Origin of the sequence: Aliirhizobium cellulosilyticum, assembly GCF_014198105.1 — a bacterium.
GTDB lineage: Bacteria > Pseudomonadota > Alphaproteobacteria > Rhizobiales > Rhizobiaceae > Neorhizobium > Neorhizobium cellulosilyticum.
Genome location: NZ_JACIGW010000003.1, coordinates 115,343 through 230,685 on the forward strand (window position 1 = coordinate 115,343; position 115,343 = coordinate 230,685).

Sequence of the window (115,343 nt, forward strand, 5' to 3'; positions counted from 1 at the left end):
TTGGCAGAAAGCTTGGTTCTCAGGTCTTGGATTTCGCTTTCCAACTCCAGCATCTCGTCCAATGGCGACTTCACAACAACAGCAGCGGTTTCGCTTGAGGTAGTCAGCGTAGCTTGTTTCTCAGCCGTCCGCCTAGCGTTTTTGGCGACCTGCTTTTGATCAACTGGCTCGGCGGGGTCGATATCAGTTTGCAGGTTAGCCAACACGCTTACTGGCAGCACCGCCGCCTCGGAGATCGCGCCAGAGCCTGCTTCGGCAGTATCCGCTGGATGCTCGACCTCCTCGTTCGCAAATACTGGCTTTTGGAATGACGAGGGGTGGCCTTCATTATCGGCAACATCCGCAATATGTTCGGCTTGCGTCGTTTGCTCGATGCCCTCGTCTGATTCCGCGGTTGGTACAGAGGTCTCGGTATCCTGCACTGTTTGGGCGTCCTCCACGACGCTCTCTTCAGGTGCAGGCAAATATTCTACGGCCAAGATGTTCTCGCCGGACGCTGGAGCCTCAGTTGGCCTTTTAGAAACCAGATCGGCTAAATATCTCCAAGGGGTTCTCATAGCGTCGGTATCCTCATGCGCTCGGCCGCGCGGCCGAATCAATTGTGCCGGACCAATATAATTGGTCCGGCACAATTACTCATAATAATCAGCTTACATATAGGGTAGCGCTGGAGGCTGTCAGCCTTGGCCCAAACGCTTACGCAAGTCGGCGTTTTCAGCATGGAGCCTGTCGAACAGCTGCTTGCGAAGCGTCTTGTTCTCTTCTTCAAGCTTCAAAAGAGAAGCGATGTCGTCGAGAGGCTCCGCGGCCGTCGGCGCCGTTTTGACTGCCGGTGCGGTGCGCGAATTTTTCCTGACTTGCTTACGTGCCTCAGGCTTTGCCTCAACCACAGCTTCTGTCTTTGAACCACGCTTGGCGCGGGTTTTCTTGACAGGTGCATCAGAAACAACCACGTCGCTAACTACGGTCTTGGGACGGCGAGGTTTACGGGTTTTCTTTGTTGCCGGAGCAGTGTCTGCTGCGTCAACCGAAGTAGCGCTTGCTACCACATCTGCATTGTTCACGTCGGCCATAAGTCAACTCCTGTTTTGTATAGCGCCGTAACTAGGAGCCTATTATCCTCGTTCAATGTTTCGCTTTTGTTAAGCGATGTTTCGCGTGGTCGTCCACGTCTCACTACAGCCGCGGATAATCGTTGGTTACGTGCGTCGCGCAGGTCGGCCTGTCTCAATCGACATCAAGACTTGCAACACTTTCAACAACACCCACCTCCCTGTCCAATGAGGTCCTCAAACGACTTTCGAGATTCCACATCTACGCGGCTCAAGGAAAGGAGCCTGCCATCACGAAGCCGTTCTTCAACACCATAGACTGAGACCATCAACATCGCCGCAGCCGTACTCCTCGATAGAATTTCCTCAGTCGGCAGGGACAGACCAGCGCTCAAAGTGAGCCTCACCACTTCATCGGTGGACTTGCGTAACCTTGCAGCGGCATCCTCAATCGACAAGTAGCGCTTCGAGACTGCATGCAGTATATCGAATTCGTTTCGAGGATCCGCATGTTCGAAATCCCCCACTAGATAGTAACGCGGCCGTGCCCTCGGAGTTGCCAAACCTTCCAAAATCACCGCGCTACTCGAATGGTAGTCGCCACCAGATGTCGTCCGCCGCTGAGAGCGCGAGCCTGCAACGATTGCCCTCCATACCTTGTTCAAATGCACAATGATCGCCACAAACTTCCTTTGGATTTTTGTGTTGGTCGCAAGCATCGAGGTGCCCTAGACGAAGGCCTAGTCGGCGCTGAAACGGGCAAGCATTTGAGTAAGCATCTCATTCTCTCGTGCCAGCTGATGTCGCCACGAATCCCGAAGCTGCTGATTTTCTGCGATGATCATCTCGATGTCATGGTCGGATACATCACTCGCGGAAACTCGCAAAGTCTGCATTGTCACAGACTTGGAACGGACACTGGCGGCCTTACCATGAGACTGTTTAGCCCTCTTTTTCCGGCGACGTGGTATTTCGGAATTGCTTCGAACCGGGTTGAACGGAGTTTGCTCCGGCATTGCCGCAACCAAATCAGCTTCGTCGGGGATTGTTTCGGCTCTCGTATCTACACCAGGTAGCGGATCAGTTGTCTGCATTGGGTCCGGGAAGTCCGCGACGACCTCAATTGATGGCTCCGCCCCAAATAGCTCTGGCGCTTCAGCTTCGGCCTCCTTGGCCAATGCACTGAAATCCGTATATCCCCATATGGACTTCGGCGGAACAGCCGATCGGCGCCTACCCTTGATCTCGACGACAAATTTACGCTGTTGCGTTTTCATAAGTTCACTTTGCGAAACTGTGGAGCGGATCGAGTAGGCCTAACATTTTTGGAATGAAGGAGCTATCCAGTTCTTGATCTCGATTTTCCGCCGGATGCTCCCGCCCGCAGGGATCACCTAAACGTTCTCAACTACCATACGATCGCCCAACAGCAGCTGCATCGTAGCCTCCATCGATTCTCCGCCCTCTCATTTGCCGCAGCATCACGACATTAAATTCCCAACTTACGGCGGACGCATTTTACGGCGTTTTCGGCGATCTCAACGGCCTACGCGCCTTCTGCTCAAGCCGCCGAATGTCTTCGCGACTAACTAGCAGATTGAGATATTCGTTTCGTAGTTCAGCTATCGGGAGCTCACCGTCTATCCATTGCTCGACTGCATTTTCAAACGAGGGATCACTCTCGAAGCCCAGACCCGCGTCGATCATCTTTTGACGAAGGCTGTTGAATAGCGCCCTCCGCTTATCAGCGCTCATGCGAATCTCCTTGAAGAACTCCGACCTGATTAGACACCGATGGTGGGCGGATCAAACACCAAGGCCGTCCGATATCACACCATACACGAAGATCGGATTTCGAACCCTCATCGTAAGTAGCTAATATCAAACAACCATCTGCATGGTCGTTCGCCCGACACCACGATCAATCCGGAGGAAACCCATCAGATGTCGCTATCTACGTCCATTCCCCCGCAACTCCTATCGGCGCTATGGCGAAACGATCACGGCTGACGAAGCTTCGCACTTCGGCCGAAACTATACGAAGGTCCAGGTAATCGATCCCCATTGACGGAAGTAACTTGACGAGGAGCTGATATCATCATGCTCCCGAGCGAGCTCGAAGGCGCCGAGTTTAGTCGGCGAGCCGGTCAGGAATACGACTGGTAGCAGGCGGTGAACTCGAGCGTAGCCGCTCACCAAACGAACCCGGAGGGTATAAACGTGCTTTTTCTGAACTTTTTATTGGCGGTCGTTGGTTACACAACGGCGAAAGTAACACTACCCATCATCTCCCTGGGCACCGTTCAAGTTCAAACCGCTGACTCTCAAGAAGACGGTTTCAACTGGCTTGGATTCAAACGCAGCGCGGATAACGGCCTACTCTGCCATACTTCCGTTGCAGGTTGTCTCGGTCTCATTCCGTGGATCGCCCTGATCATATTCGGATTGTGGCGTTCCAGGGCGGGGTGAGTATAGCCGATCGTCCCTCACATAACGAACGGCATCCATGACTTGGTCGAGGTACACCATACCAAAGGGTATGAATGATCATCCTAGTGTTCAGTCGACGCATTCTCCACCCGCAGTCATTCTTTGGCCATCAATCGATACGAGGTCAAGATGCTGGAAAACCCGACTTACCCTACCAACAACGCGCTGACTGCTGCAACGAGTGACAGCGATTTTCACTACGCATTACAAAACAGCCGACCAATCGAACGCTCATCTACGCACGTACACCTGCCATCGCAGACACGAGACACCAGCACGCAGATTGCCCCATTCTTCCCCCAGATTATGGGGGAAATGGAGGCGGACATCTCAGACATTGTCGAGTTGACCTTGGCCGAAGCTTTGGCAGACCCGCTCATCGCCCTCCTCAATCAGGCCGACGGCGTGAGCCGCCAGAATTTTGCCTCGACAATGGAACTCGCGCAGCAAACTCACGACGATCACCACAACTTAAAGATCAAAGCGAGAGCAGCCGAACGCAAGAAATTGCTTCATGCCTTCCTGGACCTCCCAATGGAAGCTTGGCCGTCCAGGCACCACTAAATCGCCGATCGCCGCTGCGGTCGCCGACCCACAGGAATCATCAATACTGAGATGCCGAGTGTGACTAGAATGCGCGTTTTAACACTGCGCTGATTGCAGGAGATTGCTGCGGTGAATGAACGATCCCAGGTGTGCCTCAAGAGAATTTACGAGCCGGTCGACGAAAATGACGGAGCTCGAATTCTTGTTGATCGGATGTGGCCCCGCGGAGTTAGCAAAGAGCAGGCATCACTCACAGAGTGGATGAAGGACATTGCTCCAAGTGCAGAACTTCGCCACTGGTTTGACCATAACATCGAGAAGTGGCCGTCGTTTCAACATTTGTATTTTCAGGAACTCGGCCAGGAGCACGACGCAGTCGCAAGACTCATGAGCTATGTCCGAGCGGGTAGCCCGATTACGCTACTTTATGCCGCTCATGACGAGAAGCACAACAATGCTGTCGCGCTCAAAGAGTACCTCAACACCTTGGGACCGTGGTGACCACGGGTTGGAATTAGGGGTATCGGGGGTCCATGAGTGGCGGAACAGGCCGCCTCGATAGACCCAGGTTCCGGCCACGTTCTGGAACGGTACCTTCACATCCATTTCTCTCGGAGAGCCGAGAAATACACACATCTATCAGGAGCTAATTCCAATGAGCATTACAGCCCGACAAACCTTGTCACAGCGAACCGATGACGAGATCAGGCAAGTGCTTGCAGGAAAACGCCACGGAGCTCGCTCGTTCTTTCTCTTTTGTGGCCCGGCGATCATCGCATCGATCGCTTATATGGACCCAGGCAATTTTGCCACAAACATTGAGGCGGGGTCGAGCTACGGGTACGCACTCCTTTGGGTCGTGTTCGTGGCGAACGTAATGGCGATGCTGTTTCAGGCGCTCTCAGCAAAACTCGGTATTGTCACTGGGCGGAACCTGGCTGAGATGTGCCATGATCAGTTTTCGACGCCTACCCGAATTGCAATGTGGATCGTCAGCGAGATTGCGTCCATGGCTACGGATCTAGCCGAGTTCCTTGGTGGCGCGATTGGCCTTTCGCTCCTCTTCGATATGCCTCTCTTGGCCGGTATGGCTGTGACCGCAATCGTCACCTATGGAATTCTGTTGGTCCAAGGGAGAGGATTTCGTCCGCTGGAGCTAATCATCGGTGGGCTAGTTGCCGTTATCGCACTCTGCTACGTGGCCGAGATGTTCTTTGCTTCGGTCTCGTGGAAAGACGTCGCATTAGGGATGGTTACGCCAACTATGCCTGACAGCAAAGCGTTAGCGATCTCTGTCGGGATCATTGGTGCCACTATCATGCCCCACGCTCTTTACCTTCATTCCGGTCTCACCCAACACCGCGCATCCGGCCAAAATGACAACGAACGAGCCAAGATCCTCCGGTATTCGAATATCGAATGCATTGTAGCCCTTACCCTCGCTGGCGCCGTTAATATTGCGATGGTGGTTATGGCAGCAGCAGCATTCCATTCTGGCCATCCAGAAGTGGCGGAAATACAGACCGCCTACCATACATTGACCCCTGTATTAGGAGGTGCAGCGGCGACCTTCTTCCTCATCTCGCTGATGGCTTCCGGCATCTCGTCATCAACCGTCGGTACGATGGCTGGGCAGATGATCATGCAAGGATTCGTCGGGTTCAATATTCCGATCTGGCTTCGGCGCCTGATTACCATGGTGCCAGCCTTTATCGTGGTGATTATGGGAGTAAACTCGACAGACGCTCTCGTCTACAGTCAGGTTGTCCTCTCGTTCGCACTGCCCATCCCAATGATCTCGCTGGTGATCTTCACCCGTAGCCGTGTGATCATGGGTTCGTTCGCTAACAGCTCTCTGACCAACTTATTTGCGGTGATCGCAACGGCTTTGATCATCGGGCTGAATGTTGTCCTGCTCTACCAAACACTCGGTTAGGTACCTGAAGCGTTTACGAACCAAGAGCTCAACAGGGCACTCCGGCGAAGCCCGAAACAGTGCGGTTTTCGATTTCGATCAAAGCCACCCTTTGATCGAAATCCGTCATCGACACGATTTTTCCCTCAGAAATTCTCGTCAACTCACAACCTCAAACAGTTGCGCTGGCGGCTTCCTGCAAGCTTGATGGTGGTCTTGCCTTGGACCAGATCTTGCGTATGAAATCACGGGCGTCTTTCAGCTCAGGATCTGTCTCAAGGTTCCTCTCCTCGAGGACCTTTTCTACGAAGCCAGGACCATGCGACCCGATACTTCTGCAGAAACCCTCGATTTCTCCTACGGGTACGATCCAGAGGCCATGCTTTTCACATGTCGCATTGAGGGCGTCAAACTGCTTGATAGGCTCGCCGCCAGGTAACGCACTACGACCGCTCCTCTTTATGGAGCTCCAAGGCGAGACCGCTCTGAAAACCTCCTTTATAGCCCTTTCTCTATCTTCGGGAAATTCACCTGTTCCAGAGACGCCTTCCAATTGCGCTGCGATCTGGGTGGCGATCTGCTCCGCACTAAGGGGCGGTCGCTGCTTCAAAACGGCATGATTGACGGCTTTCCATGAGTTCTTGATATGTTCCCAATTACCACCCAGTTTCTCAAAAAGGTTCTTAAAGGTACCCTCATCATTGAGGAGATCTATATCCGCAATGACTGAAACAGGCACATCCAGAGAACGCAACGTCTGAGCAAGCTTAGCCATCCTGTGCTTTCCGGCTGTGTGCACGAAAAGAACGTCGGGTCGCCGATCTCCAGATATAGACCGCAGATTTAGGAGAGATTGGTAGAACATGCAGTCTGCGTCAGCTTCGCAGATCACAACGTGCTCGAAGAATATCCCATCGAAAACACGTGAAAACCTCGCCAAGGTATCCTTGGCTACAGCCTTCGTCTGCTCTTTGCTGAGTTCTCTTACAGGGTTGATGTCCCCTTCCCGCCGAAGTCTCACAATTCGAACTTTGTCCGAGCCGCCTTCAATCAAACCATCCAAGACGTCTGTACTATGAGTTGAAATGAAAAGCTGTGAGTTTCCCAGCCTGTTTTCAGCGATGTAGCGTCCAAGGAGCCGCGCCTGCGGCGGATGCAGGAAAGCCTCAGGCTCATCAAGAAATTGTATGGAGTGCGTCTTAGCGGCAAGTACATGCAGCATGACCGCAGCAAAGCTGCGCATCCCATCACCCTGAAGCTCCAACGCGAGGTTAGTCGCCTGAAGAGATTCAACGAACTCCTTCGACAGCTCGTCTTTGCCAGCTGGTACAGAAGGCTTCTTGCCAACGAAAAGGGGGAAGTTGCTGCCACCAGCACGAAATGGAGTGAGGTCTTTACCAAAGGCGTGGAGAAACTTTTCACTGATGTCATCTGCAATCGCAGGATCCATCAGAAGAATATGAATTGGATGGGTTGGTGGCGACCGAAAAAGCGCTAGCGCTGGCGCCGGGTTGGCATCTTGGATGCGCCCTTCAGTTGATATGCGCTTAGAAAAAAACGGTGCCACCGGATGTCGGTCCGCTGGATTGTCAAAGTAATCTAGATGCGATTGATGGATATTGTATCCAATTCCGCCATAATATAATTCATTCGGGGCCCCAGTTTTTTGGGCTTTTGCATCAAGATATGTACGCAGGTCTTGGGAAGTCCCTACTCTGCGCATCTCCGCATGTTTTATCACTTGGCCTGGCTGAGAATACGCTACCCAGGCCTCCAGCTCGCGAAGCGCGGCACTTTTCCCAGCATTGTTTGGCCCAACGAAGACAACAATATCGTCATCATCGAGTGAAAGGGATGTACCATCAGAAAAAGTTATCTCCTCGAACGTGAGGCGTGGGCGCAGTAACTCCGTAATAGCTGCGACTTCGTCAACTTGCTTCTCTACGCTCAATCCAATCCTCCGAACATCTATGCATCGTTCCACGGACAACGACTGCCCTCACCACCAACGTTTATCTCGTTGTCGGGCATTTGCCGTCAATCCATGTTGGGTCGATTGTTCGGACGAACCGCCGCGCACAGTGAAAAAGCAGAAGAGCGTAGGGATCCCGAGATCGAGGATCGTTAGTGGATACTACCATAGACCACAGTTTCAGGCCTATCATCACCATGAGCGACTTCAGTGTGCCATTTTCCGATAGCTGTCTCGTACGTAATAACGGCATCGTTCCCTCCCACGCGCTGGCGGGCCGCGGCATCTCGGGCAGCGTAAAGTGCATCCTCGTGAGTGGAGAAGGTCTCTGACCAGGTGCCGTCAAGTTGGTAAGCCCATCCACCATCATGCATTCCTACCCGATAAATCAACATCATCTTTCATCCTTGTTGCATTGGGGTGCTGCGTACCGATCCCGTTTTAGCTCTCGGTGTATCGGCAATTTCCATAGTTGACCTGCGACAGGCATATCCGACTCCTCGGTGACCGAACCCGCCCTACACAGTCGTCAATCGAGTCTCAGTCAGATCGATGTCCCGAACGAGACGACGGGTGACCTCATCAGGTAGCTTTCTCTCCCGCGCCAGTTTAAAAATTGCGTCTCTCTCAGCCCGAGCTGCGACGAGTCGTAGTCTTCGCTCGATTTCTTCAGACTTCCGCATCGCCTGCGCATCAGACATGGCCGGACGACCGTCAATTCGGTTCCGATAGATTTCCATTAAACGGGTTGCGACATCCGCATATAGATCGGCATCGTCCTTACCCTCGCCCATATTATGCTGTGCTGCTTCAATAGCCTTGATAGCTTCCTGTGCAGCAATTCCCCGCGCTTCATCCTCTGCCTGACGATCAGAGAGTTCACGTGGCAACTCAAGTCCTTTCAAAAGAAGTGGCAAGCCGATAGTTGCCGTGAGCAACGATACAATAATGACGCCCGCCGCTAGAAAGATAATAAGTTCGCGAGCGGGAAACGGAAGACCATTGGTCATAACAAGCGGAAGTGTCAGGACACCAGCAAGCGTTATCGCTCCGCGAACACCAGCCAACGATGCAGCAACCACCAGCCGCCAACTTGGCCGGACGATTGTCTCCCCGCGACGTGCCGCACGGAAAAGTGTGAAGCGCAGTGATATCCAAACCCAAATGAGCCTTAGAATTGCAAGAGCAGCACTTATGGCAAGAACATAAAAACCCAACCAGATCGGATGGAAATGTCCTGTCTCATATACCACGGTGGCTGCTCCCATCGCGATACCTGGTAGCTGCTCGCCAAGAAGAACGAAAATGACCCCGTTCATCGCGAACTGGATCGTATCCCAAACCGCTGCGCGGCGGACACGGGTGACCGCAAGCACCTTTCCACGTTGTTCCTCATAGCCCATTGCAATCCCGGCTGCGACAGCTGCGAGTATGCCCGAACATTGAAGGTGTTCCGCCGCAAGATAGGCGCCAAACGGTATAAGTATGCTGATCAGAATTTGGGACCCCGTCTCCTCGCCAAGCTTCATCGACACCAGATCTTTCGCTCTCGTTACCCCCCACGTGAGAACGAGGCCGATTGCGACACCGCCGATTGCCAGCTGTAGAAAATTCAATGTCGCTTCGCCTGCGGAGAATGTTCCGGTGAGGACTGCTGCCACGGCAAAACGCATGCATACCAATCCGGATGCGTCATTTAGCAAAGACTCTCCTTCCAGAATCCGCAACAGCCTTTTGGGAATGGGGGCACGCGATGTGATTGCGGACACAGCGACGGCATCTGTTGGAGAGAGTATAGCGGCGAGCGCGAACGCGGCGGCAAGCGGAATGCTAGGCAACAGCCAGTTTACGAAATATCCGATCCCTAAGACCGTGAAAATGACTAATCCAACCGCCATTTCCAGAACCGTGGCACGGTCGCGGAGCAAACCCTCCTTCGGTATCCGCCATCCGTCCAAGAAAAGCAAAGGAGGCAAGAACAATAGGAAGAACAGGTCTGGATCGATACTGATTGCCGATCCTGGCACCGCTCCAATCACGGCCCCCAGTGCTATTTGAACGAGTGGCAACGGTATGGCAATTGGCGAAAGTCGAGCGAATACCCCACTGACAACCACCGCCAAGAGGAAAAACAGTGAGATCGTGACACCGGCGATCATGCGTAAAATTTCCTCCCCTGTCTAACGCGGCGGCTTTTTGGCACAGATCGCCATCACTCCAACAACTAGCTACATGCTAACGATAGGGAGCGCGGGCGAGATGGCAGTCAGAGCGCAGGTATCTGCTCTGGGACGTAAGGGATTGGTCAATCCAACGAAAAATGCGTTATTTTTGCCCGTTCGGCGATGCGTTAATCAGTTGGCCGCGATTGGAAGACGGAAGGTCATTGTCGTTCCCGACGAATTCGATGCTCCGATGCTCAAACCGCCCCCGTGGACCTCAGCGATCGTCTTACAGATCGCCAGCCCCATCCCCAAACCATGCCCCTTTGTGGTGAAGAAAGGGTCGAATATGCTCTCTCTCGCGGTAGCTGGGATACCTGTTCCAGTATCCGAAACGGCCAGCACCACATAGGCATCACGCACTTCACTTGAGATACGAAGACGTCGGTTTTCTAGCCCATCCATAGCGTCGAGTGCATTAGTCATGAGGTTCAAAACGACTTGTTGAACCTGTATTGCATCCGCGAATAGCGTCCCGCCCGCCAGTTCACATTCAATGTCAACACCTATCGCTCGCGCGTCCGTCTCAACGATATCAAGGACGCTGCTTACAACATCCGTGAGCTCAAAGAACTCCAATGTTGCTGGGGCTTGTTTCGCAAGAGAGCGAAGCGCGGAGACTATGCCGCTCGCGCGGATGCTTGATTCCTCAATCTTAGTGAAATTCGTAATCGCCTTGTCAACTTGTGGGGGAGACTGGCGCAGCCATCGAATACCTGCATTTGCCTGCGTAACAATTGCGGATAGGGGCTGGTTGACTTCGTGGACGATTGACGCGGCCATCCCTCCGAGTATGGTGATGTGCGAGTTTTTGATAAGGTCTGCCCTTCCTCCTCCCACAGCTGCATCCCGTCGCTTCTGTTCACCGGCAGCGACCTTGTAATCGTCAAGTTGTGCCTTCAGGCGGATTGCTTCTGCCGTGGCAAGCACAAATAATTCGATAGCCTGCTCTGTCTCGTAAGAAAAAGCGTCGCTTACCGCATTGTTCTCCAGGTAGAGGATTGAGAACACTTGGTCCTGTTCTTTTAGTGGGACACAGAGAAGCGATCTAACAGGGCATTCCTTCAAGCTGGTAGCATGAGCGTCGCCTGCTTCAGCGGTGGCATGGCCATAGCGAAGAGAATGCGCGGACTCAACCACATACCGAATGATGGATGAGGGTGCCATCTCATTTGTATACCGTGAAGGCTCAGATGCGATGCTCGTCACGCCATCTCGTAACGATGTATTGGCGATGATAACCAGGTCATTGCCATTGATGCCGATGAGCTGGCCCCTCATAGCTCCAGAAAATTTGATCGCTGCTATAACAAGGTCGTTCGTCAACTCGTCAGCTTTATCTAAGCGAGGGATATTTGCGCTCTGTGCCTCGTTATCGACCCTTTGCGTGAAGATTGGTGCAAACTCGGCCTCAAGTCGATCAACATGCTGGATCGCGCCCCATTTACGGTAGTGTACTTGTGCTTGCCTGATATGTTCGGCGCCCGCGAAAATCAGACCCGTTTCAAGCGACAGTCTTCCAGCTCGTTCATGAGCAAGAGCGAGCTCGTGAAAGAATTCGCCATCCCTCGCGGCCTGGATCGACTGCTCGTAAAATCGCAATGCGCCGAAAAGGTCGCCTGCTGCGCGGGCAGCCTCGGCGTCGATCAGTGCTAACTTGTTGGTAAATGTCGCCGGGTTGTTTTCCGCATAATCGGCTAGGGCTTCTCTGTGTTGAGCCGTCCAATTCTTGATACCAAGTATCCGCTCACACAAGCCAGAATAGAAATGGAGGCAAGATAAATGAATGTGTGCCGGAGTTGTCCAGGCCCACTTCCGTGCCTCAATGAAAAATTCGAAGGCAGCCTCGATTTGCCCGGAATAGAACGCCGTGATTCCTTCGTAGAGGTGCCCCCAAAAAACGAGTGGTGACATCTCAGACGCCTTGTCCGACGTCGCGATCTGGAGAATCCTGCCTCTTTCAAGATCTGAATTTCTCAGGCCGTTCGCGAACTCTTGCTGGACCTGCAGGATCCTTATCACTTCTTCGAAGCCAACTTTGCGTGCCATGGCTAGACCGCGGTTCGCTTCGTTCATAACAACTGGTAGAGGTGCTCCCATTACCAGGAGATTTGAAACAATATGGTTCGTGGCGTAGCATGCCATGCTAACGTCGCCGCTTCGCTTACCATGCTCAAATGCCTCCCTCGCCCGGGACAATGCGTATGAGAGAGGACGTCGCCAGACAGCAACTTGATCCAGAGCAACCAACGCTGCCGTCCGATAGGCTTGAAACGAGGGCATTTCTGATAGTGCTACGGCCGCTTCCGCCATAGACAGCGCCATCGCATAGTCGGAATAGTCGCTCGCAACGCAAACGCCGCACCAGGCGAGTCCATAGCAGGTAGCCTCGCAAACGCCGTACCTCGCTGACAACTCGACAATCTTTGCAACGTGGAGGAATTTCAGGCCGTCATCCGAGAAGAAGGAGGACTGCAGCGTTGCAAGAAGGTCCATTGCGACGACGATAGTCTCATCCTTCAACCGCGGATGCTCACAGATTTGCCGAAGCGAAAAGCCTTCAAGTGCCGACGTAGTCGCATTGAATGCAGAATCTAGGTCTTGTCTCGTGGGCCGCCTTGGTAAATCGATACCCAGACTGGCAAGCCCTCCCAATGCCAGATCAATTGCATCTTCAAACTGGCCACGCAGGATGAGAACGGCTGCCTTCAACCTTACGACACGCGCACGCTCCAATGCGGACACCGCCTGAACCGAAAGCTGTTCAAGTTCCTTGTCGTCGATCGCTGATCCGAGCGCCTCGACGAGGGTTGAACAACGTAGCTCCGCCAGCGACCAATTGAACCCGCCCGATTGTTCGCTAAGCGACAGAAGTTCTATGCCCTTCTCGATATAGCGGAGGGCACTGTCCAATGCTCCGACTGCCTTCGCTATTTTCGCGGCTTTGATCAGTGCTTCAAGCGGAGCCTCGAACTCTTCTATGAGAATCGGATTTTGTTTTGCTTTTACGATCTGCTCGGCCAATGCTAGGTGCTGATCCGTCGACACAGGCTCTGATTTGAGCATTGCCCTGGCAAGAAGCGCGTGCTGGGTTGTCCTCTCCTCTTTTGAGAGGCTAGCGCGGATATGCTCTCTCACCGCATCGTGCGTGAAATGGCATAGAGCCCCATCAGTGCGCACTAAACCTAATGCCACGGCAGGCTCAAGATGGGAAAAGAACCGGTCTGGAAGGACTTTTGCTGCCTCAGTGAGCAGTGTCCGTTCACTTGTGTAGCCAATACATGAAGCCAACTGCACAATCCGCCGTGTGTCTGAGGGCAACTCGGCAACGATACGGCTAAGCAGGGAATTCAAACCCCAGTTTTTTTGGTCTGAAACGAAGTGTGCGATGTCGGGAGCAGTCTCCGCGCGATCAAGGACGTTCAAAATAAGCTGAATATGGAATGGATTCCCCCCAGCCACCGACTGTACCAGCCTCGCCAATTGCTTACTTGTTTCGCCGTACCGCTGCGCCGAGACAAGCCCTTCGACAGCATCATACGCGAGAGTATTCAATAGAATATCTGTGACTTTGACTGCCGTGTCGCCCAGGAAGCTTGATAGGCCCGTTTCACGGAAGTCGATTGCTTCGTCGGTGCGATATGTCCCGACAAGCAGGACATCTCTTATTCCTCGCTCGGATATCGTTCGCATAAGCTGCATTGAGCTGTCGTCAAGCCAATGCAGATCGTCGATGAAAAGAAGAAGCGGACTATTAGGCGATACGGTCGACTGAATTGCGCTGATCAGACGATCTCTGACACGGTTGGGCGCCCCTGGCGTTCCAGCGTCACGCACGGAAGTTATGTCTTCAATATCGCCTGGCGGCAACAGCGCACTCACGGCTTTAAGGACCGCACTGTAAGGCACCCAACGTAACGCCTGGTCGGCTTTTCCGACAGTAAACTTGAGAGTTGGATTTGCGGCTAGAAATGCATTTACAACAGACGTTTTCCCAGAGCCGACCGGTCCACCGATCAAAACGATCTCGCCATACCCAGTCTGCGACACACGCTCGTAGGCGTGCTGCAGCACGCCCAGTTCGGTTTCCCTACCAAAGATTTGGCGGTTTCCAAAAACGTATGTCATCCGTTACCACAGTATGTTTCATAAAATCTCACTCGAAAAAACATTCCGCGATCGGGCTGTCAAAGCGAAATCCGAGAAGGTTGAAACATTTGGTAATCATCGTTCAAAACCAATTCCTTTTGTTCAAAAAAGCAACGGCAATGAACTTACCAACGCCGCTGACAGTCTATCGATCTTGGGATTCATCGCGTATCAATTTGGGCGAATAAGCGGAGTGGACTGGTAGATTCTCGTTGGCATATCGCGGCGCCCTTGCGGTCTTTGTTCGCTGATAGTTTAGTTTTCATCACCACCAGAATGACTGCAATGTACGAGCCTCGGCGTTCTAAATTGGCCCGAATCCGTCTCATAGCTTTCAAAGAAAGGACCTACCAGCTCGCCTGGTAGGTCCTCAGCCCAGGATACGTTACCGATCAGCCTATCACTGAGTTCTTCTCTGGATTAAGCGCCTTCATAACCGTCTCGTTGAGATCGAGATGGCCACGAAGCAAATCCGGAGGCGTTAATGCCATCCAACGGTTCAGGGAGATGTCCGTGCAAAGTCGACTATTGAATACGTTAATGACGATGACGGGTGTCGTGCCGGTGTTTTCGATGTAGTGACCGAGGGTGCGCGGTACGAAGCCAACATCGCCCGGGCGATAGTTGAATGTCCGAGCTTTCGATGTTGCATCGAATACGGTCATACGGGCTTCACCTGCAACGTAATACTGCCATTCGTCAGCATCTGGATGCCAATGCATTTCACGTAGACCACCTGGCTCAATTTCGATGATGAGCGCTGAGAGCGTTGTAACGGGGAAATTGCGTGAGTCGATGGTCTTCACCGTTCCACCGGTGAAGCGCTTTGCCTCTAGCTTGGACGAGGCATAAACGTAAGGTGTGGGTACCGGCTTGTCCGGTAGTTGACTTCTAACCTTCTCCAATGCCTCCGGGATCGGCAGCCGGAAGATGTATTTTTCCTTTTTTGGCAGACTTGCAAAATTCTCGCCAGGGACACCAAAATTCTTAGCCAGCACGCTGAGTGGTGTATGTGCCATGTACTCGGTTATCAGAAGAGTTTCATTCTCTGAGAAGTTGCCGTCGTCGAATACCAGAAGGAATTCTGTACCCTCCTCTAGGCCTTGGATCGAATGGGGGATACCAGCCGGAATGAGCCAAACATCTCCTGGCGCGAGATCGTCAATGGAAAGATTGCCATCAGGGTCGACTGTCGTCAGGCGGACTGTCCCACTCAAAATGTATGCCCATTCCGCCTCTTTATGCCAATGCAGTTCGCGGACTACGCCGGGCCCAAGGCGCATATTAACGCCTGCCATCGATTTGGCGGCTGGGAATTCTCTAATTGTAACTTCCCTCGCCCATCCACCATCCTCAAGTCGGTTATGCGCCATTGAGAACGGAAATTTCAGGTTTGGAATTGAACCATTGTCTGTCTCAGGTGGCATAAGGATATCAGGGTTCTGAATATCCAGTTCGATATTCCGCGGGCCTGGATCATCGGCACCACGCATTCCGCGAATGGGTTGAACTGCTTCGGTGGTCATGAAAGGAATCCTTGGTCAGGAGACATAAGCCCTCACCACCTTCCAGAGACACTTGGAAGGAGTGTGTCCGGTTCTGTCCCGGTGATTAATGAATTTTACGGATCGTACAGCTACAGGCCAAACGATATGCGATTATGTTGGTAGTTACGTGTTTGATCTTTAGCGGTTGCGAGTTCTTATATCATCGGCTCACACAAGCCTGAGCTCTGAGCCTCAGTCAGATTCACCTTCAACGATAATGTAAGCAACTATACCATCGTGTAGCGCTCCGACACTTTAGGTCACAAGCTAGCTCAAAATACCCGGAACAATGCGCTGGACTTGATATACGTCAATTCCAGCGCCGAAGAAATCCTCGGGTCAAACCGCGACATGCAGCCACACCCGAGAAATCAACACTCAGATACCGCGAGACAACTACGAAATTGACCACCGAAGTTTGTGGCTGGCGAATGTCAGTTCCGCTATCCCAACTACCCCTCAAGTGCACCGAGCACGTCGTGCGCAATCGCTGAGGCGCTAATTGCGGCCGGATAGCCACCATAAAATGCGAGATGAGTAATCGCCTCGCTTAACTCCCCCTTAGAGACACCATTTTCGACTGCCCGCCGAAGATGTGCTCCCAACTCCTCTGGTCGGTACATGACCACGAGCGCCGCGACTGTGATAAGGCTACGGTCCCTCTTGGAGAGCCCTACGCGTTCCCAGACCTTTGCAAAAAGGGGATCATCGACGAAATCAGCGAGCGCCGGTGTGAACGCTTTCGCAGCATCGCGCGGACGAGTTTTCTCTGTCATGGCTACATTCCAAGCTGTTAAAGGAGATCAAAAGCTACTTGGGTTATGAAGGGCTCGCCAATTGGCTCAAAGTCTATTCCAACAGAACCTTGGTTTAGGCACCGTGCTTAGCAACGCGCAAAAAGGCTGCCTTACAGCGTAAGGCAGCCTTTTGAATTCTCATCGCGATAAAGAGGCTAGGATGTAAGTCCGGCAAGGGACATAAGGAAGCGAAATGCCATGGCAAACACGCCCAGGCAAACAACTGATAGTACCCAGATTGCGATCATCCAGCCTACTCGCCTGAGCGGTTCATATGACTGAGTTTTACTGGTCATTAGTGATATCCTTCACCCACTGCCTGCTTTCCACGAAACACGTAATAGGACCAGGCTGTGTAAACCAAAATGACTGGAATGATTAGGAGAGTTCCGACTAAGGCAAACCCCATGCTCTCAGGAGGCGCTGCAGCCGCCCATATTGTTATTGTGGGAGGGATTACGTACGGCCACATGCTTATCGCTAGGCCGCTGTAGCCAAGAAAGATCAGGACAAGGGACAGGACGAATGGCGTCGCGTGCGGCTCGCGTTTTTGCAAAATACGCACCTGAAGCCAAGTCGTGGCAACGACCAGCAGCGGCACAGGTGCGAACCAGAAGATATTTGGCCATTTGAACCAACGTTCGGCGACTTGCGAGTGCATAATCGGTGTCCAGACGCTCACGGCGACGATTATGAAAAACAACGCGATCGAAATCCATTGTGCGAGATAGCGCATGCGCCTTTGCAAATCTTCCGCGGTTTTCATTATCAGCCAGGTCGAACCGAGCAGCGCATAAGCGAACAGCAAGGCGAAACCCGTAAAGATGCTAAATGGCGTGAAACAATCGAGGGCGGTTCCGGTGAATGTCGTTCCGTCCAACTCGAATCCGTTGATGAAGGCCCCGAGCGCGACCCCTTGCGAGAAGGTCGCCACGTACGAACCACAGGCGAACGCCTTATCCCAAAATGGCTTGTGGCGATCCGAAGCCTTAAATCGGAACTCGAACGAAACACCTCGCCAGATCAAACCAGCCAACATGAACATTAGGGGCAGGTAGAGAGCACTCAGCAGGAGCCCATATGCCAACGGAAATGCTGCGAAAAGAGCAGCCCCTCCCAAGACAAGCCAAGTCTCATTGCCGTCCCAAACGGGTGCAACTGTGTTGACCATGGCATCGCGCTCTTGGCGATCCTTGATAAACGGAAATAGAATTCCGATCCCAAGATCGAAGCCATCCATAATGACATACATCATGACCCCGAACGCGATGATAACGGCCCAAATCAGAGGAAGATCGATACCCATTTCAAACCTCCGAGGTTCTATGCACTGGGGTGGGGTCAATATTGTCGGGGGCGGCGGAAAGAGGTCTTGATGGTCGGCCGACTTGTCCCGCTGCGTGCGGTGGACCGTCATCACCAAACTCCTTCGGTCCCTGCGCAACCATCTTGAGCATGAACGCGATGCCAGTGCCGAAGACGAAAAAGTAGATTACGATGAACATTATGAGCGTGATGCTCAAGGTCAATGCGGAATGGTTCGATGCAGCATCCTGAGTCCTAAGGATGCCATATACAACCCACGGCTGGCGCCCTACTTCTGTCGTTATCCAACCGGCCAGAACAGCAATCAGACCGGCAGGGCCCATACAGAGGGCAAAGATCAGGAACCATTTGCTCTCATACAGTTTACCACGCCAGCGCAAATATGCGCCCCAGGCTCCGAGCAAGAGCATGCAGATCCCCAAACCTACCATGATGCGGAAAGTGAAGAAGATTATCGTCGAGTTTGGTCGATCCTCCGGAGCAAATTCCTTAAGCCCAGGTATTTTCCCATGAAGTGTGTGGGTCAGAATTAGGCTGCCAAGATATGGTATCTCGATGGCATACTTTGTCTCTTCGGCAGCCATATCAGGAATACCGAACGCAATGAGCGGCAAGCTCGTCGCTCCGGGATCGTTTTCCCAGTGACCTTCGATCGCTGCGATCTTAGCAGGTTGATACTTGAGCGTATTGAGGCCGTGGGCATCACCGACGAACATTTGAATCGGGGCTACGAATAAAAGCATCCATAGCGCCATGGATAGCATTTTGCGGATAGCAGGGGTGGAGTGACCGCGTAGCAAATGCCACGCCGCTCCTGCTCCAACGAAAAGCGCAGTGGACAGATATGCCGCCAAGGTCATGTGAGCCAATCGATACGGAAACGACGGATTGAAAATGACGGCCAACCAGTCCGTAGGAACCACTCTTCCGTTGATTATCTCGAAACCCTGAGGCGTCTGCATCCAGCTGTTTGATGCAAGTATCCATGTCGTCGAAATCAGCGTTCCTAACGCCACCATCGCGGTCGCAAACATGTGCAGACCAGGGCCAACTTTTTGCCGTCCAAAGAGCATCACGCCGAGGAATCCAGCCTCCAGAAAGAACGCTGTTAGAACCTCATAGGTGAGCAGCGGCCCTGTGACGGCACCTGCAAATTGCGAGAAGCCGCTCCAATTTGTTCCAAACTCGTAAGCTAGGACCAACCCGGATACGACACCCATGCCAAAATTGACGGCAAAGATCTTTGACCAAAAGTCGAACAGTTCGAGGTAAACTGTTTTTTTCCGGATCAACCAAAGAGCTTCGAGGACGACCAAGAAACTTGCCAAGCCAATAGTGATAGCAGGAAAGATGATGTGAAACGAGACTGTGAATGCGAACTGCAATCGCGCGAGCTCCAATGCGCTGAAACCCAGCATTTGAGCACTCCCTTCGCTAAAATAGGTCGGCAACGAGCGAGCAAGCTCCGGGCCGCTTTGGCCTTATTGGCCGGACCATTCCAAGATTGCGGCTTCCGGCGATAGCGGCAACTGAACGTTGGTATAGCTTCCCTATGCCAATGCCACATCGTTTCGTCCCTAAGGGCGCCGGGCGATCCCGCTCATTCGTCGTCAGATGAGCCTTCTACGAGCGATTGCCGCCGCCATTTGAACAAAAATGCTCTCAATTCGCGCCCACTTGAAACCTCCGGTCCTAAAATCATTCACGCAAAGTGACGCCTGTTGACTACCGAAGGTACCCGCTGTTTGGTTCGCGTGACGGTGTGAAAATCCCAAAACTCAGGGTGTAAAGATGCTTGATCCAGTCCTAGAATTACGAGACGGACCAACAAATGACATTGGACAGTTCTTTTCCGGCGCTTTGGACTTGTTGGTTGCAACGGTATCATTTTCACACGCGAGAAGAGGCCATTTATTGAGCGTTGAGGATGGAAAGTACGCGTTTCAGCTCTCTGCGGAGGTAAATGGTGGATCTATCACGGTAACGCAAACACCTCCGGTCAACATCAACCGCTTCTGCCAAAAGTTCATTGAGCAAGCCATAGTGAGCGGGAGCGTGATCGCTGGAGAAGGCCAAGGCTTGTGCTGCGAAAACAACCCAACACGTCCTTCAGCAGAAAGTGCGGTTTCATTCTTTTGCGCACCAATTAAGGCTTATGGGCAAGTAATCGCTCTGCTGTATCTCGAATTGAACCAATCTGCAGACAGTATCGACGAGCATGTCTCTGAAGGAATTCAACTATTTACCCTTGGCTTGGGAAGAGGACTCCAATTTAGCGGAGCTATGTTCAAGCAGCCAGATAGCACCACCGAAACGTTCGGTAGCACAGAGACCGCTATAGACAACATCATGAATGGCCTAAATCCAAACGTGCTTCGTGGTGTCGCAGCTTCGATAGCGACTGAAGTTAATGATCTTCTTTCGGCTGTTTCAGCGCACGCAAGTGCGGGGCTGCGATGGTTAGACCATGACGATCCTAAGTTGGATAATGCGAAGCATTCTTTCGGCAAAATAACATCATCTATTTTCCGTGTAGGTGAGATTTTTTCTGCTTATCAGTCGGCGGCGCACTTTAATTCGTCAAGTTACACAAGCTTCAGCCTTCAAGAGGCGGTCACAGAAGCGATCGACCTTCTTCACCCACAACTGGAAGAGTGCGGGATAGTCTGCCAATCGAGGTCTACCGAAAAAATACTCGTGCACGCAGAGAGAAGCCAATTCATCCAGGCGCTTATCAATATAATGAGCGTCGCAACCGACTCGCTGAAGGACCAAAAGATCCTTCACATTACGAGCGAAGCCCATGGGAACTCGTTAACACTCGCAATTGGGGAAGACGGAGAAGGCATTTGCGATAACTCCGCTGATGCGATTTTCGACCCAATTTTCATAACTAAGCGGGGAGCACAGGGAATTAAGCTGGCCGTAGCCAGGACAATCGCTCAATTGCAGGGCGGCGAACTTGACATCAAACGTACGGATCGTGGCGAGATGATAATGATCCTGAGAGTTCCGACGGACGCTTTCAACTAAGCACTAAAGGGAGAAGGTGTTGCGCAAGTAGGTAACTTACCTGCAGATCGAGCCGATCAGCTTCAACGGTTTGCGAGACTTATGGATTAGCTACTTTCCGGGTTGACGAGATCAAGTTAAGGTTGTCATTACGCCAACCCAAGGGACAGCATGCGCTGATCCCCTCACGAGTTCAAGTGTTGCTAGCCACCTACTGGCACCGCAAAATGGAGGCAGAACATTGCGGAACAAAGCTACCCGAACAAACCGTGATATGGATTTCCTAAGGACTTATTCGACACCAGAGCTTTCGACCTCACATCTTAACGGGGGATTACTGGCGACTACGCGGTTTCGCCGATCAACTCCTGGTCATGGGATCTCTAAGGAGCACGTCCAAGAGGACGCTTTTATGCTTTCCTTTCAGGTGAAAGACTATAAGGGAAAGCTTTGGGTTGATGGTTCGCCTGTCGATTTTAATGGGAGCCGCGCTGGCAACTTTACATTTTATGACTATTCACGTGAGTGGAGAGCGGATTTGCAGTCTGCGTTTGACTGCGTGAACCTACATATTCCGCGGTCTGCCCTTACCTTCGTTCAGGACGAGATTGGGGTGAAAAGGATCGCTGATTTTATAATAGCCCCAGGATCAGATGTTGATGATCCTGTCATAGCAGGGATCATAGGCGCCACCCTGCCGGTGTTTGATGGAACGTACGAAACCAACAAGATGCTGCTCGACTATATTGGTACAAGTCTATTGGTCCATTTGGTTTCGCACTACTCCTCGGCAACGCCAAAAACTCCATTGCTGCGTGGAGGCCTTACGCCGCGACAGCTGAGCCAAGCGACAGAATTGATCAACGCGAACCTTCGCGGTACCCTCTCGTTGGCGGAGATCGCGCAAACGTGTGGACTATCCTCAACCTATTTCGCCAGAGCGTTCAAGGTTTCAACGGGTTTAACCCCCCATCGATGGTTAGCTAACCGCAGAATCGACATGGCCGTCGACTTGATGAAGTCGTCGACAATCCCCCTTTCTGAGGTAGCAATTAAGTGCGGTTATGCGGATCAGGCTCATTTCACCCGCTCTTTCTCGGAATCAAAAGGAATGCCCCCTTCGGCATGGCGACGTGAGCGCCAGCGTTCTCTGTTCAATTTGCATCGTGCCCCCTGAGGTCCAAGCAGCCACAAATCCGCTTTCTGCTCAACTATGAGAACTCCGAATTAGAGAGACTATGCTTGTGTATAGTGGGCGCCTCCACTGTACCCAGCTATCCTACTGAACATAGAATCCATCAAGCAGGACAGTTGTGTCCAAATGACTGAATCTTCATTAGGCATCAGCAGTGATGCAACAACGCCCCGTGCGTCGGCTGTTCTAGAGGCTCTCAAGCGCATGGCTATTCCTATTCTAGCCGTAGCAGTGATCGGAGCCGCCATTATCTCGGTCGTCGCTGATTGGAACGTTTGGATTGCAGGGGCTTCTAGCCAATCAACGGATGACGCCACCGTCAGTGCTGATATCTCGACCTTGAGTGCACAAGTAAGTGGGACCATTAAGAGTTTTCCCGTTAACGACTATGAGCGCGTGACCAAAGGACAACTCATCGCCGAGATTGATCCTAAAGGTTATCTGGCGGCGGTAGCGATAGCGACGGCGAACCTTGATGCCGCGAAGGCCACACTCGCGAACCTCTCTAACCAAATTGATTTACAGAGGGCAGTGATAGCGGCGGCGGCAGCGCAAAACTCCTCAGCGGTGGCCGAGCAAAACCAAGCTGATGAAGAATATCAACGTCAAATCAATCTTGGTGAGGCAACGTCAAAGCAAATGCTCCAACAGGCTCAGGCTGTGGACCTGCAATCTCAGGCGGCAGTTATTTCCACTGCTGCAGCGATGGAGCAACAAGCGGCTCAACTCAAGGTGCTGCAAGGTCAGAAGCCACTTTTGGAGTCACAGGTCGACGCCGCAGCTGGCAACCTTGAGATGGCAGAAATAAATCAGAGCTACACTTCCGTTTATGCCCCTTTCGATGGCCTATTGGGCAAACGATTGGTTCATGTCGGCGACTACGTAAGTACGGGAACGGGACTCGTATCAGAAATCCCATTACCGAACGTCTATGTAATGGCCAATTTCAAAGAGACGCAGCTTTCTCGGATGAGGATTGGTGACAGCGCCGAAATCTCGGTAGACACTTTCCCGGGACAGACACTTCGAGGGAGAGTAGCAGAGGTCGCACCTGCCAGTGGATCAGTGTCAGCGCTACTTCCACCAGACAACGCTACCGGAAATTACACAAAAGTCGTCCAACGTATACCGGTAAAGATATCGTTTGATCCAGATCAGTCTTTGATTCGGAGCCTGCGGCCGGGCATGTCCGCGACGGTTAAAGTTGACACTCCCGGGACATCTCAAAGATGAAAGCTACCGTTCGCTCTTTCGGTCCGCTCACCAGCGGGACCACAGCTGCCCGACCGGTTCTGATCGTATCTGCGCTTCTGCTTGCCTCATTCGTTGTCGGGTTTGACACACGGGTTTTCGTCGTAGGTCTTCCTGATTTACGAGCTGCGTATTCTCTCAGCGTGGACGAGGCATCATGGCTTAACACGGTAGCCAATGCACCGCAGATCTTGGTTGCTTCCGCTGTGGCGTGGTTCGCTACAGTCTTTGGTGTTCGTCGCGTGATGATCCCCACCACATTGATCTACGCCGGGGTCTCGTTTGCAATACCATTGGTGCACACCAACACCTTTCTCTTCGCATTACATGGCATTCGAGGCTTATTGCTGGGAGTTTTTATCCCTGCAACGATTATGGTGATCTTTCGGAATTTAGACCGGAAATATTGGCTTATCGGCATAGCAATCTACGCGCTCCGAGTTCCGTTATCGCAAAATCTAGGCTTCGTCCTTGTGGGATTCTATGGAGACTATTTAGGTTGGCAGTGGACATACTGGCAGGACGTCATCGTCGCCCCAATGATCGCGGCGCTCCTGATTGCTGCAGCACCAAAAGAAGAGATCAATTTCAGCCTTCTTAGGAATGCCGACTGGGGCGGGATGCTTTTGCTAGGCTCGTCAATGACACTGATTTACGTCGGCCTAGATCAAGGCAACCGTCTAGACTGGTTTCAGTCTGGATTGGTAACTGCACTATTAGTCGGTGGAGTTCTCCTGGCGATCGGTTTCCTCATCAATGAAAGCCTCGTCGCTCATCCGTGGGCCCATGCCAGTGTGATCCTATCCCGAAACATCGGCCTTGGTTACGCGGTTATCATATGCTTCTCTCTTTCAAGCGCTGGAAGCTCGATCTCCGTTCCAGGCTTTCTACAAAATGTCGTGAATCTACGTCCAATCGCAATCTCCGGCCTCTACTTTCTCGGGGCGGTTGTCCCTTCCTTCATATTCATAACAGTCGCCGTGACATTGTTGCGAAGGTTCGATGCCCGCCTATGCATACTGATAGGGCTTGCACTAATGGCGCTTGGCTCGCAGCTTGGATCGAGACTGACACTCGACTGGGGGCCCTGGAACTTCTTCCCTACCGTCATACTGCACACCGCCGGACAGTCATTCGCGTTTTTCGCAACCGTCGTGTACTTGATAGCGAACTCTGACCCCGCTCGAGCAACGGCCGTATCGGCATATATTCAGGTAATGCGGCTTGGAAGTGTGGAGCTAGCCACCAGCGCGATGGCGACGTTGCTGCGCCAACGTGAGCAATATCATTCGAACATTCTTGATGGCCCGATCTCAGCTGCCTCACAACATCTTCATGTCGTTTTGGGCGACCTGCAGCGCCTTTTTGGACATACCGTCCGCAGCTATCTTGAAAGCCTCTCGACCGTCGCAGCGCAGATACGCGCACAAGCAAACGTTCTCGCGTACGCGGATCTTTTCATACTATCATTTTGGGCGGCTATCATCGGCGTTGCCGTCGTCGCATTCATGGGAAGCATGCCTATGGGGCCATTACACCCGAGGTTCGATGGCCTCAAGCGCAATCAGACTGATGCCACCGGCAGCAATTAAGGCTTTGTGACCGCGAACACGAATGCCCTAAGGCAACTCCAATTCAATCCCTCGCGATACAATGAAGATCCAGGGGCCGAAAACCGGATTGAATAAGACACTGGCTTGTAATTTTTTCCTGGAGAAACGCCTTGAGCGTTTATCGGGCTTCACGCGTAAAGAGCCTCTGGAGCCTTTGGACCGCTTACCGGTTCATCAAAGGCAATCGCTCCACAGACCTTTTGTCCCAAAAAAGTGGCATAGCAAAATTTCGGCTCCTCTGAGTATTGAGCGTAACCCGCAAGGCGAACAGCCGCGCTTAATAAGATCGATCTGAACTCGTCGATCGACACACCGTCGGCTTTTCGAACCATGTGAATGAGGGGGTCAGAGAGGACCTGGGGCAATGTCAACTCTGTGTACATGACCTTCTCCTATTCGCCAGACATTGTCAGCGTGGGCAAAATTGCTGCAGTTGCAGCCGAGCTCATTTACAGTTCATCTCGGATACTAATCGCAAATGCCCGTGAAAGCAGACATAGCGCTTGCGAAGACGGCATCCTCGCAAACGCTATTCGGTGCGGTGATAGCAGGTGATCCAGTTGTAAATCGCCTTGCTATCGAAATATTAGCGGATCCAGAAAGTCACGCTGCCGTCAGCTGCCTGTTGAGCATTGACAACGTCGTCGAGAATGACGCCGCGGCGCACGAGACGACGGCTCAGCGACTTGTTCGACTCAATGGCGGCCTGAAGCTTCGGAACTTCGTTCGCGGGAAGGGCCACCGCGTCCGGGTTCGTGTCGTCGCCACCTCCGGTGTTGTAGTCATCCGTGTACTCGATGTTAAAAGGCGCGTTGAACGTGGTGAGCGTCTTTTCGAGTTCCGGTGCCCAGTTCATTTCGAGACTGTCGGCATAGCTGATGCCTGCGTAGGACAGCGAGGCAATAGCAGCGGCGGCGGCGAGTTTGATTACACGGTTCATAACTTTTCCTTTTTTGCTAAGCTTTAAGCGCGTCCCAAGTAATTTGACGGCGCCATATTGCGTGACCGCCCTGTGCGGTGATTGGAAAGTTAAGGTTGTGATCAAAGGTACGAAATCATACTGAGGTGGCTTCATGCCTAGACTAAGGTGTGGGTAGTCTATCCCTTCATCTATTTTTTGGGACTCGACCGACTGAGGATCACCTTGGTCTCTGGACGACCGAATTGATGGGTTCGCCATCGATGAAGCTTTGCCGCCGTCGTGTCGCTGCTATCGATACGAAGGCATGCCGAACCTATGCTACTGTATAGGTTCGGCCTCCAGGCCCTCCTGCTAGGCTTGACTTTAGTCAGATTGGAGGTCCCGATGACAAAGAAGCGGCCAGAAGGCATCAGAGCTTATAACGAACCCGCCGGTGGCTGGGGCGCGTTGAAAGCCGTAGCTGAAACGTTGGCGAGGCAGCAGATCGCTGCACAGGGCACCGCAACATTGCTTAAAGCCAATCAACCCGAGGGATTTGATTGCCCTGGTTGCGCCTGGCCGGACCCAAAGCACACGTCGTCTTTTGAGTTCTGTGAGAATGGCGCGAAAGCTATTACCTGGGAATCTACAGCTAAACGGGTGAACCCCGATTTTTTCGCAACCCACACAGTCGCCGAGCTTTGGAATTGGACTGACCACGAGTTGGAGAATGAGGGACGCCTCACGCACCCCATGATCTATGAGGCGAGCGACGATCGCTACCGAACCATTGAGTGGGATGAGGCGTTCGCGATCATCGGCGACAAGCTCAATGCCTTGGAAAGCCCCCATCAGGCGGAGTTTTACACCTCTGGCCGCGCCTCTAACGAAGCTGCGTTCGTTTATCAGCTGTTTGTCCGCGCATTCGGAACGAACAACTTTCCGGACTGTTCGAATATGTGTCACGAGGCGACCAGTGTTGGCCTCCCCGAGTCAATCGGAGTGGGCAAAGGAACCGTCACGCTTGAAGACTTTGACCATTGCGATGCCATCTTCAGCTTCGGCCACAATCCGGGCACCAACCATCCCCGCATGATGACGACTCTCCATGAGGCATCTCGTCGAGGTACGCCGATCGTCGTTTTCAACCCCTTCAAGGAGCGTGCGCTCGAAAAGTTCGCGGCGCCTCAAAACCCGATTGAGATGGCCACGTTTTCGTCGACCGAAATCGCATCCGCTTATCATCAGGTCCGAACCGGTGGAGATCTCGCAGCAATCAAAGGCATGATCAAACTGATCTTCGAGCGGGACGAACAGGATTTGAAGCAGGGGGGACCCGGCGTCCTCGATCGCCCATTCATTGAAGCGCATACACACGGGATTGACGACCTTCGCCGTGATGTCGAAGCCACCCAATGGAATGATATCCTCTTTTATTCAGGGCTTACTCGTGATGCGATAGAAAGTGCTGTCGATGTCTACCTCAAGGCGAAGAACGTTATCCTATGCTACGGGATGGGCTTAACACAGCATGCCAACGGCACGCATAATGTTCAGCAGGCAACTAATCTGTTGTTGCTACGCGGCAACATTGGGCGCGAAGGTGCTGGCATCTGCCCGGTTCGAGGTCACTCCAACGTTCAGGGCGATCGTACTGTGGGAATCACTGAAATTCCCAATGCCAGCCTTCTGGATGGGATGGAGAAAGCATTTGGCTTCCGACCAACCGGAGATAAGGGCCATAATGCGATCGAGGCTATTGAGGCTATCGCCGAAGGTCGATCAAAAGCGCTCATTTGTTTGGGCGGCAACCTCGCTGTCGCTATGTCAGATCCTTCCGTTACCTTTCCGGGAATGCGCAAACTTGATCTGGCGGTTCACATCTCGACCAAGCTTAATCGCTCCCACCTCCTGGCGGGAAAGACCTGCATCGTTCTTCCGTGTTTGGGTCGAACGGATCTCGATACCCAGTCATCCGGCCCACAGTCGGTGACAGTCGAAGACTCGATGTCCATGGTCCATGCGTCGCGAGGATTCCTTAATCCCCCTAGCCAATTCCTGAAGTCAGAACCGGCGATTCTGGCTGGGATCGCTAAAGCAACTCTCGGCGCTCGATACGACATCGATTGGGATGGCCTAATTGAGAACTATGATCGCATACGCGACAAGATCGAAATCGTATTCCCTGATTTCAGAGACTTCAACAAACGCGTCAGGGTACGCGGAGGCTTTCGCTTAGACGTTCCCGCATCATATCGAGAATGGCGGACGGCAACCAGCAAAGCAAACTTCTTAATCGCACCAGGCCTCGATGAAGATCCACGACTGAAGGATCCAGAAATGCTCGTATTGGCCACGATGCGCAGCCACGACCAATATAACACTACCGTGTATGGCTTGGATGACCGTTACCGTGGAGTTTTTGGCAGGCGTGACGTGATATTCATGAGTGCCGAGGACCTAGCCGCACGGGGGCTTGAGGATGGGGATCTTATCGATGTCCATGCAGTTGCGAAGGATGGCCCGCAGCGCTCCGTTCGAGGGTACACCGCAATCACTTATAATCTTCCAAAAGGCTCGGTCGGTGGTTACTATCCCGAAATGAACGCGATTGTAGCGCTTAGTCACTATGATCGTAAGTCTGGAACGCCAGCGTATAAGGGCGTTCCTGTGAAGATTGTCCGCGCTGGGGCATCGCTGGCGTGATTTCGTAGAAAACGTGGCTTGGGAGGCTGACCGCATGGTTTACCCGGTCTCCTCCATCGCGCAGCAACAATAAAATCCTCTATATGGTTGACGATGACATCTCTATGCGCGGGGCGACAATCTCTTCCATTCTATATTGCTCGAAGCCGTCGCGTTCGAAAGCACCTCGTCTTTCCTCGCGGTGGCTAGACCAAGTCAGGCTGTTCGGCTCCCTGACCTGAACGTGGTCGACCTCCAAGTTCATCTGAACGCCACGGGCACCAGGATGCCGATCATTTAAATACCGGCTTCGGTGACATCCCAATGAGCGTTAAGCAATGCACGCCGGTGCGTCTGATTTCCTTACGCATCTGTTCCGTGACGATGGCCTTCTCGGTGCGGTTAAGTTGCGCTTGCTCGTGACGCCGAAGGTGGGGAAGTCTTATATCGCCGGTGACCCGGTTCGCTCCCTCCACAGCACGTTGATGCGGAGGGGGCAGCCTAGCTCCGAAGCACCTGCAACTTTCATCAAACGAGTGACGGCATCTCATAAGCGCCGTCTCAGATGTTTAGCTTGCGCTCGACGTCACGCGAGAGGTCTTCTCGCGATCTATGCCTGACCCCGAACTAAACCTTTAGGTAGGTCGCCATAACGATTTACGTCATCTCGCAAAGAAAACCACGGCCAGCTAAATGTCTGCTTCAATTGCATATTCTAGGGACAATCCAGACTCCTCGCTTTCGGATGGTCCACTGGAGCATACGGCTCTAATCCGCCCTACACTGTCGTATAGTTACTGCGTCCAGATGAATGATCTACCCATGTGCGGATCAATCGGTTGATGCGGGTAATTAGTCCGGGGTCAACGCTGAGTCATCTTTTCGAGCGACTGAGGTCTCAACAGCCCGGCGGCCATCGCCAAACAGCTTGAGATAAGTCGCGCCTTTCAAACGAGGAATAGCGGTGAAAGTCTCAATTCTAGATTGGTCGACACTATCAGAGAATGGCTCGTCAACGGATGCCATCCAGAACACCGTCTGGCTGGCCCGAGAGGCCGATTACCTTGGCTATGAGCGACTCTGGCTATCTGAACATCATAACATGAGTATCCTTCAAGGCTCGTCTCCGGAAGTTTTGCTTGCCGCCGTGGGGGCAAAAACCGATCGTATCAGGCTAGGATCGGGTGGGGTCATGCTGCCTAACCATAGCGCCTACAAAGTTGCGGAAAATTTCCGTGTTCTCGAGGCTCTGTTCCCCGGCAGAATTGATTGCGGCATCGGGCGAGCAAGCGGCGGGGATGCATACTCGACGGCCTTTTTGAACCCGCCAGAGAACATAGACTTCTCGGATCAGGTTACACAGCTGGAACGTTTTTTTCACGACGATTACGAACGCGCAATCGCGATGCCCAAAGTTTTGAACGCGCCACCTTTGTGGCTTCTTTCAGCGGGATCGCACCCAGATAGCGGGCGACTGGCTGCTGAGCGTGGTATGGGGCTGGCTATCGCTCTATTTATTAATCCGAGCGCCACCAGAGCGGCCGTCGAGAGTTATCGCCGCAATTTTAAACCATCACCTGAGTTTCCCGAGCCGCGTGTCCTCATAGCGTTGAATGTCGTTGTAGGCGATACTCCAGAGAAGCTCTCGGAGCTTAAGAAAGCCTCTGATTACTTTCGGCTCATGCGAGACAGCGGGAACTATCCGAAGGCAGTACCGTCGCCTGAAACACTGGAACGCGTCACGTTTTCAAATGCCCAGAATACCTATCTCGCTCAGATTGCGAAAAGGGAAGTTACCGGGCTTGTCCATGAGGTGGTGGCACAAATCAACGATCGCGCCGACTCATACGATGCCGATGAGGTTATGCTGACGATGATGACCTTCGACATTGAAGACAAGATACGCGCCTATCATCAAATTGCCGACAGAATTGTGAGCTGAGAGAAATGAACACCAAACTCACACTTTCCATTCTTGATATTGGCCCGATCAGATCAAACCAGTCGGCTGCGGAGTGCTTCAATTCGATGCTAGAGGTCGCACGCCTCGGTGACAGGCTTGGCTACCATAGGTATTGGCTGGCCGAGCACCATAATGTCGCCGCGGTCGCTGCAAGCCATACCTCGGTTTTTGCGCCGGTCATCGGCGCGAACACGAACTATATCCGGATCGGCGGCTGTGTACTCCTGGCTCACTACCCACCGTTCTTGGTCGCTGAACAGATGGGTATCGTTGAAGCCTGTTTTCCTGGAAGAGTCGATTTGGGGATCGGGCGCTCATCTGGTGCCGACTGGGCCACCAGTTCGCTCTTACGGGGAGGTCGGGAAACAACTTCCGAAGAAGGTTATGTCAACGACCTAACAAATCTCTTAGCACTTACGCGTAGAGAAGGTGTGTCAGTCGAACAAAACGGATTGAGCTACCATTTCAATGCGGTCCCTAACGCCGATAGTGCACCCTCTCCTTGGATACTAGGTACTTCAATGTATTCGGCACAGTTGGCTGCCGAGCTTGGCCTACCGTATGCCTTTGGGTATCACATCCGAGCGGAAGGCGCCAAAGAGGCCATAGCTCTATACAAGGCTCGCTTCAAGCCAAGCTCGTTTCTGACCGAACCCAAGGTGCTAGTATCCGCGATTGTTGTAGTAGGCGAGACAGACGAGGAAGCTCAAAGGCTTTCGTTGCCACAATTACACTTCATGTGCGCGTTCCGATCAGGGGAACCAGTTCAGTCCCAAATGCTTGTCGAAGAGGCGGATGATGTAGATTTTCCCAGTAGATACGATGGCCTCGTCGCAATGTTTCGGAAGTCTTGGATAATTGGTTCACCCGATCGTGCGGCAGAGGGAGTGGCCACCTTGGCTGCGGAGCTCGGCGTCTCAGAGATCATGATCAATACCGTAACGGCCGCATATAGGTCGCAGCCCGCCGATCGCTCCCCTAACCGCGAGTTCACGCTCGAGGCGTTAGCAGCACGGTTTCCACAGTAGCGCAGTGGGATATGTACAAAGGGGCCGCCTATCTTGCTGATAGGCGGCCCCTTTAGGTTTAACACGCGCAACGCTTTGTCTTAGACATTGCGGGACCATTCACGCGAGATCATCGGAGACCCTTTTCTCGGCTGCAATCTCCTGAAGATCGAGATCCTCTTCGATATCCTTCATGACTTTGTCCGATACCTGTCCGGCGCGATACATCGATAGCACCTCCGCGCGAGCAGCCCGTACCGCGGCAAGCACCGCGTGGAAGTGTTCGATAGTGAGCGTTCGCTTTTCTTCCGCATCGGGCCACATCTCACCAGGATCATCGCTCTTGGCTCCCGCGAGGGGGTTAGACCCGTTGTCCGCAATCTTTTCAGTGCTCGCTAAATGTGAAGCAAAAAACTGGGCCTGAACTCTAGCCACACGCAGGCGAACCTTCTCCTCCTCCATGGCAATCCGAGAAGCGCTCTGAGGTTTGAGGGATGGAATAAGCCTGATTAATAGGGGCAAGGTGGAGCCTTGGATCAGCACGGTCACCAAAATTACACCGAAGGCTGATGCAAGGATCAGATCACGTCCCGGAAAGGTCATCGGTAGCGAGAGCGCCGCGGCCAAGGTAACAACGCCCCTCATGCCCGCCCAACTCACGATAATAGTTACAGGTATCGACGGACGGTGTTTTAGCTTGAAACCGAGACGAAGCAGCGCTGCCCATAAGAGGTCTGATCCTATCATCCATGTAAATCGTGCGACGATTACCGTGACGACAACGCAAATCACAGGGACTGCGAGCACCCGAACTCCCTCGCCGACGCTTTCGAAACGATGGAGAGCTTCACGGAGTGATAATCCAATCAATATGAACAACAACGACTGCAGTAGAAAAACCAAAATGCGCCAGAACGCCTGCGTCCGGATACGTACCACCGCGGAAAAAATCTCGTGCTGTTGCCATCCCAGCATTAGTCCTGTTGTCACTGTCGCCAGGACACCTGAGAAACCCAGTCCGTCAGAAATCATGTACGAGATCGCGGCAAGAAGTAACGTACCCGTTACGACCAGTTCGCTCGTTCCAAATTGTTGAAGAAGGCGCAGCGCTAGCCAGCCGAGCACCATTCCGACAGCGATGCCACCCAGAGATACAAGCAAGAACTCCCCGAATGCAGTGGGCGCATTAAACGAGCCACTCATCGTGGCGGCTAACGCAAAATGAAAAAGGACCAAGCCGCTCGCATCGTTGACCAAGCTTTCACCGGTTAGGACCGCCGTTACCTTGTTGGGCAGCCGTACTCTCTCGAGCAAAGCTTTAGCAGCTACCGCATCCGGAGGCGAAACAATTGCCCCAAGCGCGAACGTTGCAGACCAAGGAAGATCTGGTCGTAGCCAGTGAACAACGCACCCCACCGTTAGCGTAGTGAATGCAACCGCACCGATCGCGAGTGATGTGATCGATGCGAAATATTGCTTAAAATCGAGCCACACCGTTTGGTAGGCGCTGCTTAGGAGAAGCGGTGGCAGGAACGCTACCATAATAAGGTTCGGATCGACGGCAATTGCTGGGATCCCGGGAATAAAAGCCAACGCTACACCGCCACTGATCAATGCCGTAGCAGGTGGAAGGCGAAGTTTTCGTGCGGCTAGAGCAAGCACGATCACTGCCATCAGTAAACCGATCAGGAACTCGTACTCTCGCTCAATGGACATCCGCGTATCTCACAAATCAATCTATCTGCCGAACCAGGCTGAGATCGACGCGGTCTCTGAGAATACGACCCGGCGGCTCAGAAATCCCTCTTTCCGTAGAGAGCGCTTACCGCACGCCAGACCCCGTGGATTTGATGAAGTCCATATAACGGTCTCGTCCATCGAGAGAAGTTCTAGTGCTGAGACGAACGGCAACCTTGCTCGACCAATTGACCGTCGATAGCCACTGCTTCTGCTGGAAGCGGTTCATCACTCGATTGTATTGATCAATCTCGTCCCCTTCGACCGCCCGGTATGTCTCTTCGTGCAGAACGATGTCTTGACTCAACCGGGGCTTGATATCCGTCTCATGTCTGGGATCCGGTCGTCCTACGACCAACCCGACGACAGGTATGCACCGCTTCGGTAGCCCGAGACGATCCGCAAGCAGTGCCGCGTTGTTTCTTACCGCTCCAATGAAGCAGGTGCCGTACCCCAATGCCTCAAACGCAAGCGCAGCGTTTTGCGCTGCCATGCAACAATCTACCACGCCGAGCATAGTGCTCTCGAAATAATCAAAAGCTTCTCGAGGACGCCCTTCGGCTTCGCCGATCTCGTAATTTCGGTTCTGGTCAGCAAGCCAGATTAGCATCAGAGGCGCCGCCATAATTTGACCCTGCCGCCCACAAAGCTTGTTTACCTCATGCTTGTTTTCAGGATCGGAAACCCGGATTACACTCCAACTCTGGAGGTGAGACGACGTCGCAGCCGACTGTGCGGCGGCGATCGCTGTCCGAACATCCTTTTCGCTTACTGGATCCGCCGTAAACTCTCTAATGCTCCTATGCATAAGGATATGGTCGATTATCTGGTTATTCGATATGGCCGGGCCGTATCCATCTCCATACCGCTCAGAAACAACATCCACGACCGGACGTACGAACCTGACCGCGTATTTTTGTTGATCACTCACGACCAGCTCCTTCAGCTAAACAGACTATTTTACGTGGAAACAGCCCGCTTTGATTGGAATCGACATAGAATCGATATTGTTACTGTCTGAGATGCAATCACGAGCACCACAAAGGGCGCACATAGCAGACTGCCCGGCTCCGGAACGCCACTAGAAACACGTCAGCAAGGCGAGTTTTGCCCGCCTTGCTGACAATAACTTCCTCAAGCCTTACTTAGCGGCGGCCTTTGCGCGAGCCTTACGCGCGATGCTTTCCGCAAAAAGTGGCGTCTCACGATGATTGTGATCCCCACCGGCGGCCTGGCGAGCTGCCGCTGCGTCCTCGAATGACTGGCCATGCTTTTCAATAAATGCCATGAAAGCATCAGTCGGGTGGCATGTAACCTTGTTCGTATAACGGGTGCGATTGCCATCGATGGCTTCAGCAATAAGCTCCCAGATTACATTCACCTGAGTGCGTTCACCGGTCGGCGTGAATACGTCCGAAATCGAGTTCATTTTGCAGTAGGAAGGAGTGGCTTCTTCCGCGACATAGTGCTGAATGACCAATCCAGTTCCGATCTTCTCGACGTTGATCGACATCTTCCGGCCGTCGTCAGTGAAAGTCGCTCCACATGCAACGTGATCAGGAGCGCAGCAGCGCTGGTATTCGGCCTCAGGCAGATTGAAGAGCCAATCGGCAATATCGATCTGGTCGAGCGGTACATCGACTTCATGCGAATAGGCGGAGAGAGACAACAGCTTGTCGGTCAGAACTTTCATCGGTCTTGTCCTTTTGGTTGATTTTCTTAACCGCGACACCGCGAAACGGATTGGCGAATGTCATGCGCCCAGAGGGGAATTCGGTCGAAGCAAATCCATCATTTGCTGACCCAAATTTCGCATCACCTAGTTAGCGGCTCAATTATACGGAGGGCTTCCCACACTATCCTTTGGTGTTGGTCTGTAGGACCGCACGAGAACACGAGGTATCGGCCTGCGGATACATGCGTGCTGTCGACAATGATGTGCGAAGGAATTTGAGAAAGTTATGGTCTCGACTAGCTGGTCGGTCTCGTACTTCGCCAATAGGGTGGACGAGCCGTAGGAGCTGCTAGCCCAAGGAGCAGACAAAGCTGGTCTCGAAGCGACTTTGCCCGAATTACGCGAGCAATGTGGACCCAATGAACACCACGTTGCCACCCCGAAAGTGATCAACCCAGGGAGCTATGGTGCTTTTTTTCAAGCCGTACGGTCTTTCAAGCCCTAGCTGTCCGCTTAGGTCCCTGAGGTATCTGTGAGAGCACTTTCAACACACTGAATGAGCCTGGACAGGTCAACCGGCTTTCCGAGGAACGCAAGCGCCCCTCCATCCAGTGCGGCCTTTCGGGTTCGATCGTCATGATAAGACGTCATGAATATCATAGGTGGGCGGTCGCCGTCTCGATTAAGGCGGCTCTGCAGTTCGATCCCGCTCAACCCACTCATCTTCACATCGACGAGCATACAGTCGATCGAGGCACGTGGCTGGAATTGGAGGAACTCCTCAGCCGAGGAGAAAAGCAAACTTTTGTGGCCTAGCGATTTCACCAGGTCATCCAGCGCTTCTCGAATTGCCAAGTCATCATCGACAATTGCGATTAAAGACGAATGGGACACGTATTCCAACTTTCGTGCATTGCGCGGTAGCTTTAAGCCATCCGCTTTGTTGTTTGTGCGACTAGAGAAATGTGCTCATTCGCTTGCTCCATCGTGCGGACGAGATCTGCAAGTGATTTGGCTTGCATTTTTCGCATGACATTTCCGCGGTGGAGCTTGACAGTGATCTCACTGATTCCAAGGTTAAACGCAATCTGCTTATTCATCAGCCCTTGGACCACGGCCTCCAGCACTTCGCGCTCCCGGATCGTCAGTGTATGGAACCGTGCCGCGACGTCGGAGTATCGTTCGATTTCACGCCGCCTCATCGTGTCACGCTCAATTGCTGCAAGCACGGCGTCAAGTAGGTCTTGATCACGAAATGGCTTCGCCAAGAAGTCCACCGCACCTGCCTTCATTGCACGAACACTCATGGATATGTCGCCGTATCCTGTCATAAATATTATGGGGAGGCGGCTTCCCACTTTCTCTAAGTGCGCTTGAAAATCGAGCCCGCTCACTCCCGGAAGTCTTACATCCAAAACGATGCATCCCAGGCGCGTGAAGTCGGCTTGATTGAGAAACTCATCGGGACTGCCGAATGCTTCGGCATCAAGATGCATCGACCGAAACAAATCCACGAGCGATTCTCGCATGGATAGATCATCATCGACAACGTAGATCACGGGCTGGTTCGGATCTCGTTTGTTTGTCTTTGGCTCACGCACTGGCCGTCCCCTTAGGTAATCGTATTTCGAACAAAGCACCGCCTTCCGGGTGGTTTAGACCTTCAAGCGTACCACCTACGGCCTCCACCGCGCTCCGACTTATTGAGAGACCCAACCCCATCCCATTCGACTTAGTCGTAAAGAAAGGGGTGAAAATTTTCTGCTCCGCCTCTAAACATAAACCGCTTCCGCTGTCGCGCACAGAAATGGACACTTCGTCACCGTCATCCGCCGCGTCCAAGAGGATAGTTACAAGGCGTTGGTCCACCGACGCTGCGGTGTTTGCTTGAGCAGCATTGGATATTAGGTTGATCAACACCTGTTGCAACTCTACCCGCACGCCCGTTATTTCTGGCAGCTCTGCGCGTTGTACAACCTTCACATCCGTGTGTTCCCGTTGCAGATCATGCTCCATTAGGCTCAATGTCTCACTCACCAAGGCTCCAACCTCGATGGACTCGGTTTCCCTCGGAGCCGAAGTATGATCGACGCGGTTGTTCTTGATGATGTCACTAGCCCGTCTGCTGTCCCTCACTATACGGTCCGCAGATCGTTTTGCCGCCTCGACATCGGGAGGAGTACGGTCAAGCCAACGAGTGAGTGTCTGGGCGTTAACCCCGATAGCACCAAGTGGTTGATTCAGCTCATGCGCAAGGGAAGCGTAAAGCACGCCGATGGTGGCGGCCTTTGAGGCAAAGGCGAGATCAGCTTGTGCGTCGGCTAAGGCTTTGCGAGCCTCTTCACGCTGAGTGACATCCACCATACTCAAGATAACCCGATTGTACGCCGAAGCCTCGTTCGGAAAGCTGATGTTAAAGATAACAGTGCGGCGCTCACCGTCATCGCGAACTATGTCAGCATCAGCTTCGACCAAGCTATCGCCATCAACAATAGTCTGCAAAATCTTCGCGAAAGTGTCGCTATTTTTGGGGAGGAAGCGATCGAAAAAGCCACCGGGTGCTGAGTACGCAGATTTCCCTATCAGCTCGAACGCCGCTTGATTTGCATCAACGATGTCAATCATCGCGAAGCACTCGCGAATGAAATCTGGATGGGCCTGTGCGTGCCGTTTTACGTCATCCAGGCCTTTTGCCTTCAGTTCCATGAGATGCGCTCGTACTTTTGAGTAGTCCCGCTCCCAAAGCGCGACATTTGTGTTGTCAAAAATCGACCGGTAGCGAGATTCGCTTTCTCGTAGAGCAGAATTCGTTTGAACGAGCTCGAGCCGGGCACGGTCCGCCCTTAGAAGCAATGCTGAGGTGACAAAGAGGGCTGCGATGGCAACAGCAACTCGAAGGATTGTTTGATAATCGGTTGTGAGACCGTGCGTTAGAAAAAGCGACAGGAGGGCGAGGAAAACCAACAAGATAGTGAGGCTCACCAAACCACGTCGGCCCACTACCTGCGCAGCCAACATAAGAGCCACAACATATAGAACGGCGATTGCACCTTCAATGTCAGTCAGCGTATCGACAGCGAAGACAGTTCCCGCAACTAAAATCGCAGTGCCTCCGAACGCCAGTTTTTGGTGTCGTTCCTCGTAATTTTTCACTTTTAAGCCAACATCCTACTCTGCGGGTGAGCGTTCTCACCGCCCTGACGATACCCGCTATTGCGAAGGCTCGGACCTATACAAAAGTTTAGTTGAAACTCCCGCAATAGCTCCACTTGGGCGCCGTCGTTGACAAAAACGTATTCCAGTCAACAACGATAGATACTAAGCGAACGATAAGTAACTCCTTGCTCGCTGCAGATGAGCGAAGTACCCTCAATCACTAGCAGAGTGATCCGATACGGAAGGTTACAATTCGATGCGCTGTCAGTAGCTACTTTCAAGAGAGAAATTGCGTGCCAAGCGGCTGACCGAATGAGACATTTTTTCTATCAACAATGGCCCAAACCCTGCCGCGGCAATTTCATCGGCGTCCAGGAGAAAAGATTTAGACAGTTCTACATACATTTTGTGCAGGTCATACCGCTGCTGCAATCGCGCTATTTCTGACATCTCTGTCAGCTTGCTGGAAAGTCGTTGAATTATATTGGTTCGTTCGCCAACTGTGATGGCCGCCGCCTGTTCCTTAAGGACTGGCGTGGGCGCAACCACCGACATGAAGAAACTTGATGACGGGATAGGCATGTTCTGTACCATGTCCGAATCCTTTCCTTGAAGGAATAAAATCTCAATATTTTGGTGAAGGCACCTAGCTGGGACGAGCTCGCACGTTATTCGTTTTTTGCTCGTGCCTCTTTAGAATTGCCATTCAATGGCATCACTGTCGGAGCGAATGAAACGTGGCCACTGCCATAAAACTGGGTCCAGTAACCCAATGCAACGAATACAGCGCCGCCAATCAAGTTACCCAAGGTTACCCAAATAAGATTGTGCACGGCGCCCGAAAAGGTAACGGCATCAGGATGCTCTGCGATCAACGCAAGTGCGAAAGTGAACATGTTCGCAACGGAGTGCTCAAATCCGGAGGCTACAAAGATTGTGATTGGCCAGAAAATCAGCATGATTTTCGCAGCAGCATTATCTGTTCGACCGGCCATCCAGATCGCCAGGCAAACCAGCCAGTTGCAAAGCACCCCTTTTGCGAGAAGCGCTTCCGAACTACCAGCCATTTTTGCGGATACTATCGAAAAGAATGTGGCGCTCCCGTCCCCGAGCATCACGCCTCCGCCAGCTATGTAGATCAGACCAGCCAACAACAATGCCCCGCAAAGGTTTCCTAACCAAGCGACGAGCCATACCAAGAGGACGTCAGACATCCGAACGCGCTTGGTCAAGAGGGCCAAAGGCATGTACATCGCTGTTCCGGTGAAAAGCTCAGAGCCAGCGAAGACAACGATCGTTAGGGCCGACGTAAACACCATTCCCATGATCAGATGCGCCCACGCCGGGTCTACATTGGCACCAGCCGTGAACATCAAGACATCACCAAACCCAATATACGCGCCCGCCATGGCGGCTCCTACGAAAAATGCGACGAACCGTGACTTGATTGATTGCGCTTTCTGAGCCCCGGATTCGGAAAACGAGCTAATCGAATTTTCGTACATTTTCTGGCCTCTCTCGCCCGGTAGAAGAGCGTTAGCGTTTGTATGGCCATGATCGTATTGTTCGGCGGCGTCTCTCTAAACCATACGTTGGTTTAAGGGGTTAGGTACATCGTATTGCCATTTTCTGCCGTTGGGCACAGCGATGAGCCAAAACGCGTTGCCTCCTTTGCGTCGCATGATCAGCTAGCGCCCTCGATAAACCAAATCCGAGTGGATCACACTTTGCGTTCGCGCCTCAAATTCAATGTCGGCGAGATTCTCCTATACCAAAGCTTGGTTACGCACTCCGAAAAGTCCGCCTAAGTTTCATGGGACACGCCGCCCGAGGAAGCCTTTTGAAGAAGGTAGACCGAGTGCCAAATCAAGCCAGCCTTCCGAGCACAATTGTGCCGTCAACGTAGTGAGCTATCTAGATGAGACAGGCCCTGGAGACGCAGAAACGTACAACCGCAACGGAAGTGTCAGCTGTTCGAACGGCCCACTTTGTCGCCCGGATTGGAAGACTGCTCTTTACGAACGGCGCGGACACACGCCACGTCGTAAGCAGTATCACTGACGTAGCACAGCACCTTGGGCAAACAGCGCATGTACTCGTCACGTCAGAGGGTATCCTCGTCACAATCGGCACAAGCGAGCAGTTCAGCACAAAGGTGGGCCACGAGATAACCGGAACAGCGGTTAATATGGGGCGGCTCCTGGCAATAGAACGAATTGTCGACAACATTCGAGATGGGCAGCGCGACGTTGACAGTATTGAACGTCAGATCGACGAAGTGGAGACGTCACGCGATAGGTACCCTGCCCTCCTCGTAGTCATTGGCGTCGCCGCCACTACAGGCTCCCTAGCCATGCTTTTTGGCTCCACAAGTACGGTGGCGGCCGCCTCTTTTGTCACTGGGGTTTCTAGCGCCTTTCTGAGAAGAGTGTTGCCAAGAATATGCACCAATCAGATCGTTGATACTTTTCTCGTGGCTATTTTGAGCGGTCTAGTGGCTGTCTTGACCCTACGCCTCACGCCCAACCAATCACCGGTCCTCGCGCTGACCGCGGCAGGTATGATTTTGGTGCCAGGGGTGCCGCTTATCAATGGCATCCGAGAAATCGCTTCCGGCCATGCGGGCAATGGCATAGCCCGTCTTACTATGGGCGTGGCGGCCGTGTTGGCTATTGGTTTCGCGCTTTTCACAGTTGGATTTGTAACTGGTGCCGAACTTCCCGTTGGAAGCGGGCCTGGCACGTTACACGTACCCGAGGATTTGCTTTTCTCCGGTGTGGCAGCCGCAGGCTTTGCGCTTCTCTTCAACGTCCCTCCAAAAGGTATCGCATTTTGCGTCCTTGCAGGTATGACAAGTCATGGGCTTCGTACTGCCCTTGAGCTGGAGGCAGGCCTGACGCTTCCGATAGCATCTTTAATTGGAGCTCTTGCAGCGGGTGTCATCGCTAGGTTAGCTGCCCATGTCCATCGCGTGCCAGCGGTAGTTTTCGCATTTCCTGGTGTCGTCGCAATGATTCCCGGTTCTTTCGGCTTTCGCGCCGGAATCGGCGGGCTTCAGATCATGGCGCAAGGCGGAGCGACCTCCCCGGAACTCGTCGCGACGACGCTCGGCCTCGCAATAACGACCGCGGTGACCACGATAGCCATTGGCATAGGGCTGGCGCTGTCATTGTCGAGCTCCCCTTGGGACCCTCTAATCTCACGAAAGCGAAAGGCCTGAACCATGGACACAGTCCCTGTGAACACACCAGTCATGAACGACGCACCTATTGGACTCGATGCAGTCGGCGAACGCACCGAATTTGACAGCATGGGTTACGTTCAAGTTCCCGCGGACAGATATTGGGGTGCTCAGACGCAGCGATCGCTTGTACACTTTTCCATTGGTAACGATCGCATGCCGAAGGCAGTCTATCGAGCGTACGGTATCGTCAAGAAAGCCGCGGCACTCGTCAACGGCGAGTCCGGAAGGTTGCCCGAGTGGAAAGCCGCAGCAATCGTCAGGGCGGCGGACGAGGCGATCGCAGGTAAGCTCGACGACCATTTCCCACTGTTTGTCTGGCAGACCGGGTCGGGCACTCAATCTAACATGAACGTTAACGAGGTTCTGTCGAACCGGGCCATCCAACTACTAGGAGGTCAGCTCGGTTCGCAGAAACCAATTGGCCCAAACGATGACGTAAACATGGGCCAATCGTCCAACGACAGCTTCCCGACCGCCATGCACATCGCGGCAATCACTATCCTGGATGAAAGACTAATTCCGGAACTCGAACGGCTGGCGTCCACGATCGAGAGGAAAGCTAAGTCGTGGATGGACGTAGTTAAAGTCGGTCGGACTCATCTCGAGGACGCGACGCCGTTGTCGGTTGGGCAGGAGTGGTCTGGTTGGGCCGCTCAGATCAGGGCGGCTGTGGACGAAATTAAACATGCCCGGAAAGGGCTGTACGAACTCGCACTTGGTGGCACTGCCGTGGGAACCGGCCTTAATGCGCCCACTGGCTTCTCGGTCAAGGTAGCGACAAAGATCGCCGAGCTAACAGGAAAGCCATTCATCACCGCTGCGAACAAATTCATGGCCCAAGGTTCACTTGACGCCATGGTGCGTGCATCTGCAGCACTGAGAGGTGCCGCGGTCGCATTGATGAAGATAGCAAATGATATGAGATGGCTAGCCTCCGGGCCACGTTGTGGATTGGGTGAGCTCAAACTTCCCGCGAATGAACCAGGCTCTTCCATCATGCCCGGCAAGGTCAATCCAACTCAATGCGAAGCCATGGTCATGATCTCGATCCAGGTCATCGGTGATGATACCGCAACCGCCTTCGCAGGTAGTCAGGGTAATTTCGAACTGAATGCCATGAGGCCGATCATCATCAATAATTTTCTGCATTCGGCGACCGTGCTTGCCGATGGGTGCGAAAAATTTAGGACCTATTCTGTCGACGGGACCGAAATCGATCGAAAGCGCATTCAGAGCTACCTCGACAATAATCTGATGCTAGTTACAGCTCTATCCCCGGTGATCGGCTATCAGAACGCTGCTCATATTGCCGAGGATGCAACATCACGTGGCTCCACCCTCAGAGACGCGGCGTTGTCCTCCGGTCATGTAACAGAGGATCAGTATGACAAGATAATTGTCCCCGCGGAGATGATCGGCTCTGGTGTTGCGGGCGCGTAAGCGTGAGATACTCTCACCTGGGTCTGTGCAGAACTCAATGAGGTTTCATTTGATCGGTTCGATTGATGAACCTAGTGGATTGTCAGTCTGAGAAAAGCTGACGATCCATTGTCTCGAGCATCACTGTAGTGATGCACCAGATGCGCCACGAGTGCTTGAAACACGTGCTCGAGTAGTAGTTTTCGTTCGCTGGACAGGAGATCAAGCATGCTAACCATTGCTTCGCCTAAGTGGTGAATAATGATGTCACCGGCCCCTCGACACGTCTTCAGCCCAACGGCCCCTAGCCCCGTATGTGGGCCGAACTCCTTGAGAAAGCTGCGAGGTATGCGGAACGCTAGTGCATTAAGGCTTCCACGTACTTCGATCTTCGCTCCATTTTCCAAATCGACGAGGCAAATGGAGCCTTGGGGGTACGTCCGATATTCAGTTGGTTTGCCATGTACCAGAACATCCCTGTGCTCTACATCGGCAAAATACAACATCACGAGGTAAGAATTTTCATTTGGGATTGAAATCAGCCTCTGACTTAAAGCATCTGTTTCTTCAAGCAACACCGCGGCCAACTCGCTACCACCAAGAGGTCTGGCCGCCATTACGGGGGGGCTTGTCAGACCGAAGCATTTGCTCCATTCAGCCGAAGGCATAGGAATTTCATTCATAAACTTCGTTACTTTCAAAATTCGCTGAATTCCGAGCGTTGCGACCTCATGAAGTCCTATCAAATTTTGAGATACAATTCTTGAATGATAGAGTTTGGTGGGATGGCATATTTTCTTCAGGGATGCCTGTTATCCGACGGGAAGGGATTCGTTCGTGGTCGCCAATAATATGAACAGAGACAGCACACTCTCTTCAGATGCTTTCGGCTGTAAACTTGATAAGCTTACTGTCAATCAAGAGCTGCCCAGTCACCACATGTCGATTCTTCGCAAAGGATCTGATGGAGGAGACCTCGGCAGGGTCGAGATGAAAGGTAAAGATCGAGGGATGCTGGTCGGTTTATCTTTATCTAATGGACACAGCCGTCGGACTGCTAACGAGAACTACGCCAACAGCCACCGATTTGATTCAGGGTCAGTTTACATCCGCGACCAATCCGAAGACTACGGTGCAGAAATTTCTGGGGCGTTTGACTTTATACTATTTGATGTACCGTACTCGACGATAGCGCAATTCGCGCGGGATGCAGGACTTCCGTCTGTCCGCACGCTTACTCCAGTAGCTGTTACAAAAGATCCGATACTCGCTAACCTCGCTAGCGCGGTAATTCCATCTTTGAAGAATCCCGCTGCGGCGAATCCTTTTTTCCTGGAGCAGATAACTGCAGCAGTCGCAACTCATCTCGTCCAATCATATGGTGGGCAGCCAGTTGCGAGTTCGTCGGGACAGCGAAAGCTGTCTCACTCGCATGAGCAGCTGGCGAAAGAGATGCTCATGGCGAACCTCGACGGTAAGCTCACAATATCCGACGTCGCGGTAGCTTGTGACATGTCTCGAGGCCATTTCATTCGTATGTTTCGAGAGACGACCGGTTCAACACCACATCGTTGGCTTGTCGAAGCAAGAGTAAAAAGAGCCAGCGATATGCTTCGTAATTCCAACGCCTCCCTCGCGGAGATTGCTGAGCTTTGTGGCTTCTCGGATCAAAGTCACTTCACCCGCGTATTCCTGGCTAATTTTGGCGTGCCACCTGGCGTTTGGCGCCGAAGGCCATAGCTACCCCGGTTCCATGTTCGTCTTCTAGCTCAGTGAAAGGCGTGTTGCGTCGAATAGGAGGTTTTGCACTAGCGTGGTGCTGTCAGTTCTCTTGGCGTAGATCATTCAGGCCGATGGGAAGTTTCAGCCGCACCCAAGCCTTTGAGTTGGCTGTGCCTCCAGCTAGTGGGAGACATTCCGGTTGTTCGCCGAAATACACGAGAAAGGTGCGATTGGTCTGCGAGCCCGCAATTCAGGGCAATCTCGCACAAAGGGACGCCACCTTGTAGCATCTGGCGCTTTGCGAACTCGACGCGTTGCCTCAGGATAAAAGCGTAAGGCGATATTCCAAAACTCCTCCTAAAGGCGGTTGCGAAATAGCTCGTGCTCAATTTCGCGACCTCTGCAAGCTGATCCAGGCAAAGCTTTTCGCCGAGTTGAGCCTCAATCAATGCAGATACCCGCTTCATTTGCCACGGCGCTAAGCCGCTTTGCACGTCCCTATCTCGATCCTTGCGACCACTGCTATCTCCGACAACGTCGCCCAAAATCCTAACATGATGGTCCCTCCGGTCGTCGCGCTCGATGTCAAACATTCCGAAGGTCTTGTCTTGAATTTGGATAGTGGACGGCTGTCTGCCAACAGAGAAGTGCGATTGCATCCCCAAGCTCCCGAATATCATCATTGATTTCAGCACGCAGGATGAGAACCCTGCTGCAGAACAGCAACTCAACCAAGAGACACAATGCCTAGCTACTGGTGTAGGCTACCTACACGTTGGTATGGTTGCGTGATCTGAATTTACGTATGGGAAAGTCGCTTCAAAGCTTTGTACGCTTTAGAGCTTGGTGGATTTGGCTTACTACCATGGCGCCCTCCCCAACTGCGGCCGCAACCCTCTTAGTGGATCCGGAGCGAATATCGCCAATCGCAAACACATTCGGCATGCTCGTTTCAAGTGACAAAAGCTCCGCCGGTTCAAACTCAACGCGAGCTACATCCATGCCAGTTTTTATGAAGCCACGATCATCTATCGACAAATCAACAGGCAGCCAGTCACTATTTGGATCAGCGCCGATAAAAAGAAAAAGATGGCTTAGACGGACTTTGGAATTCTCATATGTCTTGATATTCTGCACCGTAGCGAACTCCAATCTCCCCTGCTGATCTGTTGCGAGAGATTTCACTTCACTATCGACTTGCAATTCCACATTCTTCAAGGCGGATATGCGATCGATGAGATATGCGGACATTGTTTCTTCAAGCGGACGTCGCACGACTAGGCGCAAGCGCCGAACCTGCGGAGCTAGGTACACAACAGCCTGCCCGGCAGAGTTTCCTCCGCCGACTAATACAACGTCTTCGCCACTGCAAATTTGACCTTCAATTGGAGAGACCCAGTAAGAAATACCCGAAGATTCAAGTTTGGATAGGTTCGGGATATCCGGCTTTCTATATCTAGCGCCTGTCGCGATAACGACGGTCTTTGTAATGACTACATCGCCGTTAGCCAACAAGACCTGATATGGTGTGCCTGCAAACTTGTCCGGGCGCTTGAGCTTTTTTACTGCCAAAGGGAGCACGATCGCGGCACCGAATTTTAGCGCCTGATTGAGTGCGCGTTCCATCAACGCCTGCCCCGTGATGCCTTCAGGAAAGCCCAAGTAGTTTTCTATCCTCATCGACGCACCCGCTTGCCCGCCAGCAACCGCTTCTTCTAGCACGACGACGCTAAGACCCTCCGATCCTGCGTAGACCGCTGCAGCAAGACCCGCTGGCCCTGCCCCTACAATCGCTACATCGTAGGTCTTTAAAGAATCTAATTCTGCTGTAATGCCTAAGGACTGCGCAGCCGCCGCTTCATTGGGTGATCTAAGCACCTCCCCGCTTGGACAGACCATCAAGGGGAGATCCAGCTCAGTGAATCCAAGGCGTTCCACCAACGCCGCTCCGTCGCCACCAGGAGCGGAGTTCAAAACTGTGTAGGGGTAACCATTGCGCCGAAGAAAACCTTCAAGATGAATGAGTTGTGAGCTTTCACGCTTTCCGACAAGCACACAACCTGAGCCACCGTTTGCCACAAGGTTTGCTCTGCGAAGAATGAATGCCCGCATCACGATCTCGCCCAGTTCGGCGGCGCCAATGAGCATTGCACGAACGTGCGACGCATTGAATGGAATGGCGGAGCATCCGCTAGCCCCGGCCCTCCCGCTGACCAACGCTGGATACCCTGAAAGCTGACTCACTTCGCCCGAGAATTGTCCCGGACCAAAGCGAGTAATAACCTGTTCCCCAGCCACTCCCGCGCGTTGGATTATTTCGAGTTGTCCCTCCACAACTAACCAGGCTGGTGCGTCGCGTTCGCCAGCGAAAAACAGGGTCTCGCCGCTCTGAAACAACCGCGGCTTTTCAGATGCAAAACGTTGAGCTACCTCGATTTGCTTCTTGTCCAAGACGGGGTAAACTGTCTCGAATGATGCGGAGTTGGCCATGTGTGGATCTCGAATCAGTAATACCTTGGGATCGGCCCGTTTTGGGGAGTTTGGTTCGGTAGATCCACGAATACTTCGTCAAAATAGCACCAGCCCCACCCCTCCGGTGGATCATAGGCCTCGATAATTGGGTGTTTGGATGCGTGATAATGCCGGGTTGCGTGTTTACCTTCAGATTGATCACAGCATCCAACGTGACCGCATATCCGGCATAGGCGCAGGTGAAACCACTCCATTCCCTTCTCCAAACACTCTTCGCACCCGTAGGTTTGTGGCACGACCTCGCGTATGGTTCCTTGGTGAATGCAGCCGGACATCTGGTGATATTCCTCTCGGTTTTGGGATCGATAAGTCTCCCTTGCTGATCACTCATGTCTGAGCATCTCTTCGCATTTCATCTGGTGAAATCGATTTTGCGACGCTCAGCAGTGCTGCTTTGGGGTACTTCGAGCCGTACGCCTTAAGTGTGCTCGCGGGAACCATACTTCGGTTCGAAGGCGACAGACCAATGTATAGTGCAATCGTGTGCTGAAGAGCTTTAGGAAATTCGACTTGTGGCCGCTTGGTTCACGTCGCGCACAACTGCTCGTATTTCTTTAATCGATGGAAGGCACCGTCATGACCGAATCCAAATCGGCCGATCACACCTCACAGTTCGGTTCGCTTGCGAAGGAAACCTATAAGGCAGAGCGAGATATCTCAGCCAGCAATCCTGGCCCTCAGAATCAAGCCTTGATAGCACTAAATCCGAACTCAGCCGTTCCTCCGCCAACTGATCATGGCGTTGTAGAACCGTTTTGGTACTCGTTCGAATTAACGCACCGCCGCATCCAGGACGGCGGATGGACGCACCAGGTCACCACCCGTGAGCTTCCTGTCTCGAAAGATATGGCAGGCGTCAACATGCGTCTGACTAAAGGTAGCTTCCGCGAGCTCCATTGGCACCTTGCGGACGAATGGGCAATTATGCTCACTGGCAAAGCCCGTATCACGGTCTTCACACCCGATGGTTCGATGTTCGTCGATGATGTAGAAGCTGGTGACTTGTGGCTGTTCCCAGCTGGTGCACCGCATTCCATCCAGGCACTCGGAGACGATGGCTGCGAATTTCTTTTGGTATTCAACCAGGGAAACTTCTCCGAAGAAAGCACACTCCTTCTGTCAGACTGGCTGAAGCACACACCGCCAGAGATTCTGCAGCAGAACTTCCGCCTTGGAGCGGACGCAATCTCGAAGCTGCCGAAGGGAGAGCCGCTCTACATCTTCCCTAGTGAGGAGCCGGTGAAATCTCTCTCAGAGGAGGTCGCGGAAGCGGCAAGGTATTCAAAGACACCACAGACCTCTTTTACGTTCAAAGCTAGCTCCATGAAGCCAACAAAAGAGAGTGACGCTGGATCGGTAAAGATCATCGACTCTCGTAACTTCCCGGCTTCCGAAAAGATCGCCGCAGCGATTGTCACGGTGAAGCCGGGATGCATTCGAGAGCTCCATTGGCATCCGAACGGATCCGAATGGCAATACTGGATCAAGGGCAAGGGAAGGATGACCGTTTTCCCTGGTCAGGAAGCCGCTCGGACCATGGACTTCAACTCCAATGACGTTGGCTTTGTATCCAACATGGCGGGCCATTATATCGAAAACACTGGCGACGAAGATCTGGTGTTCCTCGAGATGTTTGTGGCGCCAGAGTTCCAGGAAATCTCGCTTAACCAATGGATGCGGGCGTTGCCGGAACAAGCACTTCGCGCACACACAAATCTATCGAGCGAAGAAGTCCAAAAAATCCCGACTGGGCAAAATCCCTTGCTCCGTTAAGCCTGACGAGAAAGAAGTGCGATCAGAATCGTCGGTCGCACTTCCTCATGGCAGCGAACAACCGAATCAAATCTTGTCCGAGAAGACGATGCCGTTACATCTCTAAAAGCGACGGCGCTCTGTTTTCATTCATACAGAATAGTCCAAGATGCGACTGTAACAGTCGCAATCGTTGATATCTCCAAGACGAAATCCTCTCAGTCGTAGCAACTAGCGATCTCTCGAAGGCGATGATGCAAAGTGCAACGTGCTTTGCGGTCTCCCATCCGAAACTCCGATGTGAAAACAGGGGCATCACGTGGCTCAGATCTTAAACCATGCAACCGGCAGCGCCGCCGACGATAGAGGGCGTGATGAGACGCAAGAAGTTCAAGGTGGGCCATCGGGTAACCAGACATCGCAGCCGACTGGACAGATTGGCAATGGAAAACATTCACTGCTTCGCCGCCATCCGGTCGGGATTGTCATCTCGATCATAGGATTTGTGGCAATCCTGGTCGCTGGATATTTCATCTGGCTGACATACTTCCATCCGTATGAATCGACAGATGATGCATTTGTCGAGGCTCGCAACTTCCCAATTGCAGCTAGAGTTTCCGGGTATCTGGAGACAATTGACGTCACCGACAATCAGCAAGTTCAAACCGGCGCAGTCATCGCGCGTATTGTGCCTCGCGACTATCAGATCGCTTTAGATCAGGCGAACGGCATGGTGGAGGCCGCAAAGGCGTCAATTGTGAGTGCCGATGCCCAGATCGGGGTTGCAGACGCCTCAATCAATGAAGCACAAGCTCAGCAAGTTTCGGCCCAAGCCGCTCTCCAGTTTGCGTCTGACGAAGCAAATCGGCAGTCTGACCTGGTGCAGAGTGGTGCGGGAACTATTCAAACCCTCCAACAAGCACAGGCAAATTTGCGCCAGTCCCAAGCTGCGCTCAATCAGGCCGCAGCCAGTGTGACCTCGGCGACGAAGAACAAGGTTGCCGCGCAGGCGCAGCAAACAAGCGCTATGGCCAGCCTCAAGCAAGCCGAAGCTCAGCGAGAAAGCGCCCAGCAGAACCTCCTCTACACTGAGTTAAAAGCGGAACAGCCGGGTCGTGTCGTGCAACTCAGTGGCTCCAAGGGGCAATTTGTGGAGACTGGACAGGCAATCGCAATGTTCGTCCCCGACGATATGTGGGTCACTGCGAATTTCAAGGAAACTCAGCTCAACAGGATGCGCCCTGGTCAATCAGTGGAAATGACGATCGACGCATATCCCGATCACATTCTTCGCGGAAAAATCGCATCTGTTCAACCAGGATCTGGGACTGCCTTCTCGCTTCTTCCTGCTGAGAACGCGACAGGAAACTACGTAAAGGTAACCCAACGCGTTCCCGTAAAGATATCCGTAGATCGATGGCCTGCCGATGTCACCATTGGCCCCGGCATGTCCGTGGTCCCAACCGTGACTGTCCAACCGGAGTAGTAGAATGGCTAAAGCTGTCGGTCTTTCCGGGGCGACGTCACCTGGCGTCACAAACCCGTGGGTAGTCGCGATTGTGGTGGCGGTGGCCGCCTTCATGGAGGTGCTCGATACGACAATCGCTAACGTAGCGCTACGTTACATCTCGGGAGGTCTAGGCATAAGTTCCGACGAAGCGAGTTGGGTCGTTACAACCTATCTCGTATCGAACGCCGTCGCATTGATCGCCAGCAGCTTTATCGCCCAGCGTTTCGGGCGCAAGCGCTTCTATTTGATCTGCCTTGCGACCTTTACCACTGCATCCATCCTCTGCGGGATGGCCTGGAATCTCGAATCTCTGCTGTTTTTCCGAATGATACAAGGTTTCGCTGGTGGCGGCATGGTACCGGTGTCCCAATCGATCCTTACGGACTCCTTTCCACCAGAAAAACGCGGGCAAGCCTTCGCCGTGTTCGGCGTCGCAGTGGTAGTGGCGCCGGTTATCGGCCCAACACTCGGAGGCTACCTCTCCGATAACCTCTCTTGGCACTGGTGCTTCCTCATCAATGGCCCTGTCGGCGTCTTTGCGCTCTTCCTGGTTTACATGCTGGTGAAAGATCCGCCCTCCGCAGAGGAAGAACGCCTCCGTATGAAGCGCGAAGGTATTCGGTTCGACGTTGTTGGTTTCGGGCTACTGGCAACATTCTTAGGGTCTCTGGAACTCGTACTGGACCGTGGACAAACCGAGGACTGGTTTGACTCGAGTTTCATCATCATTACAGCTGCCGTTTGCGTTGCGGCATTGGCCGCGGCTATCCCATGGCTACTTGCGACCAAAAATCCGGTGATTGACATACGCCTTATTGCGACACGGCAGTTCGGGTCTTGCTTTATTGTGATGTTGGCTATCGGGGCCATTCTGATTGCCACGACCCAGTTCGTACCTCAGGTCCTACAAGAAAACTATGGATACACAGCCACGTGGGCAGGTCTCGCGCTTTCTCCAGGGGGGCTTGTGACAATGGTTATGATGTTCATCACTGGGCGGCTCGTGAATAAGGTACAACCAAAATACCTGATAGCGGCAGGCGCGGCTACGATCGCCTATGCGATGATCTTCCTTACGAATATCACGCCGGACGCCAACTTTGCTTTCTTTGTTGAATCTCGCTTCTACCTTGGTATCGGCCTTCCCTTGATCTTCATTCCGATCACCGCTGCTTCCTACGATGGGCTTCGCCCGGACCAGACCGATCAAGCATCCGCTTTGATAAATGCTGCTCGCAACACCGGCGGCTCAATTGGTGTCTGCATCGCAACAAATATATTGGCGCATCGAGAGCAATGGCACCAGAGCCAACTCATTGAACATATTGTGCCTTCAGATCCAGCTTATTATCAAACACTGCGCACTGTGCAGCAGTTCTTTGCACAGCAGGGGTCCAACAGTCTTGATGCGCAAAACCAAGCGATCGGGTGGATCGGCCTGCAGGTGCAGTCACAGGCGAGCTTCCTGGCTTACATAGACGTGTTTCAGGTGCTCGCGCTGATATCAGCTGCCGTGATCCCACTAGCATTGATCTTGAGAAAAGTCGGTCCCAAACCACACCCGAGCGTCTAAGCGAGGTTTTCTACAAATGGAGGCGCCCCAGAGAGCGAGACGATTTGAACCGACGAGCAACGAAGGCGCCGAACGAGCTGGTCGGCGGTAGCGTTCAGCGAATAAATTGCGGCCGGAAGCATGGATATATCATTCACCCGGCCGTTTTTTGCTCGACGAGAAGTAGCGTTATTCCATATCCTTGCGAGCAAAGAAGGTAAGGCTACCGTCACCAGCTGGTGCCGCATTCACGATAGTATTAATCCTTATTCCGGTCGCTTCTAGGCGTTCGGAGAGGGACTTGTTCCTACGAATTGCGGCCTGCAACTTCGCGACACCATCGCCCCGCAGCGGGGATGCGTAAGGGTTGTTCTGATAGTCCTCACGATTAAACTCATTACTGAACTCAACGTCAAAATCGGCATGAAAGGTACCGACGATCTTCTCAAGTTGGGATTGCCAGTCAGCAGGAACGCTGTCTGCATGGCTCATGGAAGAAAACGAAATAGATGCGAGGATAGCTGCTATCGCGAGCTTCGATGGACGGTTCATGAGTATCTTCTCTTTCTCCTGGATGGGCTTCGCTTACTTCGGCGCTGTTTCGCGACACGTTTCGGCAGGAAAAAATTACGCTACTCAAGCAATTGAACAATCATACGCACGTTGCTGCAAACCTAGACCAAGGTGTCGCTCAGCGTACGCTGATCCATTGAATAGGTGCGCTCACAGCAATCAGCGTTCAGGTACCTATCCGTAAGTATGGTTGCCCTGATGCTTCCTGTGCGAGATTGAAGAGCCTTGTAGAGGGAAGCGATGGATATGATGGCTGGTAACGCTGCTCAGGCTCTGAAACCGTTGACCGGTGATGGTCTAGTCGATCCCTTCGGACGTTCAATAACTTATTTGCGGGTGTCCGTGACTGACCGCTGCGACTTCCGCTGCACCTATTGCATGGCGGAGAACATGCAGTTCTTACCCAGAACAGATCTTTTGAGCCTCGATGAATTAGACCGTCTGTGTTCTGCCTTTATCGCGATGGGTGTACGCAAACTACGTCTTACCGGTGGCGAACCACTCGTTCGAAAGAACATCATGCATTTAGTACGCCAACTCGGCCGACATATCGGTCAAGGCCTCGACGAGTTGACCATCACTACGAATGGTTCCCAGCTATCTCGCTATGCAGAAGAGCTTTACGACTGCGGCATCCGTCGTATCAACGTCTCGCTCGATACCCTCGATCCCGAAAAATTTCGCAAGGTTACCCGATGGGGTGACCTCTCAAAGGTCTTGCACGGACTCGATGCAGCCCGCGATGCAGGTATCTCAATCAAACTGAATACGGTCGCGCTAAATGCCTTCAACAAGGTAGAAATTCCTGCCCTTATTCGTTTCGCTCACGGCCGTGGCATGGATCTCACAGTCATCGAAACGATGCCTATGGGTGAAATCGACGAAGACCGGACGGATCAATACCTCCCTTTGTCGGAACTGAGAGCCGACCTTGAAAGGCAGTTCACGTTAATTGACCTAGCCTACCGAACCGGTGGTCCCGCGCGGTATGTGGAAGTGACGGAAACCGGCGGCCGTCTCGGATTTATTACGCCGATGACCCACAATTTCTGTGAGAGCTGCAATCGTGTTCGCCTGACGTGCACGGGAACGCTTTATATGTGCCTTGGCCAGAACGACGCAGCGGATTTGCGGTCAGTGCTGAGATCAAGCGATAGCAATTACAATCTGCGTGCGGCGATTGAAGACGCCATCGGTAGAAAGCCAAAGGGACATGATTTTGTCATCGACCGAATTCACAGACGCCCGAGTGTTGCTCGTCACATGAGTGTAACCGGCGGCTGAGACCACTGTCTATTGCGTTTGAACACCGGGTTCCATGAAGGGGGCTTCCCAACGCGACCTGGTCCTGGCAACGACTTCACGTCGAAATGAAGCATTATCTGCCCAATGGCTTTAGCCCGTGCATGGATGCGATCCGCTTCTTTTTTTTCCTCACGGTGTCAAAAGAATGTGACTGTCTTACTGGCAGCTGACGGGATGAGTACGAAAACCATTGCGGATTCGCGATGCACAACGGCAGCCATGGACGAGTAAGATGTTACACAATTTTTGTGATCGTCTTCGTCGCTGCATATTTCAAGGGACGAGTTTCTCGGCTCGACGCAATCCTGACCCAAGTATAGGTAGCTTGTCCCTACGTATGGTTCACCGCTCGACTCCAACGCTTATAGTCAGGTGAGTTGAACCAAAGCTGGATCATGCGAGAATGCTGACCGAAACGCTCCACCATTTGAGAACTTGTCGGTTATTTTCCGCCCCCAACTGGCTTTTCCAACTCAGCGAAAAAATCGTCAACCCACGGCCACTGTTCGCGATTCGACTTTCTCTATCGGTGTGCCTTGCCTTATTCGCAACTTACTGGCTCGAACTACAAAATTCGTTCTGGGCCGCAACCACTGCTGCGATTACCTGCCAACCCAACCTTGGAGCATCGCTGCGAAAAGGCCGCTTCCGCGTGATAGGTACGATCATTGGTGCAATGGTCGTGGTCGGGCTTCTCGCGCAATTTTCCCAACAGCGAGACATCTTGGTTCTATCCTTGGCGATTTGGTGCGGACTCTGTGGTTGCTCTGCTGTACTTCTACGCAACAATGCATCATATGCCGCCGCTCTCTCTGGCATAACTGCGACGATCATTTTTGCCGACTCCCTTTCCGACCCTAGTGGCGCGTTTCTATTAGCTGTGACGCGCGTTGGAGAGATATGCATCGGCATTGGAGCAGCGTGCATTGTAGCGCTTATTATTCAAGCCGATACGGCTTCCGGCCAGTTGTCAAAGACGCTCTCCGCAATTGCACTTCAACTGTGGCAAGGCTTCTCTGAAACTGTTCAGCCCCAAGATAGCAGTTCGGACCATCTTGCCCTCCGTCATACGATGATCCGCTCGTTTCCAACCCTCCAAACCCAAGTTGACGCTGCGATCGGAGAGTCTTCCTACATACGTACTCGCGCGGGAAACTTGAATTCCTGTCTCAAGCAGTTCCTTAGAGCTTTGCTTGCCTGGAGAAATACAGAACATCTTAAGTCGGTGACCGAGGAGGAAACCGTTGCCTTAAGACATCAAATCGCATCCGAGTTTCGAAAATTGGATCCGACTACAATCGCGGCCAATCCCATCGGTTTCGTAGAACTATGCGAAGACGCGCTTATAGAATTCAAGTCTGTTGCAAAGACAAATCCTGCCGACATAATCTTTTCAGATGGAGCCACCGAGACAGTCAAATGTCTTCAGGAAATTGCACGTTGCCAAGCGCTCCTCGGTGAACGCGGCGCTCCTCCACTGCGGCAGCCGTATGCGTTTCCTGTGATTGTAGATCCTCTACCAGCTGCATTGGCGGGATTAAGGGTTTTCTGTTCCGTCATCGTTTCGTTCGTTTTTTGGGTAGAAACCGCTTGGCCCGTGGGTTATTTCGCCGCCGTATTTGCAGCAATCGCCACCTTGGTTTTTGCTTCTTTCGCAGATCAAGCGTTGTTGAAGGCCAAAGAGTATTCGCTTGGCGTAGGCTGCATGATGGTCATTGGAGCGATCCTCTACTTTGGCCTCCTTCCATCTCTCACTTGGTTCTCCCAGTTACTTGTCGTCCTGATTGTCTTCTATCTGGTCGTAGGTTTCATGCAGACCGGTAAGTCCCACAGCACCACTTATCTTGCGATATCTGTCTGCTCACTTCCGATGTTAGGGCTCGGGAATCCAACAACGTATGATGCGACCAATTTCCTCAATCTATCTTCAGCGATACTCGTCGGTTCACTTGTCGGAACATGCTTCTTTGCAATCATTCCCGCGTTAGATCCGGAAACTCAAGAAAAACGCCTAATATCTCAGTCTTTGAGGGATTTCCGGAACTATTTGGAGCACTCTTCGAATGGCAGTTCGAAAAGACGATTGAGCAAATTGGCCGCTCGTTTCTGCGCGCTGCCATCTGTTTCAACCGACGTGCCGTTCAGCCAACTGATGGCTATCTGCGCTGCTGTTGCCGCAGCAGATCACCTGTCCAACGCATTGAAGGGACAGCCTCAACTTGCGTACCTGGAGACTGCATACAAGGATTTAGCTGGTGGCAATCTCCAAATGGCAATGAAACGGCTAGCGGAGCTCGATGTGGAGCTTACTAACCACGACGGGGAAGCCTTTACCAAAGTGGTCACAGGTGCACGCGCCCATCTTGTCATACTGTCTGAGATCATCAGAGAGCATGCGTCATTGCTGAGCCACCCGTCCAAACAAACTTTCATCAGCACGAGGGCATAGTGATGTATCAAGAAGTCAACGTTCTAGGCGTGTATCTGGCGCCAATCGTACTGATGATGCTCCTCGCGTGGATCATCACGTTGCCAATCCATCATGTAAGCAATCGATTTGGCCTCACCCGCAGAGTTTGGCACCGGGGCTTGTTCAATCTCTGCATCTACATTTCCGTACTCTCGATTACCATCGTTTCTTTTGGAGTAGCCTAATGTCCGTTGGCCAAAGAACGCCTCTCCCACAGTCTAGGCTCGCGAAGCTGCTCCCAGTTCTGTGGACCTCACTAGCGTTGATAGCTGCGTCCGTCGGAGCCTGGACAAGTTGGACGCTGTATATGGAGTCACCTTGGACACGAGACGGTACAATACGTGCCTATACCATTACGGTGACCCCTCAGGTTTCCGGACGCTTAGCTGAACTGGCTGTCAGGTCGGACCAATTCGTAAAGAAGGGTGACCTCCTTATGGTAGTCGAGACGAATGACTATGCTATCGAAGTCGAGAGCGCAGAAGCTGCGGTGGCCATCGCCAAGGCTGACCTGGAAAACAAGCAGGCAGAGGCGGCCCGCCGTGTGAAGTTGAACGGCCTTGCAATTTCGCAAGAGACCGAACAGTCCGCGTTAACGGCAGCGGCTGTAGCTGCTGCCACATATAAGCAAGCTCGTGCGAGTCTCGACAAGGCCAATCTCGATCTGCAGCGAACACGTATTTATGCACCAGTTGACGGTTACATCACGAACCTGGTCATCCAACCTGGAGACTATGCGACTGCTGGGCAACGTGCTTTGTCCCTAGTGGACAGCGGAAGCTTTTGGGTGGACGCTTACTTCGAGGAATCGCTCATTCGCAAAATCAACGTCGGTGACAAAGCAGTTGTGAAACTGATGGCCTATCCCTCGCCGGTCAATGGTGTGGTAGCAGGCATTGGCCGAGGGATTGCCGTGGCCAACGCTACGCCGGATGCTGTTGGTCTACCCACGGTTAACCCCGTATTCACGTGGGTTCGTTTGGCGCAACGTATCCCAGTACGGGTGGAGTTCGATCCATCCCTTCTTTCAGGTATTAGGCTCACAGCCGGTATGACTGCGACGGTCTCAATCGAAATGTGAGCGGGCGAAGCCGTACTGAGTACGCATTTGGACCGATTCCAGCACTCCTCTAGCAGGAGGGTTCAAATCTGCTGGCCCATCGAACCGCAACACTCACCAACATCGTCAACGATCACCGGCAGAGCCGCATCGATGAGCTTCGTCCACGTAATAATTTCGGACGAATAAACGGCTAAAGTCTATGTCGGCCCTAAACGAACATCTGGCTTGCGGTGGACTGTCTCGGCCCTGTCGCGTAGATGGAACCTCCTGATGATAACTTGAGGAGCGATTGGTGGCCATGACAACAGACAATTGGCGGACCTACCTTCAAGCAAGGCAGGATGCCGATCTTGAAGACCTTCTCGATTTCATCCGCATCCCCTCTGTATCAGCCCGGCCCGACCACATGCCAGAGGTGCGCCGTGCAGCTGACTGGGTTGTTCATCGCATGAGATCTGCTGGTATCAACAATGCCGAAATTCTTGAGACGGATGCACACCCGGTCGCCTTTGGCTCATGGATGGGCGCTGGCCCCGGCAATCCAACGGTCATGATATACGGTCATTTTGACGTCCAACCTGCGGAGCCGCTTGATCTCTGGACGACGCCGCCTTTTGAGCCCGAAGTGCGTGATGGTCGCGTCTACGGTCGAGGTGCCACCGATGACAAGGGCAACATGCTGGCCCCGATCCTGGCGGTCGATGCCATGCTCAAGACCACGGGTAGCTTGCCGGTGAACGTGAAGTTTCTTTTTGAAGGTCAGGAAGAGATCGGCTCTCCGGATATGCCGGAATTCGTCGAACGTTATGCAGACCGTCTGGCTTGCGACATGATCTTCTCCGCCGATGGCCTCCAATGGGCACCAGACCAGCCACAGCTCGTCGAGGCGCTGAAGGGCATCATCGCATTCGAGATCATCTTGCGTGGCCCGAGATCAGATCAGCATTCCGGGCTTCATGGTGGTGGCATAGCCAATCCGGCGATGGGACTGGCGCAATTGCTGGCGTCGATGAAATCCCTCGACGGTGTCGTGACGATCGATGGTTTCTATAACGATGTCATCGCCCTCACCGGTAACGACCGCAGCGAAATTGCCCGCGTTCCATATGATGATGAAAGCTATCTGGCAGAAACGGGCGCTACAGAGACCTTTGGAGAGCCGAACTATTCCACCCGCGAACGCCTATGGGCAAGACCCACACTCGACGTGAACGGACTGACCTCCGGCTGGCAGGGCGATGGCGGCAAAACTGTCCTGCCTGCAGAAGCAAGGGCAAAATTGACATGCCGCCTCGTCGCGGCGCAACAGCCAGGAAAGATTCTCGATGCCATTCGTGCGCATGTCGAAAAAAATTGCCCGGCAGGGCTGAGCGCCGAGGTCAGAAGAAACAGCAGTTGGGGTGATCCCTTCTCCGTACCGCGTGGGCACGTCTCGACCGAAATCGCCGCCGAAGTCCTCGAAGAAATCTACGGCAAGAAGCCTTATCGCACCCGACTAGGCGGTTCGATATCGGTCATGACAACGCTCCAGAAGGCAACCGGGGTGCATGCAACGATGTTCGGTTTTGCCCACGCGGATGAAAATCTTCATGCGCCGGACGAGTTTTACCGCGTCGAGGCATTTGAAAGAGCGAAGCTGGCTTACGGGCTGCTGCTGGAGAGGGTTTCTAAGGCGTAATCTTGCTAATTGATATGCCCGCTTCCGGCGGCTTATTACCAGGCCCGTCTGCCGGGCAATGAAGTCTCACAAGATGCCTCTCCGGTATCTTTCCCCTGTAATCGATACTCGTCACCATCACGACCAGGTTACAGCCGAATATTCCGGTCTGCTTGGGTGTTCAGACCGCTTCGAAATCGGCTGTGACAACAATTGACGCAATCCTATCAGCTCTTAGCTACGATTTGGCGCTTTAGAGAGATCGACTGAAAAGCCACTTTCAACAAGGATCTGGAGAGCTCTTATGGCGTCCGCCGCCTCTCTGAGCGCCCATTTCAATTCAACAACATCAAGGGGCTCATGGGTCTCAACCACCGCACGCAAATTCGGCAAGGCGTCGTCAGCGATGCCCTCTTTCGGAAAACCAATTTGCCGTCTTAACTTCGTAATCGTATCGATCGCCTCCTGCAGCAAGGAAGGAATATGAAACGCATCGTGACGCGTTGGATCATTGGCTGCCCGTAAGAGCTCTGTGACAAACCTTGACGTGTTTCTCATAATCTTGAGTCCCTCATTTAGAGACACAAGCTTAGGTGCGAAGCCGTAGAAAGGATTGCAAGAAACGTTAATTGATACGCTGTATGTACTCGTATATTGATCAGTGACATTCAAATACCCCCACGCGTTGAGAACGCCGCGTCATAAAATAGGGACTGATATTAAGGTCCACCGGGCCGATACCTATGTATAGTGCCGGGTCGATTTTATTGAGGTATTTTAATCTCACCTCGTCTCCCAACTCCTACGAGGTCGGTAGCACCACTCAGCTACCCATTCCGAGAACCTCCCACTCGGAACTGCGGACGACCGCGATCCGCAATTGGCCGTCTCCTTCCGCCGAGGAGACGGCCAATCAATTTGTGCGGCAAACACGCAAACTCTAAATCACGCTTCTGGATCAAATCTCCATACCCGAACTGAAAACGGGACAGGAGTATGCTCCTGTCCCGTGGAATCGAATCCTACAGTATTGCCATTACAAGGTTTGATCAGAACATTAGGAAGCAGAGAACGGAACCGCGACGAACGAGTCCTTGCCATCACGCTCGATCTGAAGCAGCACAGACTTGCGTCCGCTTTTACCAGCTTCTCCTACAGCGTTCTTGGCCTCGCTCGCATTCGCTACCGGCTTATTGTTCACTGAAATGATCAAATCACCTTCACGAACCCCAGCCTCGGCCGCAGGCTTGTCCTGGTCGACGCTCGCGACCACAGCACCCTTGGTATTCTTGGACAGGCTAAGCTGTTCGCGAACCTCAGGCGTGATGTTTGCAAGACCTACACCGATGCTGGGACGATTTACATCGTCTTTCTCGATCGCAGCGGCGTGCTCGACACCATTTTCATTGCCGCCAATTGTAACTTCGATGCTCTTTGACTTACCGTCGCGCCAAACGCTTAGAGTTTCTTTGTCGCCAGGTGCCAAGTCAGCCACAAGCCTCGACAAGTCCTTTGGAGTACGGACAAGGCTATCACCAACCGCAGTGACAATGTCGCCGGACTTCAGGCCCGCGCTAGCCGCTGGGCTATCTTCGTTCACGCCGGAGATCAATGCGCCCTCAGCTTTAGATAAGCCAATGGCATCTGCGACATCTTGAGTGACTGGCTGGATGGAGACGCCAAGGAAACCATGATCAATGACGCCATTTTTCTGCAGCTTGGCGACAATAACCTTCGCCTGGTCGGAAGGAATTGCAAACCCGACGCCGACACTACCTCCATTTGGAGAGTAGATCGCCGTGTTAATGCCGACTACCTTACCGTCGAGATCGACGAGCGGGCCACCAGAGTTGCCGTGGTTGATAGGAGCATCAATCTGGATGAAATCATCATACGGACCCGAATGCAGGTCGCGCCCCCGGGCAGACACAATACCCGAAGTAACTGTTGTTCCGATACCGAAGGGATTGCCAATCGCAATGATCTGATCCCCGAGCTTCAACTTGTCGGAATCACCCCATGCAATAGTAGGAAGCTTGTGAGCAGCCTCGATCTTCAAGACGGCGAGATCGGACTTCGGGTCTGCGCCCACCAATTTTGCGGGTAGCTCTGTTCCGTCGTCTAGTGTGACTTTGATGCTCGTGGCTTTGTCGATCACATGATTGTTCGTGACGATAAAACCGTCAGAGCTAATGATGAAACCAGATCCCAGAGCTACAGCGTTCTGGCGACCCTTCTGCTTTTGTTGCTGCTGAGGGAGCGGAATACCCTGCCGCTCGAAGAACTGTCGAAACTGTTCATCCATCTCGCTATTGCTAGCGTTTTCAGGACCATCCGACTTCATAGTCGACGTAATTGTTACGACAGCAGGCTTGTCGGCTTCAACAACAGAAGCGATCGACGGCTCGGAAGTTAGCGTGCTGTTGACATGAACAGGCTCGGAAGCTGCTGCATTCTTTGCTGGCAGAAGCGGGACAGCGATAGAGCCCAGAACAAGTGCTGCGCCGAGTAATGCTGCTGCTTTGCGTTTACGGAGAATTCCGGACATCATTGGTATCCTTAGGACGTGAGAGACCATCATCGACACGGCTCTTTAAAGCCGGGGCGACGCGCGACAGGCGGTAGTTTTCAGCTTGTTTCCAACCCAAAATTTCAGGCTGGACAGGTAATCCGCGAATGGAACGTTTTGCTTGAGCAAGATATCGTTCCGTATTTCGCGAAATTCAAATTAAACATTCAACATCTTAGGGTTACATTCTCGTAAGCTTATGCTGAGAGGTCATAGCTACGAAAAAGTATCTCCATTCAGATGTTTTTACTTCAGATTTCGTGCGCCAGAGATCTCGATCCAACCGCGAGGACATCAATGCTCAGAAAGGCTAAGAGGAAGATAGCAGGCAGCAATGCATGCTGAAGAAACATGCTAGCAATAACACCAAGGCCTGCTCCGATCAGATAAGCGACCCACGCCGCGCCAGGCACGATGACGTCCCCAAGCGCGGTACGTCCTCCTTTGCCGTACTTCACATAGCGCCCCACAAGTGCATCGGCGAATTTCAGCAAAGTGTTGGTAACGACTATTGTCTGAAGCGACGAACCGGAAAACCGCGAAAGGGTTTCACCCTGCATCGCCATGCTGCACGCTAGGAGTGGAAGTTCCCATGGAACGGGGTCATTGGTCACCGCTCTCACAAATTGAGCTGTCGCCACGAGCAAAATCATAAAGGCTAGCTCGAGGGACGGATGCACAATTATTCTCTGAAGGTAACTGGAAAGCATCCCGCCCGCGAAAAAGCAGAAGACTGTGCTGCCTATAAGGAATACACGCATCCACTCCAACTTCACCACTGCGACGCCGAGCTGCGTTGTGTTACCTGTCATTGCAGCGGGATAGAGGCCACCAAGATCGATGAAGCCAATAGCATTGAGATAACCTCCTACTAGACCAAGGCAGATTATCCGACGAAGAGTCACGCCGAAGGCCATCTGCGTGTTGCCCGTTGTTACCGGTTGCGACATGATCTGATCGTCCTTCGGAAGAATTGTGATGCTTGGCTGCAAGGGTTGCGACGAGTCGACATCACTCCACGTTGTCAGTGACGATCTTCTTGATCCAGTCTTCGACTGACAGACCTGCACGAGTTGCGAGATCTTCAACACGATCCGCAACATCTGGGACGAGCTTGACGGTGTAGAGAATTTCCTCCGTTTCACCCTCCTGCAAGACAAGCTGTGTAGCCTCTGCGGCAAAAACCCTTACTCGGTTCGTCTTAGCGTCATCGCTGAGCGTGCTGTCGGAAGCCACCGAAGGGCAATACAGGGCGACGAGATGATTGATTGTGTTCTCAGCCGTCATGCCGTGATCACGCAGAAGAACGGCAGCCTCGTAGAGCTCAGCTGGCTCGGCAAGAACGCCGCCTTTCGGAAGCAGCGTATCGATCTTCGCTTCCAGGGCGGTCGTGGGCAGATCTCCCAGTTCTGGGCATTGGAAACCAGAGGCGAACGCTGGCGCATTGGCTGATAACAGGATTCCTAAGGCGAGCGCCGATAGGCTGAACTTGGCGGCGCCCCCTTGGTTAAACGAGCCCTTACCGTTGAACACCGGCTTTCCCAGCCAGGCAAAATGACCACTAAAGGATTTCGAAAGTCTCGGCATTGGTTGGTATCCTAACTCGTTTCGGCCGCCGTTGAGCAGCATCCATTTACGAGCGCCTGGGCCGCTTAGTGGCTCGCTTGGCGCCATTGACGCTCGTAAGTTAGGAGGGTTTTCTTGCTCACTCCATCATACATAGGACGGGCGTAGCTACACCCATGTATAGTTCAATCATCTAAGTGAGGCGGTAGCTTGGGACTGAGCTATTGCCTGGCACCAACTACGACTTTCTTGGACTGGCAATTCACCGGCCGACTGACATTTTCGGAGCCAGTTTCATGGGCAAAATAATACTGATAACGCAGGCGAATGACCGCCGTGGCGCACTGATCGCAAGCGAAGTCTCAGGGAATGAGACGGTCGTCTACGCCGGGATGCCGGACAGACATGGAGCTAACTTGGATAAAGCACTGGAGATGGAACAGTATGCCGAGGCAACTGATCTCGACCTACGCCCTATTGTGCTGGACTTGGCGACCAGGCGGCACGCGTCTGAAGTAATCAGAAAAATCGTTGACGATCATGGTCGGATCGACGTTATCGTCCATAGATCGAACGGAAAGCTGGCTTCGAAACAACCGGCGCCAGGCAATTTCGAGGAATTCGAGAATGAACTTCAGGATGCGGAGTCTGTAAGAGACCTCCTATTCCCCACGTTGTGCCACCAGAAGTATGGCCTATTGATCTGGATCGCTGGTGACCAAGTGGTAATGGATGCGATAGCAGCAGAGTACGCGGCGGAGCTCGAAATTCACGGCGTAGAGACAACGATCATCACCCCACCAAATGTCCCTTCTCGCATCGCCGCTCTTGATATAGCAGGGTCTCCAGAACTGGTCGGGGATATGTCCGGTGACATTGAACTGGCTGAAGCCATTTCGCGAATTATCAATCTACCGGACGGACGACGGCCCAAGCAAATCGATTTCGAAATGGCGTCTCTCCTTTTCGAATAGGCGCTGTTTCGTCCCAACCCGACACCTAAGTATAGTGGCTCAGCAACTCTAAAACCGCTCTAAGTTGCATCGTTACCTCGACTTGCCCGAGGCGAGGTAAGTCCGAGTTCGCCCCCTCCTCGGACTGCGGGAACTACCCGCTGAAGCCGCCTTCCATCACAGGAAGGCGGCTTTGTCCATTTTTCTCAAGTTGGAGAGCTAACGTTAGCGATGCCTCGAATGCACTGTCTCCTAAAGCTTTGAGGAGAGGAGTGTATAATCTGCGCCCCGCAGCGTCCGCGAGAGCGTCCATCTAAGCAATCGTTTTCAATACCGGAACCCAGGCAGTTTCAGGCTAAGATGATCTTTCCGAAACTGTTCGCAGTTCTGGGCGACGAGACATGATCCGTTGAAGCGTACGTCGCTGGAGCGACAAATGGGTCGCTGTGCGCGTCAGGTTGGAGCCGCAGGATTGAAATGTCTGCCTGATGTACTCGTCCCGAAGATCGGACGGCCGCTGCAACTCCTGAAGCTCAGAAGTAGTTTGAGTGCATTTCTGTAGAAGCATGGCGATGACGAGATTCACATCCATCGGTTTCGGATACAGGTCCGCAGCACCGTTTTTCACCGCCAGAACCGCGGTTTGAATATTGCAAAACGAGGTATGAACGACTGTCCTGCAGTTTGGATACCGGTCACGGATAGACTTGATCAGATCGAACCCAATGCCTTCGTCAAATCGGAGTTCTACAACCGCATAGTCCAATCTGTCTAACTTGGCGTAACGTTCAGCCATTACCAACGTCCTCGCAAGGATAACGTGACAGCCTTCGAGGCGCAACCCTTGTGCGATCGGTGCGTCTGCTGTCGCACATGGGTCTGCAAAAAGGACGTTTCTGCTTGGTGAACTGGTCGGTATCTCTGTCACGCTCGCAACTCCCAAACTAGGGTTTCCCAAAACTCCAGGCAGCCGCACTATCGACCGTTGAAGAGATACTCGAACGGAGCGACATCCAAGGACGCCCGGGCGCCAATCTCACCAAGTGGATTGGCTCTTATCAACCGGGCGCCCTACGGTATGGCAAGCGTCTTCAGACTGTGCGAGACGCCTCAAACAGGAACCAAACGCGGCGCTCTGTCTCGTCTATCCAGCCTTCAACAAGGCTTGTAGTCGCGAAGTCATCATATTCGGACGTGGTCTGATGGACCTGCCTCAGGATGGATACGAGCTGTTTGTTATCTTCCCTCAGCTCTGCAAGCATATCGTCCGGAGTTACAAAGTCAGCGTCATTGTCTGGAATACGCTGAAGTCTGGCAATGTGCCCAATCGAACGAAGTGTGGTCCCGCCGACCTTTCTTGCGCGTTCCGCAACAGCATCTGTCATAGCGATGATTTGATCACCCTGCTCGTCGAGGAGCAGGTGGTAGTCCCGGAAATGCCGCCCTGACATATGCCAGTGAAAATTCTTCGTCTTGAGATACAGCGTGAAGACGTCGGCGAGGAGTGCTGTAAGCGCTGCTGCGATATCCTTGGTTGCGTGAGCCTCAAGGTCGGTTGGGGTTGCCAGCGGCGCCAAGCGGCGCGAGGTGAGCGACTGGGTCATTAAAACATTCTCCAGAAATGATGAGAGCCCTGCGTATCCAGGGAGCATTGCTGAAGTTAGTCCCAATCACCAAAGCGGAACATCGGCCACAGGTATTGGGCCGAGTAGACGTTTGTATAGTTACGCCGACACTTCCACATCGCTAATTTTGATGTCCGAGCCAGATCGCGCCCTGCTGCAATAGGCACTGTCATGACAAGCCGTCCTCCTTTGTCACGCAGGTGTCTGGGGTGATTTGGCGGGCCGCTTCCGTATCAACGGAGGCGGCCCCCTCCAGGGCAACTCGTCTATCCGGTAAGAAGATGCTAAAGACGTCCATCGCTTCCAGGCTTTCCAGGTATATTAATACGAAATCGGGACTTCGTGCCGTTCTAATAGGTTTGTCGGGGGATCTTCTCATTGCCGTGATCAAGTTCATGGCAGCAGTTCTCACAGGAAGCTCGGCGATGTTGAGCGGAGGTGTACACTCCCTGATCGATGCGTGTACGGAGATAATCCTATTCTACGGAATTATGGCATCCAGGCGAACCGCCACACCTCAGCATCAGCTTGGCTACGGCAGAGAGATCTATTTCTGGAACCTCATCGTTGCGATTTTGATTTTCGCCCTTGGGTCTGGCATCACCGTATATGGCGGGCTTAAGCAGATTATTGATCCAAAGCCGATTGAAGAGGAGTGGATCAACTACATTGTATTAGTGATCTCAATCACGGTCGAGGCATTCGCACTGTGGGCAGCCACGCGTCAGCTCAAACTCAAAAGCGGGGGCAACTGGGTTACTGCGTTACGAAGACGGCGCGATAACACCACGCTGACAATCATTGAGGGTGACATCGCAGCACTGGTGGGCCTTGTCATTTCCGCGTGTGGCTTGATTGCCTGCCAGATTACTGGAGACTACAGATACGACGGCCTTGCATCCATTACTATCTCCATCATCCTTGCGATCGTTGCATTCCGTCTAGCGTCAAACAGCAAAAATCTCCTCATTGGACTTCCGGTCGATAGAGAAGTCGCGGACTCAATAATCGCAGATATTCAGAAGAACGAAAAAGTGCTTCGCGTAAATGGCATGGTGAGCGTCCATCTTGCGCCCGATCAGTTGCTGGTAGCGTTGAGCATTTGGTTTGCTGACGGTTTGTCGAAACAAGAGGTCGAGCGAACCATCGAAGAAATTGATGATGCAATTCGATCGTCATATCCGATCCGCGCGTTGTTTATCGAGCCACAGACTCCAAAGCGCTTTCTGACGTTAAATGAGACGCTAAGCACAACCATTCCACCCAGGAAGCAGGCGCCTTTGGCTGCAGGTGCTTCACAGCCGAGTCAGCTGCCGTCGACTTAGTCACTCCGCGAAGCCTAGCGGCATCGCCAAATGTTTCCATCGCCAACTTACGACCAGCTCAGCGAGATAAAGATGAAATCCTCCAAATTATCAATCGCTAATCTAGAACCGGAAAATGGACGATCGATCCCGATTATCCGCAAGACCGGAGACACGACGATTTCGTTGAAGGCGACTTCGATAATCGAAGCTAGGGATTGTTTCGTGGTGTATGCTGAGCCAGTTGGACTTTCCAAACCACGCCTCAGCTAGTTCGATGGGCTAAGTGAGAAGCAATGCGCTCCGCGCTAAACCCAATATTTACTCAGTGTTTCGATCAATCATGCAACGGGACGTGGAATCACCGTTTCAAAGTTTAGCGAAACTACTTGAGATGTATCCCGCATGAGACGCGCTCTTACACCCGTTTCAGGAGCTGAAAGGCTATCCACAATTCGTATACTACCCAGGTCATCGAGCGAATTACCTTGTGCGCTACGGCCAGATGTGAAGTCGATCCAGTCACCAACTCTCAACTTTTAAGACGCTCGGCGTGACTAACTACGTGAGATCGAAGCCCGCACCATTTCCAGTGTTAAAATGGCGACCGCGAGATGTCGTACAATGTCAAGCCTCCGATGGAGTCGGAATATGAGCCATCCGGATCGTCCTCGGTCATATAGAGGTTTCGCTTATGGCATGACTTTGATCGACGGCTTTATCACTCGATCAAAATCATAAGCGACAGAGCTGAACACGCCAAAAGCGAGCAGACGCACTGACGCCTACCCTTAGTTAAACCAAACGGATCAGATCTCGCACGAGATCTTGTCGAATGTTTCAGTAGATTGTTAGCGTCGTCAAGAACAATACTCAGCCGTTGATCAGCACGCTTATCTCACGAGCCGCTCGTCTCATATTTTCGAGATTGCTATCGATAAAACTCTGGCGATCGATCTTCTCACCGTAAGCACTCATATTCAATACTGCAGTGATATGCCCATCTCCATTTTTAACTGGTACCGATAGGGCGTTAAGATCGTGCTCCATTTCCCCAGAAACGAAACTCCATCCCTTATCACCTGCTTTGTGAATCTCCTCCACGAGGCTCGATGGATCCGTTATAGTCTTGCTCGTGAGTTTCTTGATTTCCGACTGGGCTAATATTCTGCGAACCTCGTCATCATCGAGTTGCGATAGAAGCACTCTGCCCATTGAGGTGCAGTAGGCTGGCACTCTTATGCCTGCGCGTGCGCTGCCAAATGAACTGTGATGAATCGAAGATGTTTTGAGATGCAAGACGTCACAATCATCCAACACGGCTATTGAGCACGAATTGCCTGATTGACTTACAAGGCGATCAATCACACCCTGCGATAGATTGAAAATGGGTGACGAGTTAATATACGAAAAGCCAAGGTCGAGGACTCTTGGGGTCAAAGCATATTTACCGCCCTTCCCCACCATATAACCAAGATTTATCAGTGTTAGAACATTACGGCGCACCACCGCTCTATCGAGCTTTGTGTGCTCTGAAATGTCACTTAAGCTCTGCTCTTTCTTGGAAAAATTAAACGACTTGATAATGTTCAATCCCCGGGCGAGGGATTGAACATAGTTGTACCCGGGCTTCTGCTTTTCTTCGTCTGCTTTTGTCACTTTGATGGGCCCCGTATTCTCTCTAAACAGCGTGTATTTTGAAATCTCATCAGTAAGCGATTTGCAAGAGTGACCGAGCGAGGCTGACTAATTCAGCTTACTTTGTTGCTTGGCCAGTTTGCAATCCAAGCTCTGAGACGTTGCGACCTCACTACAGACTTATAGATATAGCTCCACGCGCACATCTCAGCCCTTCGCGTGCTAGCCATCCGAAATCAATAGATCTCTTCATATTTGGCTTGACCTAGATAAAATCAATAACCTCAATTTATTTTCTTGACAAGCATCTATTCATAACCGCACTCTTTGGGCGTTATCTAGCATCGCTGTGCGATATTTAGCTACCTAGTGTTTATTTCCGCCATATTCCTCAAAGGAGAAGCGTTACGATGACCGCGGACGGATATGATGATCTGAAGCTGTATATTCACGGTGAATGGGTCGCGGGTGCCGATGGCACATCCCCCGTTCACAACCCGGCTACTTACGAACAAATTGGTCTAGTGCCACTCGCCTCTAAAGAACAGGTCGATAAAGCACTACAAAGCGCTGCTGAAGCATATCGGACCTGGAGTAGGATGAGCCCGCTCGCGAGAGGAGCCATCCTAAAAAAAGCTGCGCAATTGATCCGCGAACGCGCTGACCACATCAAGCGCCAGCTTACGATGGAGGAAGGCAAGCCTCTCCATGAATCTCACTATGAGGTTTACACCTCTGCTGACTATTTTGATTGGTTTGCCGAAGAGGGTAAACGCGCATATGGTCGAACGATACCGGGCCGAAATGCGGGGTCACGGCAAACCGTGAACCGCGAGCCTATCGGACCCGTCGCTGCGTTTGCTCCATGGAACTTCCCAGCAATTACCCCAACTAGGAAGATCGCGGCATCGTTGGCCGCGGGTTGTGTTTGCATCATCAAACCAGCGGAGGAATGCCCGTCGACGGCTTTGGCGATTGTCCGGGCACTTCATGATGCAGGGCTACCTAAAGGTGTAGTCAACGTTCTTTTCGGAAATCCGGCGGAGATATCAGAGAAGCTGATCTCGTCACCGCATATCCGGAAAATATCTTTTACCGGGTCACTACCTGTCGGACGCTTGCTTGGCAGATTGGCTGCCGACGAGATTAAACCGATAACACTTGAGCTCGGTGGACATGCACCTGTGCTTGTATTCGACGATGCAGATGTCGATGCAATCATCGATCTTTCTGTAAGGTCAAAATATCGCAATGCGGGTCAAGTTTGCTTGGCTCCCACGCGTTTTCTCATCCAGGAAGGCATCTACGATAAGTTTGTGAGTGCCTTTGTTGACAGGACCAAAGCACTGAACATCGGTAACGGCCTTAACCCCGAAACCGATGTTGGACCGATGGCCAACCAACGCCGTCTTTCCGCTACGTCTGAATTGGTCGAGGATGCAATAAGCAAAGGGGCGAAGATCCGAACGGGCGGGCCCTCCGAGCGAAATGCGGGCTATTACTGGAACCCTACAGTGATTACGGATTTGTCGCCTGATGCTCGCCTGATGAATGAAGAGCCCTTTTCACCGATCGCGATGCTGGCTCCTTTTGGAAGCATGGAAGACGCTCTGGTTGAGGCCAATCGCTTGCCCTACGGGCTAGCGGCTTATGTTTTCACAAGATCTCACAAGACAGCCTACGAAGTGACCTCGAATGTAGAGGTCGCGATGTTCGGTGTGAACCAATACTCGATCACGGTAGCCGAAACTCCGTTTGGAGGCATCAAGGAAAGCGGCTTCGGCTCCGAAGGAGGGATCGAAGGCCTCCAAGGCTACATGGTGAATAAATACACAAGCGAAGCGTTCATGTGAGCCTCCGCCTCAAAGAAATACCAACCAGAGAAAGGGACTGAAATGGTATCTGAAGTAGACGCAAAGGTCGCAGCGGAAGCTGCAGCTAAAGAAGGTCGCCAGCTGATGAAGGAGGCCTTTGCAACTCGTGACCCAGCGAAGATTGCAGCTCGCTTCTGTGAAGATGGTTCGTTTGTAAACGGCCGCGGGCAAATTCCCATGGGTGATGTCTATAAGGGGCATAAGGCAATTGAGGGCTATTTCGCTAAGCTATTCGCCGACACCCCAGATGTCGCTTGGACAGAGTCAGCCGAGCCAATCTTTTCCGGAAACACGATTGTAGCGCAATGGCGCCGCACGGCAACGACGAAGACCGGCGACAAACTCGATTGGCTCGGTCTTGATATCTATACGTTCCGCGGAAATCAGGTCCTTTGCAAGGATACCTTCATCAAGGACGTTAAATAAAAAATGATGGTCCAGGGATACGCATTTCATGCGTATCCCCAGATACCAATCCGGAGGGTAATGCAATGCTGAGAAAAATGCTCTTATCCATCGCCCTACTTTCAGCGATGTCCGTTTCAACAGCCAGCGCCTCTACTTTAAAGGTTGTCGCTCATGCTGATCCAAAGATCCTAGACCCTATTTGGTCGACAAACTACATTAGTCGCAACCATGGATACATGATTTACGATACTCTCTTCGCAACGGACGAGAAGGGAGAGATTCACCCGCAAATGGCGGAGGGCTATAAGGTCAGTGATGATCGTCTCACCTACACGATCACGCTTCGAGACGGACTTACGTGGCATGACGGACCGGCGGTAACAACTGCAGATGTCATCCCATCAATCAAACGATGGGCGTCAGTAGACAGAGCTGGACGGGCGCTGTTGGGATTTGTGAAAGATATCGTGCCGGTGGATGAAAAGACGTTTCAAATCATCCTGAACGCACCGTTCGGCCATGTAATTGAGGTCTTGGGCAAAGGGGATGCTAACGTACCGTTCATCATGCCAGCCCGCGTAGCAGCCACACCCGGAACGGAACAAATCAAGGAATATGTTGGCTCAGGACCGTTCAAGCTTGCGTTAAACGAATGGAAGCCTGGCGAAAAAATCGTCTATCTGAAGAACCAAAGTTACAAACCACGCAATGAACCACCGTCTGGCTTTGCTGGAGGAAAAATTGCGTATGTTGACAGAGTCGAGTGGGTGACAATGCCCGACCAATTCACTGCGGTTAACGCTCTGGTCGCCGGTGAAGTTGACATTATCGAAGCGCTCCAGCCCGATCTCTTTCCGATCGTGGAAGGTAAAGAAGACATAGATCTTTTCCAATGGAATGAAGCTGGCTTACAAAGTGTCCTTCGCTTCAATCATGTCCAACCCCCATTCGACAATGTCGATGCACGTCGGGCCGTCATGTATGCAATCCAGCAGGATATGTTCATGACTGCTCAACATGGTGACGCGAGGTTCTTTCGCGTTTGTAACGACCCCCTTGGATGCGAAGTGGGAGATAAAGGTCAGTTTGGTGATCTCCTGATCAAACCGGATGTAGCCAAAGCTCGAGCACTGTTGAAAGAGTCTGGATATAGCGGAGCACCGATCGCGATCCTCCATCAGACTGACCTCATCTCGTCAAACAAGATGGCGCCGGTACTCAGCAACGTCTTGAGCAGCGTGGGTTTCACCGTTGATGTTCAGTCAATGGACTCGCAGACTTACTTTGTGAGGCGGAATAATCGCGGACCTGCCAGTAGTGGCGGCTGGAACATTTTCTTCACAGTCAGCCTGATGACCAATGTGCCCAATCCCATGTACAACATTTTCACTGATGCCTCGTGTGATAAGGCGTTCGTTGGATGGATGTGTGATCCCGAGCTCGAGAAGATGAGGCGAGCATTTGAGGTTGCGGATACGCCCGAAAGCGCGAAGCAAATATCTAATGATATATCTAAGCGCATTGTAGATCAGGCACATTTCGTGCCGATGGGTATTTACAATGTCTTCGGTGCCTATCGAAACGACCGAGTTTCTGGCTGGTTGAAGGCACCCGCTGCCGTATTTTGGAACATCAAGAAGGAAAACTGACAATGTCTTTCGTCCGCCTCTCCTGACCAGCGAGAGGCGGACGCATCAAAGACTGTCTTAGGTCACAGTTGGAGCGATCGATGTTCAACTACGCGATACGGCGCATTGTCACCACGATACCCGTTCTTTTCGGCATTTCTATCCTGGTTTTCCTAACACTCCGAGTCTCATCAGGAGACCCTGCTGCGATTTTGGGCGGGGATGCAGTCACACCTGAACAAATCGCTGCAATCCGTCAGCAGCTCGGGCTTGGTGAACCACTTTGGAAACAATATCTAGCCTGGCTGTCTGGAGCGCTGCGAGGTGATTTCGGAGTATCTTACTACTACAAGATGCCTGTAACGCAGCTGATTTTGTCGCGTGTGGAGCCAACGATTGTGCTCGCATTCTTGACGTTAGCGATTTCCGTTATGATTGCAATTCCGCTGGGCACAGCCGCAGCATATCGAGCGGGTTCAGTCGCGGATAATCTTTCCACCGCTGTTGCGGTAATGGGGTTCTCCGTTCCTGTCTTTGTCGTAGGTTATGCCCTGATCGGTTTGTTCTCGATAAAATTGGGCTTAACTCCGGTACAGGGATATCAAAGGCTCTCTAACGGAATCTCTGGGACCCTATCAAGCACCGTATTACCCGCTATAGCCCTATCAACGGTTTACATCGGCCTGCTAACACGCATTACCAGGGCAAGTGTCTTGGAAGTGCTGAACGCGGATTACGTCCGAACGGCGAAAGCGAAGGGTCTCCTGCCTTTTCCAATTACGACCAAACACGTTCTGCGCAATGCCGCAGCCCCGATCGTAACGGTTATCGCAATGGGATTAGCCAGCCTGATCAGCGGTGTTGTTGTCACGGAAAGCGTCTTCAACATTCCTGGCCTCGGTCGGCTCATGGTCGACGCTGTGCTCGCCCGTGATTACCCCACGGTCCAGGCGATAATCCTGATCTTCACGGTGTTCTATATCGTGATCAACCTTCTAGCCGACATTTCGTACGGAATTCTTGATCCACGCGTCAACACCTGAACCGGATTTGCTGGATACAACCATGAAGAAACCAATTCTCACGCTATCATACGCGATAGTCTTCGCTGTCGTCGCCATGGCAATTTGCTCCCCAATACTCACGTCGATCGACCCCAACTTCGTCGATCCCTTCAACCGCAATCTGTCTCCGCTCAAACCCGTCAATACGGCCTTTCTTGAGGACAAATCTCCAAGGCTTGCCATCTTTGGAACCGATGCGCTTGGACGAGATATCTTCGCGAGGATAGTTTACGGTGCGCAAACGTCTATCCTAATAGGCGTCACAGTCACCGTAGTTTCTGTGTTGATCGGCACGCTATTGGGGTTGATCTGCGGCTCTTTCAAAACCGCGGATGGGATAATCATGAGGATCATGGATGGCTTGATGGCTATCCCGGCAATCCTCCTTGCAATTGCGCTAATGACTGCGATCGGCACCGGCATCTGGACCGTGATCCTGGCGATTACAGTAGTAGAAATACCGCGCGTTGTTCGCGTCGTCAGATCGGTCGTTCTGTCTGTCCGAGAAGAGCCATATGTCGAAGCCGCGATATCCTTAGGCGTTCCAACGCCCCGATTGCTGCTGCGACATATCCTGCCCAATGCAGTTGGGCCATTGACGGTTATTGCGACGTTTATCATGAGCGCCGCGATCCTGCTGGAGGCAACGCTCTCCTTCTTGGGCTTGGGCATGCCTCAGAATGTACCAACCTGGGGAAATACAATTGCTGAAGGGAGAACCCTTTTTCAGATCTATCCTCATAACATTTGGATTCCAGCGCTATTCCTCTCCCTCACTGTTTTGGGCGTTAATGTTATCGGTGATGGCATGCGTGACACGCTAGATCCAAGAAATGCGTCGCGCTCTCGCTAAGACGTGAACTTTGCATCTGCTCAAAGAAGAAAATAAACCCTGAATGACGGTACGTGACCATGACGGAAAAGATTCTATCAGTTGTCGACCTGGGCATTTCATTTGGCCGCGATCCAGCGTGGAAGACTGTCACCAAGAATGTCACCTTCAGCATCAACCATGGTGAGACAGTCGCAATAGTTGGGGAGTCGGGATCCGGTAAAAGCGTGACGGCGTTAGCGATCATGCAGTTGCTCCCGGAGAAAACTACCCGAATCACAGGAAGTATCGACTTCGACGGAAAGCGCATTTCGAGTTATTCCAACGAACAGATGCGCACCGTCCGTGGCAACGATATTGCTATGATTTTTCAGGAGCCCATGACGAGCCTGAACCCTACTATGTCAATCGGTGACCAGATTGGTGAGGTCTTAATCCGTCACAAGTCCCTTTCACGAAGGAGTGCCCGAAATGAAGTTCTGGCACTATTGGATCGGGTAAAGATTCCTGCCGCTGCGCGTCGAATCGACGAGTATCCGCATAATTTCTCAGGTGGCATGCGACAGCGGGTGATGATCGCTATGGCGCTTGCATGTCGCCCAAAGCTCCTCATCGCTGACGAACCTACGACCGCGCTCGATGTAACAATTCAAAACCAAATCCTTCAACTCATCAAAGAACTCCAGGATGAGGAGAAGATGGCTGTCATGTTCATCACTCATGACATGGGTGTTGTGGCCGAAATCGCGGATCGAACCGTTGTAATGTATAATGGCGAGCTCATCGAGCAGGGCGAAACTACACGCATATTCACGGAGTCTCACGAGCCCTACACCAAGAGGCTTTTGGCTGCAGTAGCCCCCCTGGATAGTTCAAGGTTCCGGTCCACTCCAGTCCGCTATGCGGAGTACGGAGCGGAAGGACGGATATGTCGTCCCGAAGAGGAACAGCCAAGAGTAACTGACAACGCCGCAGACCCTGCTCTCTCCGTGGAAAATCTCACAACTCGCTTCTTGGTCCGCGACAAGCTGTTTCGGCGTGCGGTGGGTAAGGTCCACGCTGTTGAGAACGTCAGTTTCAAGATACGCCAAGGCGAAACTCTCTCTTTGGTCGGAGAATCTGGCTGCGGGAAGTCGACCACGGGCAGATCTATCTTGCAGTTGGTGAAGCCTGCATCAGGCACGATCAAATTATTTGGGCGAGACCTTGGAAAAATGAGTGGCGCCGAACTCCGACAGGAACGCCAACGCATCCAAATGGTCTTTCAAGACCCTTTTGCGAGCTTGAACCCACGGTTCAAAATCATCGATGCGCTAATGGAGCCAATGCTATGCGCTGGAATGGATGAAAAGACGGCCCGAACCAAGGCGCCTGAACTGATGGCACTCGTGGGATTGCAGCCTGAAATGCTTGATCGATATCCGCACGAATTTTCGGGTGGGCAACGGCAGCGTGTATGCATAGCCCGAGCATTGTCTGTTTCCCCAAAGGTGATCATTGCCGATGAAGCTGTATCAGCCTTGGACGTTTCAGTTAAAGCTCAAATTGTAAACCTCTTACTCGATCTACAGCAGAAGCTTGGTCTTTCCTATCTCTTCATCTCCCATGACATGACCGTTGTCGAACGAGTGAGCCATCGCGTCGCCGTCATGTATCTCGGAGAGATCGTGGAAATTGGACCCCGGATAGCAATCATGGGTAATGCTCGCCATCCATATACGCGAAGACTATTGAACGCTGTGCCAGTCGCCGATCCATCACGTCGCGGTCAGCGGAAGCAGGAGGTCGGCCATGAAATCAAGAACCCAATCAGAGACGTCGAGTACGTGTCTCCTCCTCGCGTCTATGAAGAGGTCGGTGAAGATCACTACGTAATGGTCGACGCATGAGTATTGCGGTTGTTCATCCAGTAATAACTGAACGTAAGGGGAATTCCGTGACCAAACCCGAAGACTACGCCGTAGAATATTGCAGACCGGTCGAAGATGCCGTGGCTGATCGTTACGGCGACGCACACGGTCTAAAAATTTCTGAAAATGAAATCATAACTCATATGCTGATGCATCGTAGTATTAGGCAATTCACGTCAGAGCCAGTCAAGGCGAACGACGCGATGACCGCGATCGCGGCGGCACAATCGGCAGCCACCTCCTCTCATCTACAAAGTTGGAGTGTGATAAAGATCACCGACCCAGAACGTAAGAGCGAAGTGAATAAGCTGTGCGGAAGTCAGAGGCAAATCGACACAGCGCCACTGATGCTCATATGGCTGGCAGATCAGAGCCGAAACTATGCGATCGGCGAAATGGAATCCGCTTCTCACGATGGGTTTGACTATTTTGAGTCAATTTTGTTGGGTATCGTCGATTCGTGTATCGCTGCTCAAAATGCTGCCTTGGCATTTGAATCTCTGGGATATGGTACGTGCTTCATCGGTGCAGTCCGAAACAATGCGGAGATGTTAGGAAAGCTGCTAAATCTTCCCGATCGCTGTGTACCCGTAACCGGGCTGGTGGTGGGACGACCAGATCCGCAGCAGGATACGGATATAAAGCCACGGTTAGCGCAGAATGTGGTAATGCATGACGAATTTTATAAATCCAGTACACCTGCTGAGATCGCTGAATACAACCGCGTCATGAATAGCTTCCAACGTAAACAGGACCTCAATCCGGTGGATTGGTCTGCGAAGGTCGCTGCACGTCTCAGCAGCAAAACGGCTCTCCACGGTAGAGACCGTTACATGAACTATCTCCGGTCCGTTAGGGCAGGAGTTTTGTAACTTGGTTTGTTTGTTGTAAATTTTGGCCCTACATTAGTTGGGGACAATCGCAACAAACCAAATGCGTCAGAGAATGCGCAGCACGGTGTGCCAGAAAGCCTGGCACACCGTGCTGCCTAGTCCATCGAAGATCCGAAATTGTCTTTAGGCTCAATAGAGTGAGTAACGGCACTCGCCATATACCGAACGGTAGTACCCATACGGGCAAACGGGCTCGACCACCGGTGGGTACTCATAATACCCCTCGTTCACCACTGGTGGTCGAGGAGCAAACGCGGCAGCTCCGGCGAGCGCTCCTGTGGCGGCGCCCAAACCGTACCATCCGACATTTCTCCAGCCTCGCCAGTGATCGATAAACAACGCGGCTGGACCAGTAGCGCCATCCAACTTGCCTTCCAGGAGAGAGACATCGAAAGTTAACTTCGAGCCTTCCATCTTTGGATTCCGAAGCGTCACAACGGCATCGATCGCTTTGGAACCGCCGCTTAGCACAGAGATCGTCGCATTTGGCGGATTTTCGGCGAAATTATCCGGTCCTTCGCCCCATTGAGAGATAACGTCTTGGGTCACCAAATGTCCCGCCGCTTTCACCGGGCGCTCAGCAAATGCGATTGTATTTTTGGCAACGTTAGAAAGGACGAGCTGCCCTCCTTCGAGTGTTGCTGAATCGGCGTTCATCACGAGCAACGTTGCTACCGAACTCGGACGGCTCACCTCGCCAATATTCTTTTGTGGGGCATTCACCGGTGGTGATTGTGCGAAAGCTGCGCTGGACCAGAGTGCCGTGCTAATGACAGCGATTAGAACATGAGACATTTGTTTTTTCATGAGAAGATAGACCTTTTACGACCCTAAGTTTTCGTGCAGCGAAACGGCTGCCTCGCACGTGGGGAAACCGCGATAACGTCGACGGCGGCGAGCGTTTGTGCTCACGCTAGTTTGTAGGATGCAGCACCTGTTCCAGCGAGATTTCCGCGATCGATGATGAGATATTCTGGCCTGATTGGCCGTCCTTCCAAGAAATCTTGAAGGATCTCAAGCGTGCCTGCAGCATAACGGGCTTGTGCGGAGAGCGAACTTCCTGAGATATGCGGCGTCATGCCTTGGTTTGGCATGGTACGCCAGGGATGATCCGCAGGTGCAGGCTGCGGAAACCAGACATCACCACCGTAACCGGCCAATTGGCCGCTCTCCAGAGCTCTAACCACCGCGTCTCGATCACACAATGCTCCTCGAGCCGTGTTGATCAGGTAAGCCCCCCTCTTCATCAGAGCGATCATCTTTTCGTCGAACATGTTGACGGTCGAGGGATACAATGGGAGCTGGAGGTTCACTATATCGCAAACCTTGACTAACGCCTCTGGTGTCTCGTGGAATGTGAGATTCAGCTCCCTCTCGATGTCGCTCGGCAACCGGTGACGTTGAGTATAGTGGAGATGCACGTCGAAAGGCTTCATTCTCCGTAAGACGGCGAGTCCGATACGACCCGCAGCAATCGTCCCGAAGTTCATTCCTTCAATATCGTAGCTACGCGAAACGCAGTCGGCGATATTCCAACCGCCACGGTTGCTGACCTCATGTGAAGGAAGATAGTTTCTGACCAAGGAGAGCGCGGTCATAACAACATGTTCGGCGACGCTGATGGAGTTTGAAAACGTCTCTTCCGCAACCGTGATACCTCGAGCCGCCGCGGCCTTCAGATCAACGTGATCAGAGCCAATGCCCGCGGTAAGCGCCAACTTGAGGTTCTTTGCCTTAGCAATTCGTTCCTCCGTGAGATACGCTGGCCAGAATGGCTGAGAGATAACTACGTCGGCATCGGGAAGATGCCTGTCAAATTCCGAACTTGCCCCATCTTTATCACTGAGCACGATGAGTTCATGCCCGTGAGCTTCAAGGTAAGGACGAAGGCCGAGTTCTCCGGAAACGCAACCAACCAGTTCGCCAGGCTTGAACCCGAGCGTTCCTGTTGGTGTAGGGACGGCCTGTCCATCAGGGTAGCTCCTGATGACAGGTATTTCATCACGAGCATATTTCGGGGGATAGCCGGTTTTGGGATCCGGGTAGAGAACGCAAAGGATCTTAGCCAATTGTCAGGCCTCCATATGACACCACCAAAGCCAAAAAACTGCTTCAGTCCTGATGAGCGATGGTGTCTGAAACTAAGTTGATAGCTTGAAGCGACGATTTGACCGAGCTTGCCGATCAATTCGTATAAGCAGGTCGAGACATTCGATGCTCGGCGGGTTGCTCGTTGGTGGCCGCGCCTACCTATTTCTTTGAGTATAGTGCCAAACCGAATGCTAGAAATCCAAGCCCCTGGAAAATAAGGTCAAAGGTAAGCATCGCGCCCAGAAACCATAGACCCACGCCCGGCCACATTGAGACCACAAGCAGTCCCACAGCCATCGAGGCTACCCCACTTGCAACAATCCATCCCCAACCCTTTTGCGCTCTTTCTCGAAAGCCGATTGCTATCCTGGCAATACCAGCCGCAATCATGAAGGCGGCGACGATCAAGGTAACATTCAGTGCCGATAGAAGAGGGTCATAGATCAGCACGGCACCCACCACGCCATAAAGAACCGCACTGAGGCCACTGAAGGTTTTTTGCTTCCAGCCACTCGTCGAGAAAGCATGGGCAACCTGCATGATGGCTCCGGCCAACATCATGCCCGCGATGTAGATCACGGATGCGAGAGTTGAGAGGAAGAGATTGGCGCTTGCGATCAGGCCTACCACTATCAGGCCGAAGCCGAGAGCCACAAACCATGCCCAGTTCGCCCTGGCTTCTTTAACGGAAGGCTCTAGGTCTGCACTGGCTGAGATCGTCGTCATTTGTTACCTCATTTTCTATGTTGAGCCACGCGAAGGTTCTTCATCAGCGTAGCAACAGGTTCCGATTAAGCTCGAGACTGGCTCGTGTCGGGTCAACGCGACCCAGCAAACTGGTGGTCACAGTTCACTTGCGGGATAGGTCTGGCGACCTCCGCTTCATCCGCCACGCTTACCCAGCGTTTCGTCAGTTCGTATGTGGCGTTTTCGGTTGCTTGCGCTCTGCACGCAGGGCTGTTCTATTATTACGTCCAGACACGCGAGCGAACCGGCCAGAAACCGCGATGCGATCTTCAAGGCGAGGAATTAGGCTGTCCAGTTTTTCATGGAGCCTTCGAATTTCGAGTTCAGCCTTGAGATTGACCTGATAGTCATTGGCGGCCCTTAAACGGTCCTTAGCCTCTTGCCGTCTTTGGCTCATCATGATCACCGGGGCTTGGAATGCCGCAATGGTTGAGAGGACCAAATTCAGCAGAATGAACGGGTAGGCATCAAACGCATTCTGCTGACCAAGCATTACGTTAATTGCCATCCAGATAGCCAGTAACGTGGCGAAACCTATGATAAAGCTCCAGCTGCCACCGAAACTCGCCACCATATCCGAGACCTTGCTTCCAAGCGTCTCGTTCTCATCGTACTCCGTTTCCGTGTTTTCGGTGAGCGTATCACTTGACGCAATACTGTCCGCGACCTCGGTCTCCAGTGACGTGAGTTCACCCTTATCCTCTTTCAGAAGGGCGAGAATGTACTGCCGAAGAAGGCCATGTACGCTTGCCCTGTCGACGCAATCGTCCGCCCGAAGAGAGGGGTACTGCCGTTTAAGATAGTCTGCCAATCCAGGGCGAAGATCGTGCACAAGAAGGACTTGCTCCGGTAAAATCGGAGCGCCCGAGATTGCATCAATCGACAAGCCATCTACCACGTGTTGTGAAGACTCTTTCAATGAAGCATCCACTATTCTTAGGCCTGGCATTACACGACAAGGCCAATTGGCTACAGGACTTCACCTCTGAAGCCCGGTTTGCCTTCAGAGGTGGTATTTTGTCGTCCGACCGCAGGGAATAAACCCTGGGGAGGGTCATTTTTCCGCGTGTAGCGTAAGCGAGGAAATCCCGACGGCCAGATTGATGCCTTCCTCAACTTGAAGGGTAATGGGCTGCAGCGAGATCGTACCATTGAGGCCACCAACCAAGACCTTTGCCCCGGCGCCGACGCCAAGTGCTGCATCAGCACTCACACCAGTATACGTCCCATTGAGAGAAGCATGGTCCCGAAATGATGGTGCAAAAACCAACCAGGTCATTTTTGCTTTGCTGATTTCACCGATATCCAACCCAAACTCGGTGATTTTTGCCTTGTAAGGTACCGTGGGTGCACCGTCAGCAGGGACAAACACACAGCTCGCCTCTTGCTGTCCTCCAATAATCACTCCGATGCTTGAAGAGACGTCACATTCGAGATGTCCGACTTCGGTGCTTGCGGCGGCCGCGGCACTCACGCAGCCGAGCGTTATTACGGACGCAACCGCTGTGGAGATGAGAAGGTGTCGCATGATGGTTTCCTCAAGTTACGGCCGTTTAGGCGGTGAGATACTGATCGAAATTCAGCTACGGGATCACGTGGATCTCTGAAGGTCCTACGTCCCTTAACGGTCTCACTCTACGATTTGAGTTCACCTGCAAAAATCATACTCAAGTGTCTTTGACGCTATCCTTTGGTCTACCCTGGCCCCTGGCACGTCTCAATCAAGCCAGAGGCTGCATTGTGCCGCCAGTCTAGTCGTCGACGCTAAGCGGCACCTTGGTATAGGTGCACGACACGAACGCACAATTTCAGGCCATCGATTAATGTCGCATGTTAAGCCACGGGAATGAAACCAATATCTGTGCGATGCCACACGACATTTCCATTAACCGCCCCATTTGATGACAAAGGTGAATATGTTGGAAAATGCCCCAATAGTTGCGGTTGTGGATGACGACCTTGGGATCCGCGAGGCGCTCGCGGATTTGATCATGTCCTTGGGCTATGAGGCGCGGGCTTACGCTGCGGGTGAGGAGTTTCTAAGGTCAAACCATCATGAACGGATCGGCCTCATGCTAGTCGATTTTGTTATGACGGGAATGAGTGGGATTGACCTAGTAAAGTGTCTTGCATCCCGTGGGACTTGCCCGCCCTTCATAATGATGACATCACATTGCGAGGCTAGGATACGCGACGCTGCAATAGCCGAGGGCGCGGTCGGTTTTCTATCAAAACCATTCGACACGGAAGTCTTGGTCATCTCGATACATGACATTTTAAAGGGCGAACCCAAAGTCGCATGAAGCGTGTCAAATTTCGCTAACACAAGAGGTCGCGAGAACCATTTCGAGTGGCAGGCACCCGCGGGGTCCTGCGCTCACATGTCCATTCCTCGCTGCCGTTTTGGCCGGTGAAGTTCCGGCTATTCGGACAATTCCATCGCTGTACGGTTCGTTCATAAGCTGGTCTAGCTTGCTTTTGCCGAAGTGGACGTTGGAAGCCTGACGATCCAAATCGGCTCCCTAACAAAAAAGGCTATCGGGCCAATCGTGTTGTTAATTCGTTTTTGGCTTGACGCCTTATGAGATTTCGCTGTGCAATATTGCTAACGCAATATGTCTCATCGTTTTGGTCAAGAAAAAGGTATCTGCCGGAAAATGCACGAGCGTCTTCCGCTGCGACAAGCTGTCTACGCATATGAATGCCGCAAAGCACGCCCTGGTGAAGGATATGCTGCGAAAATGGCGTGTGTGCGCGACGGCGATGGCTGCACTGCAGTGGCGATGCTTCTTCGCAGAGGGGCAGTTCGATCCGTTCTATGACCCGGCAACGAGACACCGGAAAGAAGGCGCCGAAGCTAGGCTCGGTCTCCTTCTCCAGATCTCTGGCTACTACAGTCTTGAATCATCTGCAGCTCGCAAAAAGCGGCTGCCCGAGATGATCAGTGGCCTGGTCGATCCACTGGCTAGTATGAAGGCTTCAATTGGAGCTGCTCAGGTCCAGATGGTTCGTGAGCAGGTTCTGGGAACTCTGAACAGCTTCATCTCAAATCGACAAAACGACTTCATCCGTTCGGTATTTGTATCGACCATCTCGGCCGATCAGCGACATGCGCATTTCGTGATCAACCGAATGAAGGCTTGGTTTGACCTTAAACGACCGCTCCACGTCAAAGGCGAATTGATCGCGATGTCGGTCCGGCGCCTTGCGCAAAACATCATGCGGCAGATTTTGCGGCGCCACCGGCTGCCGAGCTTCTCGCGCATCGGGATGGTGGTGGATCAACGGATCGCATCAATGGCTGCAGCCGAGAAAGCTAAATCGTTCGATTTCTGGCTGAAACTACAGATGGGAAGAGGACGTGGTGGGTCCCTCGCGATCCCGGTGAACGGTTATGAGCGCTTCAAACAGCGACGGGGGGAACGAAAGAAGTCTTTCCAGATTATCGAGGACCGCGAGACCGGGTTGTTCACCGTTGGCGTCATCACGGACGTCGGCAAGGCTTTTGCCGCATCGACGGAGTCCTACAGGCTAAACCCCGAGCGGAACGTTTCGCTGGACTTCGGTCTCACAACGATGTTTGCCACCGGTGACGGTGATCTCCTTGGCCGGAACTTTCTGGGCAGGCTTAAGGCGCTTGATGCCACGATCAGCGGCATAGCCCGGCACGTCCAGCGGTCCGGAGCCAAACCAAGGACTTCGGTGCGCTATCGGCGCCACGTTACCCGCGCCAGAGGCTTCATAACGACGGAAATCAACCGGGTGATCAACAGGCTGATCGCGACGCACAAGCCGACCAGACTGGTGTTGGAACGCCTGGATTTTCGCGTTCCAGGCCTGTCGAAACGCCTAAACCGGATCATTCAGAATTGCGGTCGCAGCGTGCTGAACACGAAGCTGGTCGCAATCCAGCAGGAGTTTGGCATCGAAAGCACGCAGGTCGTCTCGGCTTATACCAGCCAGACCTGTTCCTGTTGCGGCTATGTCGACAAGCGAAACAGACGCAACCAAGCGCGATTTGCATGCCTTTGGTGCGGCAACAAGATTCATGCGGATGTCAATGCAAGTCGTAACATTGGATCGGAACGTTTCCGATCATTCCCGGCGTTACGGCCTGGCTTTCGTAAGACAGTCCTTCAACTGCTCGTGCGCGAGCATCTGGAGCGACATACCCGGAGGATAGGGTCCCCGGCCGATCCGAGAGACGATAGTAGTTACTTCAACGATCATCGCCACCAGGTGAGGTACCTTCCGAGCAGTGCGCAAGCGCTGTGCGGCAAAACTCGTCAAGTTGAGTTAACAACATGATTGGCACGATACCCTTTAAGTCACCAGCCGTAACCTGGACCCCATGGGCCATCAAAATTAGAAAACTGATTTGGGCCCCACAGTCCCCAATTCCAACGCGCGTCCGCGTAAGTTTGGGCAGCCCAAAGCTGTTTGTTGGCAATGCGCTCTTGCTGGCGAGCCTGACGATATGCGTTGTATGCCGTCTGGGAGCCAACGTAGATGCATTTGCAACTGACCGGATCGGCATAAACGTAGCTCACGTTATCGCCCTTTGTCCTCGTGAGGAACTTGTTTGGGGGCAAACGATTCAGCATAGCTTGACGAGCGGGCGTGTTCGCGGGTCTGACTACGAAGCCAGCGGCCGCGAGGTCATTTTCTTTCGATTGGGTGCCGGACTCGGTCACGCACGAAGAGAGAGCTGCAGCCATCAAAAGCAGCCCCCCTGCGCTAACCGAAATAGAATAAATTTCGGGTCGTCTCGAATTCACTTTCGACATGCTCACTCTCCTAGTTTGGTGTTGTCGTTGTGAACATGCCTTGCAGGACGGCCTTGGCGTAATCATACGCATGGTGTTGCCGCATATTCCTTGGTATAGGTCACTCGGCGCGTAGTCTCAGAGCAGAAATGCCAACCGCGAAATTCAGTAGGCCATCCTGTGGGGTGACATCGGGTTCCAATACAACATCGAACAATGTGTTCTTTGCCAAGACCCGCGAATAGGGTGGCAGCCGCAAGTCATCAGGGGCTTCCACGGATTTGTAAGTGCCGATTAGCGACCCCATGGGAGACGACGCGCTAAACACTCTCCATCGCATCACTCCATCCTTGATTTCGGCCTTGTCAATCAGCCCGTCGGTTATAGTGCCCACCAGTTTCGTGCGCATACCGCCCTTATCCGCGTTGTACTGGCAAGCGACGTCTTCTTGCGACTGGATGGCCTCGTAGATCGGCACGTCCATATCACATTCGAGAATTCCAAGTGATTTCACGACATCGCCGTTAGCTTGTGCCAAATGCGGAAGGCAAACTGTTGAAATGGCAGTGGCAAGGATGAGAGTCCCTAAGTGTCTCATTGTTAATCTCCGTGTTGCTCCGAAAATCCTCTCGATTGAGGAACTGGTCGAGTATTGCGTGTCGTCAGATCGAGAAAAATCATCCAGACGTATAGGAGACCCGAGGAAAGCACGCCGCGTGGCGCCCGCGATGCGAGGCCTACACTTGCGTATAGATGCGCCAGCGCTACTGGACGATTAGTCTAGCCAGTGCGAGCTCTGCATCATGGTTCGGCAGTCAAGGACCACCGATGCTGTCGAGATGCACATCAGGATTAATGACGTAGCGGGTGAAAACCGGCATCAGGAAGCAACAGACATGTTCCCCTGTCGACAGATCTACAGCAGACGTATCTTCGCTCGCAGTACGGCCTCTGCAGTTATCGCAGCTTGTTTAATTCTGCAGATACCGAGAGTGGTTCATGCGCAAGCCATCAGCGCTTCATCGACGAGCATTCCGGTGCAGGTTACCTTGCCGACAGCCGAGGACGTCGCAGTCTACTTAACTGGATTAGGTACCGCACAGGCGGAGAACACAGTTTCCATAACTTCTCAAATCGATGGTGAAATACAGAGTATTCATTTCACTGAAGGTCAGCATGTCGCGAGAGGTGATCTGCTCGTCGTCATCGATCCACGTCCATATCAAGCGGCCTTAGATCAGGCTAATGCCAGGATCCAGCAGGACCAGGCTGATTTAGGAAATGCCAGATACCTGCTTGGAAAAGACACCACACTCGCTGCTCAGCAAATCGTTACGCAAGAAGTGCTCGAGCAACAACGTGCCCAAGTTGAAAATCTTGAGGCGCAACTCGCGCTCGATACAGCGGCTAAGGAAGCTGCCGAGGTTTCACTCTCCTACACGCAGATTAAGGCGCCGATCGATGGCGTGACGGGGATACTTGCCGTGGATCCTGGCAATCAAATCAGGGCTGCGAGTGGAACAGCAATCGTAACAATCACGCAGGTCGATCCGATTTCTACTATCTCGACCCTCAAAGAAGGTGATCTCGAGGAGGTCGAGGCCGCGATGCAATCGGGGTCTGTCCCTGTGATCGCCAAGTCCATAGGGCAGGCGAGGGTGTTGGCGACTGGCAAAGTGTCACTTATCGATAATGTGATTGATGAGGCAACCGGCAGCATCCGAATTAAATCGACCTTTCCAAATCCCAAGGGTTCTCTTTGGCCCGGAGAGGCTGTCTCGATAAGTTTGCGTGCAAAAGTCCTAGTAAACGCCTTAACTATCCCGTCTGCTGCCGTTCAGAGGGGGCCAGACGGCTTCTTCGTCTACGTCGTGGATGACACCGGCAAGGCACAAGTGAAGCCGATTTCAGTAGGCGAAACTCAGGATGAACGCACTGTCGTAACGTCAGGGATCTCATCTGTAGAAAAGGTAGTCGTCACCGGTCAGTACAGGTTATCGCCCAACGTGACAGTAACCCCTTCCGACTACGTCGCCGCGTCCCAGGTGAAGGATTGAAATGTCGATCTCAACCTGGTTTATCAATCGTCCGATCGCTACGTCCCTTCTTATGGTCGCACTGTTTGGTGTCGGCGTTGGCGCCTACCCGTTCTTGCCGGTTGCGTCTCTTCCCCAAATCGACTTCCCAACAATCCAAGTCTCCGCACAATTGCCCGGCGCCGATCCAAAGACGATTGCTACCTCCGTGACCCAGCCGTTGGAGCGGCAATTTGGTCAGATCCCTGGCGTTTCCCAGATGACCTCGACGAGCACGCTTGGGAGTAGCTCGATTACCCTTCAATTTGATTTGTCTCGCGATGTGGACAGCGCCGCTCAAGATGTTCAGACCGCGATTAGTGCCGCGGGCGGACAACTCCCCACGAATTTGCCGTCACCGCCAACGTATAGAAAGGTCAACCCGGCTGATCCGCCAATACTCATCTTGGCGCTGACCTCCACTACGATGCCCCTTACAGCTGTCGATGACTATGCCGAGAACGTCTTGGCTCAACACATTAGTCAGCTGAGTGGGGTGTCGCAGGTAGTGGTATTCGGGCAGCAAAAGCCCGCAGTCCGCATTCAGATAAACCCATCAGCGATCGCTGAACGTGATCTTGGGCTTGAGGATGTCCGCTCGGCGCTGACGGGTTTGTCTGCGGATGCTCCGAAAGGAACAATTCAGGGCTCTGCACGAACTTACACGATCTACGACAACGATCAGCTTTTGACTGCGGAAGGATGGAACTCTGCGATCGTCGCCTACAAGAACGGTGCTCCAATCCGAGTGCGAGATATTGGTCAAGCGATTGACGGTCCGGAAAACTCGCAGCTAGCGGCCTGGGCAAACGGCAACCCCTCAATTTTGTTGCCTATATTCAAGCTTCCAGGCGCGAATGTCATCGATACCGTTGCCGCAATCAAGGCAGCGCTACCGCATCTAGAAGCTATCTCTCCCGCGGCGATACAACTCTCCATTCTGAGCGACAGAACAGAAACCATTCAAGCCTCTGTCCTTGATGTAGAGACAACCTTGGCAATCACCATCGCCCTCGTCATCATTGTTATTTTTATCTTTCTGCGTAGTTTCTGGGCGACGGCGATACCGAGTGTCACAGTGCCTTTGGCTCTGATGACGACCCTAGCTCTCATGTACGTTGCTGGGTTCAGTCTCGATAATCTATCCTTGATGGCACTAAGTATCGCGATTGGTTTCGTGGTCGACGATGCGATCGTTATGATCGAGAATATTCAACGACACATCGAGCTCGGGAAGTCGCACATCCGCGCCGCGATAGACGGTGCTTCGGAGATAAGTTTCACAATCATCTCGATCAGTGCTTCACTCGTTGCGGTGTTTATCCCGTTGTTACTTATGGGGGGAATTGTCGGGCGGCTGTTTCAAGAGTTCGCTATCACCGTCACGATGACAATCATCGTATCCGCCATAGTGTCTCTCACCGTCACACCGATGATGGCCGCCCGTTTCCTCAAGTCAGAGCGTGAAGTTAGACACGGTAGGCTTTTCTTGGCCTTCGAAAGAGGTTTTGACGCGATCCTTTCCGGCTATCGCAGGACCTTGGACCTCGCACTGAGATTTCACGCCATCACCTTCTCGGTTTTCTTAGCTTCAATTGTCGCGACGGGAGTTCTTTTCATCCAGATCCCAAAGGGCTTTTTTCCTTCTCAGGACACTGGGCTGCTAATCGGTGTACTGGAGGCCGCGCAGGACATCTCTTTCCAAGCGATGGTTGACCACCAAAAGCAGGCTGGAGCGATCGTCGCCACCGACCCAGATGTCGCGACAGTTGGAATGGCTGTAGGTGGCGGTGCCGGACAGACCGTCAATACCGGACATATGTTCATTACTCTGAAACCAAGGGAACAAAGGTCGGCTTCGGCCTCGGAGATCATTCAACGGCTTCGGCCTAAACTCGCGGATTTGAACGGCGCTCAATTATTCCTCCAGGCTGCGCAAGACATCAACGTTGGTGGGCGCAGCTCCGCGACCCAGTACCAATACACCTTGCAGGATGGCGATGGTGACGAGCTCAATCAGTGGGCCGGGAAGCTTTTGATGAAGCTGAAAACGCTGCCTGAGATAACTGATGTCGCCACGGATCAGCAAAACGGCGGCGCGACTGTGACGTTGGCAATTGATCGAGACCAGGCCTCACGATTTGGAATCACGGCACAAACTATCGACAACACGTTGTATGATGCCTTTGGCCAGAGAGAGGTCGCTCAGTTTTTCACGGACGTAAACAGTTACCACGTGGTGTTGGAGCTTGAGCCACAGTTTCAGTCCGGACCAAGAGCAATTGACGGGATCTATATTAAGTCACCCCTCACTGGAGAGCAGGTGCCTTTGAACCTCTTGGTTACCCAGTCAACTGAACCGACAGCTGTTCTATCCGTAACTCATCAAAGCCAGTTTCCATCGGTAACCCTATCATTCAATTTGGCAAAGAACGTCGCTTTAAGCGAGGCGGTCGCTGCGATAGAGAAGGCGCAGGCTACGATCAGCACGCCCGAGACGGTCACCGGCACCTTTCAGGGCAGCGCCCAGGCCTTTCAGTCGTCACTAGCGTCGGAACCGCTTCTCGTGTTGGCCGCGTTGTGTGTGATCTATGTGATCCTTGGAATTCTGTATGAGAGTTACATACATCCACTTACAATTCTCTCCACCCTCCCCTCGGCCGGACTGGGTGCGCTAGCTATTCTTTGGGCTTTCAACTTTGACTTCACCATCATAGCGCTCATCGGCGTAATTCTGCTGATAGGCATAGTCAAAAAGAACGGGATCCTCATTGTCGATTTCGCAATCGAGGCGGAGAGATTGCAGGGAATGGCGCCCGAGGAAGCAATCAGGACAGCGTGCTTGCTTCGCTTTCGGCCGATAATGATGACAACATTCGCCGCCCTCTTTGGAGGCGTTCCGCTGATGCTCGGCACAGGAACGGGTTCGGAACTTAGACAGCCACTAGGCTACACCATCGTTGGTGGTCTCATCATCAGCCAGATGATGACGCTATATACCACCCCCGTCGTCTACCTCTACCTGGAAAGGTTAGCGTCGCTCGTTTCCCGCCGTAGACCTTCAATCACCGTACCTCCTGAAAATAGCAATGTCGACTGAGATCAAGTGACGACAAACTATTCCAGAGAGTCGAGGAGGTCGTTGGCAAGACCCACTGGCTGAAGCCGGTTTTCTCCAATGTAAAACCCATGAAACACGACTTTTAGGCAGCACCCCATGATCGTCCGAGAAAAACCCAACCTACTACGGCTATTTTTTATCGTCCAAGGCTCGATTGTCCCCCGCGTCCTTCCGCACCTGATCTTCATCACGGTGCTGTCCATTACGATCGTATTTGCCCGAGAGCACTGGCCAGCAAAAACCTTCAAATTCGACGGCGCTCCGTTTTCGTTGGTCGGGATCGCGCTATCGATCTTTCTGGGATTTCGTAACAGCGCTTGCTACGATCGGTGGTGGGAAGGCCGTAGGTGTTGGGGTCAACTCGTCACCAGCAGTAGAACCCTTGCAAGACAGACGCTTTTCATCGAACGCCTCGGTCCCGAGGCATCGGGGTCACGGTCGAGGGTACTGAAGAATTGCTATGTGTTCGCCCATTCTTTGGTGTCACGTCTTCGTCCAGACAGCGGGTATAGCACGACGGCGAGCGGAGCGACCAAAGAACCAGAACCGTCTAAGTCAGCATCGGGTCTCGAACCTGACCAGATACTGACGTCAATCATGGATGAATTCACAGAACTTCGAGTTCGCAAGCTCATTTCTGATCACGACTTCCAGATGTTTGATGCCACGCTCAGAGAAATGACCCAGATGCAGGTTGCCTGTGAGAGGCTCAAAAACACTCCACTGCCATTTGGTTACACACTTTTGCTTCATCGCACGGCCTACGCATTCTGTTTCCTCATACCTTTCGGCTTTGCAGACACCTTGGGTTGGGGAACCCCGATCGTAACCGCGTTGATTGCTTACACATTTTTTGGATTGGATGCTCTAGGGGACGAACTGGAAGATCCCTTCGGTCACCATCCAAACACGCTAGCAATCGGCGCGATTGCTACGACGATCGAGATCGAAATGCGACGTGCGGTTGGCGAAACGAACCTTCCCTCAGCGCCTCAACCTCGTGATCATATTTTGGTCTAACGTCATCAGTGGAATGTCGCATTAGCAAGCGCAAAAACCTTAGGCGATTGCTTCAAATATGGTGGGCAGCCAGGCTAACCTCAGGGATTTCGACGCATCTGGACGAGGAACCACCGATTCTACAATCACCAGGAACGTAAGAGCGCTAGCCTTTGAAAGGTATCAACCAACGTCAAACTAGGAGCTCAAGGTGGATAAACTAAATCCGGAAATAGCTGATTGTATCGAGAAATGCCTCACCTGCTATTCGACCTGCCTGCGAACCGCCACGGTGTTTAAGCCGACTACTAGCGACACCGTTGCTGCAAACGCACACATCCGGCTGATGCTCGCGTGCGCTGAAATGTGCAGGACGTCAGCTCACTTCATGATTCTCGAAACCCCACACCACAAGCACACTTGCAAGGAATGCGCAGAGATTTGCCTCGAGTGCGCGGCGGCTTGTGAGAAAACTGGAGGAATGCAGGACTGCGTTGATGCTTGCCGTGCTTGCGCTGAAAGCTGCTCGATGATGGCTGCCTAAGCCTCATCCACGTAAAGCGATGCACACTGACAACGTGTGCATCGCTTTACGCAGCCGTTGCCGACTAGCGAACAGAACATAACAACCAGTTGAGGGCGCCAGAAGTTGCGCCCTTTAACAACGTAAGCAAACCTGGCCTCATTCAGTCATCCAGGTGAAAGCCCTAGAAACCCGTTACCGTAGGGGTAATCCGATGCTGTTCAGAAACGGACGTGCCGAGTTTCTCGAAACGCTTCACACCGTTTGCGAAGCTCAAGAGAACTTAATTGACTGCAATCAGGTGATTTGGAAGACAGAGTATCTCACTAAAATGCATCGACACTATCATTACTACGGAATAGGCCGAGGTGGCCATACCTCGATGGCGGGGCATGAGCTTAACGATAGGGAAGGAATCAACCGCGGTGCTGACCCCGAAAACATGTTGTTCGTGATGTTGGATTTTGAACGAAACCGCGAAATAATCCCTTACCTTGGCCAATGGACTAAAGCGCGAGACATCCTGAGGAACCTTGATGTTTCAGACGATGAAGCCCCGGAGGTCGTTCGCCTGTCTATGGAGAAGCGGGGCCAGACGCATCGAGGGCAGAAGCTGGTGGTTGTCACCGATGTCGCTTACATTGGATTCCGAATGTCCGCGCCACGGAGCGTTCACGCGTCATTGGCGCAAATGCCAGAGATTTCTCCACAATGGTGCCGGGATCGGCACTTCATTTCCGGACAGGCAGCAACGGCAAGGCAAACCGAATGGATGCCGACCCGTTAAAGCTTCCACGGTAGTATCGTGGTCCTTCGCCGATTATCACGCGTGCACGGCTCTTGGATTGAACTGCTCGCCTTCGCTCCAGTTTTCCATGAAGTTGACAAGCTCCGGGTCGAGAACCTGTGGAAGCACGACTTTGAGTGATATCAGCATATCCCCATGACCACCAAACCTGTTTGGATAGCCTTTCCCCTTCAGCCGGAGCGATTTTCCAGAGCTGGAATTTGGTGGGACAGTTACAGCTACCGCGCCTGTAATAGTTGGCACCTCCACTCGTCCACCAAGTACCGCCTCGCGGATCGAGATTGGCACCTCTGCTCTTAGGTTATCACCGTCAAGACTGAAGCGCTTATCAGGTAAAACATGGATCTCGAACAGAGCATCTCCTGCTGGGCCATCAAAAGCACCAGATTGCCCCCTGCCCTCTATCTTCAAAACTTGACCATCGCGAATGCCAGCAGGAATTTGGAGATCAAACGTTCCAGTGGAAGCGTTGATTGTCTTCGTCGTTCCTGCACCAGCATCAATGAGGCTCACGTCCAGCTTATAGCGAAGGTCTTGTCCCCGCCGTGGTCTATTCGCACTACGTCCCATATCTGAAAAATAGGTGGAGAACAGATCGTTGACGTCCCCGAAATCGGCGAAATCTCCGGAGCTCCGGTGAAACGCGGTGTCGCCGCCTTTGGGCGAACGCCGATGCGCATTACGAGTTGGTACCTCCGTGCCGTCACCATCAATCTCACCACGGTCAAAACGGCGACGGTTCTCTTCGTCGCCAAGGATCGCATACGCAGCGGACACCTGCTTGAATCTCTCCTCCGCATCTTTATCTCCTGGATTCAGGTCCGGATGCAGTTTCTTGGCGAGCTTGCGGTAGGCCTTCTGAATTTCTTTTTGTGTCGCGGTCCTCGCGACATCTAACGTCTCGTAAGGATCAGCCATGTTCATCTTATCCCGTGAATTTTAAGATGGACATTAGTCGCGAAGCGCCTGACCACAACTAAACCAAAGTCTCGGTTTGGTCCGTTTCAACTTTGAACACATGCTTCAGATACCTTGTTCCGATCGGATCGTGCGAAGTGTTCCATCGGGAGCGTAACCCACTGTAGCGGCATGCGATCTCGCGCATCGGATTGGCGATTGCGCCCCCTCGACAAACTAAAAATCGGAAACCTGAGAAATCATCAAGAACTGAAACCTCCAACCCAAATAGCTTGACGGTCATCAACCAAGGCATGTTCCCGATGCCGATGACTTGAAAGGACCCTCAATGACAAGCGAACTCAATCTTTCCCTCTCCCGTCGAGGGGCACTGTTAGCAGGTGCAACCGCATCGGTCGCGGCTGTGGCAGCTCCTGCAGCAGCTGCCGAGAGGGAGAAACCAAGAAACCAACCAAACGGAGCAAGCGAAATGGCTGGAGAATTTGTTAGGACGAAAGACGGCGTCGAGATCTTCTACAAGGACTGGGGTCCGAAAGATGCGCAGCCAATCCACCTTCATCACGGTTGGCCGCTTTCCGCGGATGACTGGGACGCACAGGCTCTATTCTTCCTTAGCAAGGGCTATCGCGTGGTTGCGCATGACCGTCGTGGGCATGGTCGTTCGACTCAGGCGAGCTATGGAAACGACATGGATCACTACGCGTCGGATGCATCGGCTGTCGTCGAGCACCTGGATCTGCGCAATGTAGTTCACATCGGTCACTCGACGGGTGGCGGCGAAGTTGCGCGGTATGTTGCCCGCCATGGCCAGCCGCAAGGACGCGTTGCTAAGGCAATTCTCGTTAGCTCGGTGCCTCCGATCATGTTGAAAACCGCGAGCAACCCAGGTGGTGAACCAATTGAGGTATTCAATGGCTACCGCGATGCACTCGCAGCCAACCGTGCTCAGTTCTACATCGACGTGCCTGCAGGACCGTTCTACGGCTTCAACCGTCCTGACGCCAAGGTATCTCAGGGCGTGATCAATAACTGGTGGCGCCAGGGCATGATGGGCAGCGCACAAGCTCAATATGAAGGCATCAAAGCGTTCTCTGAGACCGATCAGACAGAGGACCTCAAGGCTATTCGCGTCCCTACACTCGTAACCCAGGGAACCGATGACCAGATCGTTCCGTACAAGGACGCAGTTCTGCTGCAGCACGAACTGATCAAAGGTAGTGAAATGAAGCTGTATGAAGGGTATCCGCATGGAATGCTCACGGTACACGCCGACGTAATCAATCCGGATCTGCTTGCCTTCATCAAGGCGTAAACAAGTAGATCCTCGGACATGCGGCAAGCCAATGGCAGGCCGCATGTCTTTCTATTCGACGACCCAGCTTGTGGTGCCTGAGTTTCAGCTACCACAATCCCCTGACCTTGGAGAGATATCTTGGGTGCGATTTCGGAAAGCAAGTCTGTCCCGCTCGATGTCGAAGACGTCGCGCTCGAGACAAAATGCCTTAGCCGTAAACTAGGCTCAAAGCTGCTTGTTGATAGCGTCAGCGTTAGAGTCGCCAAGGGTGAGATACTAGCAATCACGGGACCAAGCGGAGCGGGGAAGTCCTCATACCTTAGACTGTTGAACCGTATCGATGAACCGACTTCTGGCGAGGTCTTCCTATACGGGAAAAACTACCGGGACTTTGACACAACAACTTTGCGCAGACGGGTCGGGATGGTGATGCAGAGCGCCAACCTCTTCCCTGGGACCGTTAAGCAAAACCTCCTTTTTGGTCCCGCTCAGCGAAACGAAAGTATCAGCGATGATCGGGTCGACGAGCTTTTGGCACAGGTTGGTCTCCCTCACTACGCTTCAAAGAATATCGACACATTGTCTGGTGGAGAGGCACAACGCGTTTCGTTTGCACGAACTTTGGCGAATAAACCGGAAGTTCTCTTACTTGACGAACCAACATCCGCGCTGGACGAGGAAACCTCTCGCGAAATCGAACGTTTGGTCGTTGATATTGCATCTACTGGGTCGATGGCCTGCCTGATTGTTACCCACAACCTCCAACAAGCCGCACGGATAGCGCCTCGTACGCTCTTTCTTGAGCACGGAAAGGTCGCGAAGTTGGGTCTCACGAACGAGGTGTTGGATGCTTACGGATCTCATTAACGACCAGGTCTTGATCGGGCTCGCTCAGGCCGCTGCCGCGATAGTTCTCGTGTTGATTGTGGTCACTGTTTGTCGCCGCTTCAACGTTGACGTTTTGAGCGAAACGCGGATCTCATTAGTCCGTGGTTTGGTGCAGATGGTGATTGTCGGCTTACTTCTGGCCGTATTCCTAAAAGGAAATCTACTTGTTGGCGCAGTCATCCTCCTTGGCATGGTGGTCGCCGCGGCTGTGACGGCTTCGCGCCGTTTCAAAGAACTCAAATACGCATTCGAAGTTTCGCTGATATCAATTGGTGCAGGCGGCGGCACAGCTATTGCGTTTATGCTTCTAACGAAGTCCCTGGATCCGAGTATCGCAGTTTTGGTGCCGGTGGGGAGTATGATCATTGCAAACAGCATGAATGCGTGTGCACAGGCCATTGAGCGTTTCAGATCCGATGTCTACAGCCATATTGGCCAAATAGAAGCAGCCCTCTGTCTTGGCGCAACTCCATCTAAAAGCGCCGCGCCCTATGTTCAGGCGGCTGTGTACGCCAGCCTGCTACCGAGACTAGATATGTTGAAATCGCTTGGCTTGGTTTGGATCCCCGGGGTTATGGCTGGCATGATGGTTTCGGGTTCCAGTCCGCTTTACGCCGGGATTTATCAGTTCATGATAGTCGTTATGATTCTTGTCGCCTCCGGGATATCTGGAATGGGCGTCGTTGCATTAATGCAGCGACATGCATTCTCATCGACAGGGCAGCTACTGCTGCGTCCCGCCAGAGATGATGCGATCGAAGCGTAGGGACACTGCGGCTAGTCAAACACGGCTAGCCTGTCAACGGCTCCGCGGTGCGTCCCCACCTATACAAAGGTGCATGTGAACGATCCCATCGTCCAATCGAAATGGTTCCCGTCCCGAAGCAAAATCGCCTCAGTGTTGATAAGCTGAGGTATTACGTTTTGGATCCGCAATTCAATAACAGTGTCCGGAACCAGGTCCTGTCGTTCCCGATCGTGGTTGCTTCGTATCCCGAGCAAATTGAGATCAAACCTCTACCGAAGCCAAGGTATTGCGGAAGCCTCACGATTTGGCAGCGCCGACGTGTGACGCAGTACATCGAAGAGAACCTTTCGAATATCATCCGAATCGAAGATCTTGCGGACTTGGTCCGCCTGAGCCCCGGTTACTTTACAACCACATTTAAGACCGCTTTCGGAATTTCTCCCTACCAATACATAATTTCGCAACGCCTTGATATGGCTAAGTATTTACTACAAAATACAAACCTGCCTCTCTGCGAGATCGCAATCGACTGCGGCCTCTCTGACCAGTCCCATCTATGCAATCTGTTTCGACGAACCTTCGGCATGTCGCCTAGCAAGTGGCGCAAGCGGCAGGACGGGCTATCCTCGTCAGTTTCCGCCCCGACAAATACCTCGGAGCTAGCAATCCGCTGACGGTGCACCGTCCCAAATCATTTTCAAAGAGTGCTCCTTCAATTGTCTGGCGCCATCGCAGCGGCTGAATTCAGCACGATGCATAATACCCTCGTTTTCCAGGATAATTCATGGACACCGCCGCGCGTGATGTCAGCTCTTCAAAGTCTAAGAAAGCTACTCCATTCTTAGTCCTTGGAGCCATCGGGGTCGTCTATGGCGATATCGGGACAAGTCCCATCTATGCATTCCGCGAAGCCCTCAGACCACTAGCAGAGGTGGGAATTTCACGATTTCACGTCATCGGCGTCACCTCGCTGATGATTTGGACTGTGACGATCATCGTCATGATCAAATACGTCCTCTTCTTACTGAGGGCAGACAATCACGGTGAAGGCGGAACGCTAGCGCTCGTAGCGCTCATTCTGAAAAGAACGAAACGACATTCCCACCTCATCGTCCTTATAGGAATACTTGGGGCTGCTCTTTTTATTGGGGACGCAATGATAACTCCGGCACTCTCCGTGCTTTCAGCGCTAGAGGGTTTTACGCTGGTAACACCGATGCTGTCACCCTACTTACTGCCGCTCGCGGTTGCTATCATGGTAGTGCTCTTTCGGGTTCAATCCACTGGGACAGCGGCGGTTTCCAAGTTCTTCGGACCTATCATGCTGCTGTGGTTTCTCATCATGGGATTGGGCGGCATCATCCATATAGCGGACGACCTATCGATCTTTACAGCACTGAACCCGCTCCATGGTCTCAACTTCGTCGCTCATACTAGAGGAGCGGGGTGGCTGGTCCTTGGCGCAGTGTTTCTTACCGTCACGGGAGCCGAGGCCCTCTACACCGATTTGGCGCATTTTGGTCGAAAACCGATCCAACTTGCCTGGTTCTGGGTCGTCTTCCCCTCCCTAATCCTGAATTATCTTGGGCAAGGAGCCCTAATCCTCGCGCAACCGGCCGCTGTAGTGAACCCATTTTTTCTCCTTTATCCAGAATGGGCGATCCTACCCATGGTTCTACTGGCTACGATGGCGACCATAATAGCGAGCCAAGCCGTCATTTCGGGCACGTTTTCACTTGCCCGGCAGGCCATGAACCTATGCTTTCTACCTCCCCTCAGGGTTAGCTTCACGTCGCCCCTCAACACCGGTCAAATATACATCCCGATCGTGAATCTGGTCATGGCAATCGGCGTACTGAGTTTGATAGTTATCTTCAGATCGTCCGCATCCTTGGCCGGGGCTTATGGATTATCGGTTACAGGCGCGATGGTACTGACCACGTTGCTGGCTCTGTTTTACCTCCAAATCGTCAAGGGCTGGCGGCTGATTTGGGCATTGTCCGCGCTGTCGCCGTTGATTGTTCTCGAAACGATATTTTTCGGAGCAAATGTTCTCAAGATTGCTGATGGTGGATATGTTCCGGTACTCATAGCTGGCTTGCTTTTCATCGCCATGCGGACTTGGAGACGCGGCGCCATGTATGTGGAAGCCCAAGATGCGGAGAGGTCGATCCCGCTTAAACCAATTATTGCGGAGCTCGCGCAGAGATCAGCGAAATCGCCTTCGATTGTGGAAGGAACAGCTGTCTTCTTGACCGCAAGGACGAACATGGCCCCTACCGTTTTCCTGTCCAATCTCAAGCACAACCACGTTTTGCATCAGCGTAATGTGATTTTGACCGTGAGGACGAGTGAGCGCCCTTACATACCGACATCGGAACGGATGAAGATCGAAACGATCTCACCACGCTTCATAATGATCCGGCTGACGTTCGGCTACATGCAGCCGCATGACGTCCTGAAAGGAATCTCTTTATGTTGGAGTGCTGGATTTCAGTTTGATGTAAATTCAACCTCTTTCTACGTCGGGCGAAGAAAGTTCATTTGCGATCCTGCAGAACGTGCGGCATGGCAGGACCGGTTGTTCATCGCGCTTTCGGTGATCGCGGTTGATCCATCGGACTACTTTGGCTTGCCGAGCGACCGGGTGGTCGAACTCGGCGAGCAAATCACTTTGAAACTGGCCCCTGCTAGCCGCTAACCCAACAAATACATCCTTCTCATCTCGCATCCGCCAACGGAAAGCGCTTCGTGAAGGACTGGATAAGCGTGATTGCGTGTTCCAGGAGCAGCTCTGTCGCTCGTAAATCAGTCCTGCTTCGCAGCGCGGAAGCCTTCAGCGATCCCGCAACGAAAAGCGAGTTCTTCTCGGACTGAAAATCACCAGCGTCCTTCGCGATGCGTCCGTAAACCTCCAACGAGCTCACAACAGTTGTGATCAGATTAACGCGTTCGGAGACGGTCATTGCGTAGAGCGTCTTAGGCTCATCCTGCATGCTAAATCTCTCACTCTAGGAAATCTGGTGATCCGGATTGATGGGGAAAATTGCGCTCCGGGCACAACAAGAGATGGCGATTAAAAAATGGGGATGCAAGTGCCTCGTAATTTTTGGCCGTGGGCCTCAATCCGGACATGACAGATAATTTGTCAACGTATCCTGCAAGATTTCTAAGGCTGTCATCGGCATATCAGGGTCTGAAGGCATGGCGGGCAGACCAAGTCCCGTCTCAACAACCCCGACTTGGTCTCTCTAACGCTTTACCGATGCTGGATGACAGAAAATGAAGCCGACTACATTGGATGAGGCCATCGCCTTTCTCGCTAGACGAATTATGCCGCTTAGCGCCACAGCTACCGTGCATGTCGCTCAAGCTGTCGGCTATATATTGGCTGAAGACATCCATGCTCCCGCATCGCTGCCGCGGTTCGATAACTCCGCGATGGATGGTTACGCCCTCAAGCAGAGCGATATCGATGACGAAGGTATCGCCAAGCTTAGCATAGATCACGTCATAGCTGCCGGTTGCTCGTCAGGCTTCGAGCTTCGGTCAGGCAGCGCTGCTCGGATCATGACCGGGGCGCCGGTTCCAGTTGGTGCTGATCGCGTCGTCATGCAGGAGAATGCCGTCATCGACGGGTCCGCGGTAACCTTACGGATAACTGATAACTCCAAGTTCCACATTCGCCGAGTAGGTGAGGACGTTCGCGAAGGTCAACAAATCCTCAAGGCGGGTACAAAGCTTCACCCAGGGAACCTCTCGCTCCTGGTCGGTTTGGGCTTCCGCAGCGTGCGAGTAACAGTCAGGCCGCGGGTAGCAATCCTTTCGACCGGAAATGAATTGGCGGATAGCCCAGATAAACTGGTGCTGGGTCAGATTTATGACACCAACCGGCCAATGCTGAGTTGGATGCTCGCCCAAGCTGGTGCTGACGTCACCGACTTGGGGATCATTCGCGATGATCCAAGCTCAATCCTATCGGCGTTGGCGTCAGCAGCCAAGACGCATGATCTGCTGATTACCTCAGGAGGAGCATCTGAGGGGTTCGCGGACCACCTAAGCGACGTCGTTACCCGGCATGGATCACTTGAGTTCTGGAAGTTGAACATGCGTCCAGGGAAACCAATCGGTTTCGGAGAAATCGAGCACTGCCCGGTTTTGGTGCTGCCTGGGAATCCGGTTGCCGCAGCCGCCGGTTTCGCAACACTGGGTCGGGCAATAATCCAAGGACTCGTCTGTAGGTCATGCGCAACCCCTTCATATATCGCCCTTCCTCTGTCGGTTGGCTATTCCAAGCCAGCCGAACGGGTTCAGCTGCTGATGGGAAAATTTCGCAGGCGGCAGCACGATAATGCCATCATCGTCGAACCGCTAACCCTACAGAGCTCGTCGAGCTATCGAGCGCTGTCGGAAGCGGAAGTATTCATTCTGCTCGGAGCCGGAAAGACGACGGTGAGCGCCGGAGACTTAGTCGCTGTCGTGCCACTATGGCAGCATTGGGAAGATCTTCTGGGTGACGCGAAGCTTCTTCCCAGCTGACTGCGTAACCACAAACAACCATGTCGCAAGGCATCGATTGCCTGGCGTAACTCGTAAGCAGCGTGATGCGAGATAGAAACCTAACGGAACAACAGGAGTTTCCCGTGATCATTAATCTTCGAGCGAAGACAGCTCTTTTTTTCGTAGTGCCGCTGTCCATGACAGCTGTATTTCTGCTCGATATCCTGGGCCCATTCGACCCATTCATCAGCATCCTATATCTGCCTGTAATTGTTCTTTCGACCCGAGCATTTTCAAACACTGGTGTCTTCTATTCCGGCCTCGTAGCAATGGTAATGACAAGCGCCAGTTTCGTCTTGTCACAGGTCGAGGGCTTTGACGGGATGACTTCTCGGCAATTCGCGCTCATAGCGATCGCAATTGCTGCGACAACAGTCCTAACGGCCGGATTGGCACCACGCCGACCACATCGGACAGATTTGCGGACGCCGCTCCAACTTTAAAATTCGTCCTTTCAATCAATAATCATGGAGCGCACCATGCTGCACCCCACTCTCTTTACACCACTGCGAATAAGAGAACTTGAGATCGAAAATCGTATCGTGATCGCGCCGATGTGTCAGTATTCAGCCCTCGATGGGCGCATGACCGATTGGCACCTAATTCATCTTGGCCAACTCGCTTTGTCGGGTGCTGGTCTACTGACGATCGAGGCTACGGCGGTGGTGCCAGAAGGGCGGATCACTTACGCGGATGTGGGACTGTATGATGACGCCACGGAGCTGGCGATGTCCAAGATGCTCGAGGGCCTTCGGAAATGGTCTAATATACCTATTGCAATTCAGCTGGCTCACGCCGGACGGAAGGCTTCAACGGACGTACCTTGGCATGGCGGCAAGCAAATCATGAAAGATAATGAGAATGGATGGCAGACGGAGGCACCATCCGCAATCTCATTCAACCCAAACAATCCTGCTCCAGCTGCCTTGAGCCGGGAAAGAATGGATGAGCTTGTCCACGCATTCGCGTCCGCGGCACGACGGGCGGACAGAATAGGAATAGACGCCATCCAGGTTCATGCAGCACATGGTTACCTGCTCCATCAGTTTCTGTCGCCACTCTCCAATACTCGTCAAGACGAGTACGGCGGTAGTTTGGAAAACCGCATGCGCTTCCCGCTTGAGGTGTTTGATGCAGTACGTAGAGTTTTCCCAGTAGAAAAGCCTGTCACCGTACGCGTATCTGCAACAGACTGGCATGCTGGCGGTTGGGATATTGAGCAGACGGTGGCATTTGCCAAGGCTATAGAGGCCCGCGGTTGCGACGGTATCAACGTATCGAGTGGCGGTCTTCATATGGACCAGCACATAACCGTATCGCCAAGCTATCAGGTTCCGTTCGCGCGTGCAGTTAAGTCCGCTGTAAAAATACCGGTCGTTGCAGTCGGCCTGATTACCGAGCCAGCACAAGCTGAGGCGATCATCGCAACTGGTGATGCAGACCTGATTGGTATCGCGCGTGCCGTCATCTACGACCCTCGCTGGCCCTGGCATGCCGCCGCGGCACTCGGCTGCGAGGTATCCGCCGCGAAACAATATCTGCGCTGCCAGCTTTCCGGATTGAAGTCGCTCTTTAGAACGTACTGAGATCCGAAGGCGCCAGCCGAACTTTAAATTCTGTTCAGAACATAAAAGTAGCGCGATTGTTTCGCGCTGCTTTTATGTTCAATTCTCTCTGTCTCAGTAATCGCACACCAATTTCCGATATGGGTTTCCCAGCCAATCGTAGCGCCATTCTGGATAGCAACCGCTGTACCCCACGTTGGTGTTAAAATAGTAGAAGGGGTGATCGTGATGGTGCCATCGCGGAGGATATGGTCGATAGCTACCAGGATCGCCGGTTGGATAGTGCATTGGTGCATTAGGATCGAACGGGGCGTTTCCGTGATGATGATGACCACCAGGCCAGCGACTTCCAGACCAATTTGACCCGGCCCCCCCATCGCTCCCATGGTGAGATCCACCGTGATGGTCTTGAGGAGCACCATGCCCATGGTCGTGGGCAAGTGCTGGGATCGGGATGAGTGCCGACGAGACAACCAACAGTAAAGCCGAAAGCGACTGTCGGGTATAAGAGCATAATCGTGACATCTGCTTCTCCGTAAGTATCGAAAGTGCAACCAGCGGCGATTGCGCTTTGATGTTACTTGAAGCCATTCCCGCTACTATCGGACCTACGTGCAGCCTGACTATACGGACGTCTTATACGTTCACATCGGATTAGCGACTTGCATCCGTAGACTACTCAGTCTCTCGCTATGTCCACGTCCTAAGCAATGGGAATATGGGACCTTTTGCCCATTTCGTCAGGTGCCTCAACCTGCGATGGTCATTTCCGAGATAAGTCCATCATGCAGTTCGATTGCAAATGATCCGGTTCCATTGAACCCGTCACGGGCCAGGGTGGCGGTCATTGCCGCGAAATGATCATCACCCGATGTAACGATTGGGTTGAGACGCGCGTGGACTCCGATGAGCTCTTCCTGCGACCACGAACGGATCTCTTCATGTCCCTCGTAGACTTGTCCCCAGTCATCGATCCGGCCGTTAGGCGCGAATAAGGAAAGGAAACCCTCGGTATCCTCTGCATTTACAGCTGCGACAAGGGCGTCGACAATTAGTGGCGATTTCATTTGAAAATCCTCGATTTGTGGATGCGGTATGAAGGTATCTATGTGCGCTAATCGGCGACATAATTCAGAGAATCGTAGACGGTTCACCAGCTCGGTTTAGGTGTTCTCGATTGTACGAGTGTAGGCTCGCAATGCTGGCGCCAGCATCCTGTGGTCGCATGTTCGCTACTTGCAGCATGATCTCGTCCGAAACGGTCATAGGCGTCTCCCGGTAACTACGGCACGCGTTTCAACAGCCGCGTGCGAAGGCAGCGCGACGTAGCTTCGCATTTTGCAAGCGAAGGCATCAGTCCGAGGTGTATATGATCGATGAGAAGTCCGACACTAGACTGAGGTATGGGTGAGTATAGGTCGATCTGAACTGATCGATCTCAGAACCATCGTCGTTAGGGGCCGTTGCGGCGAGCTGGAGGGCGGGGTTAGGGATTCGTGGAAACCTCAGCTCATTCAATCAACTCTAGCTTGGGCCGAGCGCAATCGCTGTTCGTGAAGCCCCCACATCGAGGTCATGATCAAGATGCGTTTTCCGAGTTTCCTTCAATACCAAGCCTAGCTTTTACGTACGATCTGTCCGCGAGACTTGCAAAATACGCACATGCACTAATTTGGACCTGTAGCGGACTGGAGGATCGTGTGATCGATTGGCGAGAAGTGAAGGCAGCCACGAAGAAGGAACAAGCGGCGGCCTTGTGTTGCCGCATTTCGTCCTTGCGTGAATTCCAGGTTCTTCTCATCTCTAGTCTCGAAACCAATCGGTGGATCCTGCCGAAGGGCAATATTGAGTTTAAGGAGAAAGCCTACCGGTGTGCCCAACGCGAAGCCTTTGAAGAGGCTGGAGTGGAGGGAAAGATTAAGAAGCGGCCCCTCGGCTGCTACCGGTATCTTAAGGACGGAGGCATAGACACTGAAGTCAGCGTCCACCTGCTCCGGTTGATATTGGAGCAAGACATATATCCAGAAACTGGCCTTCGCCAGAAGCTCTGGACATCCCCCGCTAAGGCTGCCGACTTAGTCCTCGAACCCGATTTGGCTGAGATAATCGCGACATTTACGGACCTGACCAAACTGGTTTCCCAAGATCGAAACATTTTGCGCAAATCGGCCCTAAAAAAAATGTTCAAGGTATTGGATAGACCTCGCATTACCCCGCCATCTCAATTTAGTGGCTAGCCGGAGCCTCAAGTTTCCAACTACTTTCCTTCGTTAGGATGCACCCTTCACCGGCCGCAGTAGTCATTGCAAAAGGATTGCCGGAGGCAACCTTCAAGAATTGGCGTCTGCAAACGAAAAAATTATCGCATGGACGACCGCCCTAGTTCCTGTCCGTAGGCAGCTATCTCGTGACCGACGACGATCCTCTCAGCGTTGAAACCTCTCAGAGCGTGTTCAACATTAGCACCTTTGCGAAGGTGGGTTCGAAGTGACATGACATCGCCAGCAGCCTTGGCGACACCCATCGCCGTATGTGGGCGAACAACGAATGCCGCATCCCCAATAAGCGCCGTCGATCGCCCGCTCATACGTTCTGCTTCATAATCAAATATACCTTGTACGGATGGAGTTTCTTCCGCGTTGATTGCCACGGCAAATTGAGGTGGAAGCAAACGCGCCGCGTCTTCGCGCAACTGGCTGCGTCGAACCTCCGAAAGCTCTCCGCGAGCAAGGGAGAATCTCGAGGATCTACCGGATATCCCAGTAAATGTTCGTTCTAGATCAGCTTCATCGACAAACCGATACCAAACCCAGTTATAGCGCCGCCCACCATTGTCTATCTCGCCATCGGCTCCGGGCACGAGATAGCCGAGCGCATGATTGCCAGGCGCGATGTAGAAAGCAAAGTTTCCAGGTAACGGGGACGCGGAGGACGGAAGCGTATTCTCAGGGACGAGACCCCGCCACGCGACGTAACCTGCGTATCGACTGTTGATATCGACATTGATGGCCGACCTCACCAAGGAGCCAATGCCATCAGCACCTATAACTAGGTCAGCTGCCTCACTCGTACCGTCATCGAACTCGATTAGGGAAAAACCATTCTCCTCTCGCACCGTTTGGACCGGCTTGCCGAGGACATACTTTTCATTGCCGAGTTTAGACACGACAGCAGAATATAGGCGATCCCATGAGATCTGCATCTGTGGTGTATGCATGCGTTGGCTGACTGTGCCAGATTTCGTGAGATAGATTCTATGATTGGATACGACGCCGAACGTAGCTAGATGCTCGACACCGATTTCGCGCAGGATATGAAAAACCTCCTGCTGCGGGACAAGTCCTGCTCCTCGTCCTGCGAAACCGGTCGAGGAGCGCTCGTAAATTTTCACATCATGACCGTCACGGCCAAGCAGAATTCCAGCGAAAAGCCCAGCTAGCGAGCCACCCACTATTCGAATACGCAGCGCTTTCACGATCGCTTTCCCTGCTGATCACCTTCGGTTCCCCGACGATGTTCGAGTGACTTTATGAACAGGGCCGCGATCCCGAGTGCGCCACCAAGGATAGCCACACCGATCCAGCCCTCATAGCTCCAGGCCGCCGAGGCAAGTGCCGCACCCGCGGAGCCGCCAAGGAACATTGCCGTCATGAAAATCGTGTTGAGCCGACTGCGAGCGTCTGGATCAAGCGCATAGACAATATGCTGGTTCGACACGAGTGCGCTCTGAATTCCGAAGTCGAGAACGATGACGCCGATCACGAGCGCAATCAATGAAGTCCAGACACCGAACATCAACCAGGCTGCGATTGTCAGGATAATTCCGAGCCAAACGACAAAGTGCGGTCCCTTACGGTCGGCGACCTTGCCTGCAAGCGGAGCGGCGAATACTCCCACAGCGCCGACGATACCAAAAAGACCAGCAACATCTGCGCCAAGGTTGAATTTTGGTGTCGCAAGGTAAAGAGCAAGAACAGTCCAGAAGGCTGTGAACGAGCCGAAGAGAGCGGCCTGCATAAGGGCCGCGGTCCGCAGCGCACTTTCGCGCCTCCATAGATGAGCTAGCGACCTGAGGGCGCTCTTGTATGCCATACGAGAGACGGGAGCGTGGTCAGGGAGCGTTATATACATAAGTGCGGACGCTGCCAAAGCCATCGGTACTCCTAGCCAGAACATCTCGCGCCAACCAAAATGCTCGCCGACAAACCCGGACAATGTTCGAGAAAACAGAATGCCGGACAGGACACCCGCCATAACGGTGCCAATTGTAGATCCACGTTTTTCCGGATCCGTTAGAGATGCCGCAAACGGAACAATCTGCTGGGCAACTGTCGCGCTCGCGCCGACAAACAATGATGCTACCACGAGCGTCCCGGCCGTCGGAGCAAGAGCTGCCAATACAAGTGAGAACGCCAGAATAAGGAACTGGCCCACGATGAGCTTGCGTCGATGGACGATGTCGCCAAGTGGCAAGATAAAGAGAAGACCGAGTGCATATCCAAGCTGGGTGGCCGTGGGGATAAAACCTGTGATCTGCTGCGGGAAGTCATCTTCCATGATCCCGAGCATCGGTTGGTTGTAGTAGATGTTGGCGACAGCAATGCCGCTAGCAGTAGCCATCGCGTAGAGCGCGGTTGCCGAAAGTTTCGTCCCATGTCCCGCTCGCGATGCTGTATCTATTGTCATGACGAATTCCGTAGCTGTGCATTGAAGTTGAATTGTCGCTTTATGTTTTGACCCCGCCTCTATTCGTTATCTTGGACGTTCAGCTTCAATTCGACCGACTTAACGAAGGCCCGCAACGTCAGCGTGTTCGGTGCTCTGCGGAAATTTCGATACGAAGCATCCTCAGAGTTTCGGAGTCGGAAGAGAGAAGCGTTCAATAGCGGTGTCATGGCAACGCTCGATACCTAAAGCCCCCGACAACCACGATGTTTCGCAGGGAAACAGGTCGCAATCCTATCCTGATAAGGTCTCTGGTGCCTAAATGATGCCTTTGTTTGGCATCAGGTGGGAACGATGAAGGATCTACCCACATTGATCGTCGGCATCCTGGCCTTCTTAGCAGTTGGCTATGTCGTGATGCTGTTTGGCGGACAGTGGTGATTACGCGGTACTCACCACATCCATCTTTCCTCAACCCGGCATGGGTTTTGTCCGACGGTAGAAGGCGTGTTTGCCGTTAAGCTCCGCCAAGTTCACTGCGGATTTCACCAACCATTCTTCCCGTAGAATCCGAAAAATTCAGGCCTCATATCGGATGATGGAGAAGTGGATCGACCGATTTTGGCATTCCAAAATCACTTTCTTTCGCAGTCGGGCAGATTGTCGAGCAAGCCAATCAGAAGTGCTTCAAGATTGGCCTCAGCAACGAGAAACAGATACTTGCAAAAAAATTGAATCGAAATAGCTTTCGCATCCAAGGGTAGATGGGGAAGTGACGTGACTGGTGGACAGATAGCAGTTTTAGTATTCATACTGGGTATGCCCGTTTGGGCAATTGCTGCAACGATCATAGCCTGGAAGCATTCCGCCCGCGCTAAGGCCTCGCGGGAAAAATTGACCAGCTTGGAGCAACGCTACAGCTCGATTAGCAGCGAAGAAGCAGAGGTAGAACGCCTGAAAGAGGTGGCGAATTCACTTTCGGAGAACATCTCAGCACTGAGAGACTCGTACACAGATAAGAAAGCCTTGTTCGACCGCCTTGCCAAACAGGTTGCTATATTTGACGAGAAGCTGGCCTTTGCGGAAATGGGCGTTTACGAGCCCCACTTTGATTTCAACGATAGTGAGCAGTACAAGCAAGCGATCCTAGAAAATCGAGAACTCCAAAAACGGATGGTTTCGACTAAGTCTGCCGCGATTGCTAAAACCGAATGGACTGTCAGCGGTAGTAAGGCCAAGGGCCAGACGATGAATAACCGCAACGTAAAGCTGGCTCTTCGAGCGTTTAATAACGAGTGCGACGCCGCCGTGGCAAATGTTCGCTGGAATAATGCGAACGCCATGGAGAAACGCATAGTCAACGCACGGCAGCAAATAGATAACCTTAATGCTACAAATGATATTGAAATAACTGAGGAGTACCTTCGCTTGAAGCTGGTCGAGCTTCAGCTAACGCATGAGTACCGCGAAAAGCTTAAGGCGGAACGAGAGGAACGCGCCGAAATGGCACGCGCCGCTCGAGAGGAGCAGAAATTTATCCGCGACATGGAACGTGCTGAGGAGGAGGAAAGCCGCTATCAGCGGTTACTCGACAAAGCTAAGGTGGATGCAAACAAGGCATCGGCGGACAAAATCGGCGCCTTCAACGAGAAAATCCAGATGCTGGAAAAGGATCTTGCCGAGGCTCATGCGAAATTTGAGCGGGCCCAAGCAATGGCGGAGAAAACGCGCTCCGGGTACGTCTACATTATCTCGAACATCGGCTCCTTCGGCAACGAGGTCGTAAAGATCGGCCTGACTCGACGCCTAGACCCAGCTGATCGTGTCCGCGAACTCGGCGACGCTAGCGTGCCCTTCATCTTCGATACCCATGCGATCATTTACAGTGACGATGCTCCTGCACTGGAGCGAGCGCTACACAACGAGTTCCAGAAAACGCGCATAAATGCGCAAAATTTTCGGAAAGAATTCTTCCGCGTGTCGATCGATGAAGTCGAGAATGCCGTGCAAAGGCTCGCCCCTGGTGCACCATTTTTCAAGGATGTCGAAGCTCAAGAGTATCGTGAAACATTGGCGCGAAGAAACGCAATGCTAGCGGCGATTGAACCTCCGGAATTGGTCGCCTTCCCAGCAAGCATCTGAGCCTTTCAAGAACGAGCCGAGTTCCTTCATACCTTGCAGACGAAAACTAGGACGTCTTTGGAAACAAAGGCGTCACGTTGTCGGCGTCAGCTTGCACAGCACCGCGGGCATCCGTCTTAGCGCCTGTCGGGCCTTGCACGTTTTGCAGGATCCTTGCGAACCGATCGGCCTGGTTATAGAAATCCGGCTTCTCTGGAAGGACTAATCCAAATTTTTCGCACACCAGTGTGATCAGATCCATCGCCCTTACGGCGAGCTGGGTATAGCCTGCCACTCTCCGCTCGAAGAACCCATCGTGAGAACTCTTCGAAAGATCGAGGCTATCCAATGCGTTTTCGAGATTAGATACCCTGTTTGAAAACCACTGGATCTCTTCACCAAGTTCGGTGCCAAGCAGCTGCCAGTTCACATCCTTGGGAAGCGCGAGGACCGGTTCAGGCACATGAAATGCGAACTCAATCTCTTCAGCCGGATTGAACTCGGGCTTGTCGTGAACTGCTGCAAAACAGGCACCCACATAGTCATCCAGGGCAAGGACTGTTACCATTGCAAGGCTACGTGCATTCTGTTCTGATCGGCTGGGCTTGAACAAGCTGCCGCTCACCGTAAGAACAGAGCGAGCGCTCGCGCCGATGGCATAGCTACCTGCGCCAATTAGCGCTCCCAACGTCATTATGCCTTGAGTCGTGCTAAAGAAGTCGGTCACCAGATACTCCAGTCATAGAAGCCCGTGCGGCATCGCCCAAACCAAGCGGGAATCACGCTTTCAAGAATGATTTTGCCTGCCTCTAAGTGAAAAACAAACCAAGACCGCGCCTCTCGAGGAAATCCACAGGGAAGGAAAGCATTCTTTTACAGAAAGATGTTGACTGTCGGCCCATCGTTCAAGGCGGCTAGTCCTAAAGCGTGGACAGTCAAGTGGAATAACCTTGCCGACACTATGGGGTAAGACACTCGTTACATATCCCGCACCCATCTTCCTCAAAACAGTCGCTCTGTCGATTCCGCTGACAACATTCACAAAAAAGCGTTGAAGACCAACGGCATGAGGCGTCAGGCGGTAGTATCTCGATGAATTCGTCGCCGATTATGGTCACCATTCTATCCTTCACAATCCTTGGTACCAAAATTGCTTCTTAAGATGGGATGAAAACTAGCGACCGCAAGGCAATCAAAGATGACCCTTTATCGTCGTGCTCGAGTAATTAGAGCAATCGTCTGCTAGCCGCCTCCGGGAGGAGATCGGTCCTGCTCAAAGCGATCTGAATGATCGAAGGCGAATAAAACGGTTCGGTAACTCTAGGTTACGCGCGTCGTCGCAGACGCACTGTCGCCACCACGGTCCGAATGGCCGACAATTCTACGCGACACGCCTCACTGAGATGTTCTTGACATCGCTAATACAGCATCGTGCGCTGTGGCGGCATCAAGGTTGATCCTGATATTGCGTCCAATCGAAAGGTGACGTTTCAGCGAGGATCTGGGTTCGAGCAGCCTTCATCACTTACGCTTCGGAAACCGTCCAACCATGCAACAAACCGGAAATCGGATATGTCTTGAATGTACGGGCAAACCAACGGACTCCGCCCCATTTCAGCGGCTTCCCTACCTTCCGCGAAAATCTGCGACCGCTGCTCTTCCTTGATTTCATTTGTTTTTGTCATGCCTCAAATTACCATGCAGCCTCCATGAGATCAGCTATACGTGAGTTCAGTCGCTTATCTCTGGGTATGTATGCATGACGTTCGCGACCAAACTCCTTTTCCAGACGGCGAAAACCGCCCACACGCGCGGCGCGGACGGTTTACACCTCAGCCAAAATAGACAGCTGTTTAGAATTTCACGCCGACGCCGACCTGAACGATGTTCTCTTTGAAGTCGACATTGCGACCAAGAAGTTCACCACGACCGTAGTCGTTGTAACGATATTCCAGGCGTCCAAAGACGTCGTTGGTGAAGGCGTAGTCCACACCGCCGCCAACAGTCCAGCCATTAAGCGTGTCGTCGTCGTTGCCAACAGGAGTCTTCAGCTTAACGTTGGTGGCAGCCCAACCGCCTGCTGCGTAAATCAAGGTGCGGTCGAAAGCATAGCCAACGCGGCCACGAATGGAACCACCGAAGCCGCTTTCGAGCTTGAGGCCGCCGCCATACTTCTTGTCGGCCCAATCGTAGTTGATATCGCCTTCGAGACCGGCGACGAAGTTATTGGATAGCTGCCAGTTGTATCCAGCAAAAGCACCGAGGCGCCAGCCGTCAAAGCTGTCCGAACCCAGGCCAGTTGCTTGGCCGGTGCCCCAGCTATAGCCGGTGTGGCCACCGACATAGGCACCTTCCCATGAAAAGGCAGGCGAAGCATCGACAGCTTCCGGCGCGGAAGGAATTTGATCGACAGCGTCTGCAGCGTATGCGGCAGTCGAGGCGCAGAGGGCAGCCATGGAAGCTGCGAGAATAAGAAGGCCCTTCATGGGGTGAAATCTCCAAATCGCGTTGTCTAGTGTCATTAAGAAGCGACGCAGAAGGTCACTGGCCACAATGTCACGAGGCCAAAAAACATCAGCCACTGGATTCGCGATTGTAGATTCCGACACTATTCACCCCAGAACACGGTCGAGAACGCCTCCGACAACCCAGTGCGACATATCTGCAACAAGACTCAGATCGATGTAGGGATTACGGAAAACCTGGTGGTTTTAGCTGTCGGAATGATCGGGCCCACCGGAAGTCAACACTTCACGCCCTTTCTTAGTGATCTTGGCACGTGTCATGGCCAGAACGTAATTCTCGGAGCCTAGTTGGACCAACATTTCCTTATTCGAGCGTAATCGCTCAAGGAAATCTATGACTTCCTTTTCATGATCGCCAATTATGATTGTTTCTTTTGGCGGCATAAGGTTCCGTGAATTTGAAACTCAATTTCCTTACCACCATAGTCCGCTCACAGGAAGCTCGCTCGCGTCCATTTAAGAGATGCCAGTTCCAGACTAGGTGTCATTAACTCTTTATCAACCATAGTGGGCAACGCTCTCCGGGGTCACAGGAGAGCATGCAATGACAATGGCATTCCTTCTAGATACCTGCGTCCTAAGCGAGAGCAGTAAGCCAAAGCCGCACCCATCGGTAATAGACTTCTTCAACAGCGCAGAGGACTTGATCATTCCCGTCGCAGCACTCATGGAGCTTCAGATGGGGATAATGAAGGTTTGTGAAACGAGCCCTTTAAAGGCGGTTAGACTCAGTAATTGGTATCAGAGGCTTACTTCCGGGGAAATCCCCATCGCCCAAACAGATCGTCTAGTTTGTGAGGTATGGGGGACGCTCGCGGCAGATCCACGCCTTCGCCATCTGGTCATTCCTCGGCCCGAGACCAAAAGACTACGAGCGGGCCAGGATATGCATATCGCAGCGGCGGCCCTGGTTCATCGGGCCGCGATAGCCACTTTCAATGTAAAAGACTTCCTCCTCATTGACAGCTACTACCCTTTGCCAGGGATCTACAACCCGATGGAAGGGGTATGGCACACGAGGATGGAGCCACTCTACGGTGGTCAGTTGCTAAATGCTCAATAGTTTTGACGGTTGAAGGCCGTGGCTGCCACAGTACTACAAGCGTGTTGCTGGCTGATAGATGATGTTCAGCGAGCAATTTTTGCGTATGCAGCAAAAGAGTAAAGCTCTTCAAACAGCTGCCGATCCGCCCGGCCTTCACTGGAGAGAGCCCTCAATGCAGCTTTCTGCACACGTTTGATGGGGACCTTTTCGCAGCGTTCGCGTACGTAAACGTACAGCTCGTGAGCACTTAGTCCCCTTGAAGCGCCTTCAATCAGCAAGTCGTGGATAGCATCAAGCTTCTTACCCATGGCGGCTAATCCCAAATCGATCGCGACAATTGTCAATGCGACAGGCACGGGAATGGTTGCACCCAATCCTCCATCAAGCAACGCGACGATGAGTTTTTCCACTCTTTGTCGCGCCAAAGAAATTCAAGAAAGTGTCGTGCTTCAGGCCTAGTCTGGGAAGCGGTGCAGCATCTGTCGAAGCTGTTCGTTTTGGACAGAAAGCCTGGACGACAACGCCCGGCGAAGTTGCGCAATCTCTACGTCAAGCTCCGCCATATCTTCGTTAGAAAGATGAGCCCTGGTCTGCGGCAGATCTATGATTGGTTGTCTGCCCGGTCTGACTGGTGCCTCGTATGCGATTGCAGGAGACAGCACCATTCTGTCAGCGATTAGATCGTCCTCATCGCTTTGAGCTGCTCCACCAGCCCCGGAGACCGCGCTGTCCAGACGCTCATCCATGATCTGGGCGGATGATTTCGCCGCTAGCGGCACATCAATTGGTGCATCAGCTTCGATAGGAGAACGGTCGGTCATCCCGACATCTTCGGTATGCGGCACCGAACTGCTTGCCCCGTTAACGCCTGCGCCTATCGGATCATCAACTCCGATCACTGGTACCATGACTGGCGGAGCGGCATGGTCGGCACTAGGGGTTTGAGCTACCGAAACCTGAGATCGCTTACCTTCCTCACTCTCGGCAACACGGATCTTCAAACTGATGATATTTTGGGCTGGCTTTTCGACGTTGTTTACTTGCGGTGACTTTCGCGAAACCAACTCGGTTAGAAAATTCCAGGGCATCCTCATGGCGAAACCATCCTTCTCACTGTTAGCGCCAAAGCCAAAAGTGTCGGACCACTCCCAAGCCTAACACCTCTGAGGGAATCACTAGATTCTACTGCCTCAAAAGTGGTTAGGTCAATTTAGTTACGCATCTCGGATCCAGCACGCCATGAGGGTCGGCTACATTCCACCCTAACGGCCAGCAGAGAGTTCGCATCGTTCAACCTCCTCCCGCACCGTCCGCAGGGCTGCCATCACATTGAGCACGGCAATGTGCGCGGCTCGATATCGTTCTTCATCTGGAGCCTTCAACGCGAGCCATTCAGTAAGCCGCACGGCCTCCTGGAGGTGATGGCCCTCGGCGGCATCAAGATGCCGGACAACCTGTCGGCAAACGCTACGCTCTGCGATTGGATCGATTTCATGTTGCATTTTAGCTCCCCGGCGACATTGGTTGTCTGCAGACCACTCATTCGTCCTCATCAGGCAGCTCACGCCACTCACCAGTCGCCTTATCGAGGACGATGACCGTGCTAGGCTTCGCATCCAACGCTCGAAGCTCTTGGTCCGCGTAGTAAGGCAACTCAATGCCGTGAGCATTTGCACGCTCCATCGCCTGACGTCCGGCCATGCTCAGCCGCCGAGCCGCACGCTGGAGGCTCAGGGCGCCGATCGACCACCCTTCAAGAATTGTGCGTTCGTATTCGGGGTGGCCCTTCCTGAAACGATCCCGATCCCCCGCACGAAAAATCGACACCGACTTTAAGATGCAACCGATGGCATCTTCATCTGATAGGTATCCAGCCTCAAAGCCAGTTTCACCTGGCCAATCTTCGGCATGCCACCACTTCGGTCCCTTCGTGCCTGTCTCATTGCTTCCAATCTCGATCCGCCAGTGAGATCCCCGCGCACGAAAATAGAAAAGTTGGCCGTCAACTTCTCCTTCCGCTTGCACAGGGCAATAACCGGCTAACTCCTGCAAGATGAAATTTGACAAACTCTCCAACTCGTCGCGCGTACGCGGGAGGAGGCTCAACCGCTCCAGATTAAATGGCGCATCCGGATTCTCAGGCTCAAATTTCAGATCATATCCTTTTGCCTGCAGAACTTCGAACAGGCTGCTAAGCTGTGAAGTCTCGGTCGGCTTCCAACCGTCATCAGCGATATTGTAACCCTCAGCTTTGGCAAGCAATTCAATATCTCGAACTTCTGAGGTCGTGGCGCCAGGCACCTGCACAACGTGGGTCGGATCACCGTTCGACCAAACCGTTTTCCAGTAAATTTTCAATTTACTCATCGTCGAACCCTTTGATTGCTTGACTAGACAGATCAATCACCAAGCCAGGGCGAAAGCCGACAACATCCACCTCTCGGTGATAGCCGCGCGGATTGCATAGCACCCTCGTGTCCCCCTCAAGATAATCCGAGAAATGATGGATGTGCCCATGAATCCAGAATTGCGGTCGCCAAGTGTGGATCAGCTCGCGCAGATCGGAAGCGAATGCTGCATTCGTAATGTGACCAATAAATTGGGGGCTAA

At 52.7% G+C, this 115,343-nt stretch carries 105 protein-coding genes (2 of these 105 running past the window's edge); 48 read left to right on the forward strand and 57 right to left on the reverse strand.

The window, feature by feature from the left end; translation table 11 throughout:
• From GGE33_RS15025 to GGE33_RS15045, 5 genes are all read right to left on the reverse strand, one after another.
• Positions 1-479, reverse strand: partial view of a hypothetical protein gene (locus GGE33_RS15025; protein WP_183824402.1) — the 5' portion only. Its footprint begins 58 nt before the window's first position; 479 of the gene's 537 nt are visible here — the first part of the coding sequence; the start codon lies at positions 477-479; the stop codon falls past the left edge of the window.
• Positions 480-677: 198 nt separating this feature from the next.
• The gene (locus GGE33_RS15030; RefSeq protein WP_183824406.1) at positions 678-1,073 is read right to left on the reverse strand and encodes a SyrB-like regulator; all 396 of its coding nucleotides are present in this window, start codon (positions 1,071-1,073) and stop codon (positions 678-680) included.
• A 182-nt stretch (positions 1,074-1,255) separates the two neighbouring features.
• A complete protein-coding gene (locus GGE33_RS15035; RefSeq protein WP_183824409.1) occupies positions 1,256-1,771 on the reverse strand; it encodes a hypothetical protein in 516 nt (171 codons plus the stop codon).
• A gap of 21 nt (positions 1,772-1,792) precedes the next feature.
• Positions 1,793-2,329, reverse strand: a complete 537-nt coding sequence (locus GGE33_RS15040) for a hypothetical protein (RefSeq protein ID WP_183824412.1) — start codon at positions 2,327-2,329, stop codon at positions 1,793-1,795.
• Positions 2,330-2,570: 241 nt separating this feature from the next.
• Entirely contained in the window at positions 2,571-2,807 is a 237-nt protein-coding gene (locus GGE33_RS15045) for a hypothetical protein (RefSeq protein ID WP_183824414.1), read from the reverse strand.
• Between the two features lie 465 nt (positions 2,808-3,272).
• Here GGE33_RS15045 and GGE33_RS15050 point away from each other — a divergent pair, with 465 nt between their 5' ends.
• The 4 genes from GGE33_RS15050 (at position 3,273) to GGE33_RS15065 (ending at position 6,024) form a co-directional block, all read left to right on the forward strand.
• Positions 3,273-3,521 (forward strand): hypothetical protein, encoded by a 249-nt coding sequence (locus tag GGE33_RS15050; protein WP_183824417.1) that lies wholly within the window; start codon positions 3,273-3,275, stop codon positions 3,519-3,521.
• A gap of 150 nt (positions 3,522-3,671) precedes the next feature.
• On the forward strand, positions 3,672-4,106 hold the full coding sequence (locus GGE33_RS15055) for a hypothetical protein (protein WP_183824420.1): 435 nt from the start codon (positions 3,672-3,674) through the stop codon (positions 4,104-4,106).
• A gap of 111 nt (positions 4,107-4,217) precedes the next feature.
• Positions 4,218-4,589: a DUF488 domain-containing protein gene (locus tag GGE33_RS15060; protein WP_343062461.1), complete on the forward strand. Its 372-nt coding sequence runs from the start codon at positions 4,218-4,220 to the stop codon at positions 4,587-4,589.
• A 154-nt stretch (positions 4,590-4,743) separates the two neighbouring features.
• Positions 4,744-6,024, forward strand: coding sequence for an Nramp family divalent metal transporter (locus tag GGE33_RS15065; protein ID WP_183824423.1), 1,281 nt, complete (start codon positions 4,744-4,746; stop codon positions 6,022-6,024).
• A 151-nt stretch (positions 6,025-6,175) separates the two neighbouring features.
• On the opposite strand, the gene GGE33_RS15070 is transcribed toward GGE33_RS15065, so the two are convergent.
• The 9 genes from GGE33_RS15070 to GGE33_RS15110 form a co-directional block, all read right to left on the reverse strand.
• Entirely contained in the window at positions 6,176-7,954 is a 1,779-nt protein-coding gene (locus tag GGE33_RS15070) for an ATP-dependent nuclease (protein ID WP_183824426.1), read from the reverse strand.
• Between the two features lie 173 nt (positions 7,955-8,127).
• Complete coding sequence (locus GGE33_RS15075; protein ID WP_183824429.1) at positions 8,128-8,373, reverse strand: DUF2188 domain-containing protein; 246 nt, start codon at positions 8,371-8,373, stop codon at positions 8,128-8,130.
• Positions 8,374-8,493: 120 nt separating this feature from the next.
• Positions 8,494-10,134, reverse strand: a complete 1,641-nt coding sequence (locus GGE33_RS15080) for a Na+/H+ antiporter (RefSeq protein ID WP_210303669.1) — start codon at positions 10,132-10,134, stop codon at positions 8,494-8,496.
• A 195-nt stretch (positions 10,135-10,329) separates the two neighbouring features.
• On the reverse strand, positions 10,330-14,325 hold the full coding sequence (locus GGE33_RS15085; RefSeq protein WP_183824432.1) for a trifunctional serine/threonine-protein kinase/ATP-binding protein/sensor histidine kinase: 3,996 nt from the start codon (positions 14,323-14,325) through the stop codon (positions 10,330-10,332).
• 413 nt (positions 14,326-14,738) lie between these two features.
• Positions 14,739-15,872, reverse strand: coding sequence for a cupin domain-containing protein (locus GGE33_RS15090; RefSeq protein WP_183824435.1), 1,134 nt, complete (start codon positions 15,870-15,872; stop codon positions 14,739-14,741).
• A 473-nt stretch (positions 15,873-16,345) separates the two neighbouring features.
• Entirely contained in the window at positions 16,346-16,669 is a 324-nt protein-coding gene (locus GGE33_RS15095; protein ID WP_183824438.1) for a carboxymuconolactone decarboxylase family protein, read from the reverse strand.
• 176 nt (positions 16,670-16,845) lie between these two features.
• Positions 16,846-16,986, reverse strand: a complete 141-nt coding sequence (locus tag GGE33_RS15100; RefSeq protein ID WP_183824441.1) for a DUF2474 domain-containing protein — start codon at positions 16,984-16,986, stop codon at positions 16,846-16,848.
• Complete coding sequence (gene cydB / locus GGE33_RS15105) at positions 16,986-17,996, reverse strand: cytochrome d ubiquinol oxidase subunit II (RefSeq protein ID WP_183824444.1); 1,011 nt, start codon at positions 17,994-17,996, stop codon at positions 16,986-16,988. Before cydB ends, GGE33_RS15100 begins: the two co-directional genes overlap by 1 nt.
• 1 nt (position 17,997) lies before the next feature.
• Positions 17,998-19,434 (reverse strand): cytochrome ubiquinol oxidase subunit I, encoded by a 1,437-nt coding sequence (locus GGE33_RS15110; protein ID WP_183824447.1) that lies wholly within the window; start codon positions 19,432-19,434, stop codon positions 17,998-18,000.
• Between the two features lie 373 nt (positions 19,435-19,807).
• Here GGE33_RS15110 and GGE33_RS15115 point away from each other — a divergent pair, with 373 nt between their 5' ends.
• From GGE33_RS15115 to GGE33_RS15130, 4 genes are all read left to right on the forward strand, one after another.
• Entirely contained in the window at positions 19,808-21,049 is a 1,242-nt protein-coding gene (locus GGE33_RS15115; RefSeq protein ID WP_183824450.1) for an ATP-binding protein, read from the forward strand.
• A gap of 391 nt (positions 21,050-21,440) precedes the next feature.
• Entirely contained in the window at positions 21,441-22,205 is a 765-nt protein-coding gene (locus GGE33_RS15120; protein WP_246436127.1) for a helix-turn-helix domain-containing protein, read from the forward strand.
• Positions 22,206-22,349: 144 nt separating this feature from the next.
• A complete protein-coding gene (locus GGE33_RS15125) occupies positions 22,350-23,456 on the forward strand; it encodes an HlyD family secretion protein (RefSeq protein WP_183824453.1) in 1,107 nt (368 codons plus the stop codon).
• On the forward strand, positions 23,453-25,066 hold the full coding sequence (locus GGE33_RS15130) for an MFS transporter (protein ID WP_183824457.1): 1,614 nt from the start codon (positions 23,453-23,455) through the stop codon (positions 25,064-25,066). Before GGE33_RS15125 ends, GGE33_RS15130 begins: the two co-directional genes overlap by 4 nt.
• A gap of 149 nt (positions 25,067-25,215) precedes the next feature.
• Here GGE33_RS15130 and GGE33_RS15135 read toward each other — a convergent pair whose 3' ends face one another.
• Together GGE33_RS15135 and GGE33_RS15140 are read right to left on the reverse strand one after the other, a co-directional pair.
• A complete protein-coding gene (locus tag GGE33_RS15135) occupies positions 25,216-25,470 on the reverse strand; it encodes a hypothetical protein (protein WP_183824460.1) in 255 nt (84 codons plus the stop codon).
• Between the two features lie 203 nt (positions 25,471-25,673).
• Positions 25,674-26,027 carry a hypothetical protein gene (locus GGE33_RS15140; RefSeq protein WP_183824463.1) on the reverse strand — a complete coding sequence of 118 codons (354 nt, stop codon included), beginning with the start codon at positions 26,025-26,027 and terminating at the stop codon, positions 25,674-25,676.
• Between the two features lie 366 nt (positions 26,028-26,393).
• Here GGE33_RS15140 and GGE33_RS15145 point away from each other — a divergent pair, with 366 nt between their 5' ends.
• The 3 genes from GGE33_RS15145 (at position 26,394) to GGE33_RS15155 (ending at position 31,664) form a co-directional block, all read left to right on the forward strand.
• A complete protein-coding gene (locus GGE33_RS15145; RefSeq protein ID WP_183824466.1) occupies positions 26,394-28,694 on the forward strand; it encodes an FdhF/YdeP family oxidoreductase in 2,301 nt (766 codons plus the stop codon).
• A 943-nt stretch (positions 28,695-29,637) separates the two neighbouring features.
• Positions 29,638-30,615 carry an MsnO8 family LLM class oxidoreductase gene (locus tag GGE33_RS15150; RefSeq protein ID WP_183824469.1) on the forward strand — a complete coding sequence of 326 codons (978 nt, stop codon included), beginning with the start codon at positions 29,638-29,640 and terminating at the stop codon, positions 30,613-30,615.
• 5 nt (positions 30,616-30,620) lie between these two features.
• Positions 30,621-31,664 (forward strand): MsnO8 family LLM class oxidoreductase, encoded by a 1,044-nt coding sequence (locus GGE33_RS15155; RefSeq protein ID WP_183824472.1) that lies wholly within the window; start codon positions 30,621-30,623, stop codon positions 31,662-31,664.
• A 99-nt stretch (positions 31,665-31,763) separates the two neighbouring features.
• On the opposite strand, the gene GGE33_RS15160 is transcribed toward GGE33_RS15155, so the two are convergent.
• From GGE33_RS15160 to GGE33_RS15195, 8 genes are all read right to left on the reverse strand, one after another.
• Entirely contained in the window at positions 31,764-33,359 is a 1,596-nt protein-coding gene (locus GGE33_RS15160; RefSeq protein ID WP_183824475.1) for a Na+/H+ antiporter, read from the reverse strand.
• Positions 33,360-33,465: 106 nt separating this feature from the next.
• Positions 33,466-34,311, reverse strand: a complete 846-nt coding sequence (locus tag GGE33_RS15165; protein ID WP_183824477.1) for a nitroreductase family protein — start codon at positions 34,309-34,311, stop codon at positions 33,466-33,468.
• 210 nt (positions 34,312-34,521) lie between these two features.
• Entirely contained in the window at positions 34,522-35,073 is a 552-nt protein-coding gene (locus GGE33_RS15170) for a hypothetical protein (protein ID WP_183824480.1), read from the reverse strand.
• Positions 35,074-35,568: 495 nt separating this feature from the next.
• Complete coding sequence (locus GGE33_RS15175; protein ID WP_183824483.1) at positions 35,569-35,949, reverse strand: response regulator; 381 nt, start codon at positions 35,947-35,949, stop codon at positions 35,569-35,571.
• A gap of 32 nt (positions 35,950-35,981) precedes the next feature.
• On the reverse strand, positions 35,982-36,656 hold the full coding sequence (locus GGE33_RS15180) for a response regulator (RefSeq protein ID WP_183824486.1): 675 nt from the start codon (positions 36,654-36,656) through the stop codon (positions 35,982-35,984).
• Positions 36,649-38,208: a sensor histidine kinase gene (locus tag GGE33_RS15185; RefSeq protein WP_343062462.1), complete on the reverse strand. Its 1,560-nt coding sequence runs from the start codon at positions 38,206-38,208 to the stop codon at positions 36,649-36,651. Before GGE33_RS15185 ends, GGE33_RS15180 begins: the two co-directional genes overlap by 8 nt.
• 267 nt (positions 38,209-38,475) lie before the next feature.
• Positions 38,476-38,805 carry a hypothetical protein gene (locus GGE33_RS15190; protein ID WP_183824490.1) on the reverse strand — a complete coding sequence of 110 codons (330 nt, stop codon included), beginning with the start codon at positions 38,803-38,805 and terminating at the stop codon, positions 38,476-38,478.
• A gap of 74 nt (positions 38,806-38,879) precedes the next feature.
• Positions 38,880-39,716 (reverse strand): formate/nitrite transporter family protein, encoded by an 837-nt coding sequence (locus GGE33_RS15195; RefSeq protein ID WP_183824493.1) that lies wholly within the window; start codon positions 39,714-39,716, stop codon positions 38,880-38,882.
• 413 nt (positions 39,717-40,129) lie between these two features.
• On the opposite strand from GGE33_RS15195, the gene GGE33_RS15200 reads away from it, so the two are divergent.
• Together GGE33_RS15200 and fumC are read left to right on the forward strand one after the other, a co-directional pair.
• Complete coding sequence (locus GGE33_RS15200) at positions 40,130-41,431, forward strand: threonine/serine exporter family protein (RefSeq protein ID WP_183824496.1); 1,302 nt, start codon at positions 40,130-40,132, stop codon at positions 41,429-41,431.
• Positions 41,432-41,464: 33 nt separating this feature from the next.
• Positions 41,465-42,895 (forward strand): class II fumarate hydratase, encoded by a 1,431-nt coding sequence (fumC, locus tag GGE33_RS15205; protein WP_394353655.1) that lies wholly within the window; start codon positions 41,465-41,467, stop codon positions 42,893-42,895.
• A 71-nt stretch (positions 42,896-42,966) separates the two neighbouring features.
• Here fumC and GGE33_RS15210 read toward each other — a convergent pair whose 3' ends face one another.
• Entirely contained in the window at positions 42,967-43,575 is a 609-nt protein-coding gene (locus tag GGE33_RS15210; protein WP_183824502.1) for a hypothetical protein, read from the reverse strand.
• A 136-nt stretch (positions 43,576-43,711) separates the two neighbouring features.
• Between GGE33_RS15210 and GGE33_RS15215 the strand changes: the two genes are divergently transcribed.
• Positions 43,712-44,614 carry a helix-turn-helix domain-containing protein gene (locus GGE33_RS15215; RefSeq protein WP_343062463.1) on the forward strand — a complete coding sequence of 301 codons (903 nt, stop codon included), beginning with the start codon at positions 43,712-43,714 and terminating at the stop codon, positions 44,612-44,614.
• A 101-nt stretch (positions 44,615-44,715) separates the two neighbouring features.
• On the opposite strand, the gene GGE33_RS27995 is transcribed toward GGE33_RS15215, so the two are convergent.
• From GGE33_RS27995 to GGE33_RS15230, 3 genes are all read right to left on the reverse strand, one after another.
• Complete coding sequence (locus tag GGE33_RS27995) at positions 44,716-45,279, reverse strand: helix-turn-helix domain-containing protein (RefSeq protein ID WP_425486662.1); 564 nt, start codon at positions 45,277-45,279, stop codon at positions 44,716-44,718.
• A gap of 136 nt (positions 45,280-45,415) precedes the next feature.
• Positions 45,416-47,086: an FAD-dependent oxidoreductase gene (locus GGE33_RS15225; protein WP_183824509.1), complete on the reverse strand. Its 1,671-nt coding sequence runs from the start codon at positions 47,084-47,086 to the stop codon at positions 45,416-45,418.
• A gap of 14 nt (positions 47,087-47,100) precedes the next feature.
• Positions 47,101-47,403 (reverse strand): UBP-type zinc finger domain-containing protein, encoded by a 303-nt coding sequence (locus GGE33_RS15230; protein ID WP_183824511.1) that lies wholly within the window; start codon positions 47,401-47,403, stop codon positions 47,101-47,103.
• 301 nt (positions 47,404-47,704) lie between these two features.
• Here GGE33_RS15230 and GGE33_RS15235 point away from each other — a divergent pair, with 301 nt between their 5' ends.
• The 3 genes from GGE33_RS15235 (at position 47,705) to GGE33_RS15245 (ending at position 51,963) form a co-directional block, all read left to right on the forward strand.
• Positions 47,705-48,901, forward strand: a complete 1,197-nt coding sequence (locus GGE33_RS15235) for a cupin domain-containing protein (protein WP_183824514.1) — start codon at positions 47,705-47,707, stop codon at positions 48,899-48,901.
• A 298-nt stretch (positions 48,902-49,199) separates the two neighbouring features.
• Positions 49,200-50,366, forward strand: coding sequence for an HlyD family secretion protein (locus GGE33_RS15240; protein ID WP_343062464.1), 1,167 nt, complete (start codon positions 49,200-49,202; stop codon positions 50,364-50,366).
• A 4-nt stretch (positions 50,367-50,370) separates the two neighbouring features.
• On the forward strand, positions 50,371-51,963 hold the full coding sequence (locus tag GGE33_RS15245) for a DHA2 family efflux MFS transporter permease subunit (RefSeq protein ID WP_183824517.1): 1,593 nt from the start codon (positions 50,371-50,373) through the stop codon (positions 51,961-51,963).
• Positions 51,964-52,131: 168 nt separating this feature from the next.
• Here the strand turns inward: GGE33_RS15245 and GGE33_RS15250 are convergent, their stop codons facing one another.
• On the reverse strand, positions 52,132-52,494 hold the full coding sequence (locus GGE33_RS15250) for a hypothetical protein (protein WP_183824520.1): 363 nt from the start codon (positions 52,492-52,494) through the stop codon (positions 52,132-52,134).
• A gap of 261 nt (positions 52,495-52,755) precedes the next feature.
• Here GGE33_RS15250 and moaA point away from each other — a divergent pair, with 261 nt between their 5' ends.
• The 5 genes from moaA (at position 52,756) to GGE33_RS15275 (ending at position 59,031) form a co-directional block, all read left to right on the forward strand.
• Positions 52,756-53,799: a GTP 3',8-cyclase MoaA gene (gene moaA / locus GGE33_RS15255; RefSeq protein WP_183824522.1), complete on the forward strand. Its 1,044-nt coding sequence runs from the start codon at positions 52,756-52,758 to the stop codon at positions 53,797-53,799.
• 424 nt (positions 53,800-54,223) lie between these two features.
• A complete protein-coding gene (locus GGE33_RS15260; RefSeq protein ID WP_183824525.1) occupies positions 54,224-56,269 on the forward strand; it encodes an FUSC family protein in 2,046 nt (681 codons plus the stop codon).
• Between the two features lie 2 nt (positions 56,270-56,271).
• Positions 56,272-56,475 carry a DUF1656 domain-containing protein gene (locus GGE33_RS15265; RefSeq protein WP_183824528.1) on the forward strand — a complete coding sequence of 68 codons (204 nt, stop codon included), beginning with the start codon at positions 56,272-56,274 and terminating at the stop codon, positions 56,473-56,475.
• A 122-nt stretch (positions 56,476-56,597) separates the two neighbouring features.
• Entirely contained in the window at positions 56,598-57,371 is a 774-nt protein-coding gene (locus GGE33_RS15270) for an HlyD family secretion protein (protein ID WP_246436130.1), read from the forward strand.
• 280 nt (positions 57,372-57,651) lie between these two features.
• Positions 57,652-59,031 (forward strand): dipeptidase, encoded by a 1,380-nt coding sequence (locus GGE33_RS15275; RefSeq protein ID WP_183824534.1) that lies wholly within the window; start codon positions 57,652-57,654, stop codon positions 59,029-59,031.
• 213 nt (positions 59,032-59,244) lie between these two features.
• On the opposite strand, the gene GGE33_RS15280 is transcribed toward GGE33_RS15275, so the two are convergent.
• From GGE33_RS15280 to GGE33_RS15295, 4 genes are all read right to left on the reverse strand, one after another.
• A complete protein-coding gene (locus GGE33_RS15280) occupies positions 59,245-59,568 on the reverse strand; it encodes a hypothetical protein (protein WP_183824537.1) in 324 nt (107 codons plus the stop codon).
• Positions 59,569-60,067: 499 nt separating this feature from the next.
• Positions 60,068-61,558: a DegQ family serine endoprotease gene (locus tag GGE33_RS15285; RefSeq protein WP_183824540.1), complete on the reverse strand. Its 1,491-nt coding sequence runs from the start codon at positions 61,556-61,558 to the stop codon at positions 60,068-60,070.
• Between the two features lie 272 nt (positions 61,559-61,830).
• Positions 61,831-62,529 (reverse strand): YoaK family protein, encoded by a 699-nt coding sequence (locus GGE33_RS15290; protein WP_183824543.1) that lies wholly within the window; start codon positions 62,527-62,529, stop codon positions 61,831-61,833.
• 61 nt (positions 62,530-62,590) lie between these two features.
• Positions 62,591-63,166 carry a hypothetical protein gene (locus tag GGE33_RS15295; protein ID WP_183824546.1) on the reverse strand — a complete coding sequence of 192 codons (576 nt, stop codon included), beginning with the start codon at positions 63,164-63,166 and terminating at the stop codon, positions 62,591-62,593.
• A gap of 275 nt (positions 63,167-63,441) precedes the next feature.
• Here GGE33_RS15295 and GGE33_RS15300 point away from each other — a divergent pair, with 275 nt between their 5' ends.
• Positions 63,442-64,119 (forward strand): Rossmann-fold NAD(P)-binding domain-containing protein, encoded by a 678-nt coding sequence (locus GGE33_RS15300; protein ID WP_183824549.1) that lies wholly within the window; start codon positions 63,442-63,444, stop codon positions 64,117-64,119.
• 334 nt (positions 64,120-64,453) lie between these two features.
• Here the strand turns inward: GGE33_RS15300 and GGE33_RS15305 are convergent, their stop codons facing one another.
• Together GGE33_RS15305 and GGE33_RS15310 are read right to left on the reverse strand one after the other, a co-directional pair.
• On the reverse strand, positions 64,454-65,074 hold the full coding sequence (locus GGE33_RS15305; protein WP_343062465.1) for a response regulator transcription factor: 621 nt from the start codon (positions 65,072-65,074) through the stop codon (positions 64,454-64,456).
• A gap of 115 nt (positions 65,075-65,189) precedes the next feature.
• Complete coding sequence (locus GGE33_RS15310) at positions 65,190-65,702, reverse strand: Dps family protein (protein WP_183824555.1); 513 nt, start codon at positions 65,700-65,702, stop codon at positions 65,190-65,192.
• A gap of 302 nt (positions 65,703-66,004) precedes the next feature.
• On the opposite strand from GGE33_RS15310, the gene GGE33_RS15315 reads away from it, so the two are divergent.
• Complete coding sequence (locus GGE33_RS15315; RefSeq protein WP_183824558.1) at positions 66,005-67,048, forward strand: cation diffusion facilitator family transporter; 1,044 nt, start codon at positions 66,005-66,007, stop codon at positions 67,046-67,048.
• Positions 67,049-67,900: 852 nt separating this feature from the next.
• Here the strand turns inward: GGE33_RS15315 and GGE33_RS15320 are convergent.
• Complete coding sequence (locus GGE33_RS15320; protein ID WP_183824561.1) at positions 67,901-68,686, reverse strand: IclR family transcriptional regulator domain-containing protein; 786 nt, start codon at positions 68,684-68,686, stop codon at positions 67,901-67,903.
• A 389-nt stretch (positions 68,687-69,075) separates the two neighbouring features.
• On the opposite strand from GGE33_RS15320, the gene GGE33_RS15325 reads away from it, so the two are divergent.
• The 7 genes from GGE33_RS15325 to GGE33_RS15355 all read left to right on the forward strand — a co-directional run bounded on the left by GGE33_RS15325 (position 69,076) and on the right by GGE33_RS15355 (position 77,253).
• On the forward strand, positions 69,076-70,518 hold the full coding sequence (locus GGE33_RS15325; RefSeq protein WP_183824564.1) for an NAD-dependent succinate-semialdehyde dehydrogenase: 1,443 nt from the start codon (positions 69,076-69,078) through the stop codon (positions 70,516-70,518).
• A 42-nt stretch (positions 70,519-70,560) separates the two neighbouring features.
• Entirely contained in the window at positions 70,561-70,965 is a 405-nt protein-coding gene (locus tag GGE33_RS15330; protein WP_183824567.1) for a nuclear transport factor 2 family protein, read from the forward strand.
• 65 nt (positions 70,966-71,030) lie between these two features.
• On the forward strand, positions 71,031-72,596 hold the full coding sequence (locus tag GGE33_RS15335) for an ABC transporter substrate-binding protein (protein WP_183824570.1): 1,566 nt from the start codon (positions 71,031-71,033) through the stop codon (positions 72,594-72,596).
• 80 nt (positions 72,597-72,676) lie between these two features.
• A complete protein-coding gene (locus tag GGE33_RS15340) occupies positions 72,677-73,618 on the forward strand; it encodes an ABC transporter permease (RefSeq protein ID WP_183824573.1) in 942 nt (313 codons plus the stop codon).
• Positions 73,619-73,640: 22 nt separating this feature from the next.
• Positions 73,641-74,492: an ABC transporter permease gene (locus GGE33_RS15345; protein ID WP_183824576.1), complete on the forward strand. Its 852-nt coding sequence runs from the start codon at positions 73,641-73,643 to the stop codon at positions 74,490-74,492.
• A 59-nt stretch (positions 74,493-74,551) separates the two neighbouring features.
• Positions 74,552-76,360: an ABC transporter ATP-binding protein gene (locus tag GGE33_RS15350; protein ID WP_183824579.1), complete on the forward strand. Its 1,809-nt coding sequence runs from the start codon at positions 74,552-74,554 to the stop codon at positions 76,358-76,360.
• Positions 76,361-76,407: 47 nt separating this feature from the next.
• Positions 76,408-77,253: a nitroreductase family protein gene (locus GGE33_RS15355; RefSeq protein WP_183824582.1), complete on the forward strand. Its 846-nt coding sequence runs from the start codon at positions 76,408-76,410 to the stop codon at positions 77,251-77,253.
• Between the two features lie 150 nt (positions 77,254-77,403).
• Here GGE33_RS15355 and GGE33_RS15360 read toward each other — a convergent pair whose 3' ends face one another.
• The 5 genes from GGE33_RS15360 to GGE33_RS15380 all read right to left on the reverse strand — a co-directional run bounded on the left by GGE33_RS15360 (position 77,404) and on the right by GGE33_RS15380 (position 81,640).
• Positions 77,404-78,081, reverse strand: a complete 678-nt coding sequence (locus tag GGE33_RS15360; RefSeq protein ID WP_183824585.1) for a hypothetical protein — start codon at positions 78,079-78,081, stop codon at positions 77,404-77,406.
• A 101-nt stretch (positions 78,082-78,182) separates the two neighbouring features.
• Positions 78,183-79,343 (reverse strand): NAD-dependent formate dehydrogenase, encoded by a 1,161-nt coding sequence (locus GGE33_RS15365; RefSeq protein WP_183824588.1) that lies wholly within the window; start codon positions 79,341-79,343, stop codon positions 78,183-78,185.
• A gap of 181 nt (positions 79,344-79,524) precedes the next feature.
• Positions 79,525-80,091, reverse strand: a complete 567-nt coding sequence (locus GGE33_RS15370) for an HdeD family acid-resistance protein (protein ID WP_183824591.1) — start codon at positions 80,089-80,091, stop codon at positions 79,525-79,527.
• Between the two features lie 184 nt (positions 80,092-80,275).
• A complete protein-coding gene (locus GGE33_RS15375) occupies positions 80,276-81,031 on the reverse strand; it encodes a DUF1003 domain-containing protein (RefSeq protein WP_246436136.1) in 756 nt (251 codons plus the stop codon).
• A gap of 135 nt (positions 81,032-81,166) precedes the next feature.
• A complete protein-coding gene (locus GGE33_RS15380; RefSeq protein ID WP_183824598.1) occupies positions 81,167-81,640 on the reverse strand; it encodes a DUF992 domain-containing protein in 474 nt (157 codons plus the stop codon).
• A gap of 373 nt (positions 81,641-82,013) precedes the next feature.
• On the opposite strand from GGE33_RS15380, the gene GGE33_RS15385 reads away from it, so the two are divergent.
• Both GGE33_RS15385 and GGE33_RS15390 read left to right on the forward strand, forming a co-directional pair.
• Positions 82,014-82,415, forward strand: coding sequence for a response regulator transcription factor (locus tag GGE33_RS15385; protein WP_246436138.1), 402 nt, complete (start codon positions 82,014-82,016; stop codon positions 82,413-82,415).
• Between the two features lie 394 nt (positions 82,416-82,809).
• The gene (locus GGE33_RS15390) at positions 82,810-84,420 is read left to right on the forward strand and encodes a zinc ribbon domain-containing protein (RefSeq protein WP_183824602.1); all 1,611 of its coding nucleotides are present in this window, start codon (positions 82,810-82,812) and stop codon (positions 84,418-84,420) included.
• 20 nt (positions 84,421-84,440) lie between these two features.
• Here the strand turns inward: GGE33_RS15390 and GGE33_RS15395 are convergent, their stop codons facing one another.
• Together GGE33_RS15395 and GGE33_RS15400 are read right to left on the reverse strand one after the other, a co-directional pair.
• Positions 84,441-84,899, reverse strand: coding sequence for a hypothetical protein (locus GGE33_RS15395; protein ID WP_210303673.1), 459 nt, complete (start codon positions 84,897-84,899; stop codon positions 84,441-84,443).
• Positions 84,900-84,999: 100 nt separating this feature from the next.
• Complete coding sequence (locus GGE33_RS15400) at positions 85,000-85,476, reverse strand: DUF992 domain-containing protein (protein WP_183824605.1); 477 nt, start codon at positions 85,474-85,476, stop codon at positions 85,000-85,002.
• A 205-nt stretch (positions 85,477-85,681) separates the two neighbouring features.
• Here GGE33_RS15400 and GGE33_RS15405 point away from each other — a divergent pair, with 205 nt between their 5' ends.
• The 5 genes from GGE33_RS15405 to GGE33_RS15420 all read left to right on the forward strand — a co-directional run bounded on the left by GGE33_RS15405 (position 85,682) and on the right by GGE33_RS15420 (position 92,383).
• Entirely contained in the window at positions 85,682-86,935 is a 1,254-nt protein-coding gene (locus GGE33_RS15405; RefSeq protein ID WP_183824609.1) for an efflux RND transporter periplasmic adaptor subunit, read from the forward strand.
• Position 86,936: 1 nt separating this feature from the next.
• Positions 86,937-90,053 (forward strand): efflux RND transporter permease subunit, encoded by a 3,117-nt coding sequence (locus GGE33_RS15410; protein WP_183824611.1) that lies wholly within the window; start codon positions 86,937-86,939, stop codon positions 90,051-90,053.
• Positions 90,054-90,170: 117 nt separating this feature from the next.
• Positions 90,171-91,094 (forward strand): bestrophin family protein, encoded by a 924-nt coding sequence (locus GGE33_RS15415; protein WP_183824615.1) that lies wholly within the window; start codon positions 90,171-90,173, stop codon positions 91,092-91,094.
• A 190-nt stretch (positions 91,095-91,284) separates the two neighbouring features.
• The gene (locus GGE33_RS27510; protein ID WP_343062469.1) at positions 91,285-91,617 is read left to right on the forward strand and encodes a four-helix bundle copper-binding protein; all 333 of its coding nucleotides are present in this window, start codon (positions 91,285-91,287) and stop codon (positions 91,615-91,617) included.
• Between the two features lie 193 nt (positions 91,618-91,810).
• Positions 91,811-92,383 carry a hypothetical protein gene (locus tag GGE33_RS15420; RefSeq protein WP_183824618.1) on the forward strand — a complete coding sequence of 191 codons (573 nt, stop codon included), beginning with the start codon at positions 91,811-91,813 and terminating at the stop codon, positions 92,381-92,383.
• A 36-nt stretch (positions 92,384-92,419) separates the two neighbouring features.
• On the opposite strand, the gene GGE33_RS15425 is transcribed toward GGE33_RS15420, so the two are convergent.
• The gene (locus GGE33_RS15425) at positions 92,420-93,322 is read right to left on the reverse strand and encodes a DnaJ C-terminal domain-containing protein (protein WP_183824621.1); all 903 of its coding nucleotides are present in this window, start codon (positions 93,320-93,322) and stop codon (positions 92,420-92,422) included.
• Between the two features lie 328 nt (positions 93,323-93,650).
• On the opposite strand from GGE33_RS15425, the gene GGE33_RS15430 reads away from it, so the two are divergent.
• The 5 genes from GGE33_RS15430 (at position 93,651) to GGE33_RS15450 (ending at position 98,953) form a co-directional block, all read left to right on the forward strand.
• On the forward strand, positions 93,651-94,634 hold the full coding sequence (locus GGE33_RS15430) for an alpha/beta fold hydrolase (RefSeq protein ID WP_183824624.1): 984 nt from the start codon (positions 93,651-93,653) through the stop codon (positions 94,632-94,634).
• A gap of 120 nt (positions 94,635-94,754) precedes the next feature.
• Positions 94,755-95,483 (forward strand): ABC transporter ATP-binding protein, encoded by a 729-nt coding sequence (locus GGE33_RS15435; RefSeq protein WP_210303675.1) that lies wholly within the window; start codon positions 94,755-94,757, stop codon positions 95,481-95,483.
• A complete protein-coding gene (locus GGE33_RS15440) occupies positions 95,464-96,270 on the forward strand; it encodes an ABC transporter permease (RefSeq protein WP_183824627.1) in 807 nt (268 codons plus the stop codon). The genes GGE33_RS15435 and GGE33_RS15440 overlap by 20 nt, the downstream gene beginning before the upstream one ends.
• A gap of 101 nt (positions 96,271-96,371) precedes the next feature.
• Positions 96,372-96,926, forward strand: coding sequence for a helix-turn-helix domain-containing protein (locus tag GGE33_RS28000; RefSeq protein ID WP_394353654.1), 555 nt, complete (start codon positions 96,372-96,374; stop codon positions 96,924-96,926).
• A gap of 110 nt (positions 96,927-97,036) precedes the next feature.
• Positions 97,037-98,953 carry a potassium transporter Kup gene (locus GGE33_RS15450; RefSeq protein WP_183824633.1) on the forward strand — a complete coding sequence of 639 codons (1,917 nt, stop codon included), beginning with the start codon at positions 97,037-97,039 and terminating at the stop codon, positions 98,951-98,953.
• Positions 98,954-98,972: 19 nt separating this feature from the next.
• Here GGE33_RS15450 and GGE33_RS15455 read toward each other — a convergent pair whose 3' ends face one another.
• Entirely contained in the window at positions 98,973-99,248 is a 276-nt protein-coding gene (locus tag GGE33_RS15455; protein WP_183824636.1) for a hypothetical protein, read from the reverse strand.
• A gap of 286 nt (positions 99,249-99,534) precedes the next feature.
• Here GGE33_RS15455 and GGE33_RS15460 point away from each other — a divergent pair, with 286 nt between their 5' ends.
• Positions 99,535-100,791, forward strand: coding sequence for a molybdopterin molybdotransferase MoeA (locus GGE33_RS15460; protein WP_183824639.1), 1,257 nt, complete (start codon positions 99,535-99,537; stop codon positions 100,789-100,791).
• Between the two features lie 500 nt (positions 100,792-101,291).
• Positions 101,292-102,398 (forward strand): NADH:flavin oxidoreductase/NADH oxidase, encoded by a 1,107-nt coding sequence (locus tag GGE33_RS15465; RefSeq protein WP_183824642.1) that lies wholly within the window; start codon positions 101,292-101,294, stop codon positions 102,396-102,398.
• 23 nt (positions 102,399-102,421) lie between these two features.
• On the opposite strand, the gene GGE33_RS15470 is transcribed toward GGE33_RS15465, so the two are convergent.
• Together GGE33_RS15470 and GGE33_RS15475 are read right to left on the reverse strand one after the other, a co-directional pair.
• Positions 102,422-102,799 carry a hypothetical protein gene (locus tag GGE33_RS15470; RefSeq protein WP_183824644.1) on the reverse strand — a complete coding sequence of 126 codons (378 nt, stop codon included), beginning with the start codon at positions 102,797-102,799 and terminating at the stop codon, positions 102,422-102,424.
• Positions 102,800-103,126: 327 nt separating this feature from the next.
• Entirely contained in the window at positions 103,127-103,444 is a 318-nt protein-coding gene (locus GGE33_RS15475; protein ID WP_183824647.1) for a nuclear transport factor 2 family protein, read from the reverse strand.
• Positions 103,445-104,077: 633 nt separating this feature from the next.
• Here GGE33_RS15475 and GGE33_RS15480 point away from each other — a divergent pair.
• Entirely contained in the window at positions 104,078-104,614 is a 537-nt protein-coding gene (locus tag GGE33_RS15480; protein WP_183824650.1) for an NUDIX domain-containing protein, read from the forward strand.
• A gap of 122 nt (positions 104,615-104,736) precedes the next feature.
• Here GGE33_RS15480 and GGE33_RS15485 read toward each other — a convergent pair whose 3' ends face one another.
• Positions 104,737-105,852: an FAD binding domain-containing protein gene (locus GGE33_RS15485; RefSeq protein ID WP_183824653.1), complete on the reverse strand. Its 1,116-nt coding sequence runs from the start codon at positions 105,850-105,852 to the stop codon at positions 104,737-104,739.
• Positions 105,849-107,063, reverse strand: coding sequence for an MFS transporter (locus GGE33_RS15490; RefSeq protein WP_183824656.1), 1,215 nt, complete (start codon positions 107,061-107,063; stop codon positions 105,849-105,851). Before GGE33_RS15490 ends, GGE33_RS15485 begins: the two co-directional genes overlap by 4 nt.
• Positions 107,064-107,819: 756 nt before the next feature.
• Between GGE33_RS15490 and GGE33_RS15495 the strand changes: the two genes are divergently transcribed.
• Positions 107,820-109,184: an SNIPE associated domain-containing protein gene (locus GGE33_RS15495; RefSeq protein ID WP_210303682.1), complete on the forward strand. Its 1,365-nt coding sequence runs from the start codon at positions 107,820-107,822 to the stop codon at positions 109,182-109,184.
• 46 nt (positions 109,185-109,230) lie between these two features.
• On the opposite strand, the gene GGE33_RS15500 is transcribed toward GGE33_RS15495, so the two are convergent.
• The 3 genes from GGE33_RS15500 to GGE33_RS15505 all read right to left on the reverse strand — a co-directional run bounded on the left by GGE33_RS15500 (position 109,231) and on the right by GGE33_RS15505 (position 111,649).
• Complete coding sequence (locus GGE33_RS15500) at positions 109,231-109,890, reverse strand: hypothetical protein (protein ID WP_183824658.1); 660 nt, start codon at positions 109,888-109,890, stop codon at positions 109,231-109,233.
• Positions 109,891-110,653: 763 nt separating this feature from the next.
• A complete protein-coding gene (locus GGE33_RS28005; RefSeq protein ID WP_394353653.1) occupies positions 110,654-110,848 on the reverse strand; it encodes an Rmf/CrpP family protein in 195 nt (64 codons plus the stop codon).
• 168 nt (positions 110,849-111,016) lie between these two features.
• Positions 111,017-111,649 carry an outer membrane protein gene (locus GGE33_RS15505; RefSeq protein WP_183824661.1) on the reverse strand — a complete coding sequence of 211 codons (633 nt, stop codon included), beginning with the start codon at positions 111,647-111,649 and terminating at the stop codon, positions 111,017-111,019.
• Positions 111,650-112,238: 589 nt separating this feature from the next.
• Here GGE33_RS15505 and GGE33_RS27855 point away from each other — a divergent pair.
• Positions 112,239-112,751 carry a PIN domain-containing protein gene (locus GGE33_RS27855; RefSeq protein ID WP_343062496.1) on the forward strand — a complete coding sequence of 171 codons (513 nt, stop codon included), beginning with the start codon at positions 112,239-112,241 and terminating at the stop codon, positions 112,749-112,751.
• Positions 112,752-112,816: 65 nt separating this feature from the next.
• On the opposite strand, the gene GGE33_RS15515 is transcribed toward GGE33_RS27855, so the two are convergent.
• The 5 genes from GGE33_RS15515 to GGE33_RS15535 all read right to left on the reverse strand — a co-directional run.
• Positions 112,817-113,143, reverse strand: a complete 327-nt coding sequence (locus GGE33_RS15515; protein ID WP_183824668.1) for a hypothetical protein — start codon at positions 113,141-113,143, stop codon at positions 112,817-112,819.
• A 45-nt stretch (positions 113,144-113,188) separates the two neighbouring features.
• The gene (locus tag GGE33_RS15520) at positions 113,189-113,827 is read right to left on the reverse strand and encodes a hypothetical protein (RefSeq protein ID WP_183824671.1); all 639 of its coding nucleotides are present in this window, start codon (positions 113,825-113,827) and stop codon (positions 113,189-113,191) included.
• Positions 113,828-113,995: 168 nt separating this feature from the next.
• A complete protein-coding gene (locus GGE33_RS15525; protein ID WP_183824675.1) occupies positions 113,996-114,235 on the reverse strand; it encodes a hypothetical protein in 240 nt (79 codons plus the stop codon).
• Between the two features lie 37 nt (positions 114,236-114,272).
• Positions 114,273-115,100 (reverse strand): hypothetical protein, encoded by an 828-nt coding sequence (locus tag GGE33_RS15530; RefSeq protein ID WP_183824678.1) that lies wholly within the window; start codon positions 115,098-115,100, stop codon positions 114,273-114,275.
• Positions 115,093-115,343: the end of a metallophosphoesterase gene (locus GGE33_RS15535; protein ID WP_183824682.1), read on the reverse strand. It continues 595 nt past the right edge of the window; 251 of the gene's 846 nt are visible here — the last part of the coding sequence; the start codon falls outside the window, past its right edge; it ends in the stop codon at positions 115,093-115,095. Before GGE33_RS15535 ends, GGE33_RS15530 begins: the two co-directional genes overlap by 8 nt.

Coding starts and splice junctions, on each gene's coding strand:
- GGE33_RS15340 (WP_183824573.1), top strand. CDS start 72,677: ATGTTCAACTACGCGATACGGCGCATTGTCACCACGATACCCGTTCTT.
- GGE33_RS15385 (WP_246436138.1), top strand. CDS start 82,014: ATGACAAAGGTGAATATGTTGGAAAATGCCCCAATAGTTGCGGTTGTG.
- GGE33_RS15405 (WP_183824609.1), top strand. CDS start 85,682: ATGGTTCGGCAGTCAAGGACCACCGATGCTGTCGAGATGCACATCAGG.
- GGE33_RS15200 (WP_183824496.1), top strand. CDS start 40,130: ATGAGACAGGCCCTGGAGACGCAGAAACGTACAACCGCAACGGAAGTG.
- GGE33_RS15040 (WP_183824412.1), bottom strand. CDS start 2,329: ATGAAAACGCAACAGCGTAAATTTGTCGTCGAGATCAAGGGTAGGCGC.
- GGE33_RS15325 (WP_183824564.1), top strand. CDS start 69,076: ATGACCGCGGACGGATATGATGATCTGAAGCTGTATATTCACGGTGAA.
- GGE33_RS15425 (WP_183824621.1), bottom strand. CDS start 93,322: ATGGCTGATCCTTACGAGACGTTAGATGTCGCGAGGACCGCGACACAA.
- GGE33_RS15455 (WP_183824636.1), bottom strand. CDS start 99,248: ATGCAGGATGAGCCTAAGACGCTCTACGCAATGACCGTCTCCGAACGC.
- GGE33_RS15195 (WP_183824493.1), bottom strand. CDS start 39,716: ATGTACGAAAATTCGATTAGCTCGTTTTCCGAATCCGGGGCTCAGAAA.
- GGE33_RS15290 (WP_183824543.1), bottom strand. CDS start 62,529: ATGTCGCAACCGGTAACAACGGGCAACACGCAGATGGCCTTCGGCGTG.
- GGE33_RS27855 (WP_343062496.1), top strand. CDS start 112,239: ATGGCATTCCTTCTAGATACCTGCGTCCTAAGCGAGAGCAGTAAGCCA.
- GGE33_RS15225 (WP_183824509.1), bottom strand. CDS start 47,086: ATGGCCAACTCCGCATCATTCGAGACAGTTTACCCCGTCTTGGACAAG.
- GGE33_RS15475 (WP_183824647.1), bottom strand. CDS start 103,444: ATGAAATCGCCACTAATTGTCGACGCCCTTGTCGCAGCTGTAAATGCA.
- GGE33_RS15055 (WP_183824420.1), top strand. CDS start 3,672: ATGCTGGAAAACCCGACTTACCCTACCAACAACGCGCTGACTGCTGCA.
- GGE33_RS15110 (WP_183824447.1), bottom strand. CDS start 19,434: ATGCTGGGTTTCAGCGCATTGGAGCTCGCGCGATTGCAGTTCGCATTC.
- GGE33_RS15395 (WP_210303673.1), bottom strand. CDS start 84,899: ATGTCGAAAGTGAATTCGAGACGACCCGAAATTTATTCTATTTCGGTT.
- GGE33_RS15260 (WP_183824525.1), top strand. CDS start 54,224: ATGCTGACCGAAACGCTCCACCATTTGAGAACTTGTCGGTTATTTTCC.
- fumC (WP_394353655.1), top strand. CDS start 41,465: ATGAACGACGCACCTATTGGACTCGATGCAGTCGGCGAACGCACCGAA.
- GGE33_RS15360 (WP_183824585.1), bottom strand. CDS start 78,081: ATGAAAAAACAAATGTCTCATGTTCTAATCGCTGTCATTAGCACGGCA.
- GGE33_RS15170 (WP_183824480.1), bottom strand. CDS start 35,073: ATGAAAGTTCTGACCGACAAGCTGTTGTCTCTCTCCGCCTATTCGCAT.
- GGE33_RS15125 (WP_183824453.1), top strand. CDS start 22,350: ATGACTGAATCTTCATTAGGCATCAGCAGTGATGCAACAACGCCCCGT.
- GGE33_RS15145 (WP_183824466.1), top strand. CDS start 26,394: ATGACAAAGAAGCGGCCAGAAGGCATCAGAGCTTATAACGAACCCGCC.
- GGE33_RS15345 (WP_183824576.1), top strand. CDS start 73,641: ATGAAGAAACCAATTCTCACGCTATCATACGCGATAGTCTTCGCTGTC.
- GGE33_RS15525 (WP_183824675.1), bottom strand. CDS start 114,235: ATGCAACATGAAATCGATCCAATCGCAGAGCGTAGCGTTTGCCGACAG.
- GGE33_RS15265 (WP_183824528.1), top strand. CDS start 56,272: ATGTATCAAGAAGTCAACGTTCTAGGCGTGTATCTGGCGCCAATCGTA.
- GGE33_RS15120 (WP_246436127.1), top strand. CDS start 21,441: ATGCTTTCCTTTCAGGTGAAAGACTATAAGGGAAAGCTTTGGGTTGAT.
- GGE33_RS15315 (WP_183824558.1), top strand. CDS start 66,005: ATGCTAAAGACGTCCATCGCTTCCAGGCTTTCCAGGTATATTAATACG.
- GGE33_RS15465 (WP_183824642.1), top strand. CDS start 101,292: ATGCTGCACCCCACTCTCTTTACACCACTGCGAATAAGAGAACTTGAG.
- GGE33_RS15370 (WP_183824591.1), bottom strand. CDS start 80,091: ATGACGACGATCTCAGCCAGTGCAGACCTAGAGCCTTCCGTTAAAGAA.
- GGE33_RS15460 (WP_183824639.1), top strand. CDS start 99,535: ATGAAGCCGACTACATTGGATGAGGCCATCGCCTTTCTCGCTAGACGA.
- GGE33_RS15470 (WP_183824644.1), bottom strand. CDS start 102,799: ATGGTGCTCCTCAAGACCATCACGGTGGATCTCACCATGGGAGCGATG.
- GGE33_RS15140 (WP_183824463.1), bottom strand. CDS start 26,027: ATGAACCGTGTAATCAAACTCGCCGCCGCCGCTGCTATTGCCTCGCTG.
- GGE33_RS15160 (WP_183824475.1), bottom strand. CDS start 33,359: ATGTCCATTGAGCGAGAGTACGAGTTCCTGATCGGTTTACTGATGGCA.
- GGE33_RS15135 (WP_183824460.1), bottom strand. CDS start 25,470: ATGTACACAGAGTTGACATTGCCCCAGGTCCTCTCTGACCCCCTCATT.
- GGE33_RS15095 (WP_183824438.1), bottom strand. CDS start 16,669: ATGACAGAGAAAACTCGTCCGCGCGATGCTGCGAAAGCGTTCACACCG.
- GGE33_RS15530 (WP_183824678.1), bottom strand. CDS start 115,100: ATGAGTAAATTGAAAATTTACTGGAAAACGGTTTGGTCGAACGGTGAT.
- GGE33_RS15420 (WP_183824618.1), top strand. CDS start 91,811: ATGCTGTTCAGAAACGGACGTGCCGAGTTTCTCGAAACGCTTCACACC.
- GGE33_RS15300 (WP_183824549.1), top strand. CDS start 63,442: ATGGGCAAAATAATACTGATAACGCAGGCGAATGACCGCCGTGGCGCA.
- GGE33_RS15505 (WP_183824661.1), bottom strand. CDS start 111,649: ATGAAGGGCCTTCTTATTCTCGCAGCTTCCATGGCTGCCCTCTGCGCC.
- GGE33_RS15330 (WP_183824567.1), top strand. CDS start 70,561: ATGGTATCTGAAGTAGACGCAAAGGTCGCAGCGGAAGCTGCAGCTAAA.
- GGE33_RS15230 (WP_183824511.1), bottom strand. CDS start 47,403: ATGTCCGGCTGCATTCACCAAGGAACCATACGCGAGGTCGTGCCACAA.
- GGE33_RS15250 (WP_183824520.1), bottom strand. CDS start 52,494: ATGAACCGTCCATCGAAGCTCGCGATAGCAGCTATCCTCGCATCTATT.
- GGE33_RS15090 (WP_183824435.1), bottom strand. CDS start 15,872: ATGACCACCGAAGCAGTTCAACCCATTCGCGGAATGCGTGGTGCCGAT.
- GGE33_RS15490 (WP_183824656.1), bottom strand. CDS start 107,063: ATGACAATAGATACAGCATCGCGAGCGGGACATGGGACGAAACTTTCG.
- GGE33_RS15350 (WP_183824579.1), top strand. CDS start 74,552: ATGACGGAAAAGATTCTATCAGTTGTCGACCTGGGCATTTCATTTGGC.
- GGE33_RS15440 (WP_183824627.1), top strand. CDS start 95,464: ATGCTTACGGATCTCATTAACGACCAGGTCTTGATCGGGCTCGCTCAG.
- GGE33_RS15245 (WP_183824517.1), top strand. CDS start 50,371: ATGGCTAAAGCTGTCGGTCTTTCCGGGGCGACGTCACCTGGCGTCACA.
- GGE33_RS15450 (WP_183824633.1), top strand. CDS start 97,037: ATGGACACCGCCGCGCGTGATGTCAGCTCTTCAAAGTCTAAGAAAGCT.
- GGE33_RS15520 (WP_183824671.1), bottom strand. CDS start 113,827: ATGAGGATGCCCTGGAATTTTCTAACCGAGTTGGTTTCGCGAAAGTCA.
- GGE33_RS15065 (WP_183824423.1), top strand. CDS start 4,744: ATGAGCATTACAGCCCGACAAACCTTGTCACAGCGAACCGATGACGAG.
- GGE33_RS15390 (WP_183824602.1), top strand. CDS start 82,810: ATGAATGCCGCAAAGCACGCCCTGGTGAAGGATATGCTGCGAAAATGG.
- moaA (WP_183824522.1), top strand. CDS start 52,756: ATGGATATGATGGCTGGTAACGCTGCTCAGGCTCTGAAACCGTTGACC.
- GGE33_RS15045 (WP_183824414.1), bottom strand. CDS start 2,807: ATGAGCGCTGATAAGCGGAGGGCGCTATTCAACAGCCTTCGTCAAAAG.
- GGE33_RS15235 (WP_183824514.1), top strand. CDS start 47,705: ATGACCGAATCCAAATCGGCCGATCACACCTCACAGTTCGGTTCGCTT.
- GGE33_RS15295 (WP_183824546.1), bottom strand. CDS start 63,166: ATGCCGAGACTTTCGAAATCCTTTAGTGGTCATTTTGCCTGGCTGGGA.
- GGE33_RS15155 (WP_183824472.1), top strand. CDS start 30,621: ATGAACACCAAACTCACACTTTCCATTCTTGATATTGGCCCGATCAGA.
- GGE33_RS28000 (WP_394353654.1), top strand. CDS start 96,372: ATGGTTCCCGTCCCGAAGCAAAATCGCCTCAGTGTTGATAAGCTGAGG.
- GGE33_RS15380 (WP_183824598.1), bottom strand. CDS start 81,640: ATGCGACACCTTCTCATCTCCACAGCGGTTGCGTCCGTAATAACGCTC.
- GGE33_RS15410 (WP_183824611.1), top strand. CDS start 86,937: ATGTCGATCTCAACCTGGTTTATCAATCGTCCGATCGCTACGTCCCTT.
- GGE33_RS15285 (WP_183824540.1), bottom strand. CDS start 61,558: ATGTCCGGAATTCTCCGTAAACGCAAAGCAGCAGCATTACTCGGCGCA.
- GGE33_RS15335 (WP_183824570.1), top strand. CDS start 71,031: ATGCTGAGAAAAATGCTCTTATCCATCGCCCTACTTTCAGCGATGTCC.
- GGE33_RS15400 (WP_183824605.1), bottom strand. CDS start 85,476: ATGAGACACTTAGGGACTCTCATCCTTGCCACTGCCATTTCAACAGTT.
- GGE33_RS15270 (WP_246436130.1), top strand. CDS start 56,598: ATGGAGTCACCTTGGACACGAGACGGTACAATACGTGCCTATACCATT.
- GGE33_RS28005 (WP_394353653.1), bottom strand. CDS start 110,848: ATGACAAAAACAAATGAAATCAAGGAAGAGCAGCGGTCGCAGATTTTC.
- GGE33_RS15100 (WP_183824441.1), bottom strand. CDS start 16,986: ATGACCAGTAAAACTCAGTCATATGAACCGCTCAGGCGAGTAGGCTGG.
- GGE33_RS15275 (WP_183824534.1), top strand. CDS start 57,652: ATGACAACAGACAATTGGCGGACCTACCTTCAAGCAAGGCAGGATGCC.
- GGE33_RS15130 (WP_183824457.1), top strand. CDS start 23,453: ATGAAAGCTACCGTTCGCTCTTTCGGTCCGCTCACCAGCGGGACCACA.
- GGE33_RS15035 (WP_183824409.1), bottom strand. CDS start 1,771: ATGCTTGCGACCAACACAAAAATCCAAAGGAAGTTTGTGGCGATCATT.
- GGE33_RS15085 (WP_183824432.1), bottom strand. CDS start 14,325: ATGACATACGTTTTTGGAAACCGCCAAATCTTTGGTAGGGAAACCGAA.
- GGE33_RS27995 (WP_425486662.1), bottom strand. CDS start 45,279: ATGATGATATTCGGGAGCTTGGGGATGCAATCGCACTTCTCTGTTGGC.
- cydB (WP_183824444.1), bottom strand. CDS start 17,996: ATGGGTATCGATCTTCCTCTGATTTGGGCCGTTATCATCGCGTTCGGG.
- GGE33_RS15115 (WP_183824450.1), top strand. CDS start 19,808: ATGCTTGATCCAGTCCTAGAATTACGAGACGGACCAACAAATGACATT.
- GGE33_RS15190 (WP_183824490.1), bottom strand. CDS start 38,805: ATGGTACAGAACATGCCTATCCCGTCATCAAGTTTCTTCATGTCGGTG.
- GGE33_RS15080 (WP_210303669.1), bottom strand. CDS start 10,134: ATGATCGCCGGTGTCACGATCTCACTGTTTTTCCTCTTGGCGGTGGTT.
- GGE33_RS15075 (WP_183824429.1), bottom strand. CDS start 8,373: ATGATGTTGATTTATCGGGTAGGAATGCATGATGGTGGATGGGCTTAC.
- GGE33_RS15280 (WP_183824537.1), bottom strand. CDS start 59,568: ATGAGAAACACGTCAAGGTTTGTCACAGAGCTCTTACGGGCAGCCAAT.
- GGE33_RS15310 (WP_183824555.1), bottom strand. CDS start 65,702: ATGACCCAGTCGCTCACCTCGCGCCGCTTGGCGCCGCTGGCAACCCCA.
- GGE33_RS15030 (WP_183824406.1), bottom strand. CDS start 1,073: ATGGCCGACGTGAACAATGCAGATGTGGTAGCAAGCGCTACTTCGGTT.
- GGE33_RS15430 (WP_183824624.1), top strand. CDS start 93,651: ATGACAAGCGAACTCAATCTTTCCCTCTCCCGTCGAGGGGCACTGTTA.
- GGE33_RS15415 (WP_183824615.1), top strand. CDS start 90,171: ATGATCGTCCGAGAAAAACCCAACCTACTACGGCTATTTTTTATCGTC.